At 71.1% G+C, this 112,676-nt stretch carries 107 protein-coding genes and 2 pseudogenes (2 of these 109 cut by a window edge); 38 read left to right on the top strand and 71 right to left on the bottom strand.

Annotated features, from left to right (window positions below):
• The 3 genes from ACYVC6_RS05760 to ACYVC6_RS05750 form a co-directional block, all read left to right on the top strand.
• Positions 1–256, top strand: the end of a protein-coding gene (locus ACYVC6_RS05760; RefSeq protein WP_460711877.1) for an HAD family hydrolase. Its footprint begins 626 nt before the window's first position; only the last 256 of its 882 coding nucleotides appear in the window; its start codon lies beyond the left edge, outside the window; the stop codon is at positions 254–256.
• Positions 257–410: 154 nt separating this feature from the next.
• Positions 411–1,226, top strand: a complete 816-nt coding sequence (locus ACYVC6_RS05755; protein ID WP_460711875.1) for a sigma-70 family RNA polymerase sigma factor — start codon at positions 411–413, stop codon at positions 1,224–1,226.
• Positions 1,227–1,361: 135 nt separating this feature from the next.
• Positions 1,362–2,522, top strand: coding sequence for a DUF5667 domain-containing protein (locus ACYVC6_RS05750; protein ID WP_460711873.1), 1,161 nt, complete (start codon positions 1,362–1,364; stop codon positions 2,520–2,522).
• A 123-nt stretch (positions 2,523–2,645) separates the two neighbouring features.
• Here ACYVC6_RS05750 and ACYVC6_RS05745 read toward each other — a convergent pair whose 3' ends face one another.
• From ACYVC6_RS05745 to ACYVC6_RS05725, 5 genes are all read right to left on the bottom strand, one after another.
• A complete protein-coding gene (locus ACYVC6_RS05745; protein ID WP_460711871.1) occupies positions 2,646–3,782 on the bottom strand; it encodes a lysophospholipid acyltransferase family protein in 1,137 nt (378 codons plus the stop codon).
• A complete protein-coding gene (locus ACYVC6_RS05740; RefSeq protein WP_460711869.1) occupies positions 3,775–4,827 on the bottom strand; it encodes an NAD-dependent epimerase/dehydratase family protein in 1,053 nt (350 codons plus the stop codon). The genes ACYVC6_RS05745 and ACYVC6_RS05740 overlap by 8 nt, the downstream gene beginning before the upstream one ends.
• A 20-nt stretch (positions 4,828–4,847) precedes the next feature.
• A complete protein-coding gene (locus ACYVC6_RS05735; RefSeq protein WP_008356322.1) occupies positions 4,848–4,949 on the bottom strand; it encodes a 30S ribosomal protein bS22 in 102 nt (33 codons plus the stop codon).
• A 147-nt stretch (positions 4,950–5,096) separates the two neighbouring features.
• The gene (locus ACYVC6_RS05730; protein ID WP_460711867.1) at positions 5,097–5,279 is read right to left on the bottom strand and encodes a helix-turn-helix domain-containing protein; all 183 of its coding nucleotides are present in this window, start codon (positions 5,277–5,279) and stop codon (positions 5,097–5,099) included.
• Positions 5,280–5,483: 204 nt separating this feature from the next.
• The gene (locus ACYVC6_RS05725) at positions 5,484–6,665 is read right to left on the bottom strand and encodes an acetoin utilization protein AcuC (RefSeq protein ID WP_460711865.1); all 1,182 of its coding nucleotides are present in this window, start codon (positions 6,663–6,665) and stop codon (positions 5,484–5,486) included.
• A gap of 182 nt (positions 6,666–6,847) precedes the next feature.
• Here ACYVC6_RS05725 and trpS point away from each other — a divergent pair, with 182 nt between their 5' ends.
• A complete protein-coding gene (gene trpS, locus ACYVC6_RS05720) occupies positions 6,848–7,798 on the top strand; it encodes a tryptophan--tRNA ligase (protein ID WP_460711863.1) in 951 nt (316 codons plus the stop codon).
• Here the strand turns inward: trpS and ACYVC6_RS05715 are convergent.
• Both ACYVC6_RS05715 and ACYVC6_RS05710 read right to left on the bottom strand, forming a co-directional pair.
• Positions 7,785–8,321, bottom strand: a complete 537-nt coding sequence (locus ACYVC6_RS05715) for a hypothetical protein (RefSeq protein WP_460711861.1) — start codon at positions 8,319–8,321, stop codon at positions 7,785–7,787. The genes trpS and ACYVC6_RS05715 overlap by 14 nt on opposite strands.
• Before the next feature lie 7 nt (positions 8,322–8,328).
• Positions 8,329–8,547 (bottom strand): hypothetical protein, encoded by a 219-nt coding sequence (locus ACYVC6_RS05710; protein WP_460711859.1) that lies wholly within the window; start codon positions 8,545–8,547, stop codon positions 8,329–8,331.
• A gap of 179 nt (positions 8,548–8,726) precedes the next feature.
• Here ACYVC6_RS05710 and ACYVC6_RS05705 point away from each other — a divergent pair.
• A pseudogene (locus tag ACYVC6_RS05705) lies at positions 8,727–9,722 on the top strand (IS481 family transposase); the annotation flags it as partial.
• Positions 9,723–9,746: 24 nt separating this feature from the next.
• Here the strand turns inward: ACYVC6_RS05705 and proC are convergent.
• The 7 genes from proC to ACYVC6_RS05670 are packed head-to-tail and all read right to left on the bottom strand — an operon-like array spanning position 9,747 to position 15,360.
• Complete coding sequence (gene proC / locus ACYVC6_RS05700) at positions 9,747–10,550, bottom strand: pyrroline-5-carboxylate reductase (protein WP_460711857.1); 804 nt, start codon at positions 10,548–10,550, stop codon at positions 9,747–9,749.
• A 7-nt stretch (positions 10,551–10,557) separates the two neighbouring features.
• Positions 10,558–11,505, bottom strand: a complete 948-nt coding sequence (locus ACYVC6_RS05695; protein ID WP_460711855.1) for a proline dehydrogenase family protein — start codon at positions 11,503–11,505, stop codon at positions 10,558–10,560.
• 17 nt (positions 11,506–11,522) lie between these two features.
• Positions 11,523–12,260, bottom strand: coding sequence for an ABC transporter permease (locus ACYVC6_RS05690; RefSeq protein ID WP_460711853.1), 738 nt, complete (start codon positions 12,258–12,260; stop codon positions 11,523–11,525).
• Positions 12,257–12,970 (bottom strand): ABC transporter ATP-binding protein, encoded by a 714-nt coding sequence (locus ACYVC6_RS05685; RefSeq protein ID WP_460711851.1) that lies wholly within the window; start codon positions 12,968–12,970, stop codon positions 12,257–12,259. The genes ACYVC6_RS05690 and ACYVC6_RS05685 overlap by 4 nt, the downstream gene beginning before the upstream one ends.
• 16 nt (positions 12,971–12,986) lie before the next feature.
• Positions 12,987–13,580: a TetR/AcrR family transcriptional regulator gene (locus tag ACYVC6_RS05680; RefSeq protein WP_460711849.1), complete on the bottom strand. Its 594-nt coding sequence runs from the start codon at positions 13,578–13,580 to the stop codon at positions 12,987–12,989.
• A 31-nt stretch (positions 13,581–13,611) separates the two neighbouring features.
• Complete coding sequence (locus tag ACYVC6_RS05675) at positions 13,612–14,400, bottom strand: sugar phosphate isomerase/epimerase family protein (RefSeq protein WP_460711847.1); 789 nt, start codon at positions 14,398–14,400, stop codon at positions 13,612–13,614.
• A gap of 18 nt (positions 14,401–14,418) precedes the next feature.
• Positions 14,419–15,360: a Ppx/GppA family phosphatase gene (locus tag ACYVC6_RS05670; protein WP_460711845.1), complete on the bottom strand. Its 942-nt coding sequence runs from the start codon at positions 15,358–15,360 to the stop codon at positions 14,419–14,421.
• Between the two features lie 53 nt (positions 15,361–15,413).
• On the opposite strand from ACYVC6_RS05670, the gene ACYVC6_RS05665 reads away from it, so the two are divergent.
• From ACYVC6_RS05665 to ACYVC6_RS05655, 3 genes are all read left to right on the top strand, one after another.
• Positions 15,414–16,181, top strand: a complete 768-nt coding sequence (locus ACYVC6_RS05665; RefSeq protein ID WP_460711843.1) for a hypothetical protein — start codon at positions 15,414–15,416, stop codon at positions 16,179–16,181.
• Between the two features lie 241 nt (positions 16,182–16,422).
• Positions 16,423–17,061: a VOC family protein gene (locus ACYVC6_RS05660; protein ID WP_460711842.1), complete on the top strand. Its 639-nt coding sequence runs from the start codon at positions 16,423–16,425 to the stop codon at positions 17,059–17,061.
• Between the two features lie 4 nt (positions 17,062–17,065).
• Positions 17,066–17,761 carry a class I SAM-dependent methyltransferase gene (locus ACYVC6_RS05655; RefSeq protein ID WP_460711840.1) on the top strand — a complete coding sequence of 232 codons (696 nt, stop codon included), beginning with the start codon at positions 17,066–17,068 and terminating at the stop codon, positions 17,759–17,761.
• A gap of 29 nt (positions 17,762–17,790) precedes the next feature.
• Here the strand turns inward: ACYVC6_RS05655 and ACYVC6_RS05650 are convergent, their stop codons facing one another.
• Positions 17,791–18,834 (bottom strand): LacI family DNA-binding transcriptional regulator, encoded by a 1,044-nt coding sequence (locus tag ACYVC6_RS05650; protein ID WP_460711838.1) that lies wholly within the window; start codon positions 18,832–18,834, stop codon positions 17,791–17,793.
• Between the two features lie 164 nt (positions 18,835–18,998).
• On the opposite strand from ACYVC6_RS05650, the gene radA reads away from it, so the two are divergent.
• Positions 18,999–20,435: a DNA repair protein RadA gene (gene radA / locus ACYVC6_RS05645; RefSeq protein WP_460711836.1), complete on the top strand. Its 1,437-nt coding sequence runs from the start codon at positions 18,999–19,001 to the stop codon at positions 20,433–20,435.
• 95 nt (positions 20,436–20,530) lie between these two features.
• The gene (disA, locus tag ACYVC6_RS05640) at positions 20,531–21,610 is read left to right on the top strand and encodes a DNA integrity scanning diadenylate cyclase DisA (protein ID WP_460711834.1); all 1,080 of its coding nucleotides are present in this window, start codon (positions 20,531–20,533) and stop codon (positions 21,608–21,610) included.
• 375 nt (positions 21,611–21,985) lie between these two features.
• Here the strand turns inward: disA and ACYVC6_RS05635 are convergent, their stop codons facing one another.
• Both ACYVC6_RS05635 and ACYVC6_RS05630 read right to left on the bottom strand, forming a co-directional pair.
• A complete protein-coding gene (locus tag ACYVC6_RS05635; protein WP_460711832.1) occupies positions 21,986–23,518 on the bottom strand; it encodes a CoA-acylating methylmalonate-semialdehyde dehydrogenase in 1,533 nt (510 codons plus the stop codon).
• Positions 23,519–23,545: 27 nt separating this feature from the next.
• Positions 23,546–24,364: a hypothetical protein gene (locus tag ACYVC6_RS05630; RefSeq protein WP_460711830.1), complete on the bottom strand. Its 819-nt coding sequence runs from the start codon at positions 24,362–24,364 to the stop codon at positions 23,546–23,548.
• 81 nt (positions 24,365–24,445) lie between these two features.
• On the opposite strand from ACYVC6_RS05630, the gene ACYVC6_RS05625 reads away from it, so the two are divergent.
• Positions 24,446–25,312: an HhH-GPD family protein gene (locus ACYVC6_RS05625; RefSeq protein WP_460711828.1), complete on the top strand. Its 867-nt coding sequence runs from the start codon at positions 24,446–24,448 to the stop codon at positions 25,310–25,312.
• Here the strand turns inward: ACYVC6_RS05625 and ACYVC6_RS05620 are convergent.
• A complete protein-coding gene (locus ACYVC6_RS05620; protein ID WP_460711827.1) occupies positions 25,226–26,476 on the bottom strand; it encodes a glycosyltransferase family 2 protein in 1,251 nt (416 codons plus the stop codon). The two genes, ACYVC6_RS05625 and ACYVC6_RS05620, sit on opposite strands and share 87 nt — an antisense overlap.
• Before the next feature lie 201 nt (positions 26,477–26,677).
• Here ACYVC6_RS05620 and ACYVC6_RS05615 point away from each other — a divergent pair, with 201 nt between their 5' ends.
• Positions 26,678–27,856, top strand: coding sequence for a phospholipase D-like domain-containing protein (locus ACYVC6_RS05615; RefSeq protein ID WP_460711825.1), 1,179 nt, complete (start codon positions 26,678–26,680; stop codon positions 27,854–27,856).
• Between the two features lie 5 nt (positions 27,857–27,861).
• Here ACYVC6_RS05615 and ACYVC6_RS05610 read toward each other — a convergent pair whose 3' ends face one another.
• From ACYVC6_RS05610 to ACYVC6_RS05600, 3 genes are all read right to left on the bottom strand, one after another.
• Entirely contained in the window at positions 27,862–30,447 is a 2,586-nt protein-coding gene (locus ACYVC6_RS05610) for an ATP-dependent Clp protease ATP-binding subunit (protein WP_460711823.1), read from the bottom strand.
• A 174-nt stretch (positions 30,448–30,621) separates the two neighbouring features.
• Complete coding sequence (locus tag ACYVC6_RS05605) at positions 30,622–30,948, bottom strand: histone-like nucleoid-structuring protein Lsr2 (RefSeq protein ID WP_460711821.1); 327 nt, start codon at positions 30,946–30,948, stop codon at positions 30,622–30,624.
• A gap of 111 nt (positions 30,949–31,059) precedes the next feature.
• Positions 31,060–32,739 (bottom strand): glycosyltransferase family 4 protein, encoded by a 1,680-nt coding sequence (locus tag ACYVC6_RS05600; RefSeq protein ID WP_460711819.1) that lies wholly within the window; start codon positions 32,737–32,739, stop codon positions 31,060–31,062.
• Between the two features lie 743 nt (positions 32,740–33,482).
• Here ACYVC6_RS05600 and ACYVC6_RS05595 point away from each other — a divergent pair.
• From ACYVC6_RS05595 to ACYVC6_RS05560, 8 genes and pseudogenes are all read left to right on the top strand, one after another.
• Positions 33,483–34,544, top strand: a pseudogene (locus ACYVC6_RS05595) (class I SAM-dependent methyltransferase); the annotation flags it as partial.
• Positions 34,545–34,593: 49 nt separating this feature from the next.
• A complete protein-coding gene (locus ACYVC6_RS05590) occupies positions 34,594–36,312 on the top strand; it encodes a hypothetical protein (protein ID WP_460711817.1) in 1,719 nt (572 codons plus the stop codon).
• Positions 36,313–36,376: 64 nt separating this feature from the next.
• A complete protein-coding gene (locus tag ACYVC6_RS05585; RefSeq protein WP_460711815.1) occupies positions 36,377–37,576 on the top strand; it encodes a nucleotide sugar dehydrogenase in 1,200 nt (399 codons plus the stop codon).
• Positions 37,573–38,340 (top strand): glycosyltransferase, encoded by a 768-nt coding sequence (locus ACYVC6_RS05580; RefSeq protein ID WP_460711813.1) that lies wholly within the window; start codon positions 37,573–37,575, stop codon positions 38,338–38,340. The genes ACYVC6_RS05585 and ACYVC6_RS05580 overlap by 4 nt, the downstream gene beginning before the upstream one ends.
• Before the next feature lie 22 nt (positions 38,341–38,362).
• Positions 38,363–39,394: an NAD-dependent epimerase/dehydratase family protein gene (locus ACYVC6_RS05575; RefSeq protein WP_460711811.1), complete on the top strand. Its 1,032-nt coding sequence runs from the start codon at positions 38,363–38,365 to the stop codon at positions 39,392–39,394.
• Positions 39,375–41,036, top strand: a complete 1,662-nt coding sequence (locus ACYVC6_RS05570; protein WP_460711809.1) for a hypothetical protein — start codon at positions 39,375–39,377, stop codon at positions 41,034–41,036. Before ACYVC6_RS05575 ends, ACYVC6_RS05570 begins: the two co-directional genes overlap by 20 nt.
• A gap of 11 nt (positions 41,037–41,047) precedes the next feature.
• On the top strand, positions 41,048–41,914 hold the full coding sequence (locus tag ACYVC6_RS05565; protein ID WP_460711807.1) for a class I SAM-dependent methyltransferase: 867 nt from the start codon (positions 41,048–41,050) through the stop codon (positions 41,912–41,914).
• A gap of 82 nt (positions 41,915–41,996) precedes the next feature.
• Positions 41,997–43,592 (top strand): glycosyltransferase family 2 protein, encoded by a 1,596-nt coding sequence (locus ACYVC6_RS05560; protein WP_460711805.1) that lies wholly within the window; start codon positions 41,997–41,999, stop codon positions 43,590–43,592.
• A 34-nt stretch (positions 43,593–43,626) separates the two neighbouring features.
• Here the strand turns inward: ACYVC6_RS05560 and ACYVC6_RS05555 are convergent, their stop codons facing one another.
• The 10 genes from ACYVC6_RS05555 to ACYVC6_RS05510 all read right to left on the bottom strand — a co-directional run bounded on the left by ACYVC6_RS05555 (position 43,627) and on the right by ACYVC6_RS05510 (position 54,240).
• A complete protein-coding gene (locus ACYVC6_RS05555; RefSeq protein WP_460711803.1) occupies positions 43,627–45,333 on the bottom strand; it encodes a glycosyltransferase family protein in 1,707 nt (568 codons plus the stop codon).
• Positions 45,330–46,376: a class I SAM-dependent methyltransferase gene (locus tag ACYVC6_RS05550; protein ID WP_460711801.1), complete on the bottom strand. Its 1,047-nt coding sequence runs from the start codon at positions 46,374–46,376 to the stop codon at positions 45,330–45,332. Before ACYVC6_RS05550 ends, ACYVC6_RS05555 begins: the two co-directional genes overlap by 4 nt.
• A 64-nt stretch (positions 46,377–46,440) precedes the next feature.
• A complete protein-coding gene (locus ACYVC6_RS05545) occupies positions 46,441–47,214 on the bottom strand; it encodes a type III pantothenate kinase (protein ID WP_460711799.1) in 774 nt (257 codons plus the stop codon).
• A gap of 7 nt (positions 47,215–47,221) precedes the next feature.
• Positions 47,222–48,127, bottom strand: coding sequence for a carboxylating nicotinate-nucleotide diphosphorylase (gene nadC / locus ACYVC6_RS05540; protein ID WP_460711797.1), 906 nt, complete (start codon positions 48,125–48,127; stop codon positions 47,222–47,224).
• Positions 48,124–49,803, bottom strand: a complete 1,680-nt coding sequence (locus ACYVC6_RS05535; protein ID WP_460711795.1) for an L-aspartate oxidase — start codon at positions 49,801–49,803, stop codon at positions 48,124–48,126. Before ACYVC6_RS05535 ends, nadC begins: the two co-directional genes overlap by 4 nt.
• Positions 49,804–49,812: 9 nt before the next feature.
• Positions 49,813–50,232, bottom strand: a complete 420-nt coding sequence (gene panD, locus ACYVC6_RS05530) for an aspartate 1-decarboxylase (RefSeq protein WP_460711793.1) — start codon at positions 50,230–50,232, stop codon at positions 49,813–49,815.
• Positions 50,233–50,234: 2 nt separating this feature from the next.
• Positions 50,235–51,104, bottom strand: a complete 870-nt coding sequence (panC, locus tag ACYVC6_RS05525) for a pantoate--beta-alanine ligase (protein ID WP_460711791.1) — start codon at positions 51,102–51,104, stop codon at positions 50,235–50,237.
• Positions 51,101–52,006 (bottom strand): Rossmann-like and DUF2520 domain-containing protein, encoded by a 906-nt coding sequence (locus ACYVC6_RS05520; protein ID WP_460711789.1) that lies wholly within the window; start codon positions 52,004–52,006, stop codon positions 51,101–51,103. Before ACYVC6_RS05520 ends, panC begins: the two co-directional genes overlap by 4 nt.
• A 190-nt stretch (positions 52,007–52,196) precedes the next feature.
• Positions 52,197–53,123, bottom strand: coding sequence for a hypothetical protein (locus tag ACYVC6_RS05515; protein WP_460711787.1), 927 nt, complete (start codon positions 53,121–53,123; stop codon positions 52,197–52,199).
• A gap of 7 nt (positions 53,124–53,130) precedes the next feature.
• The gene (locus ACYVC6_RS05510; protein ID WP_460711785.1) at positions 53,131–54,240 is read right to left on the bottom strand and encodes a sulfotransferase family protein; all 1,110 of its coding nucleotides are present in this window, start codon (positions 54,238–54,240) and stop codon (positions 53,131–53,133) included.
• Positions 54,241–54,275: 35 nt separating this feature from the next.
• Between ACYVC6_RS05510 and ACYVC6_RS05505 the strand changes: the two genes are divergently transcribed.
• Positions 54,276–55,418: a glycosyltransferase gene (locus ACYVC6_RS05505; protein WP_460711783.1), complete on the top strand. Its 1,143-nt coding sequence runs from the start codon at positions 54,276–54,278 to the stop codon at positions 55,416–55,418.
• Between the two features lie 19 nt (positions 55,419–55,437).
• Here ACYVC6_RS05505 and ACYVC6_RS05500 read toward each other — a convergent pair whose 3' ends face one another.
• The 12 genes from ACYVC6_RS05500 to ACYVC6_RS05445 form a co-directional block, all read right to left on the bottom strand.
• Entirely contained in the window at positions 55,438–56,604 is a 1,167-nt protein-coding gene (locus ACYVC6_RS05500; protein ID WP_460711781.1) for a hypothetical protein, read from the bottom strand.
• Positions 56,601–57,233: a class I SAM-dependent methyltransferase gene (locus ACYVC6_RS05495; protein ID WP_460711779.1), complete on the bottom strand. Its 633-nt coding sequence runs from the start codon at positions 57,231–57,233 to the stop codon at positions 56,601–56,603. Before ACYVC6_RS05495 ends, ACYVC6_RS05500 begins: the two co-directional genes overlap by 4 nt.
• Entirely contained in the window at positions 57,234–58,352 is a 1,119-nt protein-coding gene (locus ACYVC6_RS05490) for a GNAT family N-acetyltransferase (protein ID WP_460711777.1), read from the bottom strand. It abuts the gene before it with no gap.
• 38 nt (positions 58,353–58,390) lie between these two features.
• A complete protein-coding gene (locus ACYVC6_RS05485) occupies positions 58,391–58,936 on the bottom strand; it encodes a hypothetical protein (RefSeq protein ID WP_460711775.1) in 546 nt (181 codons plus the stop codon).
• A 63-nt stretch (positions 58,937–58,999) separates the two neighbouring features.
• Positions 59,000–59,503: a DUF3180 domain-containing protein gene (locus ACYVC6_RS05480; RefSeq protein WP_460711773.1), complete on the bottom strand. Its 504-nt coding sequence runs from the start codon at positions 59,501–59,503 to the stop codon at positions 59,000–59,002.
• Entirely contained in the window at positions 59,500–60,069 is a 570-nt protein-coding gene (folK, locus tag ACYVC6_RS05475; RefSeq protein ID WP_460711771.1) for a 2-amino-4-hydroxy-6-hydroxymethyldihydropteridine diphosphokinase, read from the bottom strand. Before folK ends, ACYVC6_RS05480 begins: the two co-directional genes overlap by 4 nt.
• On the bottom strand, positions 60,066–60,455 hold the full coding sequence (gene folB, locus ACYVC6_RS05470; RefSeq protein ID WP_460711769.1) for a dihydroneopterin aldolase: 390 nt from the start codon (positions 60,453–60,455) through the stop codon (positions 60,066–60,068). Before folB ends, folK begins: the two co-directional genes overlap by 4 nt.
• Positions 60,448–61,293 (bottom strand): dihydropteroate synthase, encoded by an 846-nt coding sequence (gene folP, locus ACYVC6_RS05465; protein WP_460711767.1) that lies wholly within the window; start codon positions 61,291–61,293, stop codon positions 60,448–60,450. The genes folB and folP overlap by 8 nt, the downstream gene beginning before the upstream one ends.
• Positions 61,290–62,012: a class I SAM-dependent methyltransferase gene (locus ACYVC6_RS05460; RefSeq protein WP_460711765.1), complete on the bottom strand. Its 723-nt coding sequence runs from the start codon at positions 62,010–62,012 to the stop codon at positions 61,290–61,292. The genes folP and ACYVC6_RS05460 overlap by 4 nt, the downstream gene beginning before the upstream one ends.
• On the bottom strand, positions 62,009–63,013 hold the full coding sequence (locus ACYVC6_RS05455) for a glycosyltransferase family 61 protein (protein WP_460711763.1): 1,005 nt from the start codon (positions 63,011–63,013) through the stop codon (positions 62,009–62,011). The genes ACYVC6_RS05460 and ACYVC6_RS05455 overlap by 4 nt, the downstream gene beginning before the upstream one ends.
• 9 nt (positions 63,014–63,022) lie before the next feature.
• Complete coding sequence (locus ACYVC6_RS05450) at positions 63,023–64,132, bottom strand: glycosyltransferase family 61 protein (protein WP_460711761.1); 1,110 nt, start codon at positions 64,130–64,132, stop codon at positions 63,023–63,025.
• A 9-nt stretch (positions 64,133–64,141) separates the two neighbouring features.
• Positions 64,142–64,771, bottom strand: a complete 630-nt coding sequence (locus tag ACYVC6_RS05445) for a sulfotransferase family 2 domain-containing protein (protein ID WP_460711759.1) — start codon at positions 64,769–64,771, stop codon at positions 64,142–64,144.
• A 38-nt stretch (positions 64,772–64,809) separates the two neighbouring features.
• Between ACYVC6_RS05445 and ACYVC6_RS05440 the strand changes: the two genes are divergently transcribed.
• Positions 64,810–65,520 carry a class I SAM-dependent methyltransferase gene (locus ACYVC6_RS05440; protein ID WP_460711757.1) on the top strand — a complete coding sequence of 237 codons (711 nt, stop codon included), beginning with the start codon at positions 64,810–64,812 and terminating at the stop codon, positions 65,518–65,520.
• 27 nt (positions 65,521–65,547) lie between these two features.
• Here the strand turns inward: ACYVC6_RS05440 and ACYVC6_RS05435 are convergent, their stop codons facing one another.
• Positions 65,548–66,588: a sulfotransferase family protein gene (locus ACYVC6_RS05435; RefSeq protein WP_460711755.1), complete on the bottom strand. Its 1,041-nt coding sequence runs from the start codon at positions 66,586–66,588 to the stop codon at positions 65,548–65,550.
• Between the two features lie 22 nt (positions 66,589–66,610).
• On the opposite strand from ACYVC6_RS05435, the gene ACYVC6_RS05430 reads away from it, so the two are divergent.
• Entirely contained in the window at positions 66,611–67,270 is a 660-nt protein-coding gene (locus ACYVC6_RS05430; RefSeq protein WP_460711753.1) for a hypothetical protein, read from the top strand.
• On the opposite strand, the gene folE is transcribed toward ACYVC6_RS05430, so the two are convergent.
• The 12 genes from folE to ACYVC6_RS05370 all read right to left on the bottom strand — a co-directional run bounded on the left by folE (position 67,267) and on the right by ACYVC6_RS05370 (position 80,544).
• Positions 67,267–67,845 carry a GTP cyclohydrolase I FolE gene (folE, locus tag ACYVC6_RS05425; protein ID WP_460713309.1) on the bottom strand — a complete coding sequence of 193 codons (579 nt, stop codon included), beginning with the start codon at positions 67,843–67,845 and terminating at the stop codon, positions 67,267–67,269. The genes ACYVC6_RS05430 and folE overlap by 4 nt on opposite strands.
• A 32-nt stretch (positions 67,846–67,877) precedes the next feature.
• Positions 67,878–69,959, bottom strand: a complete 2,082-nt coding sequence (gene ftsH, locus ACYVC6_RS05420) for an ATP-dependent zinc metalloprotease FtsH (RefSeq protein WP_460711751.1) — start codon at positions 69,957–69,959, stop codon at positions 67,878–67,880.
• Between the two features lie 72 nt (positions 69,960–70,031).
• On the bottom strand, positions 70,032–70,583 hold the full coding sequence (hpt, locus tag ACYVC6_RS05415; protein ID WP_460711749.1) for a hypoxanthine phosphoribosyltransferase: 552 nt from the start codon (positions 70,581–70,583) through the stop codon (positions 70,032–70,034).
• 5 nt (positions 70,584–70,588) lie between these two features.
• The gene (gene tilS, locus ACYVC6_RS05410) at positions 70,589–71,614 is read right to left on the bottom strand and encodes a tRNA lysidine(34) synthetase TilS (RefSeq protein WP_460711748.1); all 1,026 of its coding nucleotides are present in this window, start codon (positions 71,612–71,614) and stop codon (positions 70,589–70,591) included.
• 14 nt (positions 71,615–71,628) lie between these two features.
• Complete coding sequence (locus ACYVC6_RS05405) at positions 71,629–72,678, bottom strand: zinc-dependent metalloprotease (RefSeq protein ID WP_460711746.1); 1,050 nt, start codon at positions 72,676–72,678, stop codon at positions 71,629–71,631.
• Between the two features lie 100 nt (positions 72,679–72,778).
• On the bottom strand, positions 72,779–73,855 hold the full coding sequence (locus ACYVC6_RS05400; RefSeq protein ID WP_460711744.1) for a hypothetical protein: 1,077 nt from the start codon (positions 73,853–73,855) through the stop codon (positions 72,779–72,781).
• Positions 73,852–74,433, bottom strand: a complete 582-nt coding sequence (locus ACYVC6_RS05395) for an RNA polymerase sigma factor (protein ID WP_460711742.1) — start codon at positions 74,431–74,433, stop codon at positions 73,852–73,854. The genes ACYVC6_RS05400 and ACYVC6_RS05395 overlap by 4 nt, the downstream gene beginning before the upstream one ends.
• A 43-nt stretch (positions 74,434–74,476) precedes the next feature.
• Complete coding sequence (gene purB, locus ACYVC6_RS05390) at positions 74,477–75,916, bottom strand: adenylosuccinate lyase (protein WP_460711740.1); 1,440 nt, start codon at positions 75,914–75,916, stop codon at positions 74,477–74,479.
• 60 nt (positions 75,917–75,976) lie between these two features.
• Positions 75,977–76,537, bottom strand: a complete 561-nt coding sequence (locus ACYVC6_RS05385) for a hypothetical protein (protein ID WP_460711738.1) — start codon at positions 76,535–76,537, stop codon at positions 75,977–75,979.
• Positions 76,538–77,064: 527 nt separating this feature from the next.
• A complete protein-coding gene (gene purD, locus ACYVC6_RS05380; protein WP_460711736.1) occupies positions 77,065–78,309 on the bottom strand; it encodes a phosphoribosylamine--glycine ligase in 1,245 nt (414 codons plus the stop codon).
• 11 nt (positions 78,310–78,320) lie between these two features.
• Positions 78,321–79,229: a catalase gene (locus tag ACYVC6_RS05375; RefSeq protein WP_460711734.1), complete on the bottom strand. Its 909-nt coding sequence runs from the start codon at positions 79,227–79,229 to the stop codon at positions 78,321–78,323.
• Between the two features lie 19 nt (positions 79,230–79,248).
• Complete coding sequence (locus tag ACYVC6_RS05370; protein WP_460711732.1) at positions 79,249–80,544, bottom strand: adenylosuccinate synthase; 1,296 nt, start codon at positions 80,542–80,544, stop codon at positions 79,249–79,251.
• A 26-nt stretch (positions 80,545–80,570) separates the two neighbouring features.
• Here ACYVC6_RS05370 and ACYVC6_RS05365 point away from each other — a divergent pair, with 26 nt between their 5' ends.
• The 4 genes from ACYVC6_RS05365 to ACYVC6_RS05350 all read left to right on the top strand — a co-directional run bounded on the left by ACYVC6_RS05365 (position 80,571) and on the right by ACYVC6_RS05350 (position 84,459).
• Positions 80,571–81,500, top strand: a complete 930-nt coding sequence (locus ACYVC6_RS05365) for a diacylglycerol/lipid kinase family protein (protein WP_460711730.1) — start codon at positions 80,571–80,573, stop codon at positions 81,498–81,500.
• A gap of 9 nt (positions 81,501–81,509) precedes the next feature.
• The gene (gene lysS / locus ACYVC6_RS05360) at positions 81,510–83,210 is read left to right on the top strand and encodes a lysine--tRNA ligase (RefSeq protein ID WP_460711728.1); all 1,701 of its coding nucleotides are present in this window, start codon (positions 81,510–81,512) and stop codon (positions 83,208–83,210) included.
• 133 nt (positions 83,211–83,343) lie between these two features.
• Complete coding sequence (locus ACYVC6_RS05355; RefSeq protein ID WP_460711726.1) at positions 83,344–84,069, top strand: hypothetical protein; 726 nt, start codon at positions 83,344–83,346, stop codon at positions 84,067–84,069.
• 27 nt (positions 84,070–84,096) lie between these two features.
• Positions 84,097–84,459, top strand: coding sequence for a hypothetical protein (locus ACYVC6_RS05350; RefSeq protein ID WP_460711724.1), 363 nt, complete (start codon positions 84,097–84,099; stop codon positions 84,457–84,459).
• An 80-nt stretch (positions 84,460–84,539) separates the two neighbouring features.
• On the opposite strand, the gene ACYVC6_RS05345 is transcribed toward ACYVC6_RS05350, so the two are convergent.
• The 3 genes from ACYVC6_RS05345 to fbaA form a co-directional block, all read right to left on the bottom strand.
• Entirely contained in the window at positions 84,540–84,938 is a 399-nt protein-coding gene (locus tag ACYVC6_RS05345; RefSeq protein ID WP_460713307.1) for a DUF3151 domain-containing protein, read from the bottom strand.
• A 47-nt stretch (positions 84,939–84,985) separates the two neighbouring features.
• Positions 84,986–86,737 (bottom strand): choice-of-anchor A family protein, encoded by a 1,752-nt coding sequence (locus tag ACYVC6_RS05340; protein ID WP_460711722.1) that lies wholly within the window; start codon positions 86,735–86,737, stop codon positions 84,986–84,988.
• A gap of 178 nt (positions 86,738–86,915) precedes the next feature.
• A complete protein-coding gene (fbaA, locus tag ACYVC6_RS05335; protein ID WP_460711720.1) occupies positions 86,916–87,947 on the bottom strand; it encodes a class II fructose-bisphosphate aldolase in 1,032 nt (343 codons plus the stop codon).
• A gap of 200 nt (positions 87,948–88,147) precedes the next feature.
• On the opposite strand from fbaA, the gene ACYVC6_RS05330 reads away from it, so the two are divergent.
• On the top strand, positions 88,148–90,277 hold the full coding sequence (locus tag ACYVC6_RS05330) for a M14 family metallopeptidase (RefSeq protein ID WP_460711718.1): 2,130 nt from the start codon (positions 88,148–88,150) through the stop codon (positions 90,275–90,277).
• A 13-nt stretch (positions 90,278–90,290) separates the two neighbouring features.
• Here the strand turns inward: ACYVC6_RS05330 and ACYVC6_RS05325 are convergent, their stop codons facing one another.
• Together ACYVC6_RS05325 and ACYVC6_RS05320 are read right to left on the bottom strand one after the other, a co-directional pair.
• Positions 90,291–90,965, bottom strand: a complete 675-nt coding sequence (locus ACYVC6_RS05325) for a TrmH family RNA methyltransferase (RefSeq protein ID WP_460711716.1) — start codon at positions 90,963–90,965, stop codon at positions 90,291–90,293.
• Positions 90,966–90,976: 11 nt separating this feature from the next.
• Positions 90,977–91,618 (bottom strand): maleylpyruvate isomerase N-terminal domain-containing protein, encoded by a 642-nt coding sequence (locus ACYVC6_RS05320; RefSeq protein ID WP_460711714.1) that lies wholly within the window; start codon positions 91,616–91,618, stop codon positions 90,977–90,979.
• Between the two features lie 50 nt (positions 91,619–91,668).
• Here ACYVC6_RS05320 and ACYVC6_RS05315 point away from each other — a divergent pair, with 50 nt between their 5' ends.
• Positions 91,669–92,379 carry a DedA family protein gene (locus tag ACYVC6_RS05315; protein WP_460711712.1) on the top strand — a complete coding sequence of 237 codons (711 nt, stop codon included), beginning with the start codon at positions 91,669–91,671 and terminating at the stop codon, positions 92,377–92,379.
• On the opposite strand, the gene pyrE is transcribed toward ACYVC6_RS05315, so the two are convergent.
• Complete coding sequence (gene pyrE / locus ACYVC6_RS05310; RefSeq protein ID WP_460711710.1) at positions 92,376–92,906, bottom strand: orotate phosphoribosyltransferase; 531 nt, start codon at positions 92,904–92,906, stop codon at positions 92,376–92,378. The two genes, ACYVC6_RS05315 and pyrE, sit on opposite strands and share 4 nt — an antisense overlap.
• A gap of 23 nt (positions 92,907–92,929) precedes the next feature.
• Here pyrE and ACYVC6_RS05305 point away from each other — a divergent pair, with 23 nt between their 5' ends.
• Positions 92,930–94,108 carry a pyridoxal phosphate-dependent aminotransferase gene (locus tag ACYVC6_RS05305; RefSeq protein WP_460711708.1) on the top strand — a complete coding sequence of 393 codons (1,179 nt, stop codon included), beginning with the start codon at positions 92,930–92,932 and terminating at the stop codon, positions 94,106–94,108.
• A 6-nt stretch (positions 94,109–94,114) separates the two neighbouring features.
• Here the strand turns inward: ACYVC6_RS05305 and ACYVC6_RS05300 are convergent, their stop codons facing one another.
• Positions 94,115–94,750, bottom strand: a complete 636-nt coding sequence (locus ACYVC6_RS05300) for a DUF4064 domain-containing protein (protein WP_460711706.1) — start codon at positions 94,748–94,750, stop codon at positions 94,115–94,117.
• A gap of 108 nt (positions 94,751–94,858) precedes the next feature.
• Here ACYVC6_RS05300 and ACYVC6_RS05295 point away from each other — a divergent pair, with 108 nt between their 5' ends.
• Positions 94,859–94,990, top strand: a complete 132-nt coding sequence (locus ACYVC6_RS05295) for a hypothetical protein (RefSeq protein ID WP_460711704.1) — start codon at positions 94,859–94,861, stop codon at positions 94,988–94,990.
• Positions 94,991–95,392: 402 nt separating this feature from the next.
• Here the strand turns inward: ACYVC6_RS05295 and ACYVC6_RS05290 are convergent, their stop codons facing one another.
• Both ACYVC6_RS05290 and clpB read right to left on the bottom strand, forming a co-directional pair.
• Positions 95,393–96,457, bottom strand: a complete 1,065-nt coding sequence (locus ACYVC6_RS05290; RefSeq protein ID WP_460711702.1) for a hypothetical protein — start codon at positions 96,455–96,457, stop codon at positions 95,393–95,395.
• A 25-nt stretch (positions 96,458–96,482) separates the two neighbouring features.
• The gene (gene clpB / locus ACYVC6_RS05285; RefSeq protein WP_460711700.1) at positions 96,483–99,098 is read right to left on the bottom strand and encodes an ATP-dependent chaperone ClpB; all 2,616 of its coding nucleotides are present in this window, start codon (positions 99,096–99,098) and stop codon (positions 96,483–96,485) included.
• A gap of 210 nt (positions 99,099–99,308) precedes the next feature.
• Between clpB and ACYVC6_RS05280 the strand changes: the two genes are divergently transcribed.
• Genes ACYVC6_RS05280 through ACYVC6_RS05270 form a run of 3 tightly spaced genes read left to right on the top strand, consistent with a single transcriptional unit; the run spans position 99,309 to position 101,760 of the window.
• Positions 99,309–99,569 carry a hypothetical protein gene (locus ACYVC6_RS05280; protein ID WP_460711698.1) on the top strand — a complete coding sequence of 87 codons (261 nt, stop codon included), beginning with the start codon at positions 99,309–99,311 and terminating at the stop codon, positions 99,567–99,569.
• 11 nt (positions 99,570–99,580) lie between these two features.
• The gene (locus ACYVC6_RS05275; protein WP_460711696.1) at positions 99,581–100,234 is read left to right on the top strand and encodes a hypothetical protein; all 654 of its coding nucleotides are present in this window, start codon (positions 99,581–99,583) and stop codon (positions 100,232–100,234) included.
• Positions 100,235–100,239: 5 nt separating this feature from the next.
• Complete coding sequence (locus ACYVC6_RS05270) at positions 100,240–101,760, top strand: response regulator (RefSeq protein ID WP_460711694.1); 1,521 nt, start codon at positions 100,240–100,242, stop codon at positions 101,758–101,760.
• Positions 101,761–101,775: 15 nt separating this feature from the next.
• Here the strand turns inward: ACYVC6_RS05270 and ACYVC6_RS05265 are convergent, their stop codons facing one another.
• Genes ACYVC6_RS05265 through dnaK form a run of 4 tightly spaced genes read right to left on the bottom strand, consistent with a single transcriptional unit; the run spans position 101,776 to position 106,019 of the window.
• Positions 101,776–102,219, bottom strand: coding sequence for a heat shock protein transcriptional repressor HspR (locus ACYVC6_RS05265; protein WP_460711692.1), 444 nt, complete (start codon positions 102,217–102,219; stop codon positions 101,776–101,778).
• Positions 102,216–103,403, bottom strand: a complete 1,188-nt coding sequence (gene dnaJ / locus ACYVC6_RS05260) for a molecular chaperone DnaJ (protein ID WP_460711690.1) — start codon at positions 103,401–103,403, stop codon at positions 102,216–102,218. The genes ACYVC6_RS05265 and dnaJ overlap by 4 nt, the downstream gene beginning before the upstream one ends.
• Before the next feature lie 16 nt (positions 103,404–103,419).
• A complete protein-coding gene (gene grpE / locus ACYVC6_RS05255) occupies positions 103,420–104,112 on the bottom strand; it encodes a nucleotide exchange factor GrpE (RefSeq protein WP_460711688.1) in 693 nt (230 codons plus the stop codon).
• Entirely contained in the window at positions 104,109–106,019 is a 1,911-nt protein-coding gene (gene dnaK, locus ACYVC6_RS05250) for a molecular chaperone DnaK (RefSeq protein WP_460711686.1), read from the bottom strand. Before dnaK ends, grpE begins: the two co-directional genes overlap by 4 nt.
• Positions 106,020–106,156: 137 nt before the next feature.
• Between dnaK and ACYVC6_RS05245 the strand changes: the two genes are divergently transcribed.
• Both ACYVC6_RS05245 and ACYVC6_RS05240 read left to right on the top strand, forming a co-directional pair.
• The gene (locus ACYVC6_RS05245) at positions 106,157–107,143 is read left to right on the top strand and encodes a M28 family metallopeptidase (RefSeq protein ID WP_460711684.1); all 987 of its coding nucleotides are present in this window, start codon (positions 106,157–106,159) and stop codon (positions 107,141–107,143) included.
• A gap of 4 nt (positions 107,144–107,147) precedes the next feature.
• Entirely contained in the window at positions 107,148–107,915 is a 768-nt protein-coding gene (locus ACYVC6_RS05240) for an FkbM family methyltransferase (protein WP_460711682.1), read from the top strand.
• Positions 107,916–107,940: 25 nt separating this feature from the next.
• Here the strand turns inward: ACYVC6_RS05240 and ACYVC6_RS05235 are convergent, their stop codons facing one another.
• The gene (locus ACYVC6_RS05235) at positions 107,941–109,107 is read right to left on the bottom strand and encodes a CapA family protein (RefSeq protein ID WP_460711680.1); all 1,167 of its coding nucleotides are present in this window, start codon (positions 109,105–109,107) and stop codon (positions 107,941–107,943) included.
• Positions 109,108–109,208: 101 nt separating this feature from the next.
• Between ACYVC6_RS05235 and ACYVC6_RS05230 the strand changes: the two genes are divergently transcribed.
• Complete coding sequence (locus tag ACYVC6_RS05230; protein WP_460711678.1) at positions 109,209–111,731, top strand: hybrid sensor histidine kinase/response regulator; 2,523 nt, start codon at positions 109,209–109,211, stop codon at positions 111,729–111,731.
• A gap of 20 nt (positions 111,732–111,751) precedes the next feature.
• Here the strand turns inward: ACYVC6_RS05230 and ACYVC6_RS05225 are convergent, their stop codons facing one another.
• Positions 111,752–112,318, bottom strand: a complete 567-nt coding sequence (locus ACYVC6_RS05225; RefSeq protein WP_460711676.1) for a hypothetical protein — start codon at positions 112,316–112,318, stop codon at positions 111,752–111,754.
• Between the two features lie 123 nt (positions 112,319–112,441).
• On the opposite strand from ACYVC6_RS05225, the gene ACYVC6_RS05220 reads away from it, so the two are divergent.
• A protein-coding gene (locus ACYVC6_RS05220) for a hypothetical protein (RefSeq protein ID WP_460711674.1) crosses the window boundary here: on the top strand, positions 112,442–112,676 show its beginning. The gene runs 284 nt beyond the window's last position; the window shows 235 of its 519 coding nt (coding positions 1–235); the start codon lies at positions 112,442–112,444; its stop codon lies off the right edge, out of view.

Genomic DNA, 112,676 nt, shown 5'->3' with positions numbered 1-112,676 from the left:
GGGGCTCGACCTGAGCCTGTGCTCGGCCTACTCCGACTCCTACAACGACCTGCCGATGCTGACCCTGGTGGGCGACCCGTGTGCGATCAACCCGGACGCCAAGCTCCGCCACCACGCCAGGGAGCAGGGCTGGCGGATCCGCGACTACCGCACCGGCCGCAAGGCGGCGCGGGCGGGGCTGGTGGCCGCCGCTGTCGCCGGTGGGGTCACCGGCGCGGTGGCTGCGGGGATCTCCATCAAGGACCGCCGCCACTGAGCCTGGGCCGATCTCCTCGGGCTCCCGCCATTCGAGTGGACGACTGTGCGCTGAATGTGGCGCTCAGCACGTTTGGTTCCGCGATGTGACCTGCGCCTCTACCATGAAGAGGCTCAACGGGGGAGCAGCGATGCTTCGGGAGGGAAAACCCAGGATGTCGCGAGAGAGGCAGGATCTCGCGCGCGGGCTCAGCGCCTTGCGCGACGCGGTCGCACGCGCCCTCGCCGAGACCCTCCAACCGCTCACTCCCCAGCCCGTGCTGGTCACGGTCGACGGGCGCCGAGCCACGGCCTCGTCCGGCCTCTCCCACTGGGTCCTGAGTGAGGCGGTCGCCGGCGAGCGACCCGACGGGGTGAGCGCCGGTGTCGGCGGAGGGTTCGGTGACGCCGACCTGGCCACTTCCTCCGAGGACTCCGAGGAGGACCGCACCAGGCTCATCGCCCTCGTCGAGCTGGCCCGCAAGGGCGACGCCGACGCCTTCGGGATGCTCTACGACCACTACCAGGGCTCGGTCTACCGGTTCCTCTTCTACCGCACCCGCTCGAGCACGCTGGCCGAGGACCTGACCTCCGAGACCTTCTTCCGGGCGCTGCGCAGCATGCAGAGCTTCCGATGGCAGGGCAAGGACTTCGGCGCCTGGCTGATGACCATCGCGCGCAACCTGGCGACCGACCACTTCAAGGCCGGCCGCACCCGCCTCGAGCTGACGACCGAGGACATGGGGCTGCACGACGACGCCACCGAGGGACCCGAGACCTCCGTGCTCGCCAGCCTCACCAACGAGATCCTGCTCAAGGCGCTCACCGAGCTGCCGACCGAGCAGAAGGACTGCCTGATCATGCGGTTCCTGCAGGGCATGAGCATCGCGGAGACCGCCGACGTACTGGGCCGCAGCGAGGGCGCCGTCAAGCAGCTGCAGCTGCGCGGCGTACGCAACCTGGCCAAGCTCATGCCGGAGGGGGTGAGGTGACCGTGGTGCCTTCGGAAATCGTTGTCCACAATGCGTCGACGGCCGTAACCTCCCGCTCTCGCGTTTCGTTCAACCTGATGTCGAGGCCCACTCACGGGGAGCCGGGCACCGACTCGAACGAACGAGGAACCAGCGATGAGTAGCCTGCACCCGGCGCGACGAGGCGCCGAGCGGTTCAACTCCTTGCTCGACAGCGAGCGGGGGGCCGTTGGCGACCCTCGCGACGTCGCCCTGCTCGAGCTCGTCGACGCGCTGCAGGCGGTGGAGCGCGTGGAGGCGCGCCCCGCGTTCGTCTCCGACCTTCGCGAGCGGCTCATGCTGGCCGCCGCGACCGAGCTCGTGGTCCCCGACTCCCCGGCCGCGCTGACCGAGCGGCTCACCGTCCGCACCCGGCGTACGCCGCGCGAACGCCGCCTGGCCATCGCGCTCGGTGGCTTCGCCATCGTCGGCGCCACCACCTCGATGGCCGTCGCCGCCCAGAGCGCCATCCCGGGAGACGTCCTCTACCCGCTCAAGCGGGCCATGGAGAACGCCGAGGCCGGCTTCAGCGTCAGCGACGAGGCCAAGGGCACCACCATCCTCGAGAACGCCTCCGGCCGCCTCGACGAGGTCGACCAGCTCGCCCACCAGGACGACGTCGACGCCGTTGCCGTCTCCGAGACGCTGGGCACCTTCACCGAACAGGCCACCGAGGCCTCCGAGCTGCTGATGGCCGACTACACCGCGACCGGTTCCGAGGACTCGATCAACGAGCTGCGCGACTTCGCCTCCACGAGCATCGAGCAGCTGGCCGTCCTCGAGGAGGTCATCCCCGAGGGCGCCGAGCCGGCGCTGCTCGAGGCCGCTCAGGTCCTCTTCGAGATCGACACAGTGGCCGCCAACCTGTGCCCGCTGTGTGAGAGCACCGGCATCACCGAGATCCCGGTGCAGCTCCTGGCCAGCGGTGACACCAGGCTGGACGACGCCGCCGTCGCGACCGGGGTCGAGGCGAGCGAGGACGCGGCCGAGCCCGGCCAGGGAGGCAAGCCGGACAAGGGCGACAAGGACCCGGTCACCACCGCCACCGAGGCCGTCGAGTCCGACTCGGCCGACCCGCTCGAGCTCCCCACCCAGGGCGCCACCGAGGGTGGCCAGGGCAACGGCAACGGCAACAACCAGCCTCAGAACCCGCTCGGCACGGGCAACGTCTCGATCCCGACACAGCTCCCCAGCGTCAACGTCCCTGAAGTCGAAGCGGTCGTGAGCGAGGTCGTCGAAGGCGTCAACGACGTCGTCGGCAACATCACCAACCCCTAGGCGGGTTCTCAGTCCCAGGGCCTCAGTTCCAGGGCCTCAGTCCCAGCCTCGGCTCACCTGGTCTCGTGACGGGCGCTGCGCGCCCTCCTCGACCTCCGTCTTCCGCGACGGCGCGGAGCGCCGTCAGCGGAAGACGGACTCCCGCTTCATCAGCAGGGAGTAGAGCGTCGACTGGATCGTCTCACGCACCTGGTCTGTCACGTCGAAGACGAGCATGGGGTCATCGGCGGCGCCGGGCTCGAACTCGTCGGTGCGGATCGGCTCACCGAACTCCAGCAGCCACTTGGACGGCAGCGGCACCAGGCCGAGCGGGCCGAGCAGCGGGAACAACGGCGTGATGGGGATGTAGGGGATGCCGAGCATCCGGGCCAGGCCCGGCACGTTGCCGACCAGTGGGTAGATCTCCTCGGCCCCCACGACAGACAGGGGGACGATCGGGACGCCAGTGCGCAACGCGGCGGAGACGAACCCACCCCTGCCGAACCGCTGCAGCTTGTAGCGCTCGGAGTAGGGCTTGCCGATGCCCTTGAAGCCCTCGGGCCAGACCCCCACCAGCTCACCGGCGCGCAGCATCCGCTCGGCGTCCTCGTTGCAGGCCAGGGTCGTCCCGCCCTTGCGCGCCAGCACGCTCACGATCGGCATCCTGAAGACGAGATCGGCGCCGAGGGGCCGGAGGAACCGGCCGGTGTGGTCGTGGATCGACACCATGGTCATCAGGCCGTCGACCGGGATGGTGCCGGAGTGGTTGGAGACGACCAGCGCACCGCCGTCCGCAGGGATGTTGTCCACCCCGCGCACCTCGATCCGGAACCACTTCTCGGCGATCGGCCGGAGCGCGGTCATGAAGAACCGTTCGGTGATCTCCTGGTCGAAGCCGTATTCGTCGACGACGTAGTCGCCGCTGACCCGGCGCCGCAGGAACGCCAGGAACCTCGCCAGCTGGGGCTCCCACTGGTCGCCGAACATCTCCTTGGCGGCGTGCTGGAAGGCCGCCAGCCAGTCGCCGGCCGGGATGCCGGCGAGCGGACCGCGGTCGTGGGCGCGGGTCGCCTCGCGGACCGGGTCGGGCTTGGCCACCGGAGCATCGGGCATCGCCTCGACGTCGGGCGTCTCGACCGGTGAGGGGTCAACGTCCTTCTTGGGCGCCGGCTGCTTGCGCGGGGCGGCGAGGCTGCGCGAGGCCGACGACGGCTTGCCGCTAGCGGTCCCCCGACCGGGACGACCACGGGTGCCGATCGGGATGATCTCCGCGTCACCCATCGAGGACCCCCGTCGAGCTCTGGAGCGCTGGTGTCGACGGCAGCGTGTCGGCGAGCGCGCCGAGCAGGCGCTCGGTGTGGCCGCCGGTCGGTGTCAGCGACTGGCCGAACTCGGCGAACGCCTCCTCGGTGGTCATCGAGGGCTCGAACCCGAGCTCCTCGCGCATCCGGGTGGTGTCGACGCCGCGGCCGTAGGTGAGGAAGCCGAGCTGCTCGGGCGAGAAGTCGGCGACCCGCGCCTGCCGGAGGAACGAGCCGGCCCGGCCCACCGCGAAGCCCGGCATGGACACGGTGGGTCGCTTCAGCCGGCGCAGCGCCTGGCTGAGCATCAGGATGCCGTCGCCGGCGATGTTGAACGTGCCCGGGATGTCGTGGGCGACCGCGTGTCGCAGCACCTCGAGGAGGTCACGCTCGTGGAGGAACTGCAGGCGCGCGTCGTAGCCGAGGACGGTGGGCACGACCGGGAGCCGGAAGTAGGAGGTCAACGGGCTGACCACGTGGGCGCCGATGACGTTGGCACAGCGCAACATGGTCACCCGCACGTCGGGGCGGCGACGGGCGAACCCGCGCACATAGCTCTCGATCTCGGCGACGTCCTTGGCGTAGCCCGCCCGGGGAGCGCGGCGCGGCTCCATGTCCTCGGTGAACATCGCCGGGTCGCGGTTGCTGGCGCCGTAGACGGTGGTCGTCGACTTCACCACCAGGTGCTCCACGGTCGGCGCCTTCTGGCACGCGGCTAGCAGCTGCATCGTGCCGATGACGTTGAGCTCCTTCATGGTGTTGCGTCCGCCGGCGCTGCCGGGCGTCGAGATGACGCTCATGTGCACGACCGTGTCGACCCGCTCCTTGGCGATCACCTTGGCGATGACCGGGTTGCGGATGTCAGCGCGCACGAAGGAGACGTCACCGATGTCACCGCGCGGCGGCACGACGTCGACGCCGATCACCCGTCCCACGGACGGGTCCGTGGCCAGCGAGCGCGCGAAGTGACGACCGAGGTCGCGGGAGACCCCGGTGACTAGGACGACACGGTCTCCGGTGGCCATGGGCTTGCGGGCTGCCGGACCTACTTGCCGAGCTTGCGACGCTGGACGCGCGTCTTCTTCAGGAGCTTGCGGTGCTTCTTCTTGGCCATGCGCTTGCGCCGCTTCTTGATGACCGAACCCACGTGGAGACCTCTCAACTCTCGGAGACCCACGAGTCTCGTGCCGCGGGACCGGCCCAGCCTAACGGGCGGGTGCGCGCGCAGCGAACTCGCCGACAGTGAGGTCGGTCTCGCGAGGCTGCCCAGTGGGAGGCGGCCCGGCGGCGGGAGTCAGCCCGCGTTGTAGAAGCTGTTGCGGAGGTAGTCGTTGACGTCTTCCTCCACCACCCGGAACGAGCGGCCGACGCGGACGGCCGGCAGGTCGCCGTTGTGCACGAGGCGGTAAACCGTCATCTTCGAGACGCGCATCATCGCCGCGACCTCGGCCACGGTGAGGAACTTCGCGTCTGACATGTCTCCAGCCATCACGCACCACTTTCTCTGCATTGCACGCCTGGCCCGGCCGCCGGCTTCCCCACCGGCGCGCTCCGAACCACGCACGGTGAGAATAGGGCTTCCTGTGACTCGTGGGGAATAGGTTCACGAAAGTCATGCAAGTGGTCTACGGCGTGTCGAGTTGCGCTTGACAACTCTCCTGCCCTCGGCTCGGGGGCTTTCTCAGGGCAGCGGGTCGAGACCGTGCAGCGGGAAGACAGCCTTGCGGGTGGCGTGGACGGCCCGGTCCAGCCACGTGTCGGGGTCGTAGCCGTCGGCCCAGGGCCGATACCCGGGCGTCCGTCCGTCGGTGAGCACCGTGGGCGGTACGGCGCCGGTGCGCTCCCGCACGTACGCCTGCCAGGACTCCGGTGTCTCGGTCGACGGATCCAAGGGGGAGCCGCCCACGATCGCCAACAGGTGGGTCCAGGCGCGTGGGACCACCTCGACCAGCGCGTAGCCCCCACCCCCGGTCACGACCCAGCGCCCGCCGGCGGCCTGGTGCGCCAGGTCGTGGAGCGCCAGGTAGGCCGCCCGCTGGCCGTCGACGGTGAGCATGAGGTGCGCCAAGGGGTCGGCGGCGTGCGAGTCACAGCCGTGCTGGGTGACGAGCACGTCCGGCGCGAACTCCGTGACCAGGTCCGGCACGACTGCGTGGAAGGCGCGCAGCCAGCCGGCGTCCGCGGTGCCCGGCGGCAGGGCGACGTTGACCGCCGTCCCCTCGGCGCCCTCGCCGCCCAGGTCCTCGGGGAACCCCGTGCCGGGGAACAGCATCTGGCCGGTCTCGTGCAGCGAGATCGTGAGCACCCGGGGGTCGTCCCAGAAGATCTGCTCGACGCCGTCGCCGTGATGGACGTCGACGTCGACGTAGGCCACGCGCTGCGCACCCTGGTCGAGCAGCCACTGGATGCCGACCGCGACGTCGTTGTAGACGCAGAAGCCGCTCGCCCGGTCCCGCATCGCGTGGTGCAGCCCCCCGGTGACGTTGGCGGCGTGCCCGGACTCGCCGCTCCAAACCTGCCGGAACGCCTCGAGGCTCGCGCCGACGACGTGGGCGGCGGCCTCGTGCATGCCGGGAAACACCGGGTTGTCGTCGGTGCCGAGCCCGAGCAGCTCCTCGGGCTGGTTGGTCCGGCCGCAGCGCTCCACGGCCTCGATCAGCTGGGCGTCGTGGACGGTGGCGATCTGATCGAGGGTGGCGAACGGGGCGTCGACCATCCGGAGACGCCCACTGGTGACCTCGAGGTCGGCGGCCAGGCGCATGGTCAGGTCCACCCGGAGCGGGCTCATCGGGTGCGCCGGACCGAAGTCGTAGTCGGTGAGCGACGGGTCGAAGACGACCGTCGCCGGTTCCGGGCACTCCATGACGAGTGACGGTAGTCTCTCCCCCGTGCTGACGACGTCCCACCTCATGTGGTGGCCCGCCTGACCGGCGGCCCACCGTTTGCAGCACACTCATCTCACGGCCGCCCACGGGCGGCCGTTCTGCATGTCCGGTCTGGATGTCCGGCGCATCGCCCGTGGGCCCTCACGTCAGGAGCTCACCCATGACCAGGACCCTCTCCCTCCTCACCCCCTCCGGCCGGCTCACGCTCGGCAACCTGCTCGGCGCACTGCTGCCGATGCGGGAGCGCCAGGACGACGCGTTCTACGGCGTCTCGGACCTGCACGCGATGACCACCGACCACGACCCGGCGCTGCTGCGCGAGCACGCCGCCGAGATGGCCACGCTGCTGGTGGCCGTCGGGCTCACGGAGGCGACGCTCTTCCGGCAGAGCCGGGTGCCGGCGCACGCCCAGCTCGCCTACCTGCTCGAGTGCACCGCAACCACCGGTGAGCTGAACCGGATGGTGCAGTTCAAGGAGAAGGGTCGGGGCGTGGATTCCACACGCGTCTCGCTCTTCACCTACCCCGCCCTGATGGCCGCCGACATCCTGCTCTACCGCCCCGAGCAGGTGCCGGTCGGCGACGACCAGCGCCAGCACGTCGAGCTGACCCGGGACCTTGCACTGCGCTTCAACCGTCGCTACGGCCAGGTGTTCACGGTGCCCGAGGTGGCCACTCCCCCGGCAGGCGCCCGGGTCATGGACCTGCTCGACCCGACCCGGAAGATGTCGAAGTCGGCCGACCGGGCGGGATCCGTGTTCCTGCTCGACCCGCCCGACGTCGTCCGCCGCAAGGTGGCGCGGGCGGTCACCGACTCGGATGCGGGCGTCGACGCCGTACGCCGCGACCGGGAGGCCAAGCCGGGTGTGACCAACCTGCTCGACGTGCTCGAGGCCTGCGGCGGCTCGGCCGAGGGCATCGCGACGTACGGGGCACTGAAGAAGGCCGTCACCGATGCGGTGGTCGCGGTCCTCGAGCCGGTGCAGGCCCGCTACGCCGAGCTGGCCGCCGACCCGGGCTACGTCGCGGAGCGGTACGCCGCGGGCGAGGCGCGCTGTCGTGAGGTGACGGCACCGGTCCTCGCGGCTGCGGAGGCGGCTATCGGGCTGTGAGGCCGTCCCGCTCGGCCAGCTTCCTCAGGGTCCGCAGCTGCTTGCGCATCATCACCAGGTCTCCCCAGGCCAGGGCGTGGGCCCGGGCCCGACGTAGGGGGCTGTCCGCGGCCACGGCCAGCCGGCAGACGATCCGCGAGCCGGAAGGGTCGGGTTCGGCGGCGTACGTCATCGCGACCGGGCCGAAGAGCCGCTCGCCGCGGGGCGTGGTGACCGCGGTCCAGTGGTGGCCGTCGTCGAAGGAGACCAGCCGGAAGACCACCGCCATGGCCTGACCGATCTCGAGGTTGTCCGCGCCGGGAGTCAGCTCGCGCGGACTGCGGCGACCTCGGTTGTCTATCCAGTCGTAGGAGTAGGGCGCCACGGCGATCTGGCAGAGCCAGCGCCACGTGATCTCGACGGGTGCGGCCACCGTGATCGCCCGGGTCATCAGCGTCACCGGTCCTGGGACCGCGGTGTCGGCCGGGTAGGGGCGCTGCCGCTCGTCCGGGGTGGCACCCCAGACGAGCGGCAGGCCGGTCATGCCGTCATCATGCCGCGAGTGGCGTCGCCCTCCGTCGCGCCAGGGCGGCCACGCCCGCGACCGCGGCCAACGCGGCCATGGTCGCTGAGGTGAGGAACGCCGCCTGGGCGCCCGGCAGGAACTCGCCCGGCACCGAGCCCGCCGCGTAGACGCTGACGATCACCGCGAGGCCGACCGAGGTGATCGGCAGGAACGCCAGCCGCGCGGCGAGCCCGTTGAGGACCATCGGGCCGAGGCGCCGCTGATCCTTGAGCGGCTGAGCACCAGATTCACCGGCTAGCTGTACTGATCGGGCACGTTGGTCGAGATCGTGTGACGACACGATCTGAATGAGCTTGGAAGGCGAAGACCTCCGGGCGTGGAGTGGAGCTGTCTAGGAACCGCTCACACCGCCAGGAGGTCTTCGTGTCCCACGCTAACGCTGCCCTGACCCCACGAGCCCGTTTGCGACTTGCCCGGCTCGTCGTCGAGCAGGGCTGGCCGATCGCTCGCGCAGCCGAGCGGTACGACGTGTCCTGGCCGACCGCGAAGCGGTGGGTCGACCGCTACCGCCAGTTTGGTCCGGCAGGGATGAACGACGCCTCCTCACGGCCGCACCACTCACCGAACCGGACGCCCAAGCCGGTGGTCCGCAAGATCGTGCACCTGCGGTGGAAGCAACGACTCGGTCCGGTGCAGATCGCCGACCAGGTCGGGTTGTCGCCATCGACGGTCCACGCGATCCTGGTCCGCTGCCGGATCAACCGGCTCAGCCACATCGACCGGGTCACCGGTGAACCGGTCCGCCGCTACGAGCACCCGCACCCCGGCGCGATGATCCACGTCGACGTCAAGAAGCTCGGCAACATCCCCGATGGCGGCGGCTGGCGCTTCACCGGCAAACAGCAAGGCAACTGGAACCGGCAAGCCACCCGTGACCGCACCGGCGCGAAGAACGCCCGCAGCCAGCCCAAGATCGGGACTGCGTTCGTGCACACGGTCATCGACGACCACTCCCGGGTCGCCTATGCCGAGGTCCATGACGACGAACTCGCCGTCACCGCGGTCGCCGTGCTCTACCGCGCAGTCGCCTGGTTCGCCGAACGAGGAGTGACGGTCGAGAAAGTCCTCTCCGACAACGGCAGCGCCTACGTGTCCCACCTATGGCGCGACAGCTGCGCCGACCTCGGCATCATCCACAAACGCACCCGACCCCGCCGGCCACAGACCAACGGCAAGATCGAACGCTTCCACCTCACCCTGGCCAACGGCTGGGCCTTCAAGAAGCTGTACAACTCCGAATCAGCCCGCCGAGCAGCCCTGCCAGCATGGCTCCACCACTACAACCACCACCGGCCCCACACTGCGATCGAGAAGTCAGCGCCACCCATCACCAGGTTGACCAACCTCACCGATCAGTACAGCGCCGGTGAAACTGGCTCGCGGTCAAGATCCCTCAGCCAGCTGGCGGGACCGGTCCCGCGCGGCCTCCATGGCGGCGAGGAACGCCGCTCGCACCTTGTGGATCTCGAGCTCGCGCAGCGCCGAGGCGGTCGTGCCGCCGGGCGAGGTGACCTGCTCGCGCAGCACGGTCGGGTGGGTGCCGGTCTCGCGGAGCATCTTCGCGGACCCGACCAGTGTCTGGATGACCAGCTCGCTGGCGGTCGCCCGCGGCAGGCCCAGGTGGACACCGGCCTCGATCATCGACTCGACAACGAAGAAGATGTAGGCCGGCCCGGAGCCGCTGATCGCGGTCACCGCGTCCTGCTGGCGCTCGGGGATCCGGACGACCTTGCCGACCGACGCGAGCAGCGACTCGGCCTCGGCGAGGTGCTCGTCGTCGCAGTGTGAGCCCGGCGAGATCGCGGCCATCCCCTCGTCGACGAGCGCCGGGGTGTTGGGCATGACCCGCACCACGGCGACGCCCTCGGGGACGCGGGCCTCGATGAAGGCGGTCGTGATGCCGGCGGCGAGCGAGACGATCAGCTGGCCGGCCCGCAGCGACGGGGCGATCTCGTCGAGGAGCTCGGCCATGTCCTGCGGCTTGACCACGATCGCCACCGTGTCCGCCTTGGCGGCCGCCTCGACGTTGCCGACCACGCTGACGCCGTAGCGCTCCTCCAGCTCGCGGGCGCGCTCGGGCCGCTTCTCGCCGACCAGCAGGTGGTCGACCCGGCGCCCGGCCCGGACGAGACCCGACAGGAGGGTCTCGCCCATGACGCCGGCGCCGAGGATGGCGGTCTGGGTCATGACTTGCTCACTTCTTCGAGATCAGGGATCTCAGGAAGAATGACAGGTTCTGCGGACGCTCGGCGAGACGACGCATCAGGTAGCCGTACCACTCGGTGCCGTAGGGGATGTAGACGCGCATCGTCTCCCCGGCCTTGACCAGGCGCCGCTGCTCCTCCGGGCGGACGCCGTAGAGCATCTGGAACTCATAGGTGCCGGGCTCGCGGCCGTTGCGGCTGGCGAGCGAGGACGTGATCTCGATCAGTCGAGGGTCGTGGGTGGCGATCATCGGGTAGCCCTGCCCGGCGAGCAGCACCTTGAGGCACCTGACGAACGACCGGTCGACGTCCCGGCCGTCCTGCCAGGCGACCTCTTCGGGCTCGTTGTAGGCCCCCTTGCACAGCCGGACCCGCGAGCCCTCGTAGGCGAGCGCCCGGCAGTCGTCCTCGGTGCGGTGCAGGTAGGCCTGGAGCACAGCGCCGGTCTCCGGGAAGTCCTTGCGCAGGTCGCGCAGGATCGACAGCGTCGAGTCGGTGGTGGTGTGGTCCTCCATGTCGAGGGTGACCGTGGTGCCGGCGTTGCGCGCAGCGCGGCAGATGGCGCGGGCGTTCTCGAGGGCGATCTTCTCGCCGTTGTCCGGCAGGGCCTGGCCGATCGCGCTGAGCTTGACGGAGACCTCGGCACCGGCGACCAGGCCGCGGGTCAGGCCGCGGGACGAGAGCTCCTTGAGCACCTCGACGTACGCCGCCACGGTGGCCTCGGCCCGCTCGACGTCGGTGGTGTCCTCGCCGAGGAAGTCGAGGGTGACCCGGAGTCCGTCGGCGATCTCCCGCGCCGTGGCGTCGACGACGGCCTCGGTCGTCTCCCCCGGGACATAGCTGCGCACGATCCCGGCCGAGATGGGCATGGAGCTGACGAGCTTCTTGACCTGGTTGCTGCGCGAGAGGAGGAGCAGCGGCTGGCGGAGCAGGGCCATGCCCACCAGGCTACGGGTCAGGGTGTGCGGCGAGGCAGGGTGGCCGCGCCGAGCGCCAGGCAGCCGAGGGCGAACACCGCGACCACCGCGAGGTCCTGCCAGACCTCGCCGGTCGACGTGCTCCGGGTGAGGTGCTGCATGGCGTCCACGGCGTAGGACAGCGGCAGTGCGTCGCTGATCGCCGACAATGTGCCGGGCAGCGCCGAGCGGGGCACGAACAGCCCGCAGAGAAGGATCTGCGGCAGCACGATGGCCGGCATGAACTGGACCGCCTGGAACTCCGTGCGCGCGAACGCGCTGGCGAGCAGGCCGAGGGCGGTCCCGAGGACGGCGTCGGCCACGGCGACCACCCCGAGCAGCCAGACCGGTCCCACGACGTCGAGGCCGAGCAGCCCGACGCTCACCGCGACCGCCAGCACCGACTGCGCGGCGGCGGCGAGGCCGAAGGCGATGGCGTAGCCGAGCAGGAAGTCGAGCTTGCCCATCGGCATCGCGAGCAGCCGCTCGAGGGTGCCGCTCGAGCGCTCGCGGAGCGTGGTCACGCTGGTCACCAGGAACATCACGATGAAAGGGAACATCGCCAGCAGGGCGGGCCCGAACCGGTCGAAGGTCTCCGGCGACAGACCCTCGAACATCCACCAGAGCAGGGTCATCAGCAGACACGGGAGCAGGAGCAGCATGACCAGCGTCCGGCGGTCCCGGCGAACCTGCGTCAGCACCCGGGCGGCGACCGCGAGGGTGACCCGGGGCGTCATGCGGCACCCTCGACCAGGCCGAGGAACGCCGTCTCGATGTCCTCGGCGCGTCCGGCGTCCTTGATCTCCGCCGGCGTACCGTGCGCCAGGATCTCGCCGTCACGCATCAGCAGCAGCCGGTCGCAGCGCTCGGCCTCGTCCATGACATGGCTGGAGACGAGCACGGTCACGCCGGCCTGGGCAAGGCGGTGGAACAGGGCCCACAGGTCCCGACGCAGGACCGGGTCGAGGCCGACGGTCGGCTCGTCGAGCACGAGGAGGTCCGGCTCGCCGAGCAGTGCGACGGCGAGGCTGGCTCGCGAGAGCTGCCCCCCGCTCAGCTCACCGACGACCGCGTCGGAGTGGTCGTCGAGGTCGACGGCCGCCACAACCCGGGCGACCTCGTCGGCGTCGACTCCGAGCACCCGCGCGAAGAACCGGAGGTTCTCGGTGACCGACAGGTCGCCGTAGACGCTGGCGGACTGCGTGACGTAGCCGACCCGGCTGCGCAGCGGCGCGCTGCCCGCGGGCTCGCCGAGCACGGTCACCTCGCCACCCTGGGTGCGCTGGACCCCGACCACGCTGCGCATCAGCGTCGACTTGCCGCACCCGCTGGGGCCGAGGAGCCCGGTCACCACACCGGCCTCGATGTCGAGGTCGAGGCTGTCGAGCACCCGGCGCCTGCCCCGGACCACCGTCAGCGCCCGCACCTCCACCGCGTTTTTCATCATGCGATGAATTATGCGTCTAGGGCAGTGGATCGGACAAGTAGCGCTGGAGGGTCGGCGCATAGATCGACACCACGTCGTCGGCCGGCATGGAGGCGACCGGCTCGACGGCGAGGACGTAGCGCACGACGATCAGCCCGAGGACCTGGCTGGCCACCAGCGGCATCCGCAGCTCGGGCCGGTCGATGCCGAGTGCGACCCCGATGGGCTGGAGCACCACAGGCAGGAAGCCCTCGCGCATCAGTCGCTGACCGTCGGAGTCCACGACCCCGCGAACCAGGCCGAGGAGTGGCAGCCGGAGCTCCGGGTCGTCCCACACCGAGAGGAACACCCGGAGCATCCGCTCGGCGGCCCCGTCGAGGCCACCGGCGATCGCCGGGATCAGCACCTCCCTCGGGTCGACAGGGAGCTCCAGCGCCGCCAGGAACAGGTCGTCCTTCGTCTTGAAGTAGTGGTGCACCAGAGCGGCGTCCACACCGGCGTCGGACGCGATGCTCCGCACCGACGTCCCGGCGAAGCCCCTGGAGGCGAACGCCGCCCGGGCGGCGGCCAGGATGGCCGCGCGCGTGTCCGGCGAACCGGGACGCCGCCCGCGCCGGGACGAGGTGGACATGCGACGAGGCTACGGCGAACCCGCCCTTGGACTATCCCGCCCTCGCGGCCAGGAAGTGCTCGCGGGCGAACTCCAGGGACTCCCGCAGGTCGGCCTCCCGCTCGGTGCGGGTGTTTCGCTTGCGGGTGTTGATCTCGACGACGATCTCGCCCCCGAAGCCGGTGTGGGCGAGGTGCTGGAGGAACTCCCTCGCGCCGACCGAGCCGCGCCCGGGAACGAGGTGCTCGTCCTTGGCCGAACCGGTGCCGTCGGTGAGGTGCACGTGCCGCAGCCGGTCCCCCAGACGGTCGGCCATCGCGATCGGGTCGGAGGCCGCGATCGCGGCGTGCGAGAGGTCGATGGTGGTGTTGGCGTAGGGCTCCTGCGAGGGGTCCCAGCCGGGCAGGTACATCTCGACGCCGCGCCTGGACGAGGCCCGCCAGGGATACATGTTCTCGACCGCGAACGCGATGCCCGTCGACTCCTCGAGAGCGGCGATGCCGTCGACGAAGCGGGCGGCGTACTCCTTCTGCCACCGGAACGGCGGGTGCACGACGACCACCTCGGCGCCCACCGCCGTGGCCATCTCGGCCGAGCGCTCGAGCTTGCCCCACGGCTCGGTCCCCCAGACCCGTTGGGTGAACAGCAGGCAGGGGGCGTGGATCGCCGAGACCGGCACCCCGTGGTGCTCCGAGAGCTGCTGCACCGTGGCGACCTGCTGGCTCAGCGCGTCGAGCACCATGACCTCGACCGCGTCGTAGCCGACCTTCGCGGCGTAGCCGAAGGCGTGCGCGGTCGACTCGGGATAGACCGAGGAGGTCGACAGCCCGATCCTCGTCATGACTGAATCACTTCCGGGTCACTGGACGGCCAGGACCGACATCTGGTCGAGCCGCTCCAGGATCACGCCCTCGCGCAGCGCCCAGGGGCAGATCTCGAGCTCGTCGAGCCCGAAGATGTCCATGCATCCCTCGGCGACCAGGGCACCGGGCACGATCTGGTGCCGGCGGCTGGGCGAGACGCCAGGGAGCGACGCCAGCTCCTCGGTCGGCATCGCGACCAGCTTGGGGATCCACTCCCGCAGCTCGGCGAGCGGCAGGGTGCGCGGCACGAGCGCGCCGTCGCCGGACGGCGCCGCGCCACAGATCCGCGCCAGCGAGCGGAACGTCTTGGACGTCGCCGCCGCGCGGTCGGGTGAGCCGGCTCGGAGGAGGTGCCCCGCGTCGCGGGCGATCTCGGCGCGGATCTCACGGCGGATCTCCCGCACGCCGTCCTCGCTGGGCGAGCCCTGGCCGAAGTGGGCCCGCGCCAGGCGCGCCGCGCCGAGCGGCAGCGACCACGCGACGTCCGGGGCCTCGTCGGCGCCTCCGGCGATCTCGAGGGAGCCCCCGCCGATGTCGAAGACCGCCAGCCGGCCCGCGGACCAGCCGAACCAGCGGCGTACGGCCAGGAACGTCAACCGGGCCTCGTCCTCGCCGGAGAGCACGTCGATGCGAACGCCGGTCCGCTCGCGCACGTGGTCGAGCACGTCCTCGGAGTTGACGGCGTCGCGCACCGCGGAGGTCGCGAACCCGATGATGTCCTCACAGCCCTTGTCCTCGGCGACGAGCAGGGCCTCGGCGGTGAACGCCGTCAGTGCGTCGATGCCGGTCGGGTCGACGGCGCCCTGCTCGTCGAGATGCTCGGCCAGCCGCAGCGGCTGCTTGTGGGAGAACGCCGGGAGCGGTGCGGCGCCACCGTGGGCGTCCACCACGAGCAGGTGTCCGGTGTTGGACCCGATGTCCAGGACGCCTACGCGCATGGGGCAACGGTACTCGCGGCCGATCGTGGCGAGGTCGTCACTAGGCTGACCCGGTGCCCGAGGTCGACCTGAACTTCCCCCGCGTGTGGGTCGAGTTCGTCAACCCTGACGATGAGTCGGAGGTCATGCGCTGCGACCTCACCTGGCTGACGTCGCGCTACACCTGCATCTTCGGCCAGGGCTGCCACGGCATCTACAAGACCTCGCCCGACGTGGGCTGCTGCACCCTCGGCGCGCACTTCGCCGACAAGGACGACGAGAAGCGGGTGGCGGCCTACGTCGGCCAGCTCGACGAGACGCTGTGGCAGCTCAAGCCCGAGGGCAAGCTGCGCACCCGGGACTGGATCGACAAGGACGACGAGGGCGAGCGGAAGACCCGCGTCGTCGAGATCGACGGCCAGGAAGCCTGCATCTTCCACAACCGGCAGGACTTCCACCTCGGAGCCGGCTGCGCCCTGCACGCGCTGGCGTTCGTCCTGGAGAAGGACCCGCTCGAGACCAAGCCCGACGTGTGCTGGCAGCTGCCGATCCGCCGTACCTTCCGCACCGTCGAGCGTCAGGACGGCTCGTCCTACACCGAGGTGTCCATCCAGGAGTACGACCGGCGGGGCTGGGGACCCGGCGGCCACGACCTCGACTGGTACTGCTCCGGCAACACCGAGGCCCACGTGGCACCGGACCCGCTCTACCTCACCTCGGCCAACGAGCTGGTCGCACTGATGGGGCGCGCGGCGTACGACGAGCTCGTGACCCACTGCGAGGCCCACCTGCGGTCACGGTCGGCGCTGGGCCGGCACCCCGCCGATCGAACACCCTCGTGAGCTTCGGCCCCGGACGGCCATGACGACGCTCGCTCCGCTCGCGGGCTCCGCGGTCGCCATGCCCGCCGGAGCCGATCACGAGGAGCGCTCGCTTCGCTCGCAGATTCACGCGCCCGTGGCCACGCGTCAGCGTTCTGATGCACAACACCGCGCCGATCGCGGCTCGCGCTGAACTCGTCTCGACATCAAGACACCCACCCCCGATGTGCGACGTCGCAGGCCGCGTGTTCACAATCTGTGCATGCGCCTCGACCATCTCTCATTCGCCGCCGGCCCTGACGGACTGGCCGGGACGGCCGAGAGGCTCGGCGCGCTCCTCGGCACGTCGTTCACCGACGGCGGCGTGCACCCTCGCTTCGGCACCCGCAACATGATCCTGCCGCTGACCGACCGCACCTACCTCGAGATCGTCGAGGTGCTCGACCACCCGGCCTCCGACAAGGCGCCGTTCGGCCAGGCCGTGCGGGCCCGATCGGCCCTGGGCGGCGGCTGGCTCGGCTGGGTCGTCGCGGTCGACGACATCCGCCTCCTGGAGAAGCGTCTCGGCCGCGAGGCCGTGCCCGGCAACCGGCACCGTCCCGACGGCACCGAGCTGCGCTGGCACCAGATCGGCGTCAACGGACTCATCGCCGATGCCCAGCTCCCCTTCTTCATCCAGTGGGAGTCACCGGCCGAGCTGCACCCGAGCGCCGGCGCCGACGGCCGTTTCTCGTTGGCCACCATCGAGATCGCCGGCGACCCGCAGCGGGTCAGCGAGTGGCTCGGCGAGCCCGTCGAGGCGCCGCTGGAGGACATCAAGGTCGAGTGGGTCGCCCCCAACGGCACGCCCGGCATCAACGCCGTGCAGATCCAGACGCCGACGGGTCTCGTCCGCCTCTGACCCCGTGGCGCCGCTCGCCGGGGCGCGCCCCAGCCCCAACATCTGGCACTCCCCGGCGACGTACGAGGTCGAGAACCGCGCCGCCGACCCCGACGGTCGGCTGTGGGCGGCCATGGAGTCGCTCGCCGACTGGCGCGGCCGCGACGTCCTGGACCTCGGCTGCGGCACCGGGTTCCACCTGCCCCGGTTCGCCGAGACCGCGCGCACCGCGACCGGCGTGGAGCCCCACCCGGACCTGGTCGCGCTGGCCCGGCGTCGTACCCGCCGCCTGACGAACGTGACCGTGAGCCCAGGGCTGGCCGAGTCGCTCCCGTTGGCCGACGGGTCGGTGGACGTCGTCCACGCGCGCTGGGCCTACTTCTTCGGCCCGGGCTCCGAGCCGGGCCTGGCCGAGCTCGATCGCGTCGTACGTCGCGGCGGTACCGCCCTCGTGGTCGACAACGACCCAACCCGGTCGACGTTCGGCGCCTGGTTCCGCCGCGGCTACCCGAAGGTCGACCCGGTCGCGGTGGAGCGGTTCTGGTCGACCCACGGCTGGACCCGAACCCCGGTCGACATGGGGTGGCGCTTCGGCTCGCGCGCCGACCTGGAGGCGGTCGTGCGCATCGAGCTGCCGACTGCCGTCGCCGAGTCGGTGCTCGCCGAGCACGCGGGGCTCGAGGTGGACTACGCGGTGAACCTGTGGTGGAAGCGGCTCTGAGGCGGGGCGGGATCCCCGCCCGCCCACCGCTAGCTGGTCCCCCGCACCACCAACGTCGGCGTGAGCAGCACGCCGCGGGTGTCGGACGTCAGCGGGCCGAGCAGGTTGGCCAGGGCCTTGACCACCTCGACGGCGACGTCCTCCAGGGGCTGGCGGACCGAGGTGAGGCCGGGCGGCACCACCTGGGCGACCTGGGAGTCGTCGAAGCCGGTGACCGCGATGTCGGGGCCGGGTCGCAGCCCTCGTGCGGCGAGGGTGTGCAGCACTCCCATGGCCAGGGTGTCCGAAGCACAGACGAACGCCGAGGGGCGCGCCTCGTCGAGGAGCACCGCGCTCGCCTCGCGGCCGGAGGCGACAGTGTCCTCCACCCGGGAGGCGAGGCCGGTGGTCGAGAGGCCTCGCGCGCGCATCGTCCGCGACCAACCCGCACGGCGGTCCTCGCCGAGCAACGAGTCCTTGCGCCACCCGATCCACGCGATCCGCTCGTGGCCCTTGTCGATGAGGTGCGTGGTCGCCAGCTCGGTGCCGGCGGCCCCGTCGACGTCGACCCAGGGGTGCCGGGCGTCGGGCTCGTTCCAGGGGCGGCCGAAGGCCACGAACGGCGCCCGGCGCTCGTTGAGCCAATCGGCCTGCGGGTTGCCGAGGTAGGTGTCGGTCACCACGAACGCGTCGACGGCCGTGGAGCGGAGCAGGTCGTCGAAGGCCGGAAGCTCGTCCTCGGGGTCGCCGGTCGCGGTGCCGGTGAACAGCAGCACGTGGTAGCCGGCGGCACTCGATGCCTCGACCAGGGAGTGCACGAACCGGTCCATCTGCGCGTTGGCGGTGCCTTCCTCCGCGGCCTTGATGGGCAGCCCGATCAGATGGGAGGAGCGGGTGCGCAGGTTGCGGGCCGCGCGGTTGGGCAGGTAGCCGAGCTCGGCGATCGCCTCCTGCACGCGCACCAGGGTGTCCTCGCGCAGCAGCTCGGGGTTGTTGACGGCGTTGGAGACGGTCTGGCGGGAGACCCCCGCGCGCTCGGCGACATCAGCCAGGGTCGGCGGGGTCACCGGCAACCGGCTCAGGATCCGAGACACCCGCACCTCCCCATCGAGGCCAGGCGACGCGTGGCCTTGATCGTTCCAATCGTCTCAGGAGCAGGATAGCCACCGCCACCACCCGGACAGGTGACGAGCGGTGCTCAGCTCCGCGTCCGGCGAGGTGACCACGGCCTGTCGGCGTCCTCGCCTAGGTTCGCGACATGGCCAAGCCCACCCGTGCTCCGCGTCCCGGATACCGCTGCAGCGAGTGCGGCTGGGAGACCGGCAAGTGGGTCGGGCGGTGCGGGGAGTGCCAGGCCTGGGGCTCCGTCGCCGAGACGGCGGCGCCCACGATGCGTACGCCGGCAGCGCCCGTGACCTCGGCGGCGGTGCCCATCGGCGAGGTCTCGGTGGAGGCGTCCCGCTTCCGCAGCAGCGGGGTGCCCGAGCTCGACCGGGTCCTCGGGGGCGGCATCGTGCCCGGTGCGGCGATCCTGCTCGCGGGCGAGCCGGGCGTCGGCAAGAGCACGCTGCTGCTCGAGGTCGCGGCCCAGACGGCCCGCTACCAGCACCGCGCGCTCTACGTCACCGGCGAGGAGTCGGCCTCGCAGGTCCGGCTGCGCGCCGACCGCACCGGCGGCGTCCAGGGCGAGCTGTTCCTGGCCGCCGAGAACGACCTGGGCGCCGTGCTGACCCACATCGAGGAGGTGCGGCCCACGCTGCTGGTCGTCGACTCCGTGCAGACCATCGGCGCCTCGGGCATCGAGGGTGTCCCGGGAGGGGTGACCCAGGTCAAGGAGGTCGCCGCCGCGCTGATCCGGGTCGCCAAGACCCGCAACATCGCCACCGTCCTGATCGGCCACGTCACCAAGGACGGCTCGATCGCTGGTCCGCGCGTGCTCGAGCACCTCGTCGACGTCGTGCTCCATTTCGAGGGCGACCGCAACTCCCGCTTCCGGATGGTCCGGGCGATGAAGAACCGGTTCGGTCCCGTCGACGAGGTCGGCTGCTTCGACCTCGGTCCCGACGGCATCACCGCGGTCACCGACCCGACCGGGCTGTTCGTCGAGCACCAGGGCGGCACCGTCCCCGGCACCTGCGTCGCGGTGACGATGGAGGGCCGCCGGCCGATGCTCGCCGAGGTCCAGGCGCTCGTCACCTCCTCGCCGCTCGAACGGCCGCGCCGGACCACGTCCGGGCTCGACGGGTCCCGGGTCGCGATGGTGCTGGCCGTGCTCGCCCAGCACTGCGGGCTGCGCCTGCACTCCCACGACGTGTTCGCGTCCACGGTCGGCGGGGCCAAGCTCTCCGAGCCGGCCAGCGACCTCGCCGTGGCCGTCGCCCTGGCGTCCGCCACCCTCGGCAACGCGCCGCCGGCGGGGGTCGTCGCGATGGGCGAGATCGGGCTGGCCGGAGAGCTGCGCCGGATCCGCGACCTGCCCCAGCGGCTGGCCGAGGCCGCCCGGCTGGGGTTCCGGGTCGCGGTCGTGCCGGCCGAGCGCTCCACCCAGGGGTCAGGCCAGCTGCGCGGCCCGCGGGCCGAGCGCACCCGCGAGATCGACGGCATGAAGATCCTCGAGGTGCCCGACGTCGCCTCGGCCCTGCGGCTCCTCGCCCTGACCAGGGAGCGCCACGGTCTGCGTGCCGTGGACGAGTGAGGAGACCTCAGCAGGGAGCGGCAGGGACTTAAGTAGGAACGCCACAGCCGCTTCCTGCCTTACGCTTCCCCTGCACGACTGACGGGAGCGGGAAGATGGCGGAGCGCACCGACGAACAGCTGCGCCTACGGGCGACGCTGGCCTCGATCGCGCCCGGCACGGCGCTGCGCGACGGCCTGGAGCGCATCCTGCGCGGCCGCACCGGCGCGCTGATCGTGATCGGCAGTGACCGGACCGTCGAGTCGATCGCCACCGGCGGCTTCGACCTCGACGTGCCGTTCACCGCCACCGGTCTGCGTGAGCTGGCGAAGATGGACGGCGCCATCATCCTCGACCGTGATCTCACCAGGATCCTCAAGGCCGCCGTCCACCTGATGCCCGACCAGGCGATCCCGTCGGAGGAGACCGGCACCCGGCACCGCACCGCCGACCGGACCGCCCGTCAGACCGGGTTCCCGGTCATCTCGGTGTCCCAGTCGATGCAGATCATCGCGGCCTACGTCGGGGAGACCCGGCACGTGCTGGAGGAGGCCGGCCAGATCCTGGCCCGGGCCAACCAGGCGCTGGCGACCCTCGAGCGCTACAAGCTGCGGCTCGACGAGGTGTCCAGCACCCTGTCGGCGCTGGAGATAGAAGACCTGGTGACCGTCCGGGACGTCGCGGTCGTCGCCCAGCGGCTGGAGATGGTCATCCGGATCGCCGCCGAGATCGAGGACTACGTGCTCGAGCTCGGCACCGACGGGCGGCTGCTGTCCCTGCAGCTGGAGGAGCTCATCACCGGCGTGGACGCCGAACGTCAGCTGGTGATCCGCGACTACGTCGCCGGGGGCCGCCGCGCGCGCAACCCCGAGCTGCTGCTCCAGAAGCTCGAGTCGCTGTCGTCGACCGAGCTGGTCGACCCGGCGTCCACCGCACGGGTGCTCGGACTCGCCAGCGGCGAGCTCCTGGACGCGCCGGTGACACCGCGCGGCTACCGGCTGCTCGCGAAGGTGCCGCGCCTCCCGACGACTGTCGTCGACCGGCTGGTCGAGCACTTCGGCACGCTGCAGAAGCTCCTGTCCGCCGGCGTCGAGGACCTCCAGGTCGTCGAGGGTGTCGGCGAGCTGCGCGCCCGCTCGGTACGCGAGGGCCTGTCCCGGCTGGCCGAGTCGACGATCCTCGAGCGGTACGTCTGAGGCCAGCCGTTCTGCTGGCGGGGCGTGGTGCCCGCGCGCGTAGCCGATCGAGTCTCGGCGCCAAGGACGTCGCTCCGCCCCGCCGCCCGCATGCGCGGGCACCACACTGGGTCAGCACACCCGTCACACCGGCCCCATCTCGGGCTTAGGTCATGGATTGCACGCACCAGGCGCGTGCAATCCATGCGCTAGTGGTGGCGGCCGCGCCTGCGGCGGCGCGGGCTGAGCCCGCGTCGTTGAGCGCGCCGCCTACCAGCCCGACCGAGGCTCGCAGTCAAGGACGGCCGAAGGCCGCCGCGAAGCGGTGCGAAGCATCCTTGACGGCGAGCGTCGGGCTGGTACGCGCGCGGCCGCCACCCCAGACCGAAGACCGGCCTACACGTTCCGCGGGAACCCCAGCTCCAGACCACCCTGCGGCCGGTTGGCCGGGTCGACCCAGCGGCTGGTGACCACCTTGCCCCGGGTGTAGAAGTGCACGCCCTCGGTGCCGTGCGCATGGGTGTCACCGAAGAGCGAGCGCTTCCACCCGCCGAACGAGTAGTAGGCGACGGGCACCGGGACCGGGACGTTGACGCCGATCATGCCGACGTTGACGTCGGCCTCGTAGCGCCGGGCCGCCCCGCCGTCGTTGGTGAAGACCGCGGTGCCGTTGCCGTAGGGGTTGGCGTTCACCAGCGCCACGGCCTCGTCGTAGGTCTCGACCCGCACCACCGAGAGCACCGGCCCGAAGATCTCCTCCCGGTAGATCTCCATGTCCGGCTGGACGTTGTCGAACAGGGTCGGGCCGAGCCAGAAGCCGTCCTGGCTCCCCCGGGCCTGAACCCCGCGGCCGTCGACGACCAGCTTGGCGCCCTCGCGCTCGCCGGAGTCGATGAACGCCGCCACCCGGTCGCGGTGTGCCCGGGTGACCAGCGGGCCCATGTCTGCCTCCCTGGTGCCCGGAGACGTCGAGGACGCCTCGGCACCGCCGTCGCCGATGACCAAGGTCCGGGTCCGGTCGGCGATCCGGGCCACCAGCTCGTCGCCGATGGCACCGACCGCCACCAGCACGCTGATCGCCATGCACCGCTCGCCGGCGCTGCCGAACCCGGCGTTGACCGCTGAGTCCGCGGCCAGCTCGAGGTCGGCGTCGGGCAGTACGACCATGTGGTTCTTGGCGCCGCCCAGCGCCTGGACCCGCTTGCCGTGCTGGGAGGCCTGCTCGTAGACGTACTCCGCGATCGGCGTCGAGCCGACGAAGCTGATGGCCTCGACGAGCGGGCTCTGCAGCAGAGTGTCGACGGCCTCCTTGTCGCCCTGGAGCACGTTGAAGACGCCGTCGGGGAGCCCGGCCTCCTGCCACAGCTCGGCCAGCCACAGCGACGCCGAGGGGTCCTTCTCGCTGGGCTTGAGCACCACCGTGTTGCCGGTGGCGATGGCGATCGGGAAGAACCACATCGGGACCATCGCCGGGAAGTTGAACGGCGAGATGATGCCGACCACGCCCAGCGGGTCACGCTTGCTGTGCACGTCGACGCCGGTCGAGACGGCCTCGGAGTGACCGCCCCTGAGGAGGTGGGAGAGTCCGCAGGCGAACTCGACCACCTCCTGGCCCCGGGCGATCTCGCCGACCGCGTCGGAGAGGACCTTGCCGTGCTCGGCGGTGATGAGGGCCCCGAGCTCGTCGCGGCGGGCGTTGAGCAGCTCCCGGAAGGCGAACATGACCTGCGTACGTCGCGCGAGTGAGGTGTTGCGCCACTCCCGGGTGGCGGCGTGGGCCGCGGCGATCACGTGCTCGGCGTCGGCCCGCGAGGCGAGCGCGACCCGGCCGGTGACCCGGCCGCTGGCCGGGTTGGTCACCTCGGCCCACCGGTCGCTGGTGCCGTCGAACCGCTCGCCCGCGGCCCAGTGGGAGATCGTGGTGGTCATGGTGCCCATCCTGGCACCGAGTCCTAGCTAGCCGGCGGGCGTGCTCCAGTCGCCCTTGTCGGGCTTCTGGGTGGGCTCGGCCGTCTGCGTCACGACCGCGGCGACGGGCGCCCTGAGCTCGAACGCCACGTCGGTCGGCTCACCCTCGAACGCCGCGGCGGCGATGCCGTAGACGCCGGGGAGCGCCCACGCGGTCCGGTCGGTGCAGTATTGGTCGGAGCGCTTGGAGCTCCACACCACGGTGACCGGGGTGGCGACCTCGCGACGGATGACGACGTCCTGGGTGGGGATTGCCCCCGGGCACTCGCGACTCGACCAGACGTCGTCGGCACCGGCGTAGATCTTGAGGGTCACGGTCTCGGACGAGACCCGCCAGGTGCAGGCCTCGGTGCTCCCCATCTGCAGGTTGAGCAGCACCGTCACGTCGCGTCCGGCCACCGGGTCCGGCACGGTCGGCGTGACCAGCACGTCGGCGTCGGGGCATGGGCCGCTCGGCTCCGCTGGGGGCGTCGGTGTCGGCGTGGGCGTGGGCGTGGGCGTCGAGCTCGCACCCTGGCAGGCCTTCCGCTTGCCGTTCGCCTTGTCCCCGCCCCGGAACTTGTTCTTCCCCTTGCAGTCCTTCTTGCCGGTGCCCTTGTTGGAGGTCTCGGCGGCCGACGGCGTCGTCTCCGCCCCCGCCTGCCGGGCGGTGTCGCCGTCGCCGCCCGATCCGTCGCTGGACCAGGTCAGCAACCGCCCGAAGCCGAGCACCAGCAGCAGGGCAACCGCGAGGACCGCGAGCCGCCGGCGCCGGTAGACGTGGGCAGGCAGAGGCCCACGCGTGCGTGATCCACGTGCCGACGGCATGGAGCCCACGGTAGGGAGCAGAAGGCCCGGGGCCGCGCACCCACGCCGAGTCACATCCGTAACAGGACCACAATGGCTGCGATGTCCGACCTGAAAGCCCGGCTGCTCGCGTGGTACGACGCCCACGCGCGCGAGCTGCCCTGGCGCGGGCCCGCGGTGAGCCCGTGGTCGGTCCTGGTCTCGGAGTTCATGCTCCAGCAGACGCCGGTGGCCCGGGTCCTGCCCGTCCACGAGGAATGGCTGGACCGCTGGCCCACGCCGGCGGCGCTGGCCGCGGAACCTGCCGGCGAGGCGGTCCGTGCGTGGGGCCGGCTCGGCTACCCCCGCCGCGCCCTGCGGCTGCACGCCGCCGCGACCGCCATCGTCGAGCGGCACGGCGGCGAGGTGCCCGCGGCGTACGACGACCTGCTGGCGCTGCCGGGCGTCGGGGACTACACGGCCGCGGCCGTGTCGACCTTCGCCTTCGGACGACGACACGTGGTGCTCGACACCAACGTCAGGCGGGTCCTGGCCCGGGTGCTCGCCGGCGAGGAGCTGCCGGCTCCCGCGGTCACCCGCGCCGAGCGCGAGCGCGCGGCCGCCGTCCTGCCCACCGACGAGCCCACCGCCGCCACGTGGTCGATCGCGCTCATGGAGCTCGGTGCCCTCGTCTGCACCGCCCGATCGCCTGCCTGCGGGGACTGCCCGGTGTCGGCCCGGTGTGCGTGGCGATCGGCCGGTCACCCGGCGTACGCCGGCCCGGCGCGCCGCGCCCAGGCCTGGGCCGGCACCGACCGCCAGTGCCGCGGACGGCTCCTGGCCGTGCTGCGTGACAGCGACGGTCCGGTGCACGAGTCGCGCCTCGACGCGGTCTGGTCCGACTCAGGCCAGCGGGCCCGCTGCCTCTCCGGACTCGTCGAGGACGGTCTCGCCGTCCGCGTCGGGCCCGGCACCTTCGCCCTCCCCTGACGCGTCCCCCGCATCGGCACCGTCGGCACCGTCAGCACGGTCAGCCTTGACCACGGACCGCAGCAGCTCCTCGGGCAGCGTCCAGACGGCGCGGGCGCGCTCGGCCAGGGCGGCGTGCGTGGGGTCGGCGGCGAGCCGGTCGGCGGCGATCCCGAGCTTCGTGACCATCCCGCGGGAGGTACGTCCGGTGTGGAAGGGCCACTTGTTCTCGGGCTCGATGGCGGCCAGCATCGCCCGGATCTCCGCCTCACGTTGTGCGGTGAGCGCCTCCGGACGGTGGCGGCCGGCGAGCGGGTCGACCTTCTCGAGGAGGCCGAGGTCGCGCAGGGTGTCGAAGTCGTCCTCGGTGGTGCGCTCGAAGATCCGCAGCAGGTAGTCGCGGAGCTTGCGCTGGGGGAGGTCGGACTCGAGAAGCGTGCGCAGTGCCACGGCGGTGGGCTCGCGCCCGGGCCGGAAGCTCACCTTCGTGCCCGACTCGAGGATGTTGGTCCACTTGCGGACGAACTCCTCCCCCGACCAGGACTCGTAGTGCAGCAGCCGGGCCACGGCGGCATCGGAGGTCGACGGCACCTGCTGCTGGTCCACGTCGTGCACCGCGTGCAGCGTGATCCAACGGTCGAGCGTCGGGCGCAGACCGGACTTCCCCTCGATGTGCCCGTGGAAGTAGCGGCCGTTGGTGGGCTCGTCGAGGGCGCCGAGGACGTGGAGCAGCACGAGCTCGTCGGGCTGGAGCATCCGCTTGAAGTGCGTCACCTGTCCGCCGGGCCACTTCTTGCGGCTGACCGCCTCCAGCGGAGGAGCCCGGACGACCGTCACCTCGGGCGGCAACGTCGCCAGGGCGGCCCGGTCGACCTGGAGCGCCTCGTCGCCGTCGATGTGGAACAGCCAGTCATCGGGCCCGGAATCCACGACGAGGAGCGCCTTGACGACGTTGGCGTTGATGCGCTGCCGGGCGTTGAGCTGTCGGGGTCGCTTGCCCTGCCACCAGCTCTCACCGGTGGCGATCGCAGTGACGTGCGGCAGCCGGTTGAGCGCGGCGACGACGCGTGGCTTGCCGTCGTCGACGAACAGGAACATGTGGTCGACGCCACCGGCCAGGTTGCGGGCCACGAACTCCTTCAGCCCGGGCACGGAGTCCTTGACCGTGCTGACCGTGAACAGCATGCGAGCGACCCTATCCGCGGGGTACCGCGGAAGTTCTGCCGGAGTTGCCGCGGTCACCTAGGGTGGCCGTCGCTGACGCTCACTCGTGGACGGGGACCAGGTTCTTTGATCGCCTCACCAACACGCCCGGGACCCCGGCGTGCGCTCACCTCGCTGATCTCGGCGCTCGCGGCCTCGCTGGCCCTGTCCCAGACTCCGGCCGTGGCGACGTCGACCGCGAGCGACGACGCCGACCGGGCGGCGTACTCCCCTCCCCTGGGCGCGGTCTTCTCCTCACCGCTGGACCGCAACGGCGGCCGTGAGATCCTCTCGCAGGTCTACCGGTCCATCTACGCCTCCCCGAAGGGGTCGACAATCCGGCTGGTGGTCTGGAACTTCGCCGACCCGGCGATCACCACCGCGCTGATCGCCGCCCACAAGCGCGGCGTCCGGGTGCAGGTCGTCGTGGCGGAGAGCACCAAGAACAAGCAGTGGTACCGGATCCGCGACGCCTTGTCGAAGAACACCTCCGACCGGAGCTTCGCCGTCCGCTGTCACAACGCGTGCCGCACCGACCGCTACGTGATGCACGCCAAGATCTTCCTCTTCAGCAAGGCGGGGTCGCGCCGCAACATCAGCATGTTCGGCTCCACCAACCTGACCAAGGCGGCCGGCAACCGACAGTGGAACGACCAGGTCACCACGGCCAACAAGGGGTTGTACGACTTCTTCGTCCAGACCTTCAAGGAGTACGCCGCGGACAAGGTGGTCTCGGAGGGCAACGACATCTACGACAACGGGCGCTACCGCGTCGTGCTCTTCCCGGTGCCCGAGACCAACCCGGTCGCCGAGGCACTGGAGAAGGTCAAGTGCCACCCGCCCCAGGGGAGCGGCGCCGGCAAGCGCCGGACCGTCGTGCGGATCGCGATCGCCGGCTGGTTCGACGAGTTCGGGCTCAACATCGCCAGGCAGGTGCGCCGGCTCTGGGACAACGGCTGCGACCTGCGCATCGTCACCACGCTCGCCGGCCGCAAGATCAACCGGGTGCTCAAGCAGCGCTACGGCCGCGGTCGGGTGCCGATCCGGCAGGTGACGCTCGACAAGGACAAGGACCGCATCCCCGAGTTCTACATGCACATGAAGTCGATCGCGGTCGACGGCACCTACGACGGCGACCCGCGCGCGCACATGCTCTTCACGGGATCACCCAACTGGAGCGGCGAGGCCCGGTCGTCGGACGAGGTGTGGGTGACGGTGCGCGACGCCCCAGAGCTGGTGAGGGACTACATCCGGTTCACCGACAGGATGTTCCAGGGCCCGTTCGCGCACGGCCGCCTGGAGCCCCTGCTGCGGCCGAGCGCGCTGCGGGAGGGTCGCTACGGCGGGTACGAGCTGTCCTGAGGGAGTCAGTCCTCAGAGGCGCTCGTCTTGGGCACGTCGATCGGGCCTTCCGAGTCGTCCGGGCCCTCCGCCGGGGCCACGTCGCCCACCGCCACCTCGGCGGTCTCGAACGGAGGCAGGTCCGGCAGCTCGCCGACCTTCTGCCCCACGAACGTGAACGTCGCCGTCGGGCCCTCGCCCTCGACGTCGACCAGCACGATCTGACCGGGGCCGACCTCGCCGTAGAGCATCTTCTCGGCCAGGATGTCCTCGATCTCGCGCTGGACCGTGCGGCGCAGCGGGCGGGCTCCCAGGACCGGGTCGAAGCCCCGCTCGGCGAGCAGGTTCTTGGCGGCCTGGGTGAGCTCGATCCGCATGTCGCGGTCGCGCATCCGCAGCTCGACCGACGCGATCATGTTGTCGACCATGTGGACGATCTGCTCCTGCGTCAGCGGCGGGAACACGATGATCTCGTCGACGCGGTTGAGGAACTCCGGCCGGAAGTGCTGCTTGAGCTCCTCCTGCACCTTGTTCTTCATCCGCTCGTAGGAGCCGGCCGCGTCGCCCGACTGCTGGAAACCGAGGTTGATCCCCTTGGCGATGTCCTTGGTGCCGAGGTTGGTGGTCATGATGATGACGGTGTTCTTGAAGTCCACGACCCGGCCCTGGGAGTCGGTCAGGCGACCTTCCTCCAGGATCTGGAGCAGGCTGTTGAAGATGTCGGGGTGCGCCTTCTCGACCTCGTCGAACAGCACGACCGAGAACGGCTTGCGGCGCACCTTCTCGGTGAGCTGGCCGCCCTCCTCATAGCCGACGTAGCCCGGGGGCGAGCCGAAGAGCCGCGAGACCGTGTGCTTCTCGCTGAACTCGCTCATGTCGAGCTGGATCAGGGCGTCCTCGTCGCCGAAGAGGAACTCGGCGAGCGTCTTGGACAGCCATGTCTTCCCGACACCGGAGGGACCGGCGAAGATGAACGACCCACCGGGGCGCTTGGGGTCCTTGAGGCCCGCGCGGGTACGCCGGATGGCCCGGGAGAGCGCCTTGACGGCCTCCTCCTGGCCGATGACGCGCTTGTGCAGCTCGTCCTCCATCTTGAGCAGCCGCGTGGACTCCTCCTCGGAGAGCTTGACGATCGGGATGCCGGTCGCGACTGCGAGCACCTCGGCGATGAGCTCCTCGTCGACCTCGGCCACCTCGTCCATGTCACCGGCGCGCCACTGCTTCTCGCGCTCGGCCTTCTTGAGGATGAGCTGCTTCTCCTCGTCGCGCAGCCGCGCGGCGGCCTCGAAGTCCTGGCCGTCGATCGCGGCCTCCTTGCGCTGCCGGACGTCGCCGATCTTGTCGTCGTACTCGCGCAGGTCGGCGGGCGCCGTCATCCGGCGGATGCGCAGGCGGGAGCCGGCCTCGTCGATCAGGTCGATGGCCTTGTCGGGCAGGAACCGGTCGGAGATGTAGCGGTCGGCCAGGGTGGCGGCCGACACGAGCGCCTCGTCGGTGATGGTCACCCGGTGGTGTGCCTCGTAGCGGTCCCGCAGGCCCTTGAGCATCTCGATCGTGTGGGCGATCGACGGCTCGGCGACCTGGATCGGCTGGAACCGCCGCTCCAGGGCGGCGTCCTTCTCGAGGTACTTGCGGTATTCGTCGAGCGTGGTCGCACCGATGGTCTGCAGCTCCCCGCGCGCCAGCATCGGCTTGAGGATGCTGGCGGCGTCGATGGCGCCCTCGGCAGCGCCGGCACCGACGAGGGTGTGGATCTCGTCGATGAACAGCACGATGTCGCCGCGGGTGCGGATCTCCTTGAGGACCTTCTTGAGGCGCTCCTCGAAATCGCCGCGGTAACGCGAGCCGGCGACCAGGGCGCCGAGGTCGAGTGTGTAGATCTGCTTGTCCTTGAGCGTCTCCGGCACGTTGCCCTTGACGATGTCCTGGGCCAGACCCTCCACGATCGTGGTCTTGCCGACGCCGGGCTCTCCGATCAGGACCGGGTTGTTCTTCGTCCGTCGCGAGAGGATCTGCATGACCCGCTCGATCTCCTGCTCGCGGCCGATGACCGGGTCGAGCTTGCCCTCGCGGGCGTCCTGGGTCAGGTTGCGCCCGAACTGGTCGAGGACCAGGGACGACGACGGCGCGTCGCCGCCCGTGGCCGCGGCGGCCGAGGCCGTCGACTCCTTGCCCTGGAAGCCGGAGAGCAGCTGGATGACCTGCTGGCGCACCCGGTTGAGGTCGGCACCGAGCTTCTGGAGCACCTGGGCGGCGACACCCTCGCCCTCGCGGATCAGGCCGAGCAGGATGTGCTCCGTGCCGATGTAGGAGTGGCCGAGCTGCAGGGCCTCGCGCAGGGACAGCTCGAGCACCTTCTTGGCGCGCGGCGTGAAGGGGATGTGGCCGCTGGGAGCCTGCTGGCCCTGGCCGATGATCTCCTCGACCTGGGCGCGCACGGCCTCGAGCGAGATGTCGAGGCTCTCCAGCGCCTTGGCGGCGACGCCCTCACCCTCGTGGATGAGCCCGAGCAGGATGTGCTCGGTGCCGATGTAGTTGTGGGAGAGCATGCGGGCCTCTTCCTGGGCCAGCACGACCACCCGACGGGCACGGTCGGTGAACCGCTCGAACATGGGTCTCTCCTCGCACGTCTACATCACGTTGGATCCGGGGTCACTGGACACAACCCCTGAGCCAGCCTACGCGTTCCCACCACAGCAGAGGGGGGCATCCGCTGTCAGCGAACAGCGGTCGGCCCCGCCCCTAGCTGGGGCGGGGCCGACCGGCCGTCTCCGGGTGTTCCGTGCTCAGTGAGCGGCTTCGAACGCCTCTCGGACCTCACCGGGGATGCGGCCCCGGTCGGGGACCTTGTGGCCGTTGGAGCGCGCCCAGTCGCGGATCTCCTTGGCGCTGTGACCGGTGGCGGAGGACGCCGCTGAACGCCGGCCGCGACGGGCGCCGGCAACCTTGCGGCCGTGGCCGACGTAGCGGGCCAGTGCGTCACGGAGCGCCGCGGCATTCTTGTCGTTCAGGTCGATCTCGTAGGACGTGCCGTCCAAACCGAACGAAACGGTCTGAGTGGCCTCGCCACCATCCAGGTCGTCCTCGAGGACGATGTGCACCTTTTGCGCCATTTATTCCACCATCTTCAGTTGCGGTCGGTTATGTCCTGCGGTCCCCGATGAATGTCCACAGCAACGTAGCCTACGCAGAGGAATAGCGCCGCGCTGGTCAGATAAGGAAAGTCAGCTACCAGCGCGAATGCTCGACACCCGCTCGAGCGCGAACTCGCCCATTGCCTGGAGTGAGTGTCGCTTCTGCATCGTGTGGGCGGCTCGAGCCCCCAGCTTGCGCGCAAGCTCAGGATCGTCCTTGATCTTTCGCATCAGTCGGGCGCAGTGTCGCACCGACGGGTCCGCCCAGACCGAGCTCACCGGGTACGGGTCATTGCCCGGCGCAACCGGGCACAGTCGGTGTCGGACCAGTCGGGAGTTGCCCTGGTGCATGAAGTTCAGGTTGCCCGAGTAGCCCGTCGCGATGACGGGTTTGCCGATAGCCATCGATTCGGCCATGGTGAATCCGAACCCCTCAGCGCGGTGCATGCTGACAAAGCAGTCAATTCCCCACAAGAGCCCGTCGAGCTCTTCTCTCGGGAGGTCGCGCTCCACCAGCACTATGTCGGGCCGCCCGTCTATGGCGAGGATCAAGCGCTCACGATCTTCTGGGCGTTGGTCGCCATTGATCGACTTGATGAGTAGGGCACCTTCGCCGGGCGTGGGAAAGGCTTCGCGAAATGCTGCGACCAGGCCCAGGGGATTCTTGCGCTCGAACACGCTGAAGTAGTCGAACACGAAGCCGTACACGTAGGTGCCCGCCAGGGCAGCGAGTTCCCTGGGCCGGACGCCGGAGTCGACCGGCGTGTGCACGGGCAGAGGCAAGACATGCACCGGCCGGTCCGATGCCCGACGCAACATCTCGGCCGTGAAGTCGCTGGCGACCCACACCTCATCGACCAGGTCGAGCGCCGGTCGCATCGCCGCAGGGAACTCGTTCAGCTCCCAGAACCACACGCCGACCGTGTAGCGGTCACGCCGGACATCGTCGCCGCCGTCGGCAAGGTACGAGGGCAGGTGGTCGGCGTTGACGCACACGATGGCGATGTCGCTGCCCACTCCTGGCGGGAGGGTGCGATCGGCCCACGGGACGCTCAGTCGACTAGACGTGCGGTCGTAAGTCGAGGTCTCGACGGGCACACCTGCAGTCTCGAGCCCGGTCACGAGCAGTCGCGCGGCCTGGCCGAGGCCCAGCTCCGCGGTGAAGTACCCAGCAACAGTCACCCCCGGCGCGCCGTGGCGGCCGGCCGCCGTTGCCACCGGGGCACCGAACCGCACCGTGGTGGTCTCGGCACGACTGGCGGCCCTGGCCCGCGTGACGAGGTCCATCGGCACACCGTCCGGCACCCCCCACACCTCGGCCCAGCCGAGGAACCCGGACAGGTTCCCCTTCCGCACCTCCGGGTACGTGACCTGCAGATCGAGACGTGATTCGTAGAGGGCGCCCAGGTAGCGCCCGAGCGGTCCCATCGGGCGCGGGAGGGTGCCCGGGGACGCGAGCCACTCTCGGAACGAGTCGAGGGCGGGCAGCTCGGCGTCAGGTCGACGCAGCTCGTCCCGCACCAGACGTGTCACCAGCTCGTCCACCTGCACGCCGTCGATCACACCGAAGGGCGGCGCGGCACCCGCCAGCTCGCGGTGGCCCGCCGCGGTCAGCTGCATCGCATAGTCAGCGACGACCTCACGCAGCACCCGGCCCTCACTGAGCAGGACCCGAGGCCGCGGTGACTGCTGGGCACTCAGGAGGTGCGGTCGGTCCGGGGTGAAGCCCTCGAGGTTGAAGAAGACCACCGGCACACCGTTGACGTGCACTGCACCATCCAGGCCGCGGTCCAGGTGCCGTCCCGGCAGGTTCCAGCAGCCGACGTTCCACCCTGCGTCTCGCACCACGACGTGGTCGTCGGGGTAGAGCCACGGCACGTGGTCCAAGCACGTCGGATCAGTGAGCACCCGTTCCTCCCACCAGTCGAGGAAGGCCCGAGCCGTCGCCGTAGCGCCTACCGCGACCACCCCGGGGTCGGCGACGCCGCGTCGCTGGAGCGACGCACCGTCGGGAGCCCTCCCGTCGCGCGGCATCGGCCGATCGGTACGTGGCACCACCACGATCGGGTGGCGCGAGACCAGTTCCGGCAGGTCTCCCACAGACCGTGCGAACAAGAGGTGGGGATCCAGGTAGAGCGCGCACTCCGCGTCGTCGAGCAGCGTTCGCAAGAGCCGCGGCCCGAAGGCCCGCAGCCGCTCGCCAGGAGGCATCGTGAGCAGCAGCTGCGTGAGCTCCTGCCGGGTCCAACCGACATCGGTGGGGCGAACGACGCGCGCCCCCGGCACGTCCGGCGTGGAGCTGTCCTCGCTGAGCAGGAGCACCGTGACGTCCGCATCGTGGTGCGCCGCGAAGCTCGCCACGAGCACCCTCACCTGCGCGAGATGACGCGGGTCGACAACCGTGCCGACGGTGAGCGCGCCACCGCTCGAAGCGCCTGCTATCCGACTGACCTGTCCCACTGCGTGATCTCCTAGACTCCCCGTGACGTGCCGACCTTAGAACCTGGAGGACCCAGCCCATGAAGGAGCGGCGCCAGCGCTTCTGGGAGCTTCACGACTTCGCCGTCGGCCGGGGTCTCGAGGTCGGTCCCCTGCACCGCCCGATCGTCACATCGGAGCGGGCCGAGGTCCGCTACGTCGACGTGCTCGACCGAGATGGACTCGTGCGCCACTACGCCGGCGACGCGGACGTCACCGAGGAGACCATCCCCGAGATCGACTATCACCTGATCAAGGACGACGGGCGCACCGTCACCCTGGTCGAGGCGACCAAGCCGGGCGCTCCCTTCGACTGGGTGGTCGCCTCCCACGTGATCGAGCACGTGCCCGACGTGATCGGTTGGCTCGACGAGCTGGCCGAGATCGTCGTCGACGGGGGCGCGCTCGTCCTGGCCGTGCCTGACAAGCGCTACTGCTTCGACGTCCACCGGCCCTCGACCACGGTGGGCCAGATGGTCGCGGCGCACTACGCCGAGGACCGAAGGCCCAACGTTGCTGTGGTGTACGACTACTTCTCCAGCTCGGTGAGCTACGACCTGAGGGCCCTGTGGGATGGCCGGATGCCGACGTTCGACGCGCGCATCCACTCCTTGGGCGAGGCTCAACAGCACGTCGAGCGGACGTTGGCCGGCGAGTACGTCGACTGCCACGTGTGGCTCTTCACCCCGACCAGCTTCCTGCGGCAGCTGCACGAGCTGCGGGTGACCGGGCGCTCGCGGTGGGTGGTCGAGCGGATGGAGCCCACAGCTCGAAACGAGCTCGAGTTCTTCGCGGTCCTGCGCCGGCTGCCGCGCACCGCCGATGCCACCGCCGACCAGCCGACCGAGGTCCTGCCCGAGGGAGAAATGCCGGACTGGCTCGAGGCGGAGGCCCGGGGACGACAGGTCGAAGCCCTGCAGGCACGGGTCGACCGCCTCTCCACGCGGCTCGAGCGGCGCGGTCGCAAACTGCAGCTCATGCGGCGCCGGCTACGACGCCAGCAGCGCCGGCTGGCCCAGCTCGAGGCATCACCGAAGCGCCTGCCACACCGCGCCGCGCGAGCGGTGACGGCACGGTTCCGCCGACCGCGCGGGTGACTGCTCCTCAACGCCCTGAGCCGGGCCCGGCATCACGATCGGAGGCCCGGTGCTCGCGGTCGACCTGACGTTGGGCTTCGTCGTGCTCACGGTCGTCGGCGGCGCTTCTGCTGTGGCGAGCCGACCGCTGTGGACGCAGCGACCTCACCTCGCACCGGCCTACGCACTGCTGGGGCTGGGCCTGGTCGCCCACGTCGTGTGGGTCCTGTTCTGGGTCGAGCCGCTGGTCGGGAAGGCCGGGTCGATTGCCCTGCTGGCGACAGCCGCCGCGGTCGTGGCCCGGGACCGACCGTGGCGTGTCTGGCAGCAGTGGGCGCCGCTCGTCACCCTCACGGCTGGGGTGGGCGCGCTGATAGTCGGCTTCACCTTCCTGTGGGGCGGCGCCGACAACCCCTTCGCCACGGAGGTCACCCGCTTCGTCTCCTTGCCGTCGGACAACTCGATCCCCCATCTCTTCGCGGACCGACTGTGGAAGGGCGAGAGCACCATCGGATTCCTCGGGGACTGGAACGGAAGCGACCGCCCACCTCTCCAGTCCGGCCTGCTGCTGCTGGTGCGCCCCCTGGGACGGTTCCTCGGCGTCGCGCAGGGGGCCGACCAGTACGAGCTCGCGAACATGCAGCTGGCCGCCGCCTCCAGCATCCTGGCCCAGCTCATGTGGGTGCCCGCCGTCCACTGCTTGGTCCGAACCTTGCGGCTGCGTCGAGTCACGGCAGCGGTCACAGTGCTGTTCTGTGCGGCCTCTCCGGCGGTGTTCCTGCACACCACCTACACCTGGCCGAAGCTGATGGCAGCCGGCCTGGCCGTGGCTGCGACGGTGCTGCTCGTCGATCCGCTGGTCTCGGGGGCACGGCCGCGAGTACCCGACTTCGTGGCCGCCATGGTCCTCGCTGTCCTGGCATTCCTCACCCACGGTGCCGTCGTGTTCTGCGCCCCGCTCCTGATCCTCCTCGGCGTGCTGGTGCTGCGCAGGACCGACCGGCGCTCCGGCGCCCGGTCCGTGGGCGTCGGAGCGCTTCTGGCGGTGCTCGCCTATCTGCCCTGGGCGTTGTACACCCGGGTCGCGGACCCCTCCAACAACCGCCTCCTGAAGTGGCACTTCGCCGGAGTGACCGAACCCAACAACGACAGCCTGGTCGCAACGATCGTGCACGCCTACCGGACCACTCCCGGCCACGAGCTCCTGGCCAACCGGCGAGCCAACCTGGCCAACGTGTTCCGGCTCAGCCTCACCGAGCGGTTGGACTTCACCAACGACTGGCCCTCCCGCATGCGTGCCTACGACTTCTACGGCACCGCCATCGCGTTGGGTCTCAGCTCGCTGTTGACCGTCGGCCTGGTGGTCTGGGTCGGCACGCGACTGCTGCTGAGGCTCCCGGTCCGCGCCTCCGAACGTGTCGGGATGATCCTGTGCCTGGGCTCAGTGGCCTCGATCATCTTCTGGGCCCTCGTCATGTTCCTGCCCGACGGCGCGATCGTCCATCAAGGCAGCTACGCCTGGTTGCTCGTCCTCCTCGCAGTCCCGTTCGCCTTCCTCGCCGATCGGGTCCCCGCCCTGGGTTGGGTCCTCATCGGGTTCGGTCTGATGTACGTCCAAGTCGCCTACAGCTCTCCGACGGAGCGTCTGGTGGGCCCACTCAGCCGCACCTCGTTGGTCACCATGCTCGCCGGGGCGGTGCTCTGCGGCCTGGCCACGTGGGCGATGACCTCCGGTTCGGACACTCAGGATGCGCCTCGTGGGGCCGCCGGCCGCCGGTCGAGGATGTGAATCGCGAGCCGTCCCAGCCCTAGACTGTGCCGTCGCATCGCATGACAGGCAGTGGAGGCCAGGCGTGGAATCTCAGTTCGACCTCGATGTCGTCGTCGTCGGTGGCTGTGGGCACGTGGGCCTGCCGCTGGCCATCGGTTTCGCATCGCGGGGCTTGAAGGTCGGCATCTACGACATCAACCAGGCCGCGGTCGACCTGGTCAACAGCGGGACCCTGCCCTTCCAGGAGGACGGCGCACAACCCGTCCTGGACAAGGTGCTCGGGGAGGGTCTGCTCAGCGCCACCACCGACCCGCAGATCATCTCCCGGGCCGATGCGGTAGTGGTGGTCGTGGGCACCCCGGTCGACGAGCACCTCAACCCCAACCCGCACGCGGTGGGACGGTCCCTCGAGGCGAACATCTCGCAGTTCCGACCCGGCCAGCTCCTGGTGTTGCGCAGCACCGTCTACCCCGGCGTCACCCGCAACGTCGAACGGCGCTTCGAGAAGGCCGGCGTCGACCTGGACGTTGCCTTCTGTCCTGAGCGGATCGCCGAGGGCAAGGCGATGGTGGAGCTGTTCGAGCTCCCCCAGATCGTGTCCGGACGCTCCCAGGCCGTCCGCGACCGCGCCGGCCGGCTCTTCGGCCACCTCACCGACACCATCGTCGAGCTCGAGCCCGAGGAGGCCGAGCTCGCCAAGCTCTTCACCAACACCTGGCGCTACATCAAGTTCGCGGCCGCCAACCAGTTCTACGTGATGGCCAACAACAACGGCCTCGACTTCGAGCGGATCCGCACCGCGCTGGCGCATGACTACCCGCGCGCCTCCGACATGCCCGGCGCCGGCTTCGCCGCCGGGCCGTGCTTGTTCAAGGACACCATGCAGCTGGCCGCGTTCAGCGACAACTCGTTCGCCCTCGGCCACGCCGCCATGCTGGTCAACGAGGGGCTGCCGCTCTACGTCGTGTCGCAGCTCGAGCAGAAGATGGACCTCGCGACGACCCGGGTCGGGATCCTCGGTATGGCGTTCAAGGGGGAGAGTGACGACATCCGCTCGTCGCTGTCCTACAAGCTCAAGCGGATCCTCGAGTTCCGCGCCGGCTCCGTGCTGACGACCGACCCCTACGTCACCGTCGACGACTCACTCGTCAGTCTGGAGGAGGTCGTCGCCGGCAGTGACGTGCTGATCCTGGCCGCACCGCACAAGGTCTACCGGGAGCTCAGCACCGACAAGCCGGTCATCGACATCTGGAACCTGCTCGGCAAGGGCACCACGGTATGACGGTCTCGGTCTCGGTCGTCATCCCCGCCTTCAACGAGGACGAGGAGATCGTCCCGGTCCTGGACCGGATCTTCGACGCCGTGCACTCCGAGTGCCAGGTGCTGGTGGTCGTCGACTTCCCCGAGGACACGACGGTCCCGGTGGTGGAGAAGTACGCCACGGAGGAGCCGCGCCTCCGGTTGGGCATCAACGACTACGGCCGCGGTCCGGCCAACGCGATCAGGTGGGGAATCGACAACGTCACCACCCCGGTTGTCGTCGTGACGATGGCAGACGGCAGCGACGATCCGCGCCAGATCGACACACTCGCACGCCTGGTCGACCGCGGAGTCGTCGTGGCGGCAGCCTCTCGGTACACCGCGGGGGGCGCGCAGGTCGGGGGCCCGTTCCTCAAGGGCATGATGTCGCGCACGGCCGGACGCTCCCTCGCCGTCATCGCGCGAGTCGGCACCCGCGATGCCACCAACAGCTTCAAGGCCTACTCCACCGAGTTCGTCCGCGAGGTGGGCATCCACAGTCGTAGCGGATTCGAGATCGGTCTCGAGCTGACCGCCAAGGCGAGGCGTCTGCGCCGGCCGGTCGCCGAGGTCCCGACGATCTGGCTCGACAGAACCGTGGGTGAGTCCAACTTCGACCTGAAGAAGTGGCTGCCGAAGTACCTGCGCTGGTATCGCTTCGCCTTCGGTCCACAGCTCACGCCCGAACAGGTAGCGGCCGAGTCCGCCCGGATCGCCGCCCTCAACTACCAACACGACAACGTCTAGCCCTACAGGAGCGCATTCGCCCATGTCTGACCAGCAGAAAGTCCTCGTCTCCGGATCGGCCGGCTTCATCGGCGGTTACGTCGTCGAGGAGCTCCTGAACCGTGGCTACGCCGTACGCGGCATCGACAACTACTCCAAGTACGGCCCGGTCGAGAAGTCCTACGACAACCACCCCGACTACGACTTCGTCGAGGACGACGTCCGCAACACCGACCTGATGAAGAAGCTGCTCTCCGACTGCGACCACTTCATCGCCGGCGCGGCGCTGATCGGCGGCATCTCCTACTTCCACGCCTACGCCTACGACCTCCTGGCGACCAACGAGCGCATCATGGCCTCCTCCTGTGACGCCGCGATCGACGCGATGCAGCACGGCAAGCTCAAGAAGGTCACCTACATGTCGAGCTCGATGGTCTTCGAGTCGACCGAGCACTGGCCGTCCAAGGAGGGCGACGAGCGCAAGATCCCGCCGCCGCTGTCCTCCTACGGATTCCAGAAGCTTGCCGTCGAGTACTTCGCCAAGGCTGCCTGGGACCAGTACAAGCTCCCCTACACGGTCGTCCGCCCGTTCAACTGCGTGGGCATCGGCGAAGGCAGGGCCCTCGGCGACGTCGAGGTCGCCTCGGGCAACGTCAAGCTCGCCATGAGCCACGTCGTCCCCGACATCGTGCAGAAGATCGTCAAGGGTCAGGACCCGCTGCACATCCTCGGCGAGGGGAACCAGATCCGGCACTACACCTACGGCGGCGACCTGGCCAAGGGCATCGTGGAGTGCATGAGCCAGGAGAAGGCTCTTAACGAGGACTTCAACATCTCCACGCGCGAGTCCACGAGCGTGCGCGACCTCGCTGAGGTCATCTGGAAGAAGATCAAGGGCGACGCGCCGCTCACGCTCGTCAGCGACCCGGCCTACGAGTACGACGTCCAGAAGCGGGTGCCCGACGTGGAGAAGGCCAAAGAGGTGCTCGGCTTCGAGTGCGAGACGTCGCTCGACGACATGCTGGACGAGGTCATCCCGTGGGTGACTCAGGCCGTTGCCGACGGTCGACTCTGACGACCGCGGGTCACGTGACCCGCGCCTTCCACCGTTCGTCCTGGGCGGCAGTCTCGTCATCGGGCTCGTCTTCCTGGCCAGCCAGGCGCGACAGCTCTACTTCTTCGGCGACGACTGGGCATTCCTGCTGGGCCGGACCCTCAGCTGGCCGGAGCTCATGCAACCGCACAATGAGCACTGGTCGACGCTGCCGCTGATCACGTTCCGCACCATGTTCCACGTCTTCGGGATCGACCACTACCTGGCGTACGCCCTGATGCCGATCCTGTTGCACCTGGGCTGCTGCGCATTGATCTACTCACTCATGCGGCGCCACGACATCGCGGCGTGGCCGGCCGCGCTCTGCACCGTGCCCATGGTGTTCCTCTGCGGAAACATCGGAGAGAACCCCCTGTGGGACTTCCAGATCGGCTTCCTGGGCTCAGCCGCGCTCGGACTGATCGCGTTGCACCTGCTCCGGGACGGAGGCCGCCGCCACGTGGCGCTCGCCTGGCTCGTGACCGTCGTCGGCCTCATGTGCTCGGGGATGGCGCTGCCGATGCTGACGTGGGTGGGCGCCTACGTGCTGCTCGCCCGCGGCCTCGCCCGCGCCCTTGTCTCGACCGTCCCACCCGCGCTGGTCTACCTCGCCTGGCACCTGGCCTTCGGTGCGGACGCGGCCGGTCAGAGCCCAACGGCCACGGCGGACCAAACGGTCTCGTTCGTCGCCACCGGCCTGGCGCACGTGTGGCAGGAGATGCTCCGCATGCCGGTGGTCGGCGGCGTCGCGATCATCGGTCTGGCAGGCTTCGCCCTGCTCGCGCGGCTGACGGCGCGGCAGCAGGCCCTGGCCCTCTCCGGAGTGATGACCATCGGGGTCACCTACGTGATGCTGGCAATCTCGCGGGCCGGCTTGGGCCCGGGGGCCGCTACGGCCAGCCGATACGTCTACTTCGGGGTGCTGTTCACGCTGCCGGTCTTCGCACTGTTGGTGTCCCGAGTCGCCGATGAGCTGAAGGACCATCCCCTCCGCCAGCGCACGGCCGGGGCGGTCCTCGTGGTCGCTCTCGTGGCCAACGGGGTTGCGCAGACCTTGGCCTTCACCGAGGGTCGGACGCAGCTGACCGACGGCCTGAAGGGCCGGGTGCTGGCGACGGTGGAGCTGCTCCACGGCGACGAGCGCTTCCTGGGTCAGCAGGTCTCGCTCCCCTACAGCCCTGACATCACCGTCGACGCACTCGCCAGGCCGGAGGTGCAGGACGCCCTTCCGGACGACGCCGTGGGCCCGGCCCAGCTGCTGGAGGCGTCGGCAGCCCTCCAGGTGGCAGCGTCTGCCGACGGCTACGACCTCCCACCTGCCTCTGGCCTGCGGCTGCATGGGATCAGCGGCACGCCCAACTCCGGCGGCTGCGCCGAGCTGCAAGCGGCTCGCGGGGCCTGGATCGATCTCCCTGCCTCCCCGGAGGGGTCGCAGGTGCAGCTGACGACGTCCGCAACTGAGTACGTGGCCCAGCTGCTCGACGGACGCCTGGTCAGCACCGCGGTCACGCTCCCCAACCAGCCCCGGGTGCCCACCTACGTCGCCTCCACTTCCCGGCGCGGCACCCTCCGTGTCAACGTCCCTGCCGGGGCCCTCCAGCTATGCCTGGCGAAGACGGAGTGACAACGATTCAGATGGAACACGTCGTCAACGAGAGCTATGTCGCCGGCGCCCCGCACCCCGACAACCTGGTCGGGTTGTTCCGCGACCGGTGGGTGTCGGCGCTACCCGGCCACGAGTCCGGCGACACCCCCCTGTTCGCGGACCCGCGCCTGGAATGGGCGATCGGCCAGGCCAACGGCGTACAGGGCAAGACCGTCCTGGAGCTCGGGCCGCTCGAGGGCGGCCACAGCTACATGTTGCAGAACGGCGGCGCCGCCGAGGTGACCTCGATCGAGGCCAACACCCTGTCCTACCTGAAGTGCCTGGTCGTGCAGCAGATCTACGGCCTGGACAAGGTCCGCTTCGAGCTGGGCAACTTCCTTCCATGGCTGGAGGAGCCCCGGAAGGGCGCCTACGACCTGGTGGTGGCGGCCGGGGTGCTCTACCACACCATCGACCCGGTGCGGGTCCTCGAACGCCTGGCCCAGCTGAGCCCTGAGCTCTACATCTGGACCCACTACATGGATCTCGGGGCGATGCCCGAGGCCGATGTCCGCTACCAGGCCGGCGTCGTCGGGGTCGAGAACGCCCGCTACCGGGGACTGGACTACCAGCTGTTCCGGAGGCGCTACCAAAGCGGCCCGACCGACGACCCCAAGTTCTGCGGCGGCGTGCACGAGAACCCCGCGTGGATCGAGAAGGGCACGATCAGGGCGGTGCTGGACCTGCACGGCTTCGATGTCGTCGTCGCCCACGACCACCTCGATCACCCGTCGGGTCCGGCCGCTTCCTTCTTCGCCCGCAAGCGGGGCTTGCGACGCCGGGTGGCTCGGGAAGGCGAGAAGGCTCGCGGCTCGGCCGCCCGGATCCGCCGTCGGCTCACGAACCTGGCGGGATAGCGCCCGTGCGGCGTGGGAACGCTCACGCGGCACCGCCCGCGACTGTGTCGCGTTGTCCTGGCCGGACTAGCATGGACGCTCAATGACTCCCGATCCCCCCGGGAAGCCGCCTCGCTTCTCCATCCTGACTGCGGTGTACAACCCTCCCCGCGCGGCTTTCGAGGACACCGTCGCGTCCGTGCTGGGCCAGGAGTACACCGGATGGGAGTGGATCCTCGTCGACGACCGCTCCCCCGACGAGTGGGTCCGGACCCGGTTGGCCGACCTCGCGGCCTCCGACCCCCGCATCCGGGTCCACGAACGGGCGACGAACGGCGGCATCGTGGCCGCGTCACGCGATGCCCTGGCTCGAGCTACGGGGGAGTTCGTCGCGCTGCTGGACCACGATGACGTCCTGGTGACCCGGGCACTGGAGGTGGTCGCCGAGCTCGCCGACCGAACGCCCGAGCTCGACTTCTGCTACAGCGACCAGGACTACATGACCATGGACGGTAAGGTCCACTCGCCCTACTACAAGCCAGACTGGTCACCCGAGCGGCTGCGCCACCACATGTACACCTCGCACTTCGCCGTGCTGAGGCGCAGCCTCGTCGAGGAGGTCGGCGGGTTCCGGGACGGCTACGACGGCTCGCAGGACCACGACCTGGTGCTACGGGTGACCGAGAAGGCTCGGGTCATCGAGCACATCCACGACGTGCTCTACCACTGGCGAGAGGTGCCCGGTTCGGCAGCCCGGAACGCCGATGCCAAGCCCTGGGCATGGGATGCGGGGGTCCGGGCGGTGCAGAGCCATCTGGACCGAGTCGGCATCAGCGCCACCGCCGAGAAGGGGTACGCCCAGGGCCTCTACTCCGTGCGCCGCCAACCCGACACCACCACGCCGGTGAGCATCATCATGCCGACGATCGGATCCTCGTCGATGGTTCGAGGCGAGCCGCGGGTCATGGTCCTCGAGACCGTGCGCTCGGTCCTTCGCAACACCCACGCACGCGACGTCGAGCTGATCATCGTCTATGACACCGCCACGCCCGACCACGTGCTCGAGGAGCTGCGGGGGCTGCCGCTCGGGTCCGTGCGCTTGAAGATGGTCGAGTTCACCAAGCCGTTCAACTTCAGCGAGAAATGCAACGTCGGGGCGCTCCACGCCAGCGGTCAGATCCTCGTCTTCCTCAACGACGACATGGAGGCGTACAGCGAGGGGGTGTTGGAACACCTGATCGTCCCGCTCTCCGAGCCCGACGTGGGCGCCGTCGGTCCCAAGCTGCTCTTCGAGGGCTCGCGGATCCAGCACGCCGGCGTGAGCTACGGCAGCGGCTCCATCGCGCACCTCTACTACAAGGTGCCCCACCCGGCGGCCTTCGGGTACCTGGGTGAGCTGTGGATCAACCGCGAGGTCAGCGCGCTCACAGGTGCGTGCCTTGCTGTGCGCCGCGAGGTCTTCGAGGAAGTTGGCGGCTTCACCGAGAACCTGCCGGTCAACTTCAACGACATCGACTTCTGCCTCAAGATCCGTCGGAGCGGCCTCCGGCTCGTCTGGCTGCACGACGTGGTGCTGCACCACTTCGAGTCGATCACGCGGGACAACCGGGTGCGGCTCTGGGAGGTGGACTGGATCTGCCAGCGGTGGGGTGACTTCGAGGAAGTGGTGCGTGAGGCCTACACGAACGGCGTGACCTAGGGCGTACGCCCGGCGCCGCTGGATCGGGAACGGCTCACATCAGCAACGCGCGGGAGCGCCGCTCGGCAGCTTCCTTCTTCTGCTTCGGCTTGGTGGCCTTGCCCGACTTGGCCTCCGACTCGAGCAGCTCGCGCTCGTTGCGGAGCATGAGCCTTTCGCCGTACTGCGGGAGGTAGCGGTCCAGCTCGGGGTTGTTCCATCGCATGTGGAAGCGGATCCGCTCCTCCTGCGCGACCGGATCGCGCTCCTCCTTCACGGGGAAGTGGCGCAGCAGCGCCGCCCGCACCCACAGCGTGCTCAGCCCGAGGAAGCCGACCTTGGCCGCCAGATCCGCGTTGTGGAAGGTCTCCAGCCGCTCGTTGATCCCGCCCACCGACTCGAACGTGCGTCTCGACATCGCCTGGCACTGCGGCAGCAGTGCGGAGCACTCCCGGTTGACCGCGAGGAGGTCCCCTCGCCGCGCCCCTTCGTCGATCACCGCCGGCAGGACCGGCTCGACCCGGTCGACGTAGACCGCCACCCCTGCGCCGAAGTGCACGCCACCCGCGGTCAAGACGCGGGGGCCCGTGAGGCCGACACCCTCCTCCAGGAGGGGCGCGACCAGCTGCGGCACGAAGTCCAGGTTGCCCGCCTCGACCCGCTCGTCGGCGATGATCACGAACTCGCCCTGGCTGCAGATGAAGCCTCGGTTGGCCATGGCCGCGAAGTGGAACTCGTTGTCGTAGGGCACCAGTCGTACGGCGGGCCCCAGCTCGCGGAGCTGTCCGATGGCCTCCGCAGGCGCCTCGTCGGTGTGGACGACGATGACCTCCACCTGGGCCGGCCCGGCGGTGCGCAGGAAGGACTCGGCGGCGGCCACCGCGTAGTGGCGCCGGTCACCCCAGGCGAGTCCGGAGGCGCCTTCCGACGGGATCACCACGGACACGGTGACCGCAGCGGGCAGCGTCCTGCTGATGGACACGGTCCCGGGAACCGCCCCCGCTTCCGCGATCGCGCCCCGACCGGTCCGGTCGAGGTGCTCCTGGACGGCGCGCACGCGAGCGGCGTCCGGCCCTTCGCCACCCGGCCCTTCGTCACCTCGCCCGCCGCCCGACTCACCGGCGACGCGCGAGCGATGCAGGAGCTCGGGTACCCGCGACCCGACCGACCCCGACTCGATCATCCGGAGCAGCAGGTCGAGCTCGTGGGCGCCGTCGAAACCCGGGCGGAACCCCCCCACGTCCGCGATCGTCCGGGTCCGGAGCAGGCACAGCCGTCCGGTGTAGTCCCTGCCCCGGAGGTGTTCGGGGGACCAGGCAGGCTTCCGGCGAAGCTCCAGCCGACCGTCGACACGACTGTGGATCACGACCTCGTCGGTGTAGACGATGTCGGCGTCAGGGAACCGCCGGAGGTGCCCCGCCAGGATCCCGACCGCCTCCGGCACCAGCTCAGCACCGGCATCGATGATCGCCACGAACTCGGCGCCGGCCAGGGCCACCATCTCCTGCAGTGGCTCAGCGGGGTCCTGGTGGTCCTGCACCGCGGCGGCGAGGTGGCGGATGCGGGGATCGTCGGCAGGCCTCGGCCGCTCGACGGCACGCACGATCACCTCCCAGCGCGAGACCGTCTGCGCCTGCAGGGATCGGAGCGTTCGCTGGACCTCTCCGGGACTCGCCTTCGACCCGTCGAGAACCAGGGACACGACCGGCTGGGACACGGCCGGCGGGGACACGGCCGGCAGGGGTTCAGCCTCGTGGCTCACGAGCCGGGTCCGCGGCCCAGCTTCTGGCGCCAGCCGGTCGGGGGATCCTCCGCCTGGGGTCCGCCGAGCTGCTCCTGGAGCCGACGGACCTGCTTGTTGAGCTGCTTGATCCGTTCGTTCTTGAGCCTGAGGCGCTTCGAGGCGCCGCGCAACTTTCGCTCCGCGGTCTCGGTGGCGAACTGGGCGGACGCCGCGCTGGCCTCCAGGCCGATGATGTGGTCACGGACGGTCAGTAGCCGGTGCCGCTCCTCCAGGTCCGCGAGCGCGCGCTCGGTGTGGGAGTCGACCGACCGCGCCTCCTGGGTGGGGACGGCGAGACTGAGCCGCACGGAGGAGGGGTCGTGCACCTCACCGTCCAGGGCCGGCCGAGCCGCCACGATGAACTGGTAGACGAGGGCGTCCGGTTGGTCGCGGACCCACTCGATGACCGGAGACGGCAGCCGCTGGTCGATCACCTCGACCTCGGTGGCCAGTGGGTCGAGCGCGGTGGCGCGAAGCTCCTCGACGACGAACCCCGCGTTTGCGAAGAGGCCGAGCACGCCCGCTCGGTCGAAGAACCGCAGGTGGCCCTCGTCCAGCAGGCCGGTCTCGGTGTAGTTCCAGCGCCCCTGCAGGAGGGCGAGCCGTACGGAACCGTGGGTGATGTTGGGGATCGACGCGACCACCCGCCCACCGGGAGCGAGGAGAGTCGAGACGTCCGCCAGCACCCGCCCCGGGTCACGCAGGTGCTCGAGGACGTCTGCGAGCACAACGACGTCGAAGCTGCCGGCCGAGAAGTGCTCGCTGGGGAGGGAGGTGTCCAGGTCGGCGACGACGACCTCGTCGAGGACCGAGCGCGCCTTGTCGGCGGCCTCCGGGTCGACCTCCAGCCCGCTCACCCGACACCCCTGCGTCATCAGCGCGCGCCCGAGGTCGCCCGCCCAGCAGCCGAGGTCGAGGACACGCTTGTCCTGTCCGATCAGGCTGGCGACCTGGGTGTGGCTGGTGTTGGGGCTGCCCTCGAGATCGATGTCGACCTCGTAGTGCGAAAGGTCGTTGTTCACGCAGCTCCTCAAGAATCTGTGGTCAGCGGATCCACCATAACCGAGAGCGCTGCCGCCGCCCCCTTCACGAGTTGCGCTCGAAAACCAGCTCCAGCCCGCGCAGGGTGAGCGACGGCGACGAGTCGGTGAAGCAGCGACACTCGTCGACGACGAGCGAGGCCAGGTAGCCCGTCGCGATCACCCGCACGCCGGCCGGGTCCGCGCCGAGCTCGCCGATCATCCGCGCGACGATGCCCTCGACCTGGCTGGCGACGCCGAAGACCAGGCCTGACTGGAGGGCCTCGACGGTGTTCTTGGCGATGACCGTCCGCGGCCGCACCAGCTCGACCTCACGCAGCTGGGCACCTCGACGACCCAGCGCGGCGAGGGAGAGCTCGATGCCGGGGCTGATCGCCCCACCGACATACTGACCTTGCGCGCTGACCACGTCGAACGTGGTCGCGGTGCCGCCGAAGTCCACCACGATGGCCGGGCCGCCGAAGTCGGTGGCGGCGGCCAGTGCGTTGAGGATGCGGTCTGAGCCGACCTCGCGCGGATTGTCCATCAGCACCGGCACGCCCGTGCGGACCCCTGGCTCGACGACGACGGCCGTGACTCCCGGGAAGTGCCGGGCGAGCATGTCCCGCCACTCGTGCAGCACGGCAGGGACGGTCGCACAGACGGCGATGCCGTCGACCCGGGCCAGCGCGTCGCCGACCAGTCCGCGGATCACGATGGCCCACTCGTCCGAGGTTCGGCGCTCGTCGGTGGAGACCCGCCATTCCGCCTCGACGACGCCGCCCTGGATCAGTCCGAGCACCGTGTGGCTGTTGCCGATGTCGGCCGCGAGCAGGGTCATGGCAGCGTCATTCGTCGAGGTCCAGTCCGAGGTCGAAGACGTTCACGGAATGGGTCAATGCGCCGACGGAGATGAAGTCCACGCCGGTCTCGGCCACCTCGCGGGCGCGGTCCAGCGTCAGGCCGCCGGACGCCTCGAGGGTGGCCCGGCCGGCGGTGACGGCCACCGCCTCGGCCATGGTGGGGCAGTCCATGTTGTCGAGCAGGATCTCGGTGCAGCCCGCGTCGAGCAGCTCGCGCAGCTGGTCGAGATCGGTCACCTCGACCTCGACCCGCATCCCGGGGTTGGCCGCGACGACCGCACGGTAGGCCGCGACGACTCCCCCGGCCGCGACGACGTGGTTGTCCTTCACCATCGCCCGGTCCACCAGGCTGAACCGGTGGTTGACACCCCCGCCGCAGCGGACGGCGTACTTCTGCAGCGCCCGCCAGCCGGGGAGCGTCTTGCGGGTGTCGAGCACCCTGGCCCGGGTGCCCTCGAGGGCCGCGACCCACTGCGACGTGGCGGTCGCGATGCCGGAGAGGTGGCAGGCGAAGTTGAGCGCCGTGCGCTCGGCGGTGAGCAGGCCGGCCAGCGGAGCCTCGACGCGCAGCACGCTGTCGCCCGCGGCCACCGCGGTGCCGTCGGGGAGGCGATCGGTGATCTCGGCCTCGTCGCCCAGGGCATAGGCGAAGGCGAGCTCGGCGATCACGAGCCCCGCGACCACGCCGGCCTCGCGCGAGACGAACCCTCCGGCGCCGCGCCCCTGGTCGGGGACCGCGGCACTCGTGACGTCGTCGGCACCGCCCGGCAGGTCCTCCTCGAAGGCGTCCGCGACCATCGCATGGACTCGCTCCGGGTCGAGCCCCGCCGCCGCCAGCTCGGCGGTGAGGGTGACGGGCAGGTCGTCGTAGGGCGTCCGCGCGATCGTCATGGCGCGGCGAGCAGGTCGGTCGCGGGGGCCGGCACGAAGACGCAGCTCGTCGCTCCGTCTTGCATGGTCACGTCGAAATGGCCGGACCAGCATGCGTCGTCGCGGTCGGGGAAGTCCTCGCGCCAGTGCGAGCCGCGGGTCTCCTCCCGTAACAGCGCGGCATCGGTCAACGCCCCCGACACGGTGACGAGGTTGGTCGTCTCCCACGAGTCCAGGTCGACCGCCTCGGCGGGGACGCCGGCGAGCTTGTCGAGCAGGGCACCAGCCTCCTCGAGCCCCGTGGCGCTGCGGAGGACCCCCACGCGGGAGGTCATGACCTCCTGCAGCTCGCGGCGGGTGTGGCCGGCCACCAGACCGGCGGTGCGGGTGTCCTGGGCCGGTTCGGCCCACGGCCGCAGCTCGGCCGGCAGCACGGTGGCGATCCTCCGGGAGAAGACCAGGCCCTCGAGCAGCGAGTTGGAGGCGAGCCGGTTGGCGCCGTGCACACCCGAGCAGGCCGCCTCACCGGTGGCGTAGAGGCCCGGGACGTCGCTGCGTCCCCAGAGGTCGGTGCGGATGCCGCCGCTAGCGTAGTGGCAGGCGGGTGCGACCGGGATCAGCTCGGTCACCGGGTCGACGCCGTGGGAGCGGGCAGTGGCCAGGATGGTCGGGAACCGGCGTTCCCAGAACTCCCTGCCCAAGTGTCGGGCGTCGAGCCACATGTGCGGACGGCCGGTCTCGATCATTCGGCGCATGATCGCCTTGGCGACGACGTCGCGTGGAGCCAGGTCGGCGAGCTCGTGCTGGCCCTGCATGAACCTCGTGCCCCCCTCCTCGGGCAGGCCGTCCACCAGGAAGGCGCCCTCCCCGCGGACCGCCTCGGAGATGAGCGGCTGCTGCCCGGTGGAGTCCGGGCCGAGGTACATGACCGTGGGGTGGAACTGGACGAACTCGAGGTCGCGCAGGGTCGCCCCGGCCCGGAGCGCCAGCGCCAGGCCGTCACCGGTCGAGACGGCCGGGTTGGTGGTCTGGGAGAAGACCTGGCCGAAGCCGCCGCTGGCGACGACGACCGCGCGGCAGTGCACGGCTCCGACCCCGTCGCGCTCGCCCTCGCCGATGACGTGCAGGGTGACGCCGGCGACCCCGCCGTCGGCGGCCAGCAGCAGATCGACCGCGAGGGCGTGCTGGACCACCTCGATCTCAGGCGCTCGCTCGACCGCGGCGATCAGGGCCCGCTGGATCTCGGCCCCTGTCGCGTCGCCACCGGCGTGCGCGATCCGGTCGCGGTGATGGCCTCCCTCCCGGGTCAGGGAGAGAACTCCCTCGGGACTGTGGTCGAAGCGGGTGCCGAGCGCGATGAGCTCGTGCACGGCCTCGGGCCCCTCGCGGACCAGGGCCCGCACGGCGTCCAGGTCGCAGGCCCCTGCGCCGGCGACGAGGGTGTCGTGCTCGTGCTGCTCCGGGGTGTCCCCCGGCCCGAGCGCGGCTGCGATCCCGCCCTGGGCCCACTGGGTCGAGCCCGCGGCCAGGACGTCCTTGGTGACGACCAGCACCTTGTCCACGTGCCCGACCAGCCGCAGCGCGGCGGTCAGGCCGGCGATGCCGGAGCCGACGACCACGACGTCAGCGGTAGTGGTCCAGCCAGGAGCAGGTGCCGTGAGCCGGCCGGGCACCCGACGGGATGTCGTCGTTGACATCCCGTGAGGCTAGTGGTTGGAGGTGATGTCGCCGCGGACGAGTCCAGGATCCGCGAAGGTCTCGGCCGGGTCGAAGCCCGTGGCCAGGATCTTGTTGTCGGCGTCGACGAACACGACGTGCGGCTTGAGCTCCCTGGCCTCGGCGGTGTCCATCTGGCCGTAGCCGATGAGGATCACGATGTCGCCGGGGTGGACCAAGCGGGCCGCGGCCCCGTTGATCCCGATGACACCGCTGCCGCGCTCGCCGGCGATCGTGTAGGTCTCGAGGCGCGCCCCGTTGGTCACGTCGACGATGTGGACGAGCTCTCCCGGCAGCAGGTCAGCGGCGTCGAGGAGGTCCTCGTCGACGGTCACCGAGCCGACGTAGTGCAGGTCCGCCTGGGTCACGGTGGCCCGGTGGATCTTGCTCTTCATCATGGTGCGCAGCATTGCTAGATCCCTCCGAGGGTGAGTGGTGCGTTGTCGATCAGGCGGGTCGAGCCGAACCTGGCCGCGACCAGGATCCGCGCCTCGCTGCCGGGTGGCACGTCGTCCGGCAGGGTGCTGAGGTCGGGGGCGGTCACGACCAGGTAGTCGACGTCGACCGCGGCGGCGCTGCCCAGTTCGGCTCGGGCCGCGCCCAGCGCCCGCTCGGCGCCGTGGGCCGCGGCCGCCTGGGAGGCCAGCAGCGCCCGGTGCAGCACGGCGGCCTCGGCCCGCTGGTGTTGGTCGAGGTAGCGGTTGCGGCTGGACAGCGCCAACCCGTCGGGCTCGCGCTGGGTCTCGGCGCCCACGATCTCGACCGGCAGGCACAGGTCGGCCACCATCTGCCGGATCAGCACCAGCTGCTGGTAGTCCTTCTGTCCGAACACCGCCACGTCGGGCCGCACCAGGCCGAACAGCTTGGCCACGACGGTGAGCACGCCGCGGAAGTGGCCAGGCCTGATCTCGCCCTCGAGCACGGTGGCCAGCGGCCCGGGCTCGACCGTCACCGACGGCTGGTCCGGCCAGGACGGGTAGACCTCCTCGACGGAAGGCGCGAACACGATGTCGACACCCTCCTGCTCGCAGACCTTGAGGTCGAGCTCGAGGGTCCGCGGGTAGCGGTCCAGGTCCTCCCCTGCGCCGAACTGCAGCGGGTTGACGAACACCGACGCGACCACCGGTCCCGCGCCGACCTGGTCGCGGGCGACGCGCATCAGGCTGGCATGCCCGTCGTGCAGCGCGCCCATGGTCGGGACGAACCCGACCCGGCCGCCGCCGGCGCCGCGGAGCAGGCCGGCCAGCTCCGCGCGGGTGTGCGCGAGGGCAGGGGCGGTCATCGGACCTCGCGGGCCTCGGGGGCCGTCCGGACGGTCGTGCCGGTCTCGGCGGCGTCGAGGACCTCGAGGATGCGCCGCGCCCGGATGGGCAGCACCCGGCCGTCGGTCACGGCCCGCCCGAGGGAGGCGCGGGCGAGTGCGACGTAGGACGCGACCGACTGCGGGGCGTTGGCGCGCAGGTCCTCCAGGTGCGCCCGCACGGTGCCTACGTCACCACGGACGATCGGTCCGGTGAGCGCGGCGTCGCCCTGGTCGAGGGCGTTGTCGAGGGCCGCGGTCAGCAGCGGACGCAGCGTCGCGGCCGGGTCGGCGACCCCGGAGGCCGACAGGACCTCCATGGCCTCGGTGACCAGGGTGACCAGGTGGTTGGCGCCGTGGGCGAGGCCGGCGTGGTAGAGCGTGCGCATCTCCTCCGGCACCCAGTTGGGACGCCCACCGAGGTCGGCGACGAGGGACTCGGCGAGCTCGCGCTCGCCAGGGCCCGCGGTGAGTCCGAAGACCGTGCCCGGCAGGCGGTCGAGGTCGACGTCGGTGCCGGTGAAGGTCATCGCGGGATGGATCGCGAGGACTCGGGCACCGACCTCACGGGCGGGTGCGAGGACGGCCAGGCCGTGCCGGCCGGAGGTGTGGGCGACGTACTGGCCCTCACGTATCGCACCGCTGGCGGCCAGCATCGTGACGACGTTGTCGAGCATGTCGTCAGGGACGGTGAGCAGCAGCAGGTCGCTGGCCCGCGCGACATCGGTCGGCTTCAGGACCGCAACCCCGGGAAGCAGCGTCTCGATCCGGGAGCGCGAGGCGTCCGACTCGCCGGCGGCGGCCACGATCTCGTGGCCCGCCCGGCGGAGCGCGGCGGCCAGGACGGCACCGACGCGTCCGGCGCCGACGACGCCCACCCTCATGCGGGACGGCACAGCGTGAGTCATCTGAACCCTTTCGTTCCCGTCCCTCCGACCACCTCGTCTCCCGCTCGGGAGGCCGAGGCCGGTGTGGGTACCGGACTACTGGCGTGTTCAACGTCAACGGTACGCAGATGTTCCGCCCACGTAACCCGCCGGCGAGGTGACGTACGACTCACCTCGGGCTGCCGGGTCAGGCCAGGCCGACCTGCAACGGCCGCGGGGCGCGCGGCAGCCAGTCATGGGTCACGTGGTCGACGATGTGGACCCCCTCGGGCGCCTCGATCTCGTGCACCCCCGGGAGCACCTCGCCGCGCTGAAGCGCGTTGTAGACCGTCCACTCCCGGCGCTTGCGCTTGTTGCGGTAGGAGGTGGCGAACGACTCCGGGTCGGTCCAGTGGGCGAACTCGTCGCCGTCGAGGTACTTCAGCTCCACGCACAGGCCGTGCGGCAGGCCGATCGAGCGCACCGGGTCGGGTGTGGTGCGGATCTCCCACTCGAAGGCCTTGGTGAACACGAAGTCCGGCCCGATCGGGAAGCCCCACTCCTCGGCGTTGCGCAGACCGAGGTCGAGGTAGCCCTTGCGGTCGCTCTCCAGGTAGAGGCCGTGCCGCGGCACCCGGATGATCGACTGCACGCCCGGCACGCCGCTGGCCACCTGCCAGCCGAGGTCGGCGATCGACACCTCGCCCTCGGTCGTGAGCACCATGTCGCCGTCCCACTTCCACGAGTAGCGGGTGCCGACCTGGGCGAAGCACCAGTTGTAGAAGTAGGCCAGCGAGTGCACGGAGCGCTCGTGGACCGCCAGGTGCTCGGCGCCGGCCCGGGCGACGGAGAACGGGTACGCCGCCTGGGAGAGCTTGTGAGCGAGGCCGGCCCGCTCCGCGGTCTCGGCGGTCACCTCCGGCGTGCCGTCGGTGGAGCCGTTGTCGACCACCAGGACGTGGTCGCAGGCGCGGAGCAACGGAGGGAGCACGAACGGCAGCGAGCGGGCCTCGTCCTTCACCCGGAGCACCGCGGTCGTCCCGGCGCGCAGGCCCTCGGGACGGGTCCACGGCCAGACGATGTCGAACTCGGCGTGCCCCTCGAGGTTGGTCAGACCGGTTCCCGCAGCCGTCATCGGACGGTCACTGCTGCTCGGGCCGCTCGCGGCCCGCCACCTTGCGCAGACCGCGGCGCACGGACGGCGGGACCGCAGCCCGTACGCCGTGCGGCAGCCGATCGACTCCGCGGCGCTCCACGGGGGCCGGCGGCCCGGGCTTGGCCTGGCGCTTCAGCCGCTGCTCGGCGGCCACGACCGAGGAGCGCGAGATCGCCGCGGACTCCTCGTAGAGGTCGACGTACGCCTCGCGGAGCTCGTCGAGCGCAGCGTGCACCGCGGGTGTGTCGCCGCCGGGGTCTGCGAGCTTGTTGAGCTCGTCCCAGGTGGCGGCGGTCAGGTCGTGCAGCCGCGTGGGGAGCTCGAGGTCCTCGAGGGTCTGCTGCATCCGGCGCAGGCCGGGGTCGACGAACCGGTGCCCGTCGCGGATCTGCTCGCTGTCGCAGTGCAGGACGTGCTGCAGCTGGAGGGTCTCGGCGACATGCATGGTCGTCTTGACCCAGTCGTCGAGCAGGTCGCCGTAGCGGACGAACACCCGGCCGCCGTCGGCCACCGACTCCCGGGTCGCCCGTTCGGTGTGCAGCAGCATGTTGAGCCACGACGCGACCAGGTGGGCCGAGCCCAGCTTGTTGGCGTAGTAGGTCTGCTTGCTCCCCACCACCTCCGCCGGCGGGCGCAGCATGGTGGCGAAGACCGGCGTCGCCCCTGTCCGGATCGCGGCCACCCGCCAGAGGCCGAGGAACCAGCTGAGCCGCGGGTCCTTCACGACCAGCTCGGGGTTGACCGCGAAATGCCCCTCCAGCCACTCGGCGGTCCTGATCCGCTCGGGCTCGCGCGTGGAGACCCGGCCGGTCTCGAACCACGCCTCGGGCCGGGCGTCGCTGACCTGGACCAGGGCCTCCTTGAGCAGCCGGTCGTGGTGGTCGACCACCCAGCGCGGCTCGCCGAACCCCTTGGGGTTGGTCTCGTCGGCGTCGACCTCCGGCTGCGGCACGTGCAACCCCAGGATCCGCATCAGGCCGGCCATCGTGCTGGTGCCGCTGCGGCCGGCACCGGCCACGAAGAGCACCTTGCGCGGGTAGGACCCGCTGTCGATCAGCGCGTCCTCGTTGGCAGGTTCACCGGCCGGGTTGCTCACGGGTGAGAACACTATCTGTCACTACGGTGGGGCCCATGGTCTTCGGTCGGCGACGCGGCCCCGACCCGCTCCTCGGGATCGTGGTCCCCGCCTACGACGTCGCCGACTACCTGCCCGCGTGCCTGGACTCGATCCTCGCCCAGACGCACGAGCGGCTCGACGTCGTGGTGGTCGACGACGGGTCACCCGACGACTCGGGCGACATCGCCGAGCACTACGCCGCCCATGACCCGCGAGTCCGGGTCGTGCACACCGACAACCGCGGCCTGGGCGCCGCCCGCAACGAGGGGCTGCGGCACGTCCGCGGCGACTACGTCGGGTTCGCCGACTCCGACGACGTCGTCCCGCCGACGGCGTACGCCGCCCTGGTCGGCGCTCTGGAACGCAGCGGCTCCGACCTCGCGACCGGCTCGATCGTCCGTTGGGAGGGTGACGCGCTCACCGAGCCGCCATGGATGCGGCGGCTGCACAACCCGCCGCGCACCGACCTGAGCCTCCTCGACCACCCCGAGCTGCTCGGCGACGTCTTCGCCTGGAACAAGGTGTACCGGCGCTCCTTCTGGGACGACACCGGGCTCGCGTGGCCCGAGGGCGTCCGCTACGAGGACCAGCCCACGACGACGCGAGCGTTCCTGGCCGCCGACGGGGTCGACGTGCTGGCCGAGGTCGTCTACCACTGGCGGATCCGGCACGACGGCACGTCGATCACCCAGCAGCGCGCCTCGCTGCGCGACCTGGAGGACCGGTTCGCGACCAAGCAGATGGCCCTGGCCAGCGTCGACGCCTACGTCGCGGGCAGCACCGACCCACGGGCCGCCGAGCTGCGCCAGGTCTTCGTCGACCGTGTGCTGGCCGGCGACCTGCACCGCTACTTCGCGGAGATCCCGGGCTGCGACGACGCCTGGTGGGAGCTGCTCCGCAGCGGTCTCGCCCGCCTGTTCGGCGACCGGTCGCTGACCCACAGCGGCCTCACCCCCGCGCACCGGCTGATCGGCTGGCTCGTGGAGCAGGGCCGCCGCGAGGACGCCGCCGCCGCGGTGACCTACGTGACCTCGCTGGGCCGTCCACTGGACCGGGTGCCGAGCCCCGACGGGGCCCGGATCGACGTCCCCGTCCTCGACCTCTCGACCGTCGACCCCGCCGCGCTGGTCCTGCGCGACCACGAGATCCGGGTGTGACGCCCGCTGCTGGTCACCACTAGCGCCGCGCGCGCCTGACCAGCTGGCTCTCCATCGCCGCGACCACCATCGCCGTCTCGGTGTCCGACCGCCCCCCGCGGCGGCCGCCGCGCAGGACGTACCAGGCGATGGTCGCGACGGTGGCGATGAGCACGAACGTCCCGAACAGACCGCGCACGACACTGGCCAGCTCGAGCGTGTCGGCGGTCGCGAAGTCGATGATCAGCATCGCGCTCTGCAGCACCGTGACGACGGTGAACCCGAACAGGATGTTGTTGCGTCTGGCGTCGGACTCCGCCGAGACCCGCTCGGCGTGGAGCCGGATGAGGTTCTGGACGCTCTCGGCCCGGTCGATGAGCATCCGGCGCGAGTCGTCCATCCGCCACACGGTCGCGGCCGCGAGGTAGACCCGGATGGAGGCGTTGTCGAGGTGCCGGCGGCGCTCGTCGAGCGCCAGCGACATCATCGCGATCTCGCCGGTGAGCTCGTACGCGCGGTCCAGTGCGGTGAGCAGGTCGGCGCCCTCGGAGGTCGAGGTGATCAGCGAGTCCGCCAGTCGCCGGCTGAGCTCGTCGACCATCAGCCACTCCTCGGTGGCGGCGGTCAGTCCCTCGAGGACCTCCTCGATCGCGTCCGCGGGCTCCTCCCCGACGCTCCAGCGCACCGAGGTGAACCCGTTGGCGACGCGCCCCTCGACGTCCTCGCTGACGTGGAACGGCTCGCCGAACAGCCGGAGCGCCCGCGGCTGGTCCTCTTCGGCAAGCAGGAGGATCCGGTGGAACCAGAGCGGGGTCCCGACGGCGAAGACGCCGTCGTCGGCGTCGGCGGCGTCGTAGCCCTGCTTGGCGGCCTCCTGCTCGGCGAACTCCGCGATGATCGGCTCGATCTCGGCCAGCAGGAGCTCCTCGCGCACGTGCAGCGCGTCGCGGTCGGCGGCCTCGACCCGCAGGACGGCCGAGCCGTAGCCCAGCTCGCCGACCCGCAGGACCAGCGATGTCCCGCCCGCCAGGGTGGCCCGGCGCACCTCGTGCTGGCCCTCGAAGCGCTGCACGAACGAGCGGTGCCGGTCGAAGGCCAGCCGCGAGCCGGCGCCGGCCATCACCTTCGACGCCTCGTGGATGGTGCTGGCCAGCCGGGGGCGCCCGGGGAGGATGAAGGGCGCGAACAGGATGGCTTCCAACGTCACTCCGGGTAGAAGACGGACCAGTCACCCGAGCCGGCTCGGCCGGCGATGCCCCGCCACGAGCCACCGAGCTGTACGAGGAGGGTATCCGGCTCGACGTACAGCGGCGTGTGCGGACCGAACGAGGAGCACCAGAGGATCCGTCCTCCCGGTCGCAGGACCCGCGTGAACTCACCGAGGTGCGGGACGGCGTTCAGACCGACGACCAGGTCCACCGAGGCGTCCCGCAGCGGCAGCCGCCGTACGTCGCACACCATCCGTGGCGCCGGCTCCGGCGGCGCGAGCGCCATCATCGCCAGATTGAGGTCGCTGGTGACGACCCGCTCGCACACCTCCGCGAGCAGGGCCGTGGCCTGCCCGGTGCCCGCACCGACCTCGAGCGTCAGCCCACCACGCGGGCAATGCTCGAGACCGTCGACGACCGAGCGCAGGTATGCCGGCTGGGTGTCGGCCCACTCCGACCAGATCGCCGCCTGCCGCGCGTACTCCTCCTGCAGCCCGGACCAGGCACCCAGGTCGTCGGGGTCGGCCAGGAGACGGTCCAGCATGCGCCGACTCGCGTGGCTCGACCCGTGGAGCTGGTCGTCCTCGGCCACGTCGTCGGCGTCGTCGAGCCACCGCACCGTCGCCACCTACGCGACGATACCCACCACGTCTCGGTGCCAGGACTCGGTCACATAGGACGTCGTCCAGCCCATGGAGAGGTAGAGCTGGTCGGCGCCCGTCGAGGAGTCCGCGTCGACCTCGAGCCCCACCTTGTCCCGGCCCCGGGACGCCGCATCGGCGATCACCGTGCGCAGCAGGCCCTTGGCCACGCCGCGCCCGCGGGCCGCCTCGACCACCCCGATGTAGGCGACATAGGAGCCGGTGCCGGACTCGGTCGCGACGAGCGCACCCACGGGTGTCCCCCGCTCGTCGAGGTCGGGCTCGTCGAGCTCGGCGACCCACCAGTGGTCCCAGCGGTGGCCGGGGTCCACGCGGAGCCGGTGCACGAACTCGTCGAAGGTCTCCGGCTTGGAGTTGAAGTGGTCGGTGAACGCCGCCTCGAGCACGTCGTGCACGTCGCGCAGGTCGTCCTCGACGGGCATCCCGTCGTCCTCGCGACGCCGGACGAGCCGGAAGGTCACGCCGCGGTCGGACCACCGCTCCGGCGACGCGACCAGCGCGGCCTCCTCGGGGCTCACCGACCGCGACATCTGCCACCAGGTGCGCACCCGCTCGAACCCCGACGCGGCCAGCCAGCGGTGCTGGCGCTCGTCGTCGGCATAGGCGCCCGTGTCGATCTGCTGGACCGCGAGGCCCCGCGCCGCCCCGACCTCTCGGGCCTGGCCGACCGCCCACTCCACGAGGACGTCGGAGCACGCCCTGCCCACCGGCTCGGACAGGTCACGGTCGACCACGTGGACGAAAAGCATCCGCCCGACCGCGCGGTCGTGCACGCTCCCCCATGCCCGGATCAGCGAGGTCTCGTCGCGGATCACGGCGTTCTGCCGGGTCAGCAGCCCGGTGCCGGAGATCTCGACGAGCACGTCGTCGCGCCCGGCTCCCGGCCAGCCGCGGCCGTGGCGCTCGTGCTCGCGCAGGAGCAGGGTCAGACGGTCGACGTCCGGTCCCTCGGCGGCAGGCACGTCGACGGTCCACCCCGCGGGCAGGCCCGGGACGTCGTCGGGGTCGACCAGCTCCTCGGGATCGGGCTCGAACCGCGACTCCCCAGACAGCGACTCCCCAGACAGCGACTCCTCAGACAGCACGGACCCGATTGTCCCTGGTGGTCAGCTTCGCTCGCTCGCTAGGCGTGCCGGCGGACACTCTCCGCCGCGTGCCAGGCGGCGGTGACCGAGTCCAGCTCGGCCCGCAGCGTGACCAGCTCCTGCTCGAGCTCGTGCACCCTGACCATCGCGTCGGTGGCGCGGTCCTCGGCCTGGACCAGCTGCGCCTGCAGCGCATCGGCACGCGCGATCTCGGCGTTCTTCTTCCTGGTGGCGGTGGCCGCGCGGCGCTGCGAGGCGGACAAGGCCATCTCGAGCTGGTCGAGCATCTCCTGGCGCTCGTTGATCCGCGACTCGATGGTGGCGACGTACGCCGCGTGCTCGACTGCGCGCTGCGCGGTGAGGTGGGAGTAGCCCTGGGCGAGCTGGGCGCGGTCGGCCGCGGCCGCGCGCCGGGCGTCGATGAGCTCGGAGTGGGTGATCCGGGTGGCGACGGCGCCCAGCAGCACGGCGAGTGCGGCCGCGCCGGCGAGGACCATCCAGGAGACGTCCGCCGAGGCGACCGCCACAGCCGCGCCCGTGACACTGAGCGCGGCGAGCAGGGTCAGGCCCACGGCGACGGTCACGCGCGTGGTGCGCTGCCGCCTCCGTGTGGCCTGTGTGACTGATGGGGAAGACATAACGGCAGGCTAGGGGTAGGTGGGGCCCTTTCGGACGCGACACGCACGTTCGAGGAGCAGCCCTGCGAGGACGATCAGCAGGCCGCAGAGGGCAGCGAGGGCCGACCGGAGCATCCGCTGGCCGGCCAGCTCGGCCTCCGAACCGACCCAGCTGACGGCGTAACCGGCGTAGCCGCCGGCGACCAGGGCCCCCACGAACGCCGCGGCGCGGCCGAGCACGAGGCGGTTGACGGCACGGTGCGGCTCCAGGCGCTCGCGCCGCACGTGCACAGCCCGCCAGGTGTGCCAGGCGGTCACCCCGACGGCGGTCGCGAGCAGCAGGAGCGCCCCCGGCTGGACCCACGAGACGACGGGTGCGGTGCCGTTGACCGCCTCGGACAGCGGCCGCACCAGCCAGCCGCCGACGAGCCCCACGACGCCCCAGGCGGTGACCGCACCCGGATGGGTCGGAGCGAGCCTGCCCGCGGGTTCCTCGTCCTCGTCCGGCTCAGGAGGCCGGTCGGGATCCCTCACTCGAAGTCGAGGACCAGGTCGTCGCGCCGCTGGACGCCCGCCTCACCGACCGCGGCGAGGAGGTCGGCCACCAGTCCGTGGCCGAGCAGCTCGGCGCCCGGGTCGACGTCGAGCCACGGACGCAGCACGAAGGCCCGCTGCGCGGCGCGCGGGTGCGGGAGCCGGAGGGACTCGTCGTCGCTGCGCCGGTCACCCAGGACGATCAGGTCGATGTCGAGGGTGCGGGGGGCGTTGACGACCTCGGAACGCTGCCGGTCGAAAGCGTCCTCGATGGCAAGTGCCCGGTCCATGAGCCGAGTCGCCGCCAGCGTGGTGTCGGCCAGCACGACGGCGTTGAGGAAGCTGTCGGAGCCCTCGGGGGCGTCCACCGGCTCGGTCTCGTAGACCGGGGAGACGCTGGTGACCCACACCTCCGGGGTGTCGGCGAGGGCGCGGACGGCACCCTGCAGGTTCTCGATCCGCTCCCCCAGGTTGGACCCCAGCGACACCACCAGCTGGCGGATCGGCCGCATCTCGCCGGTGAGCGTGTCGGCGTCGACGATGTGCGGGTTGGGGGTCTCGGTCACGAGGCGGCCTCTGCTTTCGCGGTTGTCCGGGTGCTCCGATGGATCGTGAGGGCCACGTCGGCGAACGTCGCCTCGATGGGTGCGCGCGGCTTGTGGACCGTGACCCGGCACCAGTCAACACGATCGTCGGTCAGACAGACACCCGCGATCCGCTCGGCCAGGGTCTCGAGCAGGTCGACCGGGTCGCGCTCGACCGCGGACTTCACCGCGAGGGCGAGGCCGCCGTAGTCGACGGTGTCGGCAAGGTCGTCGGAGGCGGCGGCCGGGCCGGTGTCCAGCCCGAGCACCAGGTCGACGACGAAGGGCTGGCCTTCGCGCCGTTCGTGCTCGAAGACCCCGTGGTGCCCCCAGCATTCGAGACCCGACAGGGCCAGCTCGTCAGACACGGTCGACCCCCTCTTCGGGCGCCTCGAGCGCCTCGAGCACCTTCAGTGCGTCGCGGCAGGAGCGTACGTCGTGCACCCTCAGCCCCCACACCCCCGCCTGCGCGAGCACCACGGTCAGGGCCGTGGTCGCGTGCTCGCGCTCGTCGACAGCACGCTCGGCGCCGTCGGGGGACGCGAGCAGCCGGCCCAGGAACGACTTGCGGCTCGCCCCGACGAGCAACGGGTGGCCGAGCGCGGCGATCTCGTCGAGGTGCCGGATCAGCGACCAGTTGTGGGCCGCGCCCTTGGCGAACCCCAGCCCCGGGTCGAGCACGACCCGGTCGGCCCCGACCCCCGCGCCCAGGATCGCCTCGACCCGTGCGGCGAGCTCGTCGCGCACCGCCGCGACGACCCCACCCGGCCCGTCGTAGGTCGCGAAGTCGGTCATCCGGTCACTGTGGGCGCGCCAGTGCATCGCGACGTAGCGGACACCGGTGGCGGCGACGACCCGGAGTACGTCGGGGTCGGCGAGGCCGCCCGAGACGTCGTTGACGATCCCGGCGCCGGCGGCCACAGCCGCCTCCGCCACCTCCGCCCGCATGGTGTCCACGCTGACCACGGCACCGGTCGCGGCGAGCTCGGTGATCACCGGCACGACCCGGGCCAGCTCCTCGGCGACCAGCGGCCGGGTGGCGCCGGGCCGGGTCGACTCGCCGCCGATGTCCAGGATGTCCGCGCCGTCGGCGAGCAGCCGCTGACCGTGTGCGACCGCCGCCTCGGCGGTGTCGTAGCGACCCCCGTCGCTGAAGGAGTCGGGGGTGACGTTGACGACCCCCATCACCAGCGGCAGGCCACTCATGGCTTGCGGAGCCCCAGGTCGCGGCGCAGCTCACGCACGATCTCGCCGAAGGGCGCTGCCCGCATGACGTCCGGCTCGCGTTCGATCGCGGCGAAGGGCAGGCTGCCCACATCGGCGAGGAGGCGGTCGGTGACCTGCGCGCGGCGCTTGCGCCAGACCACCGCCTGGCCGTGGTTGTTGGCGATCACCCGCTGCGACAGCTGCTGGCAGAACGTGTCGATGAACCACAGGAGCCGGTAGACGTCGCCCATCCACGCCTTCTCGCCGTCGCGACCCTGCGCGCTGCGCACGTCGAAGAACTCCTGCCTGTCACGGATCGCGGCGAGCTCCGTCGGCGGGCGCACGTCGTCGATGACCAGCACGCCCTGCGGCTGGAGGTGGGGCAGGGCGTTGAGCAGGTCGCGCAGGGTCTGCTCCACCGTGTGGAGGCCGTCGAGATAGATCACGTCGAACTGCTCGTCCGGCTCGACGACGGTGCCGAAGTACTCGTCGCTGGTGACCTGGTGGTAGCTCGTCCCCGGGACCCGCCGCTGCGGCGCCTCGTGGTCGAAGCGGAACTCCGGGTCGACGGCGACACGGACCGACGCCGCCACCCGGTCGAAGGTGCGCGCCTCGCAGACGCCGATCTCGAGGTAGCGCGGGTCCTCGTAGTGGGCCAGCAGACGCCGCATCACCTGCGCCCGGCCTATCCGCTCGGCGGGTTCCAGTGCGCTGCTCATGCCAGCTCCTTGACGGCGACGAGCAGGTCGTCCAGCGCGATGTCGCCCCGGATGAACGCGTGCTCGTGGCCGCTCGCTGCCTCGATGACGAGCTGCAACGCGACCGGACTGGCGGGGGACCGGCGGTCGCCGATCTCGAGGACCCGCGCCGTCGCGGGCGCGAACGCGGACAGGTGCAGGGCGGAGCCCGAGGCTCCGGCCACCATCTCGGCGTCGGCGACCAGCGCGAGCTGGTCGTCGACCGGGACCGTCTCGGGTCGCACGACGTCGAAGCCGGCCGCCGCGAACGCGGCATCCACGCCGGCATCCCACTCCGCGGTGCTCCGGCCGGCCGAGCGGTGGCCGGCCGCGCGCCGTGCCTCGTTGTGGCCGGTGCGGGACAGGAAGAGCCGGCGGGGGCCGCCCCGGCCGTGGAACGGCGCGGATATCCGGTCCCACACCCCGCGGGCCTGGGGGTGTGCCCAGCCGTGCGCGACCACGGCCCGGCCGGGGACCAGCAGCGACTCGACGCGCAGCGGCGCCCTGCCGTCCACGACGCGCACCGGCACGCCGGCGTACCCCGCGAGGTCGAGCAGGCGCCGCTGCCACGGCTCCTCGCCCCAGGGCCGCTTGAGGTACTTGTGGAACACGAGCCCGTCGACCTGCTCCACCGGCCACAGAGTGGTGAGCGTCTCGACCAGGAAGTGCCCGAAGTGCTGCATCCAGTGGCCGCCGTAGAGCCACCGCCCCTCGAGCAGTTCGGCGTTCAGGTCGACCTTCACGGTGCGCGGGTCCGCGGGCGCCCAGGTGTTGGCGCCGACGCACAGCTTCTGCGACGGCTTCACGAGCCCGCCCTCGGCGTCGTGGACGGCGCCGCGCAACCATCGGGTCGGGCCCACGGTGGACGCGAGCGGCCCGTGCCCGACCCGGGTCAGGAAGGCGCCCTCGACGGTCGTCAGGCCGGGCGGGTTCGCGTGCTCACCAGCGGGGAGCTCGGGGAATGCCGGGACCGACCAGCGCACGTGGGAACGCTACTCAGCGAGCGCGTGGGCGAGGAACTCGCCCTCGCGTGCCGGGTCGTAGGTGTAGTCGGAGTGGAACGACTCGCGGGTGAAGGCGCCGTCGACCCGGGGCACGTCAGGCCGGCAGAGCACGATGTCCAGCCGGTGACCGAGCAGCGCGGACATGAGGTACTCGTTGTGGCACGGGTAGGCCTCGGAGGTGACCAGCACGACATGGGCGGGGCGGCCGGCGAAGCCGATGTGGAACATCCCGCTTCCGGCGAACCCGCCGACGCTCTGCGCGGCGCGCACCATGGCCACCTGGTCGGCCAGGGGGTGGTCCTCCGGGTGCACGACCTCGTAGCCGGCAGCAGTGAACTCGGCCTCCACCTCGTCGGCGTTGTGGCACGACCGCTTCCCCGGGCGGCGGGTGAAGAACACCCGTCCCGGCCACGCCCGGTCCGGGGCTCGGCCTGCGAAGGACTCCCCGACGGCGCCGTACGTCGCGCGCAGGTCGGGATGGACGAACGAGGGCCGGCTGAACATCGGGGTGACGCCGACCAGCGTCTCGACCCGGACCGGGCCCGTGGCGACGTGGACGTCGTCGATGCCGGCAGCCGCGAACAGGTCGCGCTGCCAGCCCGGCAGCTCCCCCGTCTCGTCGAAGACCAGTGCTCTGAGGCCGGGCTCCCAGCCCCAGAACCGGGACACGGTCTCGGTGAGGGCGTGCCCGAAGTGCCGCGGCATCACGTTCTCGAGGTGGAGGTAGCGGCCCTCGAGCGGGGGCAGGTCAGCCGGGACCGCCGGGCGCCGGGCGACCCTCGCGTCGACCTTGTCGACCGTCGGGTTCCGCTGGCGGTGGCCGTCCGCGGTCGTGAAGCTCTCCGGGAGCAGCAGGTCGCCGCTCAGGACCACCTGCCGGGGCAGCGCCACGACGTCGTACCACTCCCGGCGTACCAACGCCGGCGCGTCGTACGTCGCCGGTAACAGGTTGAGCTCCATGGGCCCGCTCGTGCGCACCTCGGCCCGCGACCGCCAGGTCACGGCCGGGCGGGTCTCGAGCACCCGCCCGCGCGTCGGGTCGCGCCCCAGGAGCCCCGGCACGTCGGCCTCCCGGACGATCGACACCGTCTCGTCCACTGCTGGTGCCTAGAACTCGTAGCCGAAGGTGCGCAGGTCGAGGGCGTAGAGGTCGGCGACCCGCTGGCGCATCTCGGGCGTGTACTGCGCGCGCCAGTCGCCGCCGGGGCCCGCGTTGCGGCGCGGCACGCTCTCGGGCGCCGGGATCCCGATGTGGTCGCAGGCGGTGGCCAGGTCGGCGTCGAAGGACTCGGTGCGGCCGATGAAGTCGGCGGTCTTGTCCTTGGCCCGCAGATAGGTCACCTGCGGCACCCGGAGTCTCGGGAACCGGTCGGGCCCCTTCATCACGAACGCTTCGAAGTCGGGGATCTCGGCCAGGACGTCGCGCCAGAACGCGTTGCGCGAGATGCGGGTGTCGATCCACTCGTTGCCGGCATCCGCGGCCTGGCCGCGTCGCTCGATCATCGAGTACCACGACCACATCCGCGACCAGGGGTTGCGGACGAACCCGAAGGTCCAGTGGTCCTGGAGCTCCGGGTGGGCTCGCAGCGCGGCGCGGAGCCGGGCGTGCTTGGCGCCAGGGAGCCCGGGGACGCTGGCCGCGTCGGGCAGTGCGGCGCGCAGCACCTTCTCGACGGTCATGCCCCCGGTCTTCTGCACGTGCACGAACAGCACGCGCCGGGAGGGGGAGACGATCACCTGGGCGACTCTACTTTCCGTCCAGATAGGTTCTGGATGTGCCAGAACCGTCGACCCGAGCCGAGCGGGAGGCCCGCTGGCGGTCCATGGACCTCACGGCGATCGGCCGCGAGGCGAACACCGACAAGGCGACCCGGCACCGGTTCACCCAGCAGTACGAGCGGCACCTCGGCCACCTGCGCGACGAGGAGTTCACGCTCTTCGAGATCGGCATCGGCGGCTCCGACCGGCCGGGCCGCGGCGGAGCGTCGCTGCGGATGTGGAAGCGCTTCTTCGCCAAGGCGCAGGTCGTCGGACTCGACATCGTCGACAAGTCGTTCGTCGCGGCTCCGCGGATCAGCGTCTACACCGGGGACCAGACCGACGCGACGCTGCTGACCCGGATCGTGGACGAGCGCGGTCCTGTGCACGTCGTGGTCGACGACGGCAGCCACCGCCCCGAGCACGTCCGCGAGACGTTCCGGACGCTCTTCCCGCTGCTGTCGGTCGGCGGGTTCTACGCCATCGAGGACACGCAGACGAGCTACTGGCCGCGCTGGGGCGGCAGCACCGACCGTCGGGACCCGCTGACCACGATGGCGCTGGTCAAGGACCTGGTCGACGGCCTCAACTGGGTGGAGTTCCTCGACGAGGACTACCAGCCGTCCTACACCGACCGGTGGGTCTCGGCGGTCCACTGCTACCACAACCTCGTGATCATCGAGAAGGGCCTCAACGAGGAGTGGACCAACAAGGACCGGATCGCGTAGCCCTCCTGGTCCGGTCCCAGCCCCGGCTCACCTGGTCTCGTGACGGTTGCTGCGCAACCTCCTCGACCACCGTCGCTTCCCTCGCAGCGCTTCCTCGGCGCGCTCGGCGCGGCGCTTGTGCTTCTGCACGCGCGGGCGGAACTTGGCCGCGGCGTTGCGGGCGCCCAGCCGCTCCCGGTGCCGGGCCTCGTCCAGGGTCAGCGCGACCGCCTCGGCGTACCTCGCGTCGTAGTCGGCGCGGATCTCGTCGAGCCGGGCGATGGCCGCGGGGTCGTGCGGGTCGCCGACGAGTCGGTTGAGCTGGCCCCAGGCGTCCTCGGCCAGGTCCCGCAGCCAGGCCGGCACCACGATGTCGCTCCACGAGACCTGCGAGCGGCGAAGTGACGGGTCCAGCCACTCGTCGAGCTCGTGACCGGTCCGCTTCGGGTCGAGGTCGAGATCGAGACCCAGCTGGGTGGAGACCCGGCCCAGGGCGGCCCGCCAGTCCTCGATCAGCTCGCTGTAGCGGATGAAGGAGCGAGGCAGGTCGCGGCCGGCCCGCTCGGTCACCAGGGCGACGTTGAGCCAGGCCGCGACGTTGGAGGTCTCCTTGACCCGGCGCTGGTCGTCGTCGCGCCGGTGGCCCCAGGTGAGGTCCTGCGAGCCGACCACCTCGGCCGGGTGGCGGATCGCGGTGAGCAGCCGCAGGTCCCGCCCCGCCGTGCGCGCCGCCGCCGCCCAGGTGCCCACCAGCCAGGCGGCGTGCGGGTCCTTGACGACGATCCGCGGCTCGGTCTGCTCGCGCAGCCACTCGGCCAGCTCCGTCTCCATGTCGCCGAGCCGCACGGCCGCGGCGATCCGCTCCTCGGCCCGGGGGCTGCCGTCGCTGGGACGCGTGAGCGCCTCGCGCAGCAGCCGCTTGTGGAACCGGATCACCCAGTGTGGCTCGAAGTGGCCCTTCGGGTTGCGCGGGGAAGCAGGCACCTCGGGCTGCGGCACGTGCAGTCCCAGGATCTTCAGGCTGCCCGCGAGCGAGCTGGTGCCGCTGCGCATCGAGCCCGTGACCAGGACCGCGAGGTTCTCTTCCATCGCTCGGCACGATACTGATGCGGTGATCGTGTCCCACGCGCACCGCTTCGCTTTCCTCAAGACGCGCAAGACGGCGGGCACCAGCGTGGAGATCGCCCTGTCGACAGTCTGCGGCCCCGACGACGTGATCACCCCGGTCACGGAGGCCGACGAACGGCTGCGTGCCGAGTGCGGCGGACGGCCACCGCAGAACTACGAGTCGCCGCCGCTCCCGCGCAAGGCGTTCAACCACATGCCGGCCTCGATGGTCAGGCAGCTCGTCGGCAGGCAGACCTGGGACGACTACTACACGTTCTCCATCGAACGGAACCCATGGGACGCCGTGGTCTCGCTGTTCCACTGGCGCCACCGCGACGACCCCGCCCCGCCGGCGTTCGCCGACTTCGTCCACGAGCCCGTGGTCGAGGAGCTCGCGGTCAAGAACTTCCGCGGCTACCGGATCAACGGCGAGCTCGCCGTGGACCGGGTGCTGCGCTACGAGTCACTGGGCGACGACCTCGGTGAGCTGTGGGCCCACCTCGGCCTGCCCGGCGAGCCGCGGCTGCCCCGCGCCAAGGGCGGCTCCCGCCCCCGCGGCCCCTCGGCTGCATCGTCGTACGCGTCGTACTACGACGACGACTCGCGGGCCCACGTCGCCGAACTGTTCGCAGCCGCGATCGCGGACTTCGGCTACACGTTCTAGTGAGACGGCCTGTTGATCAGACCCATCGCCTCGGCGCGGGTGGTGGCGTTGGTCAGCATCAGGCCGCGCACCGCCGAGGTGATGGTGCGGGCGCCGGGCTTCTTGACGCCGCGCATGGTCATGCAGAGGTGCTCCGCGTCCATCACGACGATGACTCCCCGGGCCTCGAGGATCTCCATCAGTGAGTCGGCGATCTGGGTCGTGAGCCGCTCCTGGACCTGGGGCCGCTTGGCGTAGACGTCGACCAGGCGGGCCAGCTTGGAGATGCCGGTGATCTTGCCGCTCTCTGCCGGGATGTAGCCCACGTGGGCCACCCCGGTGAACGGCACCAGGTGGTGCTCGCACATCGACCAGAACTCGATGTCGCGGACCAGGACCATCTCCTCGTGACCGATGTCGAAGGTCGTCGTGAGCACGTCCTCGGCCGTCATCCGCAGACCGCTGGTCACCTCGGCGTAGGCCCGGGCGACCCGGGCGGGCGTGTCGAGCAGCCCCTCGCGGTCGGGGTCCTCACCGATCGCCAGGAGCAGCTCACGCACGGCCGCCTCGGCACGGGCGTGGTCGAACTCCGGGATGTCGCGCTCCTCGACCAGGGAGATCGGGTCGGTCACGTCTGTCCGGCGGACGGCGGCGTGGGAGGCCCGCTCGGCGGCTGGAGACCGGGGTCGCCGTGCACGTCGCCACCGGGGCCGGGCGGGGTCACGATGACGCCACCCTCGACGTGCCCGTTGGAGGACCCCAGCGCCGCGCTCTGGGCGGCCGCCCTCGCCCGGATCTCCTCGGGGATCTCCACGGCGGGGATGTCGGAGGGGCGCCGGTCGGGAGAGCCGGTCCAGGCCGGACGCACGGGACGCATCCGGAGGGCCTCGAAGATCTCGGCGATCTCGGCCTTGTCGAGGGTCTCCTTGTCGAGCAGCGCGAGCACCAAGGCGTCCAGGACGTGGCGGTTCTCCTCCAGGATGTCGAAGGCCTCCTGGTGCGCGGACGCCAGCAGGAGCTTGGTCTCCTCGTCGATGATCGCGGCGACGTCCTCGGAGTAGTTGCGCTGGTGGCCGAAGTCGCGGCCCAGGAACGGCTCGGAGTTGCCCTCGCCCAGCTTGATGGCGCCCAGGCGCTCGGTCATGCCGTACTGGGTGACCATCGCCCGGGCCAGGCTGGTGGCCTTCTCGATGTCGTTGCCGGCGCCGGTGGTCGGGTCGTGGAAGACCATCTCCTCCGCCGCCCGGCCGCCCAGCATGTAGGCGAGCTTGTCGAGCATCTCCGACCGGGTCTGGGAGTACTTGTCCTCGTCGGGCAGCACCATCGTGTAGCCGAGGGCACGACCGCGCGGGAGGATCGTCACCTTGTGGACCGGGTCGTTGCCCGGCAGCGCCGCCGCGACCAGGGCGTGGCCGCCCTCGTGGTAGGCGGTGATGAGCTTCTCCTTCTCGCTCATCAAGCGGGTGCGCCGCTGCGGGCCGGCGATGACCCGGTCGATCGCCTCGTCGAGCGATTCATTGGTGATGAGCTTCTGGTTGTTGCGCGCGGTGAGCAGCGCGGCCTCGTTGAGCACGTTGGCCAGGTCAGCGCCGGTGAAGCCGGGCGTACGCCGGGCCACGCCGAGCAGGTCGATGTCCTGGGTCATCGGCTTGCCGCGCGAGTGGACCTGCAGGATCTTGTGGCGGCCGGAGAGGTCCGGGGCGTCCACGGCGATCTGGCGGTCGAAACGACCGGGGCGCAGCAGGGCCGGGTCGAGCACGTCCGGGCGGTTGGTGGCCGCGATCAGGATGACCCCGCCGCGGACGTCGAAGCCGTCCATCTCGACGAGCAGCTGGTTGAGCGTCTGCTCACGCTCGTCGTGACCGCCGCCCATGCCGGCGCCGCGATGGCGGCCGACGGCGTCGATCTCGTCGATGAAGACGATCGCGGGCGCGTTCTCCTTGGCCTGCTCGAACAGGTCGCGGACCCGGCTCGCGCCGACGCCGACGAACATCTCGACGAAGTCGGACCCGGAGATCGAGTAGAAGGGGACGCCCGCCTCGCCGGCGACCGCGCGGGCGAGGAGAGTCTTGCCGGTGCCGGGCGGGCCGTAGAGCAGGACGCCCTTGGGGATCTTGGCGCCGACCGCCTGGAACTTGGCGGGCTCCTGGAGGAACTCCTTGATCTCGCCGAGCTCCTCGATGGCCTCCTCACAGCCGGCGACGTCGGAGAACGTCGTCTTCGGCATGTCCTTGGAGATGAGCTTGGCCTTGGACTTGGCGAACTGCATCACGCCGCGGCCGCCGCCGCCCTGCATGGAGTTCATCAGCCACAGGAACACGACGATGAGGATGATGATCGGCAGGAAGGAGAAGAGGAACGAGCTCAGCAGCCCGGGTCGCGAGACCTCGCTGGTGACCTCCTCGATCGTCCCCTTGTCGACCTGCTCCTGGGCGGCGTCGAAGATGCCACGCTGGGTTCCGGCGATCCACTTGGTCGTGACCTCACGGCCGCCCTCGCGGTCGACGTCGTCGTCCAGCGTGGCCTTGATCTGCTGGTCACCGTCGACGAACGTGATCTCCTTGACCTCGCCCTTGGCGATGTATTCGTTCATCTTCGACGCACTGATCTCGTCGCCGGCGCCGGAGGGCGCCAGGAACTGCAGGGCGATCAGCACGCCGACCACGGCGATCACGATCCAGAGCCAGGGGCCCTTGAACAAACGCTTCACAGGCTTCTTCCAAGACTGCCGGGTCCTTCACTGAGCGGCCCCGGGTGAATCGACAACGGTACCTAGTGTCCCTCAGGAGTACACGTGAGGCGACAACGTGCCGATATCGCGGAGGTTGCGGTAGCGCTCCCGGTAGTCGAGGCCGTAGCCGACGACGAACTCGTTGGGGATGTCCCAGCCCACGTATTTCACGTCCACGGGCATGGTGAGCGCCTCGGGCTTGCGCAGCAGGGTGCAGATCTCGACGCTCGCCGGGTTGCGCGAGGCGAGGTTGGAGGTGAGCCACGACAGCGTCAGGCCGGTGTCGATGATCTCGTCGACGATGATCACGTGCCGGCCGGAGATGTCGGTGTCGAGGTCCTTGAGGATCCGCACGACGCCGCTGGACTTGGTGCCCGAGCCGTAGGACGAGATGGCCATCCAGTCCATCTCGACGTGCCGGTGGAAGCTGCGGGCCATGTCGGCCATCACCATCACCGCACCACGCAGGATGCCGACCACGAGGATGTCCCGGTCGTCGTAGTCAGCCTCGATCTGCTGCGCCAGCTCGGCGATCCGGTCCTGGATCTGCTTCTCGGTGAAGAGCACCTCGACCAGATCGTCCTGCACGTCGGCAGCGTCCATGGGAGTCAGCCTGGCACAGCGGTGCGCCGGAACGTGAGCAGGTCCCCGTCCCGGACCGCGCTGACCAGGCCGGGGAGCTGGACCTCGCCGGGGCGCGGCTGTGGACCGAGGAGCTCGGCCAGCGCCAGCACGTGCACACGGAACAGCTCGCCCCCGAGGGCACCCGCGTCGAGGGCAGCCAGCCTCAGGACCCGGTGGGCCAGGGCCGAGGGTTGCGGCGCGAGGCGGACGGCGTCCAGCCCACCGGTGGTGCGCACGTCGTCGTACGCCGCCGCGGCGAGCCCGTCGAGGAGCTCGGTGTCCTCCCGGAGCTGGTCGGCCGTCCGGGCGAGCGTGGCGGCCACCCCGGGTCCCAGCTCCTCCTCGAGGACCGGCAGCACCCGGTGGCGCACCCGGCTCCTGGTGTAGGCCGGGTCGGCGTTGTGGGGGTCGTCCCAGTAGTCGAGCCCCTCGACCTGGCAGGCGGTGACGGTCTCCGTGCGGCCGACGTCGAGCAGCGGGCGGCGGTAGAGCCCGAAGGAGCGGCGCATGCCGGCCAGGGCGCGGCCCCCCGACCCGCGGGTCAGCCCGAGCAGCACGGTCTCGGCCTGGTCGTCGCGGGTGTGCCCGAGCAGGACCAGCGCGGCGCCGAAGTGCTCGGCCATCTGGTCGAGGACGGAGTAGCGCGCCTCCCGGGCCGCCGCCTCGGTCCCCCGCCCCCCGGACTCGACGGTGACCCTGGCCGATGCGGTCTCGTCGACTCCCAGCGCCGCCATCTGCGCCACGACGCGGGCCGCGTGCTCGGCCGCCCCCTCCTGGAGGCCGTGGTCGACGGTGATCCCGATGACCCGGACGTCGAGCCCTCCCGATCGGCCCCCTCCCCGACGAGCACCGTGTCCCTCGAAAATGGCGGCGGACAGCAGCGCCAGAGAGTCGGCGCCACCCGAGCACGCGACCATCACGGTGGGCTGCTGAGGACTGTGCGGGTCGAGCTCGCCGAGCGCATGGCGTACGCCAGAACGGACGGCGGCGATGGACGGGTGGAGACTCATGCTGGTCAGCCAGGTCAGGCGAGGACGCGGGACATCCAGGCCTTCGGTTCCTTGATCTCGGCCTTGCTCGGCAGGTGCTCGGGTCGTTGCCAGACGGCGTTGAACTGCTCCATGCCGGCCTTGTCGACGACGTGACGCACGAACTTCGCGCCGTCGCGGTACTGCGCCATCTTGGCGTCCAGCCCGAGCAGCCGGCGCAGCACCTTGTCGAGGACGCCGACGCCCTTGCGGCGCTCGTTGAACTTGCTGCGGATCTTGGCGACCGACGGGATCACGCTGGGGCCGACCCCGTCCATGACCACGTCGGCGTGGCCCTCGAGGAGCGACATCACGCCGGTCATCCGGTCGATCAGGTCCTTCTGCTCGGGCGTGCTGATCACGTCGAGCAGGCTGGCACCGGAGGTCTTGGCTCCCTTGAGCGCCTCCGCGATGCGCCCGAGACCTTCGTCGAGCATGCTGGCCGGCTCCATGGTGTCGGCGAGTTTGCGGATCTCGGCGAACAGGTGGTCGCGCATCCAGGGCACCGCGGTGAACTGGACCCGGTGGGTCTCCTCGTGCAGGCAGACCCAGAGCCGGAAGTCGGTGGGGTCGGCGCTCAGCTCGCGCTCGACGTGCACGATGTTGGGAGCGACCAGCAGCAGCCGGCCGGCGGGGTCGTGGAAGGGGTCGAACTGGCCCAGCACCTTGCCGCCAAGGAAACCGAGCAGCCCGCCCACCTCGGCGCCGGTGACCTTGGAGCCGATCGCCGCCGAGATCGCGCTCGGCGGCTTCTTGTCGCTGAGCTTGTCGACCACCGGCCCGAGCAGCGTCGCGAAGGCATCGGCGTTGGCCTGCACCCACCCGGCCCGGTCCACCACCAGCACGGGAGCGGTGCGCTCGGCCGCGGCGAGTCCGGTGAACTCGCGCACCAGCGACGTCGAGCGGTCCGCGCCGGTCCGGAGCTCCTCGACCGTGGCCGTCGCCTCCTCACGGGACACGACGGGGCCGTCGCCGGCCAGGCGGGAGCCGATCCGCACGGCCAGGTCCCAGTCGACCATCCCGGGCCGACCGGTCGCGTCCGTCATGCTGTGAACCGTATCGGGCGGCCCCTGAGTCAGCGCCGGGAGCGCGCGGACCCAGGGCCCCTGCTCCCGCTCGGCAGCGACGGCGGCTGCACTCCGGCGGTCACCCGGCTGCTGACGTGGGGCCGGCCGCTCGCGGAGGGCTGACCTGGCAGCCGATCCCCTCGCGGTAGCCCTCGGGCACCTCGCCGGTCGCGACCTTGTCGGCGAGCTCCCAGATCACCTCGGGGTAGTCGCCCCGCTCGTTCATCTCCTCGAGAACGGGCCAGTCCCGAGACGTGCCGAGCACGCGTGCGGCCTCACTCGCCAGGTCCGCCTGGTCGTGGGCCACGGCGTTGTCGAAGGCCTCGAACCACGCGCAAGCGTAGGCACCGGCGACATCGGCGCCGAGCTGGTAGGGGTCCTGCTCGGTGGAGCGCACCTGCACGCGAACGCCGTTCGGGCCTTCGGCTCCACTGGCCGCGGTGATGCCGTCCAGCATCGAGGCGATCGCGGCGCCCCGCTCGTCGGCGGTGACGAACTCGTCCGGCAGCGATGCCTCGTAGCCCGCGCTGCCCACCATCTTGAGCTGGCCGAGCAGCGCCCGGTAGGCAGCCTCGTCCATTCCTGAGCCCCGGAGCTCGATCCAGAAGCCGTCCTCGACCTCGCGGATGACGGTGTGGTCCTGGGCGTCGTAGGCCCACAGCTGACCGGGACGGCCGAGCACCTCGACCGGCTGCCCTGGGGCAGGCGGGTCGGAGATGTGCTCGCGGTCGGCGACGTACGACTCGTAGGACGTCGCCGGGTACCACGTGATGGTGAACCTGGCGCCGCCCTTCTCGTAGCCGACCTCGCCGTAGCCGTCGTCCCCGCTCTCGGTGCTGGTGACCTCCCAGCCGGGCGCCTCGAGCACGGCCCGGTTGCCGGCCTGCTCGACGGGTTGGGTGGCCATCGACCGTTCATCGTCCGGCAGGAGGCCCGCGGCCCACAGGGAGCCGGCGACGATGCCGACGACGACCGCGGCAGCCACGACGGGAGCGAGCCAGCGACCCGTCGAGGGACTGGGAACGGGCGTGGGTCGGTCGGTCGTGCGGTCGGGTGCGACGGTGCTCATGATCTCCTCCAGGAGCTCGGCCCGCCCGGCCTCGAGCGGCAGCCGCGAGACCGCGTCGTCAGTCAGCTTCGGGATCGTGGGGTTCATGACCGCTCCTTCCGGGTGAGCGCAGCGGGTCTGTCGGAGTGGTGATGTCCGGGGGGCCCGCCAACATTGCACGCAGCGTTGCCGAGCAGGTCGCGCAGCCTGGAGCGGGCCCGGGACAGGCGGGGTCTCACGACGGCAGTGGTCAGCCCGAGCACGTCGGCGATCTCACGCGACTCCAGGCCTTCCCACAGGTGGAGCTCGAGGACTTCCTGGTCACGCGCACTGAGCCGCCGCATCGCCGCGGTGACGTCGGCCTGTTGCACCACGTGGTCGCTGGCGTCCGGGACCGAGGTCGCGAGCTCGCGCTTCAGCCGGTCGCCCAGGGCGCTGCGCCGGCGGTCGCCGCGGCGGTGGTTGGCGAGGACCCGGCGCGCGACGCCGTAGAGCCACGGCCGCGTGTCGGGGGCCGGCGGGACGTGCGCCAGCCGTCGCCAGACGACGAGGAACGTGTCGGCGGTGACGTCGGCCGCGTCCTCGGGGCGGTCGACCCGGCGCAGGGCGAAGCCGAGGACGGTGTCGAAGTGGTCGGCGTACAGCCGTCGGAAAGCGTGCTCGCGTTGTTCGAGCGGCTGTCTCATGCCTCGCTCATGTCCGGCAGGGGCGCGACCGTTGCAGCTGGTGTCAGAGGATGGCGCCGGGTGAGTAGGCCGCGGCCTGCGGGTGTCGGGCCGCCACCTCGGCCACCCGGCGCACGACCTCCTGGGTCTGGGCCACGGCAGCGCCGGTGAACGTGATCGGGTCGGCCACCAGCGAGTCGAGCTGGGGGCCCGTCAGGCCTAGCCGTGGGTCCGCGGCGAGCCGGGCGAGAACGTCGTTGTCGGAGGCGCCCTGGCGCATGTCGAGGGCGACGGCGACCGCCGCCTCCTTGATCGCCTCGTGGGCGGTCTCGCGCCCGACACCGTTGCGGACCGCGGCCATCAGCACCTTGGTGGTGGCGAGGAACGGCAGGTAGCGGTCGAGCTCGCGCTGGATCACGGCCGGGAAGGCGCCGAACTCGTCGAGCACGGTGAGGAAGGTCTGGAACAGCCCGTCGGCGGCGAAGAACGCGTCGGGCAGGGCGACCCGGCGGACGACCGAGCAGGACACGTCGCCCTCGTTCCACTGGTTGCCGGTGAGCTCGCTGGTCATCGAGAGATAGCCGCGCAGAACGACGGCCAGCCCGTTGACCCGTTCGCACGAGCGGGTGTTCATCTTGTGGGGCATCGCCGACGAGCCCACCTGGCCCTCGACGAAGCCCTCGGTGACCAGCTCGTGGCCCGCCATGAGGCGGATCGTGGTGGCCAGGTTGGCCGGACCCGAGGCCAGCTGGACGAGCGCGGAGACCACGTCGAAGTCCAGGGACCGGGGGTAGACCTGGCCCACCGAGGCCAGCATCCGCTCGAAGCCGAGGTGCTCGGCCACCCGGGACTCGAGCTCCACGAGCCGGCCGGCGTCGCCGTCCAGAAGGTCGAGCATGTCCTGGGCGGTGCCCATCGGTCCCTTGATCCCGCGGAGGGGGTAGCGACTGAGGAGCTCCTCGACGCGTTCGAGCGCCACGAGCATCTCCTCGGCCACGGTGGCGAACCGTTTGCCCAGCGTCGTCGCCTGCGCCGCGACGTTGTGGGACCGGCCGGCCATGACGGTCGCCTCGTGCTCGGCGGCCAGCCGCGCGAGCCGGGCCAACGCCGCCACGGCACGATCGCGGAGCAGCGCCAGGGACTGGCGGATCTGGAGCTGCTCGACGTTCTCGGTCAGGTCGCGGGAGGTCATCCCCTTGTGGATGTGCTCGTGCCCGGCGAGGGCGTTGAACTCCTCGATCCGCGCCTTGACGTCGTGGCGGGTCACCCGCTCGCGAGCGGCGATCGACTCGAGGTCAACCGCCTTCTCGCCGAGGTCGGCGACGTCCTCGTAGGCCTCGACCACACCATCCGGGACCTCGACGCCGAGGTCGCGCTGCGCTTTGAGGACCGCGATCCACAGCCGGCGCTCGAGCACGATCTTGTGCTCGGGCGACCAGATCGCGGACAGGTCGGCGCCTGCGTAGCGCGTGGCCAGCACGTTGGGGACCGTCACGGGGGCCATTGTTCCGCACCCGCGCTCCTGCCGGTGCCCGGAGCCAGCGCCCGGAGTCAGCGCCCGGAGTCAGCGCCGGACCGGCCGCCGTGGTGCCAGCCGCCGGCGGATCGTCCACTCACCACCTTGCCCCAACACAAGACGGCGCCCATCGAGGCTCTCGAACCAGTCGCCGGGAGGGCCAAGCACCAAGCGCCAGCCACTGTCGTCAACCGCGGTGTCCAGGATCTCGGCACCGAGCACCACGAAGCCGGTGACGGTCGCGACGAAAGCCAGCGGCTCACCATGATTTGCCCACAACGACAGTGCGACCGCGCAGAAGGGGTTGAGCCGCCAGTGACCGGCGACCTGTTCGCGCTGAGCGGACAGGTCCTGCCGGACGTCGACCAGCCGTCGAGAGACGAAGGCCCCCTGCGGACAGAGCTCGTCGAGATCGGCCAGGTCGATGCATGGCCTGCGCACCAGCGCCTCGACCGCGGTCCGCTCGTAGAGCATCGCGCCTGGGACCTGCCGAGGCGATCCGGCAAGCCCAGCGCTCAGTGTGCGCAGGGCGTGCCGACGGGCCAGGCCGGTCGCGGCCAGCAGAGCGGTGGCCTGCCGACCGGTGACGAGTTCCGGGTCCATGGGCATGCGTCGACGCTAGGGACAGCCACCCCCAACCACGTTCGCCAGCGGGGTGTCGTGCCGCGAGCGGCTGCGCCGCTCCAAGGAGGATCCCGCGACCGCCTCGGTCACCGCTTGGGACAGGGGTCCACGTGGACCCCTGTCCCAAGTGCCCTGGGGTGAGCAGGATCGTCCAGTCGGCACACGCGAGCGGCACCACTCGTCCCATGACGCCCACCACCGGTCGTCGTCCTCGAAAACACGTACGCCGTCTGGCGCCGCGTTGAGAACCGCCCGCAGGTCGTGGACGTCCACCCGTCGTCATTGCGGACCGGCGGCTGCTCGAAGTTGACGTACCAACCCGTGAACTGGCCGCGCTCGAACTTGCCACGGGTGGTCGGGGAAGGTCAGGGGCGTTCCGTCGACCTGGACGGTGGCCAGCTACTCTCCGGCCAGCTACTCTCCGCCGTCGGAGACCACCGTCTCGGGCCAGCTGGCCCAGGTCTGGGCGAACAACACCTCCCGCACGGTGATGGTCGAGCCGGCAGGGAAGGTCATCGACCGGCGGCGACGTCGGTCCGGTACTGGGCGCCGTCGAACGAGATGACCGCGACCCCGTCGTACGCCGCGGCGCGCGCGGCGGCGACGTCGTCGCCCACGCCGACGACGGCCAGGACCCGGCCGCCCGCGGTCACCAGCTCGCCGTCGCGCAGCGCTGTCCCGGCGTGGATGACGTGCACGCCGTCGAGCGCCTCGGCCAGCTCGAGGCCGGTGATGACGTCGCCGCTGGACGAGGACTCCGGGTAGCCCCGGCTGGCCATGACGACACCCACGGCGGCGCCGTCGCGCCAGACCGGCGGTGGCACGTCGGCGAGCGTCCCGGTCGCGGCCCCCATCAGGAGCGCCGACAGCGGTGAGGCGTCCTGGTCGAGCAGGGCGAGCAGCGGCTGGGTCTCCGGGTCGCCGAACCGGGCGTTGAACTCCACGACCCGCACCCCTCGGGACGTGAGGGCCAGGCCGATGTAGAGCAGTCCGCTGAACGGGGTGCCACGGCGAGACATCTCCTGGATGGTGGGGCGCGCGACGGTGTCGAGCACCTCCTCGACGAGGCCGGCTGGCGCCCACGGCAACGGCGTGTAGGCACCCATGCCGCCGGTGTTGGGGCCGGCGTCACCGTCGAAGATCCGCTTGAAGTCCTGCGCCGGCTGCATCGGGTAGGCGGTCGAGCCGTCGGTGATGACGAAGAGCGAGACCTCCGGGCCGTCGAGGTACTCCTCGACGACCACCCGGTCGCATGCCAGCGCGTGGTCGAGCGCGGCCTGCCGGTCCTCGGTCACCACGACCCCCTTGCCCGCGGCGAGCCCGTCGTCCTTGACGACGTACGGCGCGCCGAGCGCGTCGAGTGCGGCGGCGGCCTCCTCGGCGGTCGTGCAGACGTGGGCGGCGGCCGTGGGGACGCCGGCCGCGGCCATGACCTCCTTGGCGAACGCCTTGCTGCCCTCGAGCCGGGCGGCCGCCCGGGACGGCCCGAACACGGCGATCCCGCGCTCCCGGACGGCGTCGGCGACGCCGGCGACCAGCGGCGCCTCGGGTCCGACGACGACCAGGTCGACGCCTAGTTCCTCGGCCAGCGCCGCCACCGCCGCCCCGTCCGATGCGTCGACCGGGTGGAGCGTGGCGACCGCCGCCATCCCCGGGTTGCCCGGCGCCACGTGCACCTCGGTCACCGCGGGGTCCAGCGACAGTGCTCGGGCCAGTGCGTGCTCGCGCCCGCCGGGACCGACGACAAGGATCTTCACGGGGCGCAACGCTAGGACGAGGAGGCGGTGCGCCGGGACACGGACTCCGAGTAGGCACCCGGCCGGTAGCGCAGGATCGGGTCGTCCGAGAGCTCGATGCCGTCCACGACCCTGGTCGGGTCGAAGACCACGGGGGTCGCGGAGGCGGGCCCACCTTCGGGGTCGGGGATCTCGGCGGTCACGACGATCCGCCCGGCCAGCAGCTCGCGGGCGTCACGCCACACCGAGACCGCACTGTGCGGGTCGTGCCCCTCACCGGCGACCAGCACCCAGACCTCGTGGGTGACCGGGCCGCGGGCGAGCCTGGCGGACATCTCCTCCGCGAGCCGGTCGGGCCCCTCGAACTCCTCCTCGAGGCGGTCCGCCTTGGTGACGGTGGGACGGAAGATGTAGCGCACCCAGGTGCGGGTGCCGTCGGCAGCGAGCCAGCCGTAGGCGTGGATCGGGTAGAAGGTGACCTCGGCGAAGCTGCGGGGCGAGCCGACCGCCTTGGCCCGGGCGCTGGCCAGCGTCGTGGGCAGGACTCCGGGGTGCCGGGCCAGGAACAGCGGCAGCAACCAGGGCTTGTTGGCCGCCTCGGTCAGCTGGACGAAGACCTCCGGGCTGTCGGTCGGGAAGCGTGGCGAGGTCTGGCCGAGCAGGTCGGTGGCCGACCCGTCCGGCTGGTGGAACTTCACCGCCATCCCCCGCACGTCCGGCGCCGGGTCGGCGACCTTCGGGTTGCCACCGCCGTTGGACCACCGCACCGTGACCTGGTGCGGCTCACCGTCGAAGTGGGCGGCCCGGCACAGCGCGGTCGCCTCGGGGGTCGCCGTGAAGGTCCCGGTGTAGAACCGGCCCTTCGCGTGGAGCGTTCGGTAGCCGGGGGGTGGCCCGAAGGCCTTCCGGATCCGGTCGACGGCCTTCGCGGGACTCAGCACGGGGACAACCTATTGCGGATCAGAGCAGGTCGTGGACGACGACCGTCTGGTCGCGGGCCGGGCCGACACCGACCGCGGAGATGCGGGCTCCGGACATCTCCTCGACCGCCTTCACGTAGTCGCGTGCGTTGGGCGGGAGGTCGGCGAGCGTGCGCGCCCCGGAGATGTCCTCCCACCAGCCCGGCAGCTCCTCGTAGATCGGAACCGCGTGGTGAAAGTCCGACTGGCTGACCGGCATCTCGTCGTGACGGACGCCGTCGACGTCGTACGCCACGCACACCGGCACCGTCTCGTGGCCGGTCAGCACGTCGAGCTTGGTCAGCACGAAGTCGGTGACCCCGTTGACCCGCGCGGCGTAACGGGCGATGACGGCGTCGTACCACCCGCAGCGGCGGGGCCGGCCGGTCGTCGTGCCGTACTCCTGACCCACCTTGCGCAGGCTCTCCCCCAGATCGTCGTGCAGCTCGGTCGGGAACGGCCCTTCCCCCACGCGGGTCGTGTAGGCCTTCACGATCCCGATCACCCGGTCCAGGCGGGCGGGCGGGATGCCGGAGCCGGTGCACGCACCACCCGCGGTGGCCGAGGACGAGGTGACGAACGGGTAGGTGCCGTGGTCGACATCGAGCAGCGTCGCCTGGCCGGCTTCGAGGAGCACGGTCTCGCCGCGGTCGAGTGCCTGGTTGAGGAGGAGCCCGGTGTCGCAGACCATCGGCCGGAGCCGGTCGGCGTAGGACAGGAGCTCCTCGACCGTGGCCTCCACCGTGACCGCGCGGCGGTTGTAGATCTTGGCGAGGACCTGGTTCTTCAGCTCGAGGACGCCCTCGACCTTGGCCTGGAGGATCTTCTCGTCGAAGAGGTCCTGGATGCGGATGCCGATCCGGTTCATCTTGTCGGCGTACGTCGGGCCGATGCCGCGCCCGGTGGTGCCGAGCCGCCGGGACCCGAGGAAGCGCTCGGTGACCTTGTCGAGCGTGCGGTTGTAGTCGGCGATGACGTGCGCGTTGGCGCTGACCTTCAGCAAGGAGGTGTCGACCCCGCGGGACTCCAGCCCCTCGATCTCCTGGAACAGCACGTTGAGGTCGATCACCACCCCGTTGCCGATGACCGGCGTGCAGCCCGGCGTCAGGATGCCGCTCGGCAGCAGGTGCAGCGCGTACTTCTGCTGGGTCTCCCCCGAGCCGATGACCACCGTGTGGCCGGCGTTGTTGCCACCGTTGAACTTCACGACGTAGTCGACGCGGCTGCCGAGGACGTCGGTGGCCTTGCCCTTGCCCTCGTCACCCCATTGGGCCCCGATGATCGCGATGCCTGGCACGTGCGCTGACTGTACTGTCTCCAGCGATGGACCCCCTCCTCGTGATCAGCAACGCGGACGCCGGGCCGGCAGACGAGGAGTCGCTGTCTGCGGCGCTGACGCTCCTTCGGGCCCACGCCGACGTGGAGGTGCAGGCGACCTCCAACCCCGGCGAGCTCAACGGCGCGCTGCACCGCGCGGGGTCGCGGCGGATCGTCGTCGCGGGTGGCGACGGGAGCCTGCACGCGGTCATCACCACGCTCTACCGGCGCAACGAGCTGAAGAGCGCGGTGCTCGGCATCCTGCCGCTGGGGACCGGCAACGACTTCGCGCGGACCAACGACATCCCGCTTGACGTCGAGGAGGCCGCCCAGGTCCTGGTCGACGGTGCGCCGCGGCCGATGGATCTCATCGTGGACGAGGTCGGCGGGATCGTCGTCAACAGCGTGCACGCCGGGGCCGGCGCGCAGGCGGGGCGACGCGGGTCGGTCTGGAAGGACCGGCTGCACTCCATCGGGTTGGGTCCGGTCGGTTTGGGGAGGCTCAACCTCGGCAAGCTCGGCTACCCGATCGGGGCGGCCCAGGCCGCGGTGAAGCCACCGTTCATCCGGGTGGCCGTCGAGGTCGACGGCGAGGTCGTGGTCGACATGGACCAGCCGATCCTCATGGTGGCGGTAGGCAACGGCACCAACGTGGGTGGCGGCACCGAGCTGACCCCGCACGCCGACCCCGGGGACGGCCTGCTCGACGTGATGGTGTCCCGGTCGATCGGACCCGTGGCGCGGTTCGGCTACGGCCTCAAGCTGATGACCGGCCGGCACGCCGAGCGCGACGACGTCGTCTACGTGCGCGGGTCCACCGTCTCGGTGTCCGGCGAGGAGTTCTGGTGCTCGGCCGACGGCGAGATCTACGGCCCCGAGCGGCACCGCACCTGGCGCGTGGAGCCCGCGGCGTACTCGCTCGTCGTCCCTCGGTAACGTTCGCGGGTGGCCAGGAAGAGCGAGGGCGAGCCCCACGACTGGGTGACCCGCGCCGCGGACGACGCCCAGAGACATGCACAGAGACATGCACAGGGACACGCGGGCGAGGGTGCCGAGATCGTGACCGTCTCGTCCGGCGCGAGCCCGTCCGGCCGGGTGCACCTCGGCAACCTGCGCGAGTTCCTCACCGTGCACTTCGTCGCCGAGGAGCTGCGCCGGCGAGGTGTCAACACCCGCCACCTGCACGTGTGGGACGACTACGACCGGTTCCGCAGGGTCCCGGTGGGCGTCGACCAGTCCTGGAGCGACCACATCGGACGGCCGCTGACCGCGGTGCCCGACCCGGACGGCTGCCACGACTCGTGGGCCGCGCACTTCAAGGCCCCGCTGCGCGACGCCCTGCACGCCATGGGCGTCGACATGGAGGAGGTCTCCCAGACCGAGCGCTACCGGGCCGGCCACTACCGCGACGCCGTGCTCACCGCCGTCCGCGAACGCCACGCGATCGAGGCCGTGCTCGCCCGCCACCGCACCAAGGCCGTCGAGCTGGAGTCGGCCGACGATGACGAGGCGTCGGGGCGCGGCGACCTGGCCCGCTTCCCCTACAAGCCCTACTGCCGCGACTGCGGCCGCGACACGGTCACGCTGACGTCCTACGACGACGAGACGACCGACCTCGGCTACACCTGCGACGTCACCGGCTACGCCGGCGTCACCAACCTGACCACCGACTTCGAGGGCAAGCTGGTCTGGAAGGTCGACTGGCCGATGCGCTGGGCCTTCGAGCACGTCGACTTCGAGCCGGCCGGGATGGACCACGCGACCCCGGGCTCCTCGTTCACCGTCGGCCACGAGCTGGTCGAGAGCATCTACGGCATGCCCCGGCCAGCCTGGTTCGGCTACGGCTTCGTCGGTTTCGCCGGGGTCCAGAAGATGTCGTCGTCGGCCGGCGGCGCGCCGACCGCGGAGGACGCCCTGCGGATCCTGGAGGCGCCGATCCTGCGCTGGCTCTACGTGCGCCGCAACCCGCGCCAGACCTTCAACATCGACTTCGGCGCCGAGGTGGTGCGCCTCTACGACGAGTGGGACGCGCTCGGCCGCAAGGCGGCCGACCCCACGAAGCGGGACGCGCAGGTCCTCGCCTACGAGCGCGCGACCTCCACGTCGACCGCCGGGGTGCTGCCGACCGCGCCGGTCGTCGTCCCGTTCCGGCTGCTCTCCTCGGTCGCCGACATCACGGCCGGCTCGGCCGAGCAGATCAGCCGCATCGTCGAGCACGCGGGTCACCCGCACGGCACGGTCGAGGACCTCCAGCCGCGGCTGGACAAGGCGATGGCGTGGACCGCCGAGTTCGTGGACCCAGCGGAGCGCACCACGGTGCGACAGACGCCGGACACCGACACGCTCGCCGCCCTCGGTCCGCGGGAGCGGCAGTGGCTGGACCTGCTGCTGGACAACCTGCCTGACGAGCCGGACCTCGAGCCGCTCACCGCGGTCGTCTACGGCGTGCCCAAGCTCGCCCGCGGCCTGGCCCTGGACGACAAGCCGACCGACGAGGTCAAGGCGGACCAGAAGGAGTTCTTCGCGCTTCTCTACCGGTTGTTGGTCGACGCCGAGCGCGGGCCGCGGCTGCCGACGCTGATCCTCGCGCTCGGCGCGGAGCGGGTGCGGTCGCTTGTCGCTCCTCGGGCGACCGAGTCGGGCTGAGCTAGCAGCACCACCAGGGGGAAGAGGGCTGACGGCAGGAATATGGCCCATGTGGGCCATGGCCGAGTAGTCCGTATCGGTGGAACGTGGGCCGAGTTCGATCGTCCCAACCACTGCTCGGAAGGTTTCTCTCATGCCATCGATCCGCAACCGGCTGACGTACTCAAACGTCGTCTCCACGCTGTGCCTGACGCTCGTACTCGGTGGCGGCGTCGCCGTCGCCGCCGGCATCCCGCCCAACTCGGTCGGCTCCATCCAGATCAAGAACGGCAACGTCAAGACGGCCGACCTGAAGAACAACGCGGTCAAGACCGCCAAGGTCAAGGACGGCACCCTCACTGGCGCCGACGTGGCCGACGGTTCGCTGTCCGCCATCGACGTCCTCACCGACTCACTGACCGCAGGGAACCTCGCGCCCAACTCGGTCGGCCAGTCGGAGATCGCAACCGACGGCGTGGCCGCGGCGGAGATCGCGGCCAACGCGGTCGGTCAGTCTGAGATCGCGACCGACGGCGTGGCTGCCACGGAGATCCAGGACAACTCGATCGACTCCGGCGAGATCGTCGACAACTCGCTCTTCTCCGCCGACCTCGGCCTCGACTCGGTTCGCGCGAGCGAGCTGGGCACGATCATCGAACGTACCGCGGTGAGCGCAAACATCCCTGCGGGAGGCAACGGCTCCGTCACCGCGTCCTGCCTCGCCGGCGAGCAGCTCATCTCCGGAGGCAACGACGGGTTCTTCGACGTCTTCGTCGTCGCGTCACGCCAGCAGGGCAACGGCTGGGCGGTGTTCGGGCACAACGACAGCGGCGGCAACCGCACGATCACTGCCCACGCCTACTGCCTGCAGACCAGCTAGGACGGTGGACGTCTGATGAGATCTCACGTGAGGGCGCTCAGCGCCCGATCCGCCATGGTGGCCGTCGTGGCCGCGCTGGCGCTCGCTACTGGTGGCATCGCCTACGGGGCTTCCGTCGTCGGCGACGGCTCCTCCACCTCGGGGGTGCAGCCGGACGAGGGCACCCCCGGGACCGCTCCTGGGGGGACCGCGGACATGGAGCCGGGTCGAGGTTCACCGCCGTCGACGTCGGTCGCTCCGGGGTCGACGGCCGACATGCTGCCCGCGCCCGACGCCCCCGCCGCCGAGGCCCCGGCCGCCACGGACGTGGACAAGTCCGACGGCGGCAAGAAGGGCGCCAAGCCCACCAAGGACGAGGGCGCGAAGAACGCCCCCGTCACCACGGGCTGAGTCCCGCTCGACAGTCCCGCCCAACCAACAACCTGACCGTGGCCCGACTCCGCAAGGAGGCGGGCCACGGTCCATCTCACCTACGAGCCGAGCAGCTCGTCGTACGCCGTCGGGCTGGAGTCCCGCAGGAACGCCGAGCAGCGGTCCCACTCGTCGGTCTCGCCGATGTCGCGGGCGGCCTGGGCCAGCAGGGCCAGACAGCGCAGGAAGCCGCGGTTGGCCTCGTGCTCCCAGGGGACGGGGCCGTGCCCCTTCCAGCCGTTGCGGCGGAGCAGGTCGAGGCTGCGGTGGTAGCCCACCCGGGCGTAGGCATACACCGTCACCGGGTCGGACTGGCCGGCCTTGGCCTCACCGGCGAGCGCGGCCCACGCGGCCGGCGAGGACGGGTGGGCCCGGACGACGTCGACCGGTGCGGCCCCGCCGTCGAGGTCGTGGGTGGCGGGGTCGTCGGGAAGGTGGGTGGGCGGGGGCCCGGCCATCAGGTCTGGATGCGAGTGGGTCACGCTGCCGAGGCTAGTGGCGACCGCTAGTAGTAGAGACTGTGGCGGCGCTTGCGCCGCCACGGGTAGCGCATCCGCAGCGCCACCACGCTGAGCAGCAGCAGCGGTCCCCAGACGAAGGCGCCGCGCAGGGTGTAGGGCGCGGTCGTGGTCAGCGGGCCCGGGCCGTCGGACGGTGCCGGGGGCGCAGCAGCCGTGTCCACCGGGTCGTCGTCCGGCTCGCTGGTCGGGACCACCGGGTCCGGTGCGGGCGGCAGCGACGGCAGCGGCTCCTCCTCTGGAACGACGGTGGGCTCCTCGGTCGGCGATGTCGGCTCCGGGTCGGGCAGCGTCGTTGGCGGATCCTGGGGCTCGGGTGAGGTCGGCTCCGGGGACGGCGTCGGCGTCGGCGTCGGGGCCGGAGTGGGGGTCGGCTCCTCCTCGGGCTCCGGCGGAGTCTTGACCGGCTGGATGCTGTTGGTCACCGTGAAGCCCTGCGGGTCACGCTTGGCGATCTTGACCTTGGCCGGTGCGATGTCGGGCTTGGCCCAGGCCCAGCCGGGCGCCGGTGGCACCTCGAGCTGCTCGGCGACGAAGCAGAGCGCGCCGACGGGGACCTGGTCGGACAGGACCCGGTCATCGGCCTGGGCGCGGAACTGCCAGGTGCCGTCACCGGGCGTGACGTCCGCACCGTCGAGGAAGCACGCGAAGGTCCCCCGGAAGAACCGCTCCTTGTCGACCAGGTTGGCAGGGTCCTTCAGCACGACGTCGAGCGTCAGCGCCCCGAGGTGCGGGAGGTCCGGGCCGCAGGTCATGCCCGGGTCGGGAAGGAAGGGGTAGCTGTGCATGCTCCCCGACCCGGTGTGCACCAGGTCGCCGGCGACGTAGACCCGGCCGTTGGTGGCGCCGGTGATGACCGTGACGCTGGGCGCGGAGCCGACGAGCAGGCTCCCGGGCAGCTGCCCGACGCCACCGACGTCGACCGTCGCGGCGCTCGGGACGTTCCACAGCAGGTGGGTGGCCAGGTCGGCGAAGTAGGGGTCGACCGTGGGGTCAACGGTCGCGCCCTCCGGGCCGAGCACGCTGTCGAGGTCGAGGTCGACCGCGGGACCGGTGAGGTTGACGACGGCGGCGGCACCCTCGGGCACGCCGAGCAGCTGGAGGGAGCGGCCGGGTCCCTGCCCTGGGGCACCGAGGGCGGTGCCGTCGACGGCGAAGACCTGGGGATCGGAGACGCCGTCACCGATGAGGGTGACCGCCTGGCCGGTGATCTCGACGGTGCCGGTCACAGGCAGGCCGGCATACGCGCCGGACTTCGCCCCGAGGCCGGCGAGCAGCTCGCCGTACGGCGCCAGCGCGTCCACGACGCCCTGGTCGAGCGTGCCGACGCCCTGCGCGACGACCGTTCCGTCGGTGACCAGCCCGCCGACGACCGCGTCGCCGTTGAGCCCCGGCGCGACCTCGAGCGGGGTGCTGGAGGTGGCGGTCAGGCTGCCGCCGACGACGAGCATGTCGCTGTCGGCGTGCGGCGGCACCTGTGACCCGATCTCGGTGACGCCGACCCGGTAGGGACCCGGTTCGTCACGCGCGAACGTCGCGTTGCCGGCAGCCAGGACGATCCCCTCGGCACCGGCGGCACTGCCGGCGACGCTGAGGTTGCCGCCGACCAGGACGGAGACGTTGCCGTCGAAGGCGTCTCCGGGCGGGCCCACACGCAGCGCCGGCCAGGCCGTTGGGCAGGCCTGCGTCGCGACGAGCGCTGGCGCCGTCGCGGATGCCTGGTGTGCAGTCGCCGACACCCACCCGAGCCCCCCGGCCGCTCCAAGGAGGCACGCAACCAGGGCCCCCGAGAAGGTGCGGCGACAAGGGGTCGCCACGTGCGCGATCGTGGCACGCCGCAGGCCGTTTCGCAGCAGAATCGGAGAACTCGCGTCGAGTCGGTGATCAGTCCCGGAGAATTCGGTCGCCGGTCCGTCCTCAGCCGACCGCCCGGCCGGCCGACCGGAGGTCCTGGCAGGCCTCGACGACCCGGGCGGCCATCCCTGCTTCGGCCGCCTTGCCCCACGCCCGCGGGTCGTACTGCTTCTTGTTGCCGACCTCGCCGTCGACCTTGAGGACGCCGTCGTAGTGGCCGAACATGTGGGCGGCCACCGGCCGGGTGAAGGCGTACTGGGTGTCGGTGTCGACGTTCATCTTGACCACGCCGTAGTCGACGGCCGCGCCGATCTCCTCGGCGGTCGACCCGGACCCGCCGTGGAAGACCAGGTCGAACGGCTTGGAGCCCGGCTCGAGGCCCAGCTTCTCCACGACCGCCTCCTGCGCGTGCTTGAGGATCTCGGGGCGCAGCTTGACGTTGCCCGGCTTGTAGACGCCGTGCACGTTGCCGAAGGTCAGGGCGGCCATGTAGCGGCCGTTCTCGCCGACCCCGAGGGCGGCGACGGTGGCCAGCGCGTCCTCGGGGGTGGTGTAGAGCTGCTCGTTGATCTCGTTGGCGACGCCGTCCTCCTCGCCGCCGACGACGCCGATCTCGACCTCGAGGATGATGTGCGCCTTCGCGCAGGCCGCGAGCAGCTGCTCGGCGATCTGGAGGTTCTCCTCGAGCGGCACGGCCGAGCCGTCCCACATGTGGGACTGGAACAGCGGGGCCTCGCCGCGTGCGACCCGCTCCGCGGAGATGTCGAGCAGCGGCCGGACGAAGCCGTCGAGCTTGTTCTTGGGGCAGTGGTCGGTGTGCAGCGCGATGTTGACCGGGTAGTTCTTGGCCACCTCGGCGGCGTACGCCGCGAAGGCCACCGAGCCGGTGACCATGTTCTTGATCGTCGGGCCGGAGAGGTATTCCGCACCACCTGTCGACACCTGCACGATGCCGTCGGATCCGGCGTCGGCGAAGCCCTGGAGGGCGGCGTTGAGGGTCTGGGACGAGGACACGTTGATGGCCGGGAACGCGAAGCTGCCGGCCTTGCCGGCATCCAGCATCTCGGCGTACTTCTCGGGGGTGGCGATAGGCATGACCTCAACCTAATGGCTACCGGCGAGTCGCTTTTGCGATCGTGCTGGACGTGGACCGGATGCCCCCTGGCAACCGCGCTGTAGCACAACCGGACGTGACCTGTCCGGCGAATGGTCGTTGAGACCGGAAATTCCTCACCGCAGCCTGCCGCCGGCCCAGACCAGTTCAGTCCAGACCAGTTCAGTCCAGGAGCGTCCACATGACCCCCCGCCCCGATCTCGCCCGACCCAAGCGCGCCCGATCGGCGATCGCTGCGGGCGCGGTGTGCCTCGCTGTCGCCGCCACCGCGCTGAGCCAGCCGGCTCCGGTCGCGGCGGAGGGACCGCCGATCGAGGGCTTCCGCCCGCAGCTGATCACTGTCGACACCTACGACCGCGCCGACAAGGCCCTCCTGCAGAGCCTCGGCCTCGACCTGACCGAGCACGCGGGTCACGACTACGTCGAGGTCGTGGTGCACAGCCCGGCGGACCTGCGCTCGATCGAGGCCGCCGGGCTCACCTACGACGTGCGGATCCCCGACCTGATCAAGCGCGAGGCCGAGAACAACCTCGTCAACGCCGCGTACGCCGCCAGCGTCGACCAGTCGCCGCTGCCCTCGGGCCGCGACACCTACCGCACCCTGGCCGACTACAACGCCGACATGGTCGACCTGGCGAAGGCCAACCCCAAGCTCGTCAAGCACTTCGCCCTCCCGCGCCCGAGCCTGGACGGACGCACCGTCTATGGCATCGAGATCGGCCGCAACATCCACAAGCGCGACCGCGGCCGCCCGACGTTCCTCCTGATGGGGCTGCACCACGCGCGGGAGTGGCCGTCGGGAGAGATGGCCATCGAGTTCGCCTTCGACCTGGTCAACAACTTCGGCAAGGACAAGCGGATCACCAAGCTGCTCCGCCAAGCGCGGGTCATCGTCATCCCGGTCGTCAACGTCGACGGGTTCCACCTGTCCCGCACCGACGGCGAGCTCGTCGACCTCAACGCCGCCAACGAGCACGACCCCACGGGCGGCACCGGCGTCATTCTTGGCACCCCCGGCCGCGCCTACATGCGCAAGAACTGCCGCGTCGTCGACGGCGAGGACACTCCCGACGGCTCGTGCGGCGCTCTGCTCGCCACCCCGGGCGGCTACGGCCACGGTGTGGACCTCAACCGCAACTACGGCGGCTTCTGGGGAGGCCCCGGCGCGTCGACGGTCCAGGCGGACCCCACCTATCGCGGAGCCACGGCGTTCTCCGAGCCGGAGATCCAGAACATCGCCGACATCGTGCGCAACCGCCAGGTGACGATGATGATCTCCAACCACACGTTCTCCAACCTCATCCTGCGTCCCAACGGCGTGAACCCGCAGACCATCGGCTCCGACGGGCTGCCGGTCGGTGACGCACCCGACGAGGAGGCCCTGAAGGCGCTGGGCGCCCAGATGGCGGCGCAGAACGGGTACGCCAACATCCACGGGTGGCAGCTCTACGACACCACCGGCACGACGGAGGACTACACCTACAACGCGACCGGTGGCTTCGGCTACACCTTCGAGATCGGCGCCCACGAGTTCCACCCGCCGTTCCCGCAGGTCGTGGACGAGTACGTCGGCGCCGGAGAGTACGCCGGCAAGGGTCTCCGTGAGTCCTACCTCATCGCACTGGCACACGCCTCCGACAAGAAGTACTCGGGTGTGCTCAGGGGGAAGGGCCCGAAGCGAGCCACGCTGCGCCTGACCAAGACGTTCCAGTCCCCGACCTGGGAGGGCTCGTTCGCCGACGGTGTGACTTCGGCCATCAAGCTCGGCCGCACCGGCCGGTTCTCGTGGATGGTCAACCCCTCGACCCGCCCGGTCGTCCGGTCCCGCACCTACCAGGTCCTCGGGGACGCGCCGTTCCGCACCGAGACCATCGAGGGCACGACCGCGACCCCCAACAACCACACGGACACCGAGTTCGTGGTCACCGGCCAGACCGGCCTGATGAGGATCGAGCTCGACTGGCCCACGCCCGACGACCTCGACCTCGAGGTCTACAAGCGGGTCGGTGAGGGCCTCGTCGAGGTCGGCTCGTCGGGCAACCTCCCGGGTGAGAAGGAGGTGGCCGACGTGCCCAACGCCGAGCCCGGCACCTATGTGCTGCGGGTGATCAACTACGCGTCGGTGTCGCCGACCTACACGCTCAAGGCGAGCTTGTTCGACGCGGTCACCAAGACGACGCCGGGCAAGCGGGAGAAGTACCTGCTCACCTGCGAGGTCAAGGGCAAGGTGCTGCAGCGCAAGCTGATCTACGTCGACCGCGGCCAGGTCCGGAACCTCAACCTGCAGAAGTGCATCCGGAGGGCCCGCTAGGTCAGGCGTGACTTCAGCCCCGCCAGGCGTCGTCCCCGGACAGGTTGGCGTGCGCGCGGACCCAGGAGTGCATGGCGATCGCACCAGCAGCCGAGGCGTTGATGGAGCGGGTCGAGCCGAACTGGGCGATCGAGAACGTCGCGTCGCATGCCTGGCGCGCGCCTGCCGAGAGCCCAGGACCCTCCTGACCCAGGAGGAAGCAGACCCGCCGCGGCACGTCCGTCGTCTCCAGGTGCAGCGACCCGGGGAGGTTGTCGATGCCCCAGAGCACCACGGGCTCCGGCAGCGACCGGAGGTACGCCGCCAGCTCGGCGACGGTCGGGTGGTGCCGGACGTGCTGGTAGCGATCGGTCACCATCGCGCCGCGCCGGTTCCAGCGGCGGTTGCCGACGATGTGGACCTCAGCGGCGAGGAACGCGTTGGCGGTGCGCACGATCGTCCCGATGTTGAAGTCGTGCTGCCAGTTCTCGATGGCCACGTGGAAGTCGTGCCGCCGGGCGTCCAGGTCGGCGACGATCGCCTCGAGCGACCAGTAGCGGTAGCGGTCGACGACGTTGCGCCGGTCGCCCTCGGCCAGGAGCCGCGGGTCGTACTGCGGGCCCTGCGGCCACGGGCCCTCCCAGGGCCCGACGCCGACCTCGGGCTGCCCGTAGGGCATCGGGTCGTAGGGCGCCCGCTCGTCCTCCATCAGGCTGCCGGTCAGAACGCCGACACGGAGCCGGGCGCCCGCTGGGGCCGGCTGAGGGCGCGCAGCAACGCGGTCTGGCCGTGCCGCTCGACGGCCACCGAGGTGAGCAGGCCGAGCACGCGGCGTACCGCCTCGCCCGGGAACTGCGGGGTCGGTACGTCGAGGCTGGCGGCCAGGTCGTCGGAGTGCACGAGCATCTCCATCAGCCGGGTCACCAGGAAGTCGTCGCGGGTGAGCGCCCAGCCCTGCCAGGGGATGAGGACCGGGTGGTGGGAGGACCGCGCGTCCAGCACGCCGGGTAGTGCCTCCAGGTCGGCGGCGACCTTGGCGCAGAGCTCGTCGAAGCCCGCCCCCGCCTCGTCGTTGGCGCTGGAGCGGATGACGACGTTCGCCTCCTCGTCGGGCCCGGAGCTGACCCAGGCCGCCCGCCGGTAGTGCTCCTCGACCGGGATCGGGGACTCGTCGGAGGGCGCGGCCGACACCAGGCGGACGGCGTTGCCGGCCTGGCTGGCCAGGTGGAACGCGAGGCCGCCGACGGTCATCCCCGCGCAGGCGCTCTCGGTGTCCCAGCGATCCCGCACCGGCGCGCTGGTCAGCAGGTCACCGGCCGTTCGGGCCGAGGTCACGAAGGTGTCGACAAGAGGTGGTCCCACGCCCTGCAGGCTAACCAGCCTGATGTGGAACCGGCCGTTACGCTGACGCGGTGAGCCTGGCCGGGGAACTGCAGCCCCTTCTCCTCGGTATCGACTACCTCGACCCCGACTGGCTGCTGGCCGAGTTCGGCGGCGCGTTCATCTGGGTCAGCCTCGCCATCGTGTTCGTCGAGTGCGGTCTGTTCTTCCCGTTCCTGCCCGGCGACACGCTGCTGTTCGCCCTGGGCCTCTTCATCGCCGGCGGTGACTACAAGGTCCTCGGCGTCGACCACAAGGCGCTCGGCCTGACCGTCGCCATGTCGATGCTGCTGGTGGCCGCCTTCCTGGGCAACGTCGTCGGCTACGAGATCGGCCGCAAGATCGGCCCGCCGCTCTACGAGCGGGACGGCCGGATCATGAAGCGGAAGTACCTCGACCAGACCCACGCGTTCTTCGACAAGCATGGCAACAAGGCCCTGGTCATCGGCCGGTTCGTCCCGTTCGTGCGCACCTACATCACGGTCGTCGCCGGCGTGACGATGATGGAGCGCCGTCGGTTCTTCGTCTGGAGCGCGATCGGGGCCCTGCTCTGGGTCCTGTCGATCACGCTGCTCGGGTTCTTCCTGGGCCAGACCTTCCCGGCGCTCGGCCAGAACATCGACTACGCGGTGGTCGCCATCCTGCTCTTCTCGGTCATCCCGATCGGCTACGAGATGTGGAAGCACCGGCGCCAGGGCCGGTCGTCGGCGGCCGGGACCGCCGACGCGACCGACCAGGTCTAGCCGCGCGCCGCGTCCAGGTCGGCCTTGGTCAGCACGGGCCGGACCTCGAGGCCCACGTCGGCCAGCGGGTTCTCGCCCTCCGGGCTCCGGTCGATCGCGCAGACGACGACCTCGACCACGGCTCCAGCCGCACGCAGGGCGTTGGTCGCGTCCCGGACGGCCCCGCCAGTCGTGATGACGTCCTCGACCAGGGTCACGCGGCGGCCCTCGACCGGCGGGCCCTCAGCCAGCTTGCACGTGCCGTAGGTCTTGGCCTGCTTGCGGACGAACAGCGTCCGGTGGCCACTGAGGGACGACACGATCGTCGCGATCGGGACACCGCCGAGCTCGAGCCCGCCGAGCAGCTCGGTGTCCTCGGGCAGCAGGGGCACCATCTGGGCGGCCACCCGCGCCAGCAGGGCGGGGTCGGACTCGAAGAGGTACTTGTCGAAGTACTCCGAGCTCACCTGGCCGGAGCGGAGGGTGAAGGTGCCGGAGAGCCGGCAGCAGGCATCGACGTCGGCAGCGAGCGTGGGATCCGCGGTCACGGAGCAGACCCTACGGTGAAGGCATGTCGCGACTCTCGGCCCCTTTGTCCGCACGGCTGCAGGGCATCCCGCCGACGATCTTCACGCAGATGTCGGCGCTGGCGGTGCGGACCCAGTCGGTCAACCTCGGGCAGGGCTTCCCCGACGTCGACGGCCCGCCGGAGGTGATCGCCCGGGCGGTCAGCGCGCTGCAGACCGGGCACAACCAGTACGCGCCCGGGCCCGGCGTACCCGAGCTGCGGCAGGCCGTGGCGCGGCACCAGCTGCGGCACTACGGGATCGAGCTCGACCCGGACGACCAGGTGGTCGTCACCACCGGCTGCACGGAGGCCATCGCCGCGGCGCTGCTCGGGCTGGTGGACCCGGGCGACGAGGTCATCGTGCTCGAGCCCTACTACGACAGCTACGTCGCGATGATCCAGATGGCCGGTGGGGTGCGCCGGCCGGTGACGCTGCGGGCTCCCGACTTCCGGCTGGACCTCGACGAGCTGCGGGCCGCCGTCTCTTCGGCCACGCGCTTCGTGCTGCTCAACTCGCCGCACAACCCGACCGGCACCGTGCTCACGACCGAGGAGCTGCGCGGGGTGGCCGAGGTGGCTATCGAGCACGACCTCGTGGTGATCACCGACGAGGTCTACGAGCACCTCGTGTACGGCGTGGAGCACGTGCCCATCGCGACGCTGCCCGGCATGGCCGAGCGGACGCTCACGCTCTCCAGCGCCGGCAAGTCCTACTCGTTCACCGGCTGGAAGGTCGGGTGGGCCACGGGTCCCGCCGACCTCGTGGGCGCCGTGCTCGCCGCCAAGCAGTGGCTCACCTTCACGTCGGGAGCACCCCTCCAGCCGGCCGTCGCCCTCGCCCTCGACGAGCTCCCAGACTGGCCGGCCGAGCTCGCCCGCGACCTCCGGGTGCGCCGTGACCTGCTCTGCGACGGTCTCGCCGCGATCGACGGGATCGAGGTCGTCGTCCCGGACGGCACCTACTTCGCGACCACCGACGTGTCCGCCCTCGGCTGGGACGACGGGTTGGCGTTCTGCCGGGCACTGCCCGACCGCGCCGGGGTGGTGGCGATCCCGAGCCAGGTCTTCCACGACGACCAGCGCGGGCCGGGGCGACACCTGGTGCGCTGGGCCTTCTGCAAGACCCCCGAGCTCATCGGCGAGGGGATCGACCGCCTGGCGCGGGCGGACCTCAGCGCCTGACCCGCTCTAGCCCCAGGGCTGGGTCATGCCCATCGGCATCTGCGGTGGCGCGTTCTTGCGCGCGAACCAGTCGCGGGCACTGCTCGAGAGCAGCATGACCACCACCGAGATCCCGGCGATCAGCGTGGCCGCGCTGACCGCGGACATGATGGCCAGCAGGCTGAACAGGGCACTCATCGCCGCGGAGATGATCAGCAGGATGCGTGCGACGTTGGACCGGCGCATGGCCAGGATGGCCAGGATGATCGCGACCAGCGACCACACCAGGAACACGCCGAGCACGATCATCATCACCGCGAACAGGTCGTCCGGGCTCACGTCCTCCAGGCCCGGCTCGTTGTCGAGCTCCTCGAGGAAGGCGTCCCGCTCCACGATGAGCCCGACCATCGCGAAGGTGAAGAGCGCGGCGGTGAGGCCCGCGAAGACCATCGTCAGCACCGCGGCCGCGGTCACCGTGCCCGGCCGCTTGTCGGCATCGGGGTCCGGCGGCAACGGCTGCCAGGCGCCGGGCTGCCCGTAGGCCGGGGGTTGCCCGTAGGCCGGGGGCTGCCCGTACGCCGGCTGCTGGGCGGGCAGGGCAGGCTGGCCGTAGGGGTTCGCGGGCTCGCCGTAGGGGTTGCCGGGCGTGCTCGGGTCGCTCATGGCAGAACTGAACCACACGGTCCGGGCGCTCCGGACAGACGGAGGACCGACCGCCCCTCGTCATGCAGACGGGTCCGTGCGTTCATCGGAGACTGGTGCGCTGGACCCATGCCCACCACGCAGCTGCGCATCGTGGCCGCGGTAGCCGTCGTCTCGGGCCTCACCGCCGCCGGTGCCGTCTACGCCGAGGAGCGGTTCGGCTTGTCTGCGCTCCGGCAGTTGCTCCGCCGCACCCGCTGACCCGGACCCGTTCAACCTGCGTTCAGCCCGCGGCGCGGAAACGTTCAGACCGCGGCGGCTTGACGGACGCCCTGCTGTCCCCGGCGCTACCTACCGTGCCGGGGTGTGCCTCCGGTGACGAACCCATGAACACCAGGCGCGCCCACCGGTGGGTCAAGGAAGTCTGCACCCGCTGCGGGCTCCGCCGCCGCGAGACGTGGGTCGTCGACACTCTCGGTCGCTCGGTGATCGCCCTTGTCTGGACCGACGCCGCAGGAGACCGCCAGATCCAGCCGCTGCCCCCGTTCAAGGGAATCGATCCACCCCCTCGACCGCTGTTGACCGTCGACCGCGCCTTCCCGGGCCTGCCGATCGGCCCCGAGCCGCCGTGCGACCGGTCGGCCAGGGCTCGGGCGGCTTCAGCTAGCGGGCGTGGCTCGAACCCCGGATGAACGCACGCACCTCGGGACGCAGCAGCAGCGGGATGGTGGCCGCGCACAGCATGAGCGGCACCAGCATCGCCGGGCTGCCGAGGGCGGCGAGCAGGCAGAGCACCGAAGCGGAGCACGCCGAGACCACCAAGGCGGTCCAGGCCCACGAACGACCGCGCCAGGCGTAGGCCGCGAGCACCGACGCGACGACCGACCAGACGACCAGCAGGCTCCCGGCGAAGAGCACCGTGGACCGCAGCGTCGCCGGCGTTATGCCGTCCGAGCGCAGCTCGGGGTTCTGCCGGTAGAGCTCGTCGACGAGCATGTCGGGCGCGGCGAGGACCACCGCGACGCTGACGAGCATCACGATGAACACGACCGCGGAGCCGGCCCAGGCCAGCGCGCAGGCCCACATCAGCGCGGCCGGGCGCGCCGGTGCGGCGGGATGCTGCGGGTGGGCGGTGTAAGTCATCGCACCCGGCGGAGGGACCCCCGGAGTCTCGCCGAAGCCTGGGTAGGCGCGTGGGCCGTCCGAGGTCGCGGGCGGTGCCGCCCTCGGCGGCGCCTCCATCGGAGGGGTGGGCGCCGGGGAAGACGCCGGCGGTGGCGGTGGGGTGACGGGGCGCGGCGCCTTGCCGTCGATCCAGTCCCGGGCCGGCTGGAACCAGAGCATGGTGATCGAGCCGACGATCACCGCGGGCAGGAAGCCGCCGACGACCATCCCGGCCAGGAACAGCGGCACCGCCAGCAGGGTGAGCACGAGCCGCGCCGACCGGGACCGGCGCAGGACGTGGAAGCCCAGGATCGCCGCCGCGGTGGCACACGCCGCCGTGACCATGGTCAGCACGCGCATCACGCTGAGCATCCCCTGGACGCCGAGGCCCAGGCTGTCCCCCGGCGGCTTGCTGAGGAACTCCTCCACGGCCTCCCGGGTCTCCAGCGAGCGCAGCCCAGCGATCTGGTCGAACGCGGTCAGCACCACGAACACCGACCCGGCCATGACCAGCCAGGCGGCGATGGTCACCTGGGCCGGTCGGGGCGTGGTCGTCTGGGGCACGTCACCCATTCTCCCTGGCGGCTGGTCAGGTCCGCAGGGTGAGGCCGTCCTCGTCCTTGTCCACGGTCACGGAGCCGCCGTCGACGACCTCGCCGGAGATGAGCAGCTTTGACAACGGGTCGCCGATCGCGGACTGGATGAGCCGGCGGAGCGGGCGGGCGCCGTACGCCGGGTCGTAGCCGGTCTCGGCGAGCCAGTCGCGGGCTGCGTCGGTGACGGTGATGGTGATCCGCCGGACCGCGAGCCGCTGCTCGAGCAGGGCGAGCTGGAGGTCGACGATCTTGGCCAGCTCCTCCTTGGTGAGGGCGTCGAACAGCACGATCTCGTCCAGCCGGTTGAGGAACTCCGGCTTGAAGGAGGCGCGCACCATGGCGAGCACGGACTCCTTCTTCTTCTCCGCGTCCAGCGCCGGGTCGACCAGGTAGGCCGAGCCCAGGTTGCTGGTGAGCACCAGCAGGGTGTTGCGGAAATCGACCGTGCGCCCCTGGCCGTCGGTCAGCCGGCCGTCGTCGAGCACCTGCAGCAGGATGTCGAAGACCTCCGGATGCGCCTTCTCGACCTCGTCGAGCAGCACCACCGAATAGGGCCGGCGGCGGACCGCCTCGGTCAGCTGGCCACCCTCCTCGTAGCCGACGTAGCCGGGGGGCGCCCCGACCAGGCGGGCCACCGAGTGCTTCTCGGAGTACTCGCTCATGTCGATCCGGACGATGGCCCGCTCGTCGTCGAACAGGAAGTCGGCGAGCGCCTTGGCCAGCTCGGTCTTGCCGGTGCCGGTCGGGCCGAGGAACAGGAAGGAGCCGGTGGGCCGGTTGGGGTCGGAGATGCCGGCGCGGGAGCGGCGCACGGCGTCGCTGACCGAGGTGACGGCCTCCTTCTGGCCGATCAACCGCTCGCCGATGACCTCCTCCATCCGCAGCAGCTTGGCGGTCTCGCCCTCCAGCAGCCGGCCCGTGGGGATGCCGGTCCAGGCCTCGACCACGTCGGCGATCTGCTCGGCGCCCACCTCCTCGCCGACCAGCGGCTCGCTCGCGGGGTCCTCGGCCTTCTCGGCCCTCTCGATCCGCTCCTGCAGGCCGCTGATCTGCTTCTCGGTCTCGTAGCGCTGCTCGAGGAGGGCGTACTTCTCCTGCCCCTCGGGCAGCACCGCGCTCTCGCGGTAGAGCCGGTCGGCCTCGCTGCGCAGCTGGTCGAGCTGGCGGCGCAGGTCGCCCTCGCCCTCCAGGGCGGCGCGCTCCCGCTCCCACCTGGCCTCGAGCGCGCGCAGCTCCTCCTCACGATCGGCGAGGTCGGCCCGCATCTTCTCGAGCCGGTCCAGGCTGGCCTCGTCGGTTTCCTTCTCGAGCGCGAACTCCTCCATCCGGAGCCGGTCGACGTGGCGGCGGAGCTGGTCGATCTCCTCGGGCGAGGACTCGATCTCCATCCGCAGCCGGGACGCCGCCTCGTCGATCAGGTCGATGGCCTTGTCGGGCAGCTGCCGGCCGGTGATGTAGCGGTCGGACAGTGTCGCGGCGGCGACCAGGGCGGCGTCGGTGATCCGGACGCCGTGGTGGGCCTCGTACTTCTCCTGGATGCCGCGCAGGATCTGGATGGTGTCCTCGACGCTGGGCTCCCCCACGAACACCTGCTGGAAGCGGCGCTCGAGGGCCGGGTCCTTCTCGATCCGCTCGCGGTACTCGTCGAGCGTGGTCGCGCCGATCATGTGGAGCTCGCCGCGGGCCAGCATCGGCTTGAGCATGTTGCCCGCGTCCATCGCGGAGTCGCCGCCGGCACCGGCACCGACGACGGTGTGCAGCTCGTCGATGAACGTGATGATCTGGCCCCCGGCGTCCTTGATCTCCTCGAGCACGGCCTTGAGCCGCTCCTCGAACTCGCCGCGGTACTTCGCCCCGGCGACCATCGCAGCCAGGTCGAGCGACAGGACCCGCCGGCCCTTCAGCGAGTCGGGCACGTCGCCGGCCACGACCCGCTGGGCGAGCCCCTCGACCACGGCGGTCTTGCCGACGCCGGGCTCGCCGATGAGCACGGGGTTGTTCTTGGTACGCCGCGACAGCACCTGGATGACACGCCGGATCTCCGCGTCGCGGCCGATCACGGGGTCGAGCCGCCCGTCCTCGGCGGCCGCGGTGAGGTCGACGCTGTACTTCTCCAGCGCCTCGTAGGTCGACTCGGCGTCCTGGGAGGTCACCCGCCGGTTGCCGCGCACGGCGGTCAGGCCCTCGCGGAGTCCCGCTTCGGTCAGCCCTGCGTCGGTCAGCACCTTCTGCGCCGGGCTCTCCACCGCGGCGACGGCGATGAGCAGGTGCTCGCTGGCGACGTAGTCGTCCTGCATCGAGGACGCGAGCTCCAGGGCCTTGGCCAGCACCCGGGTCAGCGCCGAGGAGGCGCCGGGCTGCTGGACCGTCGCGCCACTCGCCCGCGGCAGCGCCGCCTGCACCGCCTCGGCCTGCGCAGTCAGGGTGCGCGGGTCGACGCCGGCCTTGGTGACCAGGGTCCCCGCGGTGCCGTCGGCGTCCTTGAGCAGTGCCACGAGCACGTGGATCGGCTCGGTAGCGGTGTTGCCCGCGGTCGTCGCGGCGAGCTGCGCGGCCTCGATCGCCGCGCGGCTGCGGGTGGTGAACTTCTCGGCGCCGAACTGGCTCATGGGCGGGTCTCCTGCACGGTGTGGTGGGTCAGAAGGATGTCACTACGACAACATCGGCAAACTTGAGTCCATTCCACTCAACTTTGGGTTATCCACAGTTCGGTGACAAGTCGCCCGTCCCGAAAACGCGCAGGTGAGCACGCCCCTACCCTGCTGAACGCGCCCCGGTCCGGTCCGGGCGAGCAGCCATGCGCTCGGGAGGAGGTTGGGGTGACTGACTTCGCACTCGCGCACGGCATCCACTACGGGCTACCGGTCCTGCCCCCCGACGGCGAGGCGGTCGGCCCCTGGGACCTCGCCTGCGTCGCCTGGCAGGGCGTGGTGGTCGCGGCCTGCGTCCGCCTGCTCGGCAGCGCCCGGACGCCGGAGCGCCTGGCGGCCTGGCACCGCTGGGACGAGCGGGTCGTGGTCCTGGCCATCGGGTCGGCGGCGCTGCTCGCGGCGCTCTCGGTCAGCGGACTCGGCGGCTAGGGAGGCAGGTCATGACCTGGCAGATCGGTCTCGTGGCCAACAGCGTCATCATGGCGGCCTACCTGGCCATCTCCATCTCGATCGTGACGCCGCTGGCGCGTACCGGCCAGCTCAGGATCAACCCGCTGGGGGCCGCAACGGCCGCGATCTTCTTCAGCTGCGCGGTCCACCACGGTGCGCACTCGGTCCACATGCTGCTGCCGTCGTTCGGCCTGGGCGACACCCAGGGACTGGCGATGCGCACCGCGTGGGGGTGGCCGCTGGCCATCTGGGACGTCGTGGGCGCGGTCGTCGGCGTCTACTACTGGACCCTGCGCCGCCACTACTCACCGTTGATGCAGGGTGCGCAGCTCTTCCAGGACCTCCGCGAGCGCGAGCAGCAGGCCCTCGAGCTCAACGACGCGGTCCTGCAGGGTCTCGTCGTCGCCAAGATGGCCCTCGACCTCGACCAGCCGCGGCGGGCCAACGAGGCGCTCACCGCCTCCATCCAGTCGGCGAGCCGGATCATCACCGACCTGCTCGGCTCCTCCCACGCCTCGCTCGACCTGCTCCGCACCCTCCCCGCCGCGGCCGGCGGGGCGCCGGACCAGACGCTCGACCCTCTCGGGGCCGCTGAGACCGTCGGGCAGCAAGAGGCCGCCCGACCCGAGCGAGCGCCGCAGTGATCCCGATGGCAGAGCGCGCTCGCCCCCTCCGGGTCGTCATCATCGATGACACCTACGACCTGCGCGAGCTGCTGCGCCTGGCGCTCACCCGCGGTGGCCTCGAGGTCGTCGGCGAGGCCGGCGACGGTCTGGCCGGTATCGAGTGCGTCCGGCTCGAGACGCCCGACGTGGTGCTGCTCGACCTGTCGATGCCCGTGATGGACGGTCTCGAGGCGCTGCCCACGATCCGGCGGCTGGTGCCCCAGGCCAAGATCGTCGTCCTCTCCGGCTTCGGCGCAACCCAGATGTCGGACAAGGCCATGAACATCGGCGCCGACGGCTACCTGCAGAAGGGCATGGCCCTCAAGCGGATCATCGAATACGTCAAGGACATCGTCGACGCCCCGGACCCGGTCGCGGCGCCGTCGCGGACCGAACCGGACCCCGAGCCGCCGCAGGCGCCCGTTCTCTCCGTGGTTCCCGACAGCGACACCGCCGACAGCGACACCGCCGGCAGCGAGGTCGACGGCAACGAGGTCGACGGCAACGCCGACGACGCGGACGACGGCACTCCGGACGACGCCGTGCCGGCCGTCTCGGCTTGGGAGGCGCTGGCCCTGGCACCCTTCGGCGTGATCGAGGTCGTCGACGAGCCGCTCTTCCGCCTGGTGCACGCCAACCCCGTGGCCCACCGACTGCTCGGCCACCGCGCCCGGTCCGGTACGCCGCTCGCCGCGATCGCGCCCGAGCTCGCCTCGCTCGTCGCGTTCAACCGGCTCGACGGCGAGGCGGCGTTCGACGTGACCGTCGACGGCAGCCCGATGCAGGCCAGCCTCCGGCGTGCCGACGGCTCACTGCTCATCTACCTGGACTCCTCGTCAGAGGACGTCGGCGCCCTGCGCCGGGCGATCGCGACGGCGGCGCACGAGATCCGCGGGCCCGTGGCCGTGCTCTGCGGGATCGCGGAGTCGATCACCACGGCCGGCCAGGAGATGTCCGAGACCCAGCGGGAGCGGCTGATGGCCTCCGTGACGAGGCAGGCCCGGATGCTCGACACCCTCACCGCGGACCTGCTGACCTCGGCCGAGATCCAGCGCGGCACCCTGCGCCTGGAGCCGCAGCCGGTCGACCCGCTGTCGATCATCGACCTGGTCGTCTCCGACCGCCACCTGGTCTCGGTCTCCGCCCAGGTCGAGGACGACCGCCGGGTGCTCGCGGACCCGATGCGGCTGGAGCAGATGCTGGCAAACCTGGTCGGCAACGCACTGAAGTACGGGCGGGCGCCCTATGTGGTGCGGGTGGAGCCCGACCCCATCGACCACGCCCGGCTGCGGATCGCGGTCATCGACTCCGGCGAGGGGGTGCCAGACGACTTCCAGGACCAGCTCTTCCAGGAGTTCAGCCGGCCCAGCGGCTCCGTGCCCAACGGGACCGGCCTCGGGCTCTACGTCGTGCGGTCGCTGGCCGAGGCCCAGGGCGGCAGCGTCAGCTACCGGCCCGGACCGACCGGCGGTGCGGTCTTCACCCTGACGCTGCCCGTGGCCTGACGAGGCGGCCGGGGCTCAGCGCCCGCGGCGCCAGACCACGATCGACTGGCCCGCGGTCGACTGGGGAACCGCGGGCAGGCGCGAGCCCGGCGTCGCCCGAGGGCTGGACACCGCCTGGCGGAGCGCCTCGCGGGTGGCCTCCAGCTCGGCGACCAGCTCCTCGTTGCGGGCCGAGAGCGCGGCGACCCGGTTCTCGAGCTCGAGGATGCGGCGCACCCCTTCGATCCCGATCCCCGAGGACGTCAGCTGCGCGATCTCGCGGAGCAGCTCGATGTCGCGCGGCGAGTAGCGCCGACCACCACCGCCGGTCCGGCCGGGCGTGATGAGCCCCATCCGCTCGTAGGTGCGCAAGGTCTGCGGGTGCAGGCCGGTGAGCTCCGCCGCGACGCTGATCACGAACACTGCTGCGTCCGGAGCTGCTGAGGCGAAGTGGTCGGTCATGGCGCGGCGTGAGTTCATGTCTCGAAGAGCTTCTCGCGCAGGGGGCGCCCGGCGGACGCGGCGCGGTAGGCCTCGATCGCCTCGCGGGTGGTGGCGTCGATGACCGCGGGCACCTGGACCTCGATCGTGGCCAGCAGGTCGCCGTGGGTGCCGTCGCTCCTGCGGGCGCCCTTGCCACGGACCCGGAAGGTCCGGCCGTTGGGGGTGCCGGGAGGGACCTTCACGGTCACGGGCGCACCGCCGAGGGTCGGGATCTTGATGTCCGCGCCCAGCGCCGCCTCGTCGAAGGAGACGGGCACGTCCAGGGTGAGGTTGTCGCCCTTGCGCCCGAAGATGCGGTGCGGCGTGACCTTGACCGTGACGTAGAGGTCGCCGGGTGGACCGCCGTTCTCGCCGGCCGAGCCCTTGCCGCGCAGCCGGATCCGCTGGCCGTCCTTGACCCCTGCCGGGATGCGGGCCTGGATCGCCCGCGACGACAGGCCCCGGCCGCTGCCGAGGCAGGTCGGGCAGGCCTCGTCGTAGACCAGCTGGCGGCCCCCGCAGCCGGGGCAGGTCTCCTGCAAGGAGAAGCCGCCGCCGGCGGTGCTGACCACGAACCCGGCGCCCTCGCACTGGGGACAGATCCTCGGCTTGGTGCCCGGCTTGCCGCCGGTGCCGGAGCAGTCCGGGCACGGGGCGTCCGAGCTGAGCCGCAGCGAGATGGTGACGCCCTGCATGGCGTCGGTGAACCCGACCGTCGTGGTCGTCTCGACGTCGGCGCCCTTGCGCGGGCGGGTCTGCTGCTGGGCCCGGCCCCGGCCGAATCCCCCACCGAAGAGGTCGCCGAACATGTCGCCGAGCCCACCGCCGCCGGCCCGGTCGCCCCCACCGGACTGACGCAGCAGGTCGTCGAGGTTGAACCCGCCCCCTCCGGGCCGGAAGCCGCCCCCTCCCGCGAAACCGGCGGAGCCGTAGAGCGCGCGCATCTCGTCGTACTTCTTGCGCTTCTCCGGGTCGCCGACGACGTCATAGGCCTCGGCGACCGCCTTGAACGTCTCGTGCTTCTTCTCGTCCCCCGGGTTGGAGTCGGGGTGGTTGGCGCGCGCGAGCTTGCGGTAGGCCTTCTTGATGTCGGCGGCCGCGGCGTCCTTCTTGACGCCGAGCACGGCGTAGAAGTCCTTCTGCGCCCAGTCGGCCCGGAAGCCGTCCTTGCTCTCACTCATGCGCGCACCTCCCTCCCTACTCCTGGTCGATCTTCTCGATGACGTCCTCGAGGGTGTCCCCCGCCGGCTCGACGGGCTCGGCCGGCTCGGTGGCCTCGGCCGGCGACTCCGCCGGGGAGTCGCTCGGGCCGGACACGGGGTCGACCACCAGCACCTGGGCGGCCCGGACGACCCGGTCGCCGATCCGATAGCCCGACTTCGCCACGACCTTGCAGGTCGTGACCTCGACCTCGGGGTCCTCACCGATGTGGCTGAGCGCGTCGTGGATCGCCGGGTCGAAGGCGTCGCCCACGGCGCCGAACTTGGTCAGCCCGAGCCCGGTAACGATGCGCTCGAGCTGGTCGGCCACCGACTGGAAGCCCGGGTCGAGGTCACCGTGCTCCCGGGCCCGATCGATGGTGTCGAGGACCTCGGTGATCGGCGCGAGCGCGGCGTAGGTCGCGTTCTCGCGGATCAGGTCGCGGTCGCGCTCGACCCGGCGCTTGTAGTTGAGGAACTCGGCCTGGACCCGCTGCAGGTCGGCGGTCCGCTCGGCGAGCTCGGCACGAGCCAGGGTCAGCTGCACCTCCTCGTCGCCGGGGATCACTGCGAGGTCCTCGTGCCCGTCCTGGCCGGTCTCGGCTTGCTCGGTTGCCGGCTCGGGGGAGGGATCCGTCTTGTCGACGGACCCCTCCCCCTCACCGGCGGCACCGGTGAACGGGTCGGTCACTTGGCCTCGTCACCCTCCGCGGCCTGGTCACCCTGGGGCGCCTGGTCACCGTCGGCGGGGCCCTCGTCGACGATCTCGGCGTCGACGACGTCGTCGTCGGCCTCACCGGTGGCTCCGGTGCTGCCACCGGCCGCCGCGGCGTCGGCCGCCGCGGCCTCGTACATGGCCGCACCCATCTTCTGGCGCGAGGCGTCCAGCTTGGCGATGGCCGCGTTGAGGTCCTCGGCCGTGGCCTCGGGCTTCTCCAGCGTCGCCTTGAGCGCGTCGACGTCGGTCTGGACCTCGGCCTTGAGCTCGTCGCCGACCTTGTCGCCCTCGTCGGCGAGGAACTTCTCGGTCGCGTAGACGAGCTGGTCGGCCTGGTTGCGGGCCTCGACCGCCTCGCGGCGCGCCGCGTCCTCGGCGGCGTACTGCTCCGCCTCCTTGACCATCCGGTCGATCTCGTCCTTGCTGAGCGCCGAGCCACCGGAGATGGTCATCGACTGCTCGCGGCCCGAGGCCTGGTCCTTGGCGCTGACGTGGACGATGCCGTTGGCGTCGATGTCGAAGGTGACCTCGATCTTCGGGACGCCGCGCGGCGCCGGCGGCAGCCCGGTCAGCTCGAAGTTGCCGAGTGGCTGGTTCTGCGCCCACATCGGACGCTCGCCCTGGGCGACCTTGATCTCCACCGACGGCTGGTTGTCGTCGGCGGTGGTGAAGATCTCCGAGCGCTTGGCCGGGATCGTGGTGTTGCGCTCGATGAGGTTGGTCATCACGCCGCCCTTGGTCTCGATGCCGAGGGAGAGCGGGGTCACGTCGAGGAGCAGGACGTCCTTGACCTCGCCCTTGAGCACGCCGGCCTGGAGCGCGGCGCCGACCGCGACGACCTCGTCGGGGTTGACGCCCTTGTTGGGCTCCTTGCCGCCGAGCAGCTCCTTGACCACGTCGGTCACGGCGGGCATCCGGGTGGAGCCGCCGACCAGGACCACGTGGTCGATGTCGGCGATCGCGACGCCGCCGTCCTTGAGGACGGCCTTGAACGGCTCGCGGGTCCGGTCGAGCAGGTCGGCGGTCATCTTCTGGAACTCCGCCCGGGTCAGCTTCTCCTCGAAGTGCAGCGGGCCGGACTCGCCGTGGGTGATGTAGGGCAGGTGGACCGTGGTCTCGCTCGAGGCCGACAGCTCGATCTTCGCCTTCTCGGCGGCCTCCTGGAGGCGCTGCTTGGCGATCTTGTCAGCGGACAGGTCGACGGCGTTGTTGTCCTTGAACTTCTTGACCATCCAGTCGACGACCCGCTGGTCCCAGTCGTCACCACCGAGGTTGTTGTCACCCGAGGTGGCCTTGACCTCGATCGTGGAGAAGCCGTCGTCGTCCTTGCCCACCTCGAGCAGGGAGACGTCGAAGGTGCCGCCACCGAGGTCGAAGACCAGGATGGTCTGGTCGCCGTCGCCCTTGTCGAGACCGTAGGCCAGGGCCGCGGCGGTCGGCTCGTTGACGATGCGCTGGACGTTGAGGCCCGCGATCTCACCGGCCTCCTTGGTGGCCTGCCGCTGGGCGTCGGAGAAGTAGGCCGGGACGGTGATCACCGCATCCGTGACCGGCTCGCCGAGGTAGGCCTCGGCGTCGCGCTTGAGCTTTTGGAGCACGAAGGCGCTGATCTGCTGAGGCGTGAACGACTTGTCGTCGATCTGCTGCTTCCAGTCGGTGCCCATGTGCCGCTTGACCGACCGGATGGTGCGGTCGATGTTGGTGACGGCCTGGCGCTTGGCGACCTCGCCGACCAGCACCTCACCGTTCTTGGCGAAGGCGACGACCGACGGGGTGGTGCGGGCGCCCTCGGCGTTGGCGATGACGGTGGGTTCGCCACCCTCGAGGACGGCGACGACGCTGTTGGTCGTGCCCAGGTCGATGCCGACGGCTCGTGCCATGGTGTTGCTCCTTCAGGTTCGTTGTCCGTGGGAGTTGAGTTCAGTCGACTCAACTTTGCTCACACGACTCAACGCTACTCCGTCCCCTGCCTGTTCCCGAAGCCGGGGACTTTCTTCTCGCGGCTACCGTCGAGCGCGTGCGAACCAGGGCGGCGGTGGCGATCGGCTGCCTCGCGCTGCTGGTCGGCTGCACGCCGGCCGACGACCCGGCCGACGTCTCCGCACCCCCGACACCCACCCCGTCCCCGACCCCGACCAGCGTGGCGACCGTGCCGCCAGAACCCGAATCGTCCGCGAAGCCCGAGACCGAAACGGAACGGGTGAGCGCTGACGACGTCCGCCCCCGAACCGCGATGCGTGCCGTGCACCGCCTGGCGGACGTGATCGGTCCCCGGCCGGGCACCTCGCCCGCCTTCCACCGGTCCGCGGCCTGGGTGGAACGACGGCTGCGCGCGCTCGGCTGGGAGGTCGAGCAGCAGCCGTTCCAGACCCCCGCAGGTGTCTCGTGGGGGGTGCCGGTCCCGGCCGGGCGCTCGGTCAACGTGGTCGCGACCCGCGGCGACGTCGTGCCGGGCCGGCCGTGGCTCGTCGTGGGCGCTCATCTCGACACCGTGCCCCAGGCACCGGGCGCCGAGGACAACGCCTCCGGGGTCGGCGTGCTCCTGGCCCTCGCCGAGGCCACGGCCGACCGCCGCACCCGGCTGCCGCTCGTGCTGGTCGCGTTCGGCTCGGAGGAGCCGCGCGGGCCCTCCGACGACGACCACCACTACGGGTCACGCGCCTACGTGGCTGGACTCAGCCCTGCCGAGCGACGCAGCCTGCGCGGCATGTTGTCCCTGGACCGGGTCGGCGTCGGCGACGTGGTCCCGGTGGGCAGCGCCGCCGAGCCGGACGCCCAGCACGCCCGGGTGCTCCGGGCGGCGCGTCGCGTCGGCGTCCCCACCGCCACCGACCCGTTCCAGCGCTCCAGCGACCACTGGTCGTTCGTGCGCGCCGGCCTGCCCGGCGTCCGGCTCGGCGGCACGCCGTACCCGGGCTACCACTCAGCGGGTGATCGGTCGGAGATCATCGACCCCCATCAGCTCGCGCGGGTGGCGCTGATCGTCGTCGCGTGGTTGCGTTGACCCGGTGCCTCCGACCCCCAGCGACGTCCTCGAGACCGCGCTCCGCGACGCGGATCGGGCCGGGCTCACGCCGCCACAGCTCCGGCGCCGGGTCCGCACGGCGTTCCGGTCTCTCGCCCGGCTGACAGACCCGACGCTCACCCTCGAGATCGGCGCCTTCGAGGCCGGATTCAGCCGCTGGGTCACTCGCGAGCTGCCGAACGCCCGGGCGGTGGCCTTCGAGGCCAACCCGCTGGTCTGGGCGCACCACCGCGACGAGGTCACTGCCCTCGGGGTGGAGTACCTCAACCTCGCCATCGGCCCCGAGAACGGTCCGGTGACGCTCAACGTCCCCCGTGACTTCGACGGGCGGGCCCGCGACCCGGTCAACCGGATGGCGAGCCTGGGCAGCAACCTGCGTAGCGAGGAGCAGGTGACCGTCGAGGTTCCTGGCGTCCGGCTCGACGACGCGGTCCCGCTCGCCGCCGACGACAGGCTGGTCGCCTGGATCGACGTGGAGGGGGCCCTCGGCGCGGTCCTGCCCGCGAGTGCAGCGACGCTCGGTCGGGCGGCGGCCGTCTACGTCGAGGTCGAGGCCGAACCCATGTGGGACGGGCAGTGGCTGGACCGCGACGTCCTGGCCTGGTTCGAGGGGATCGACCTGGTGCCGGTGCTGCGCGATCGGCAGCGCCGCGAGCAGTACAACGTGCTGCTGGTCCCGAGGCCTGCCGCGTCGACGCCCGAAGTCACCCAGGTCGTGCGCCGGGCCCTGCGTCCCGCTCCGCCCGGCTGACCCCTCGACGGACTCAGCCGTCGGGTCAGCCGTCGAGTCCTGCGCACGCGCGCAGCTCGTCGAGCTCAGCGCTGAACGCCTCCGCCGGTGGCCCGCTCACCGCCCTCGGCAGACCGTCTGCGCCGATCCGGGCGGGCTCCCACACGGCGTCGGTCACCGTGGCCCTGCCAGGTCGGGACGCCGCCGGCTGCACGGTCAGGGTCAGCACCCCGGTGTCGGCGTCCGCTCCGGTCGACGGGGTGTACCAGGCGTAGTTGCCGAGACCGTACGCCACATAGCCGCCCCCGAGTGGCCCGTCGCCCTGGAGGCGATGGGCGTGACTGCCGACCACGACATCCGCGCCTCGCTCGACGAGCTGAGCGGCGAGGGACCGCTGCCCCGCGCTCGGGCATCGTTGGCCCTGGACTCCCCAGTGCATGTAGACGACCACCACGTCGGCGAACCCGTTCGCGCGGGCGACCGCACGCAGCAGCCGCGCGGGGTCGATGGCGTCGGCAATGCCAGGCACGCTGGTGGTCGCTGCCCAGTGCCCGGTGGGATCCGCCGTGGGATCCGCGTCTGCGACCGTGGCCCCGATCGTGGCGACCACCGTGCCGCCGACGTCGATGGTGGCCGGCCGGAAGGCCTCGCCTGCGTTTCGCCCGATCCCCACGACCGCGAGGGGAGAGCCGAGCCTCGAGGCGGCGTCGATGGCCGCGAACGTGCTCGGCAACGCCTCGCGTCCGAAGTCGAGCGCATGGTTGTTGGCCATGGTGGCCACGTCGACCCCTCCTGCGGCCAGCGCCGCCAGGGCCGCTGCGGGCGCCTGGAAGGTATAGCGCTTGCCCGGCTCGGGGCGACCCCCCTCGCCGACTGAGGTCTCCAGGTTGACGATCGCGACGTCGGCCGCAGCCAGGGCCGCGGTCACCGGCGCCAAGGCCGTCGCGGGATCCTCCAACCGGGCCCGCAGCACGCCCTCGAAATGGATGTCGCCGGCAACGGCGACCGTCACCGCTCCGGGTGGCGCCGGGGGGCGCTCCGGCGCCAGCTCGCTCGCCGGCGCACTGGACGGTGGCGCACTGGACGGTGGCGCACTGGAGGGTTCCGCGCTGGAGGGTGGCGCGGCGCGTTCCCCCTGCTGAATGGCCGGCCCGCTGCACGCCACCATCGAGAGGGCGGCGGCCGCGAGCAGGGGAACCGCGCGTCCACGCACGCCTCGATGCTCGCCTACGCGTCAAACGACGCGGCCGAGAAGCGCGGAAACACCCTCGTGTGGGGCCTCCGGAATCTACGCTGGTGCGCGGAGGTCCCGTGATGAGAGCGCCCCACAGGCCGGGGACGGCGGTCCTGCTCGGGGCTGTCGCTGTCAGTGTCGCCGCCTACGTCCTCCTGCCCTACGGACGTCTGACCGATGTCGCCTACCTGCTCGTCGTGGCTTCGGCGACCGTGCTCGGCTTGCTGGGGACGTGGCGCACTCCGAGAGGGCGGCGGCTCATACCCGGTCTGATCACGGCCGGCGTCGCGGCGACGGCACTGGGTGACTTCGTCTGGATGGCCATCTGGTGGTCCGGCGGCGAGCCGGACGTGTCGGTCGCCGACGTGCCCTACGTCGCCGGCTACCTCGGACTGGGTGCCGCGCTGCTGGTGATCGCGATGCGAAGCAGCCTCAGCGGCTCGCGCGAGCGCCTCGACGTCGACGCAGGCCTCGACGCGGTCACGGTCGTGCTGGTGAGCGTGATGGTGCTGTGGAGCGTCGCCGTCCGCGACATCGTCGACGACGGCTCGACGGCCGTCCCGACCCGGGTCGTCCTGGCGGCCTACCCGATCCTCGACGCCGTCCTGCTGGCGCTGGTGCTGCGCGTCCTCTCCGTGCGCCGTCACCGGGAGGCGCTGGGCTTCCGATTCGCGCTCGGGGTGGGCTGCTGGCTGGCCTCCGACCTCGGCTACCTGTTCCTCGACACCTCGGACCTGTTTTCGGCTCTGCTCGACGTGGGCTGGATGGTCGGCTCCCTGCTGATGGCGGCGTCGACCTGGCGGGTTCCCGCGCCCGAGGAGGCCACGGACGCGGGGCGGGTGACTCCTGGAGCGATCGTCCCCAGGCTCGCCCTCGCCACGGGCCCGCTCCTGGTCCCGCCCGTGCTGTTCGCCGTCTCCTCCGTGCGTGACCGGGAGGTCCACGCGGCCGACGGACTGGTCGCCATGGTGCTGGTCCTGGCCATCGTGGTCGCCCGGATGGCGAGGTTCCTGACGACCGAGGCCCGGATCCGCGATGAGCTGGCCCTGGCCCGGGACGCGGCGCTGGACGCCTCGCGCGCCAAGTCGGCGTTCCTCGCCACGATGAGCCACGAGATCCGCACCCCCATGAACGGCGTCATCGGACTCACCCACCTCCTGCTCTCCACCGACCTCGACGAACGGCAGCGGCAGTACGCCGAGGGGGTCCGCACCTCAGGGCACGCCCTGCTCGGCGTCATCAACGACGTCTTGGACTTCTCGAAGATCGAGGCGGGGCGACTCGAGCTCGAGCAGCTCGACTTCGACCCGGTGGAGCTCCTCGAGGGCGTGGCCGAGGTCGTGGCCGAGCCGGCCCGGGCGAAGGAGCTCGAGCTGCTGGCCTACTGGTCACCGGAGCTTCCGCTCGCGCTGCGCGGGGACCCCGGGCGGATCCGGCAGGTCCTGATCAACCTGGCGGGCAACGCGGTGAAGTTCACCTCCTCCGGCGAGGTGCTCGTCCGGGCCCACCTCGTCGAACGCAGCGAACACGATGTCGTGATCCGGTTCGAGGTCGTGGACACCGGGATCGGCATCGCGGCCGACGACGTGCCCCGGATGTTCGACGCGTTCTCCCAGGCGGACTCCTCGATCACCCGCCGCTTCGGCGGCAGCGGCCTGGGCCTCGCCATCTGCCAGCAGCTGGTCAACGCCATGGGTGGCAGCCTCGGGGTGGACAGCGAGCTCGGCAGGGGCAGCACCTTCTGGTTCACGGTGCCGCTCGGCCTGGCCGAGCAACCGGTCGAACCCGCGCCGCGCCCCGCGGCCGACCTCGCCGGGCTCCGCACGCTGGTCATCGACGACAACGACACCAACCGGATGATCCTCCACGACCAGCTGCAGGCCTGGGGGATGTCCGTCGACACCGTCGACAGCGCGGCCGCAGCTCTCGTCGCCATGCGTGAGGCTGCCCGCGCCCAGGTGCCCTACCACCTCGGACTGCTCGACCTCTGCATGCCCGAGATGGACGGGCTCGAGCTCGCCCGACGCATCAAGGCCGACCAGGCGACCGCGGGGACGCCGCTGGTCCTGATGACGTCCGGCCCTGACGTCGGCCACAACGAGGCCGACGCGGCCGGGGTCGCCTGCGTGCTGACCAAACCGGTGCTGATGTCCCGGCTGCGCAACACCCTCGCCGGCGTCGTGGGTGTGCAGGACGCGCCAGCCCCGGAGGTCGAGGTCGAGCCGTCGGCGCGCGGCGTGGTGCTCGTCGTCGACGACGGCGAGGTCAACCAGATCGTCGCCGCCGGGATCCTGCGCAACCTCGGCTTCGACGCCGACGTGGTCGACAGCGGTCCCGAGGCACTCGCAGCCATGGAACGCCGGTCCTACGACGCCGTCCTCATGGACGTGCGGATGCCGGACATGGACGGCTTCGAGGCGACCGCGGAGATCCGGCGGCGCGAGCAGGACGGCCGGCGTACCCCGGTCATCGCCCTCACCGCGGGCGTCACCGATGGCGACCGGGAGCGCTGCCTGGCGGCCGGGATGGACGACTACCTGCCCAAGCCCATGAGCCGCGCCGCCCTGGCCGCGGCCCTGGAGCAGTGGGTGCCGGTGCGCTAGCGCCGCTGGACGCTGAGCGCTCAGCCGACCTGGACTCGAACCTCGTTGCTGACCTCGTCGGTCTTGCTGTCGCGGACCCGCCAGGTGTTGAGCCCGGTGCGCTCGGTGATCACGTAGGTCGAGAACGTCTCGTTGCTCACCGAGGCGGTCACGTCGCCGCCGGCGAAGTCGACCCACTCCTCGCCCTCGAGGCGCTGCACGACCAGCGTCGCCCCTTCGCCTCCCGGATAGACGCCGGAGAGGTCGATCGGCTCTCCGGGGCGGACCTCGGTGACCGCGGCGGACAACGAGATCGCATCCTCGGGCTCGGGCGCCTCCTCGGACTCGCCGCCGCCCTCGCTCGACGGCTTGGGTTCCAGCGTGACGAGAGGCCCGGTCTGCTCCTCCGTGGGGACGGGCTTGGGCACGTTGATCGTCTGGTCGGCGGACGCCTGACCGCCGCCATCGCTCTCGCCCAGGCCGAGCACCGAGGTGCCCGCGAGCGCAGCTCCGCTGACCAGCAGCCCGACCGCCAGCCCGACCCCGAGCAGGGCGAGCAGCCCGGCGACCACGGGGTGACCCTCGGCGTCCTGGGGACGACCTGCCATGGCACACACCTCCGCTCGGTCCCGGTCCTACGACGGGAGCATTCTGAAACAGGATCCCCTACCCCACCAATACGCCGTCGATACGGTCAGACGCCTGGGCCGCGACAGCGGCACAATGCCTCCATGCACAGCCCGATCCAGGGCCCCCTGGGCAAGCAGCGTGCCCTGCTCGCACTCCGCGCCCAGGCCCTGAGGTGGGTCGAGGCCTACAAGGCCGACGTGGTGGCCCGCGGCCTGGGGTTCACCGCCGACGACGTCACCGCGCTGCAGACAGCGAAGGCGGCCACCCCCGGCCCGGACGCGGACGACATCTCACTCGGCCTCCGGCTCCGCATGCTCGTCGTCGGGCTGGCCGCGG

It is taken from the genome of Nocardioides dilutus (assembly GCF_054779555.1).
The sequence above is the reverse complement of the archived record's forward strand: the minus strand, read 5'-3'. Positions and strand labels throughout refer to the sequence as shown.

Excerpts from the sequence above, each read along its gene's own strand:
- ACYVC6_RS05755 (WP_460711875.1), top strand. The coding sequence starts at position 411 with ATGTCGCGAGAGAGGCAGGATCTCGCGCGCGGGCTCAGCGCCTTGCGC.
- ACYVC6_RS05750 (WP_460711873.1), top strand. The coding sequence starts at position 1,362 with ATGAGTAGCCTGCACCCGGCGCGACGAGGCGCCGAGCGGTTCAACTCC.
- ACYVC6_RS05745 (WP_460711871.1), bottom strand. The coding sequence starts at position 3,782 with ATGGGTGACGCGGAGATCATCCCGATCGGCACCCGTGGTCGTCCCGGT.
- ACYVC6_RS05740 (WP_460711869.1), bottom strand. The coding sequence starts at position 4,827 with ATGGCCACCGGAGACCGTGTCGTCCTAGTCACCGGGGTCTCCCGCGAC.
- ACYVC6_RS05730 (WP_460711867.1), bottom strand. The coding sequence starts at position 5,279 with ATGTCAGACGCGAAGTTCCTCACCGTGGCCGAGGTCGCGGCGATGATG.
- ACYVC6_RS05725 (WP_460711865.1), bottom strand. The coding sequence starts at position 6,665 with ATGGAGTGCCCGGAACCGGCGACGGTCGTCTTCGACCCGTCGCTCACC.
- trpS (WP_460711863.1), top strand. The coding sequence starts at position 6,848 with ATGACCAGGACCCTCTCCCTCCTCACCCCCTCCGGCCGGCTCACGCTC.
- ACYVC6_RS05715 (WP_460711861.1), bottom strand. The coding sequence starts at position 8,321 with ATGACCGGCCTGCCGCTCGTCTGGGGTGCCACCCCGGACGAGCGGCAG.
- ACYVC6_RS05710 (WP_460711859.1), bottom strand. The coding sequence starts at position 8,547 with ATGGTCCTCAACGGGCTCGCCGCGCGGCTGGCGTTCCTGCCGATCACC.
- proC (WP_460711857.1), bottom strand. The coding sequence starts at position 10,550 with ATGACCCAGACCGCCATCCTCGGCGCCGGCGTCATGGGCGAGACCCTC.
- ACYVC6_RS05695 (WP_460711855.1), bottom strand. The coding sequence starts at position 11,505 with ATGGCCCTGCTCCGCCAGCCGCTGCTCCTCCTCTCGCGCAGCAACCAG.
- ACYVC6_RS05690 (WP_460711853.1), bottom strand. The coding sequence starts at position 12,260 with ATGACGCCCCGGGTCACCCTCGCGGTCGCCGCCCGGGTGCTGACGCAG.
- ACYVC6_RS05685 (WP_460711851.1), bottom strand. The coding sequence starts at position 12,970 with ATGATGAAAAACGCGGTGGAGGTGCGGGCGCTGACGGTGGTCCGGGGC.
- ACYVC6_RS05680 (WP_460711849.1), bottom strand. The coding sequence starts at position 13,580 with ATGTCCACCTCGTCCCGGCGCGGGCGGCGTCCCGGTTCGCCGGACACG.
- ACYVC6_RS05675 (WP_460711847.1), bottom strand. The coding sequence starts at position 14,400 with ATGACGAGGATCGGGCTGTCGACCTCCTCGGTCTATCCCGAGTCGACC.
- ACYVC6_RS05670 (WP_460711845.1), bottom strand. The coding sequence starts at position 15,360 with ATGCGCGTAGGCGTCCTGGACATCGGGTCCAACACCGGACACCTGCTC.
- ACYVC6_RS05660 (WP_460711842.1), top strand. The coding sequence starts at position 16,423 with ATGCGCCTCGACCATCTCTCATTCGCCGCCGGCCCTGACGGACTGGCC.
- radA (WP_460711836.1), top strand. The coding sequence starts at position 18,999 with ATGGCCAAGCCCACCCGTGCTCCGCGTCCCGGATACCGCTGCAGCGAG.
- disA (WP_460711834.1), top strand. The coding sequence starts at position 20,531 with ATGGCGGAGCGCACCGACGAACAGCTGCGCCTACGGGCGACGCTGGCC.
- ACYVC6_RS05635 (WP_460711832.1), bottom strand. The coding sequence starts at position 23,518 with ATGACCACCACGATCTCCCACTGGGCCGCGGGCGAGCGGTTCGACGGC.
- ACYVC6_RS05630 (WP_460711830.1), bottom strand. The coding sequence starts at position 24,364 with ATGCCGTCGGCACGTGGATCACGCACGCGTGGGCCTCTGCCTGCCCAC.
- ACYVC6_RS05625 (WP_460711828.1), top strand. The coding sequence starts at position 24,446 with ATGTCCGACCTGAAAGCCCGGCTGCTCGCGTGGTACGACGCCCACGCG.
- ACYVC6_RS05620 (WP_460711827.1), bottom strand. The coding sequence starts at position 26,476 with ATGCTGTTCACGGTCAGCACGGTCAAGGACTCCGTGCCCGGGCTGAAG.
- ACYVC6_RS05610 (WP_460711823.1), bottom strand. The coding sequence starts at position 30,447 with ATGTTCGAGCGGTTCACCGACCGTGCCCGTCGGGTGGTCGTGCTGGCC.
- ACYVC6_RS05605 (WP_460711821.1), bottom strand. The coding sequence starts at position 30,948 with ATGGCGCAAAAGGTGCACATCGTCCTCGAGGACGACCTGGATGGTGGC.
- ACYVC6_RS05580 (WP_460711813.1), top strand. The coding sequence starts at position 37,573 with ATGACGGTCTCGGTCTCGGTCGTCATCCCCGCCTTCAACGAGGACGAG.
- ACYVC6_RS05575 (WP_460711811.1), top strand. The coding sequence starts at position 38,363 with ATGTCTGACCAGCAGAAAGTCCTCGTCTCCGGATCGGCCGGCTTCATC.
- ACYVC6_RS05565 (WP_460711807.1), top strand. The coding sequence starts at position 41,048 with ATGGAACACGTCGTCAACGAGAGCTATGTCGCCGGCGCCCCGCACCCC.
- ACYVC6_RS05560 (WP_460711805.1), top strand. The coding sequence starts at position 41,997 with ATGACTCCCGATCCCCCCGGGAAGCCGCCTCGCTTCTCCATCCTGACT.
- ACYVC6_RS05545 (WP_460711799.1), bottom strand. The coding sequence starts at position 47,214 with ATGACCCTGCTCGCGGCCGACATCGGCAACAGCCACACGGTGCTCGGA.
- nadC (WP_460711797.1), bottom strand. The coding sequence starts at position 48,127 with ATGACGATCGCGCGGACGCCCTACGACGACCTGCCCGTCACCCTCACC.
- ACYVC6_RS05535 (WP_460711795.1), bottom strand. The coding sequence starts at position 49,803 with ATGTCAACGACGACATCCCGTCGGGTGCCCGGCCGGCTCACGGCACCT.
- panD (WP_460711793.1), bottom strand. The coding sequence starts at position 50,232 with ATGCTGCGCACCATGATGAAGAGCAAGATCCACCGGGCCACCGTGACC.
- panC (WP_460711791.1), bottom strand. The coding sequence starts at position 51,104 with ATGACCGCCCCTGCCCTCGCGCACACCCGCGCGGAGCTGGCCGGCCTG.
- ACYVC6_RS05520 (WP_460711789.1), bottom strand. The coding sequence starts at position 52,006 with ATGAGGGTGGGCGTCGTCGGCGCCGGACGCGTCGGTGCCGTCCTGGCC.
- ACYVC6_RS05515 (WP_460711787.1), bottom strand. The coding sequence starts at position 53,123 with ATGACGGCTGCGGGAACCGGTCTGACCAACCTCGAGGGGCACGCCGAG.
- ACYVC6_RS05505 (WP_460711783.1), top strand. The coding sequence starts at position 54,276 with ATGGTCTTCGGTCGGCGACGCGGCCCCGACCCGCTCCTCGGGATCGTG.
- folP (WP_460711767.1), bottom strand. The coding sequence starts at position 61,293 with ATGAGTGGCCTGCCGCTGGTGATGGGGGTCGTCAACGTCACCCCCGAC.
- ACYVC6_RS05460 (WP_460711765.1), bottom strand. The coding sequence starts at position 62,012 with ATGAGCAGCGCACTGGAACCCGCCGAGCGGATAGGCCGGGCGCAGGTG.
- ACYVC6_RS05435 (WP_460711755.1), bottom strand. The coding sequence starts at position 66,588 with ATGGAAGAGAACCTCGCGGTCCTGGTCACGGGCTCGATGCGCAGCGGC.
- hpt (WP_460711749.1), bottom strand. The coding sequence starts at position 70,583 with ATGGACGCTGCCGACGTGCAGGACGATCTGGTCGAGGTGCTCTTCACC.
- tilS (WP_460711748.1), bottom strand. The coding sequence starts at position 71,614 with ATGAGTCTCCACCCGTCCATCGCCGCCGTCCGTTCTGGCGTACGCCAT.
- ACYVC6_RS05405 (WP_460711746.1), bottom strand. The coding sequence starts at position 72,678 with ATGACGGACGCGACCGGTCGGCCCGGGATGGTCGACTGGGACCTGGCC.
- ACYVC6_RS05400 (WP_460711744.1), bottom strand. The coding sequence starts at position 73,855 with ATGAACCCCACGATCCCGAAGCTGACTGACGACGCGGTCTCGCGGCTG.
- ACYVC6_RS05395 (WP_460711742.1), bottom strand. The coding sequence starts at position 74,433 with ATGAGACAGCCGCTCGAACAACGCGAGCACGCTTTCCGACGGCTGTAC.
- purB (WP_460711740.1), bottom strand. The coding sequence starts at position 75,916 with ATGGCCCCCGTGACGGTCCCCAACGTGCTGGCCACGCGCTACGCAGGC.
- ACYVC6_RS05385 (WP_460711738.1), bottom strand. The coding sequence starts at position 76,537 with ATGCCCATGGACCCGGAACTCGTCACCGGTCGGCAGGCCACCGCTCTG.
- ACYVC6_RS05365 (WP_460711730.1), top strand. The coding sequence starts at position 80,571 with ATGGACCCCCTCCTCGTGATCAGCAACGCGGACGCCGGGCCGGCAGAC.
- ACYVC6_RS05355 (WP_460711726.1), top strand. The coding sequence starts at position 83,344 with ATGCCATCGATCCGCAACCGGCTGACGTACTCAAACGTCGTCTCCACG.
- ACYVC6_RS05345 (WP_460713307.1), bottom strand. The coding sequence starts at position 84,938 with ATGGCCGGGCCCCCGCCCACCCACCTTCCCGACGACCCCGCCACCCAC.
- fbaA (WP_460711720.1), bottom strand. The coding sequence starts at position 87,947 with ATGCCTATCGCCACCCCCGAGAAGTACGCCGAGATGCTGGATGCCGGC.
- ACYVC6_RS05330 (WP_460711718.1), top strand. The coding sequence starts at position 88,148 with ATGACCCCCCGCCCCGATCTCGCCCGACCCAAGCGCGCCCGATCGGCG.
- ACYVC6_RS05325 (WP_460711716.1), bottom strand. The coding sequence starts at position 90,965 with ATGGAGGACGAGCGGGCGCCCTACGACCCGATGCCCTACGGGCAGCCC.
- ACYVC6_RS05305 (WP_460711708.1), top strand. The coding sequence starts at position 92,930 with ATGTCGCGACTCTCGGCCCCTTTGTCCGCACGGCTGCAGGGCATCCCG.
- ACYVC6_RS05300 (WP_460711706.1), bottom strand. The coding sequence starts at position 94,750 with ATGAGCGACCCGAGCACGCCCGGCAACCCCTACGGCGAGCCCGCGAAC.
- ACYVC6_RS05295 (WP_460711704.1), top strand. The coding sequence starts at position 94,859 with ATGCCCACCACGCAGCTGCGCATCGTGGCCGCGGTAGCCGTCGTCTCG.
- clpB (WP_460711700.1), bottom strand. The coding sequence starts at position 99,098 with ATGAGCCAGTTCGGCGCCGAGAAGTTCACCACCCGCAGCCGCGCGGCG.
- ACYVC6_RS05275 (WP_460711696.1), top strand. The coding sequence starts at position 99,581 with ATGACCTGGCAGATCGGTCTCGTGGCCAACAGCGTCATCATGGCGGCC.
- ACYVC6_RS05270 (WP_460711694.1), top strand. The coding sequence starts at position 100,240 with ATGGCAGAGCGCGCTCGCCCCCTCCGGGTCGTCATCATCGATGACACC.
- ACYVC6_RS05265 (WP_460711692.1), bottom strand. The coding sequence starts at position 102,219 with ATGAACTCACGCCGCGCCATGACCGACCACTTCGCCTCAGCAGCTCCG.
- dnaJ (WP_460711690.1), bottom strand. The coding sequence starts at position 103,403 with ATGAGTGAGAGCAAGGACGGCTTCCGGGCCGACTGGGCGCAGAAGGAC.
- dnaK (WP_460711686.1), bottom strand. The coding sequence starts at position 106,019 with ATGGCACGAGCCGTCGGCATCGACCTGGGCACGACCAACAGCGTCGTC.
- ACYVC6_RS05230 (WP_460711678.1), top strand. The coding sequence starts at position 109,209 with ATGAGAGCGCCCCACAGGCCGGGGACGGCGGTCCTGCTCGGGGCTGTC.
- ACYVC6_RS05225 (WP_460711676.1), bottom strand. The coding sequence starts at position 112,318 with ATGGCAGGTCGTCCCCAGGACGCCGAGGGTCACCCCGTGGTCGCCGGG.